The sequence below is a fragment of the Rhodococcus sp. IEGM 1330 genome (genome assembly GCF_033142445.1).
Taxonomy (GTDB): Bacteria; Actinomycetota; Actinomycetes; order Mycobacteriales; family Mycobacteriaceae; genus Rhodococcoides.
Genome location: NZ_JAWLSB010000003.1, coordinates 1 through 112,118, shown reverse-complemented (window position 1 = coordinate 112,118; position 112,118 = coordinate 1). Strand labels below are relative to the sequence as shown.

Annotated in this window: 120 protein-coding genes and 1 pseudogene (1 of these 121 running past the window's edge); 42 read left to right on the top strand and 79 right to left on the bottom strand. The window is 64.8% G+C overall.

Annotated elements, in window-relative coordinates; all coding sequences use genetic code 11:
• The 16 genes from R4P57_RS08635 to R4P57_RS08560 form a co-directional block, all read right to left on the bottom strand.
• Positions 1–709: the 5' portion of a PQQ-dependent sugar dehydrogenase gene (locus tag R4P57_RS08635; protein WP_317802441.1), read on the bottom strand. It extends 467 nt beyond the left edge of the window; 709 of the gene's 1,176 nt are visible here — the first part of the coding sequence; the start codon lies at positions 707–709; its stop codon lies beyond the left edge, outside the window.
• Between the two features lie 186 nt (positions 710–895).
• Entirely contained in the window at positions 896–2,137 is a 1,242-nt protein-coding gene (locus R4P57_RS08630; protein ID WP_411742331.1) for a PQQ-dependent sugar dehydrogenase, read from the bottom strand.
• A 52-nt stretch (positions 2,138–2,189) separates the two neighbouring features.
• Positions 2,190–2,393, bottom strand: a complete 204-nt coding sequence (locus R4P57_RS08625; protein ID WP_317802440.1) for a heavy-metal-associated domain-containing protein — start codon at positions 2,391–2,393, stop codon at positions 2,190–2,192.
• A gap of 44 nt (positions 2,394–2,437) precedes the next feature.
• Positions 2,438–2,719, bottom strand: coding sequence for a metal-sensitive transcriptional regulator (locus R4P57_RS08620; RefSeq protein WP_037188667.1), 282 nt, complete (start codon positions 2,717–2,719; stop codon positions 2,438–2,440).
• Between the two features lie 16 nt (positions 2,720–2,735).
• Positions 2,736–2,987, bottom strand: coding sequence for a hypothetical protein (locus tag R4P57_RS08615; RefSeq protein WP_317802439.1), 252 nt, complete (start codon positions 2,985–2,987; stop codon positions 2,736–2,738).
• The gene (locus R4P57_RS08610; RefSeq protein WP_317802786.1) at positions 2,984–3,409 is read right to left on the bottom strand and encodes a hypothetical protein; all 426 of its coding nucleotides are present in this window, start codon (positions 3,407–3,409) and stop codon (positions 2,984–2,986) included. Before R4P57_RS08610 ends, R4P57_RS08615 begins: the two co-directional genes overlap by 4 nt.
• A 52-nt stretch (positions 3,410–3,461) precedes the next feature.
• The gene (locus tag R4P57_RS08605; RefSeq protein WP_317802438.1) at positions 3,462–3,902 is read right to left on the bottom strand and encodes a hypothetical protein; all 441 of its coding nucleotides are present in this window, start codon (positions 3,900–3,902) and stop codon (positions 3,462–3,464) included.
• A 70-nt stretch (positions 3,903–3,972) separates the two neighbouring features.
• Positions 3,973–4,146, bottom strand: coding sequence for a hypothetical protein (locus R4P57_RS08600; protein ID WP_317802437.1), 174 nt, complete (start codon positions 4,144–4,146; stop codon positions 3,973–3,975).
• A gap of 80 nt (positions 4,147–4,226) precedes the next feature.
• Positions 4,227–4,865 carry a hypothetical protein gene (locus R4P57_RS08595; protein WP_317802436.1) on the bottom strand — a complete coding sequence of 213 codons (639 nt, stop codon included), beginning with the start codon at positions 4,863–4,865 and terminating at the stop codon, positions 4,227–4,229.
• On the bottom strand, positions 4,862–5,836 hold the full coding sequence (gene hemB / locus R4P57_RS08590; RefSeq protein ID WP_317802435.1) for a porphobilinogen synthase: 975 nt from the start codon (positions 5,834–5,836) through the stop codon (positions 4,862–4,864). The genes R4P57_RS08595 and hemB overlap by 4 nt, the downstream gene beginning before the upstream one ends.
• A 49-nt stretch (positions 5,837–5,885) precedes the next feature.
• A complete protein-coding gene (locus R4P57_RS08585; protein ID WP_037186964.1) occupies positions 5,886–7,448 on the bottom strand; it encodes a uroporphyrinogen-III synthase in 1,563 nt (520 codons plus the stop codon).
• The gene (locus R4P57_RS08580) at positions 7,445–7,615 is read right to left on the bottom strand and encodes a hypothetical protein (RefSeq protein WP_156516050.1); all 171 of its coding nucleotides are present in this window, start codon (positions 7,613–7,615) and stop codon (positions 7,445–7,447) included. Before R4P57_RS08580 ends, R4P57_RS08585 begins: the two co-directional genes overlap by 4 nt.
• A complete protein-coding gene (gene hemC / locus R4P57_RS08575) occupies positions 7,608–8,585 on the bottom strand; it encodes a hydroxymethylbilane synthase (protein ID WP_317802433.1) in 978 nt (325 codons plus the stop codon). Before hemC ends, R4P57_RS08580 begins: the two co-directional genes overlap by 8 nt.
• Complete coding sequence (locus R4P57_RS08570; protein ID WP_317802432.1) at positions 8,582–9,994, bottom strand: glutamyl-tRNA reductase; 1,413 nt, start codon at positions 9,992–9,994, stop codon at positions 8,582–8,584. Before R4P57_RS08570 ends, hemC begins: the two co-directional genes overlap by 4 nt.
• Entirely contained in the window at positions 9,991–10,803 is an 813-nt protein-coding gene (locus R4P57_RS08565) for a redox-sensing transcriptional repressor Rex (protein ID WP_317802431.1), read from the bottom strand. Before R4P57_RS08565 ends, R4P57_RS08570 begins: the two co-directional genes overlap by 4 nt.
• Positions 10,804–10,959: 156 nt before the next feature.
• Complete coding sequence (locus R4P57_RS08560; protein WP_037186951.1) at positions 10,960–11,241, bottom strand: glutaredoxin family protein; 282 nt, start codon at positions 11,239–11,241, stop codon at positions 10,960–10,962.
• 206 nt (positions 11,242–11,447) lie between these two features.
• Between R4P57_RS08560 and R4P57_RS08555 the strand changes: the two genes are divergently transcribed.
• On the top strand, positions 11,448–12,383 hold the full coding sequence (locus tag R4P57_RS08555; protein ID WP_317802785.1) for an HAD-IB family hydrolase: 936 nt from the start codon (positions 11,448–11,450) through the stop codon (positions 12,381–12,383).
• Between the two features lie 33 nt (positions 12,384–12,416).
• On the opposite strand, the gene R4P57_RS08550 is transcribed toward R4P57_RS08555, so the two are convergent.
• From R4P57_RS08550 to R4P57_RS08505, 10 genes and pseudogenes are all read right to left on the bottom strand, one after another.
• Entirely contained in the window at positions 12,417–12,905 is a 489-nt protein-coding gene (locus R4P57_RS08550) for a GNAT family N-acetyltransferase (protein ID WP_317802430.1), read from the bottom strand.
• Positions 12,906–12,927: 22 nt separating this feature from the next.
• Positions 12,928–13,977 (bottom strand): lysophospholipid acyltransferase family protein, encoded by a 1,050-nt coding sequence (locus R4P57_RS08545; protein ID WP_317802429.1) that lies wholly within the window; start codon positions 13,975–13,977, stop codon positions 12,928–12,930.
• On the bottom strand, positions 13,974–15,119 hold the full coding sequence (locus R4P57_RS08540) for an NAD-dependent epimerase/dehydratase family protein (RefSeq protein ID WP_317802428.1): 1,146 nt from the start codon (positions 15,117–15,119) through the stop codon (positions 13,974–13,976). Before R4P57_RS08540 ends, R4P57_RS08545 begins: the two co-directional genes overlap by 4 nt.
• Before the next feature lie 143 nt (positions 15,120–15,262).
• Complete coding sequence (locus tag R4P57_RS08535; protein WP_003402602.1) at positions 15,263–15,364, bottom strand: 30S ribosomal protein bS22; 102 nt, start codon at positions 15,362–15,364, stop codon at positions 15,263–15,265.
• 219 nt (positions 15,365–15,583) lie between these two features.
• Positions 15,584–15,820: a helix-turn-helix domain-containing protein gene (locus R4P57_RS08530; protein ID WP_008713658.1), complete on the bottom strand. Its 237-nt coding sequence runs from the start codon at positions 15,818–15,820 to the stop codon at positions 15,584–15,586.
• A 127-nt stretch (positions 15,821–15,947) separates the two neighbouring features.
• Positions 15,948–16,763: a pyrroline-5-carboxylate reductase gene (gene proC, locus R4P57_RS08525; RefSeq protein ID WP_317802427.1), complete on the bottom strand. Its 816-nt coding sequence runs from the start codon at positions 16,761–16,763 to the stop codon at positions 15,948–15,950.
• A gap of 18 nt (positions 16,764–16,781) precedes the next feature.
• Positions 16,782–17,639: a thioesterase family protein gene (locus R4P57_RS08520; RefSeq protein ID WP_317802426.1), complete on the bottom strand. Its 858-nt coding sequence runs from the start codon at positions 17,637–17,639 to the stop codon at positions 16,782–16,784.
• Positions 17,640–17,661: 22 nt separating this feature from the next.
• Complete coding sequence (locus R4P57_RS08515) at positions 17,662–18,504, bottom strand: sugar phosphate isomerase/epimerase (protein ID WP_317802424.1); 843 nt, start codon at positions 18,502–18,504, stop codon at positions 17,662–17,664.
• Between the two features lie 12 nt (positions 18,505–18,516).
• The gene (locus R4P57_RS08510; protein ID WP_317802423.1) at positions 18,517–19,674 is read right to left on the bottom strand and encodes a hypothetical protein; all 1,158 of its coding nucleotides are present in this window, start codon (positions 19,672–19,674) and stop codon (positions 18,517–18,519) included.
• Positions 19,671–19,910, bottom strand: a pseudogene (locus tag R4P57_RS08505) (hypothetical protein); the annotation flags it as partial. The gene R4P57_RS08510 and the pseudogene R4P57_RS08505, both read right to left, overlap by 4 nt.
• Positions 19,911–20,024: 114 nt before the next feature.
• Here R4P57_RS08505 and R4P57_RS08500 point away from each other — a divergent pair.
• Positions 20,025–20,813 carry a hypothetical protein gene (locus tag R4P57_RS08500; protein WP_317802784.1) on the top strand — a complete coding sequence of 263 codons (789 nt, stop codon included), beginning with the start codon at positions 20,025–20,027 and terminating at the stop codon, positions 20,811–20,813.
• A 34-nt stretch (positions 20,814–20,847) separates the two neighbouring features.
• Here R4P57_RS08500 and R4P57_RS08495 read toward each other — a convergent pair whose 3' ends face one another.
• The 16 genes from R4P57_RS08495 to R4P57_RS08420 all read right to left on the bottom strand — a co-directional run bounded on the left by R4P57_RS08495 (position 20,848) and on the right by R4P57_RS08420 (position 38,620).
• Positions 20,848–21,537, bottom strand: a complete 690-nt coding sequence (locus R4P57_RS08495) for a response regulator transcription factor (protein ID WP_032393874.1) — start codon at positions 21,535–21,537, stop codon at positions 20,848–20,850.
• Positions 21,534–22,706 carry a sensor histidine kinase gene (locus R4P57_RS08490; RefSeq protein WP_317802422.1) on the bottom strand — a complete coding sequence of 391 codons (1,173 nt, stop codon included), beginning with the start codon at positions 22,704–22,706 and terminating at the stop codon, positions 21,534–21,536. Before R4P57_RS08490 ends, R4P57_RS08495 begins: the two co-directional genes overlap by 4 nt.
• Before the next feature lie 137 nt (positions 22,707–22,843).
• Positions 22,844–23,599, bottom strand: a complete 756-nt coding sequence (locus tag R4P57_RS08485) for a phosphoglyceromutase (RefSeq protein WP_317802421.1) — start codon at positions 23,597–23,599, stop codon at positions 22,844–22,846.
• The gene (locus R4P57_RS08480; protein WP_317802783.1) at positions 23,596–24,738 is read right to left on the bottom strand and encodes a low temperature requirement protein A; all 1,143 of its coding nucleotides are present in this window, start codon (positions 24,736–24,738) and stop codon (positions 23,596–23,598) included. The genes R4P57_RS08485 and R4P57_RS08480 overlap by 4 nt, the downstream gene beginning before the upstream one ends.
• Before the next feature lie 226 nt (positions 24,739–24,964).
• Positions 24,965–25,366, bottom strand: coding sequence for a hypothetical protein (locus tag R4P57_RS08475; protein ID WP_317802420.1), 402 nt, complete (start codon positions 25,364–25,366; stop codon positions 24,965–24,967).
• Positions 25,367–25,385: 19 nt separating this feature from the next.
• Positions 25,386–25,949, bottom strand: a complete 564-nt coding sequence (locus R4P57_RS08470; protein WP_317802419.1) for a DUF3558 family protein — start codon at positions 25,947–25,949, stop codon at positions 25,386–25,388.
• A 226-nt stretch (positions 25,950–26,175) separates the two neighbouring features.
• The gene (locus R4P57_RS08465) at positions 26,176–27,765 is read right to left on the bottom strand and encodes an AMP-binding protein (RefSeq protein WP_317802418.1); all 1,590 of its coding nucleotides are present in this window, start codon (positions 27,763–27,765) and stop codon (positions 26,176–26,178) included.
• A 99-nt stretch (positions 27,766–27,864) separates the two neighbouring features.
• Entirely contained in the window at positions 27,865–29,142 is a 1,278-nt protein-coding gene (locus R4P57_RS08460) for an ABC transporter permease (RefSeq protein ID WP_317802417.1), read from the bottom strand.
• Positions 29,139–30,386, bottom strand: coding sequence for an ABC transporter permease (locus tag R4P57_RS08455; protein WP_317802416.1), 1,248 nt, complete (start codon positions 30,384–30,386; stop codon positions 29,139–29,141). The genes R4P57_RS08460 and R4P57_RS08455 overlap by 4 nt, the downstream gene beginning before the upstream one ends.
• Positions 30,370–31,872 (bottom strand): ABC transporter ATP-binding protein, encoded by a 1,503-nt coding sequence (locus R4P57_RS08450; protein ID WP_317802415.1) that lies wholly within the window; start codon positions 31,870–31,872, stop codon positions 30,370–30,372. Before R4P57_RS08450 ends, R4P57_RS08455 begins: the two co-directional genes overlap by 17 nt.
• Before the next feature lie 21 nt (positions 31,873–31,893).
• Positions 31,894–32,985, bottom strand: coding sequence for a BMP family ABC transporter substrate-binding protein (locus tag R4P57_RS08445; RefSeq protein ID WP_317802414.1), 1,092 nt, complete (start codon positions 32,983–32,985; stop codon positions 31,894–31,896).
• A 75-nt stretch (positions 32,986–33,060) separates the two neighbouring features.
• A complete protein-coding gene (locus tag R4P57_RS08440; protein ID WP_317802413.1) occupies positions 33,061–34,506 on the bottom strand; it encodes a nucleobase:cation symporter-2 family protein in 1,446 nt (481 codons plus the stop codon).
• Positions 34,507–34,564: 58 nt separating this feature from the next.
• Positions 34,565–35,056 carry a YbjN domain-containing protein gene (locus R4P57_RS08435; RefSeq protein ID WP_317802412.1) on the bottom strand — a complete coding sequence of 164 codons (492 nt, stop codon included), beginning with the start codon at positions 35,054–35,056 and terminating at the stop codon, positions 34,565–34,567.
• Complete coding sequence (gene mshA, locus R4P57_RS08430; protein ID WP_317802411.1) at positions 35,053–36,381, bottom strand: D-inositol-3-phosphate glycosyltransferase; 1,329 nt, start codon at positions 36,379–36,381, stop codon at positions 35,053–35,055. Before mshA ends, R4P57_RS08435 begins: the two co-directional genes overlap by 4 nt.
• 38 nt (positions 36,382–36,419) lie before the next feature.
• Positions 36,420–37,301, bottom strand: coding sequence for an alpha/beta hydrolase (locus R4P57_RS08425; RefSeq protein ID WP_317802410.1), 882 nt, complete (start codon positions 37,299–37,301; stop codon positions 36,420–36,422).
• An 11-nt stretch (positions 37,302–37,312) separates the two neighbouring features.
• Positions 37,313–38,620, bottom strand: coding sequence for an ROK family protein (locus R4P57_RS08420; RefSeq protein ID WP_317802409.1), 1,308 nt, complete (start codon positions 38,618–38,620; stop codon positions 37,313–37,315).
• A 334-nt stretch (positions 38,621–38,954) separates the two neighbouring features.
• Between R4P57_RS08420 and R4P57_RS08415 the strand changes: the two genes are divergently transcribed.
• Positions 38,955–39,710 (top strand): SDR family oxidoreductase, encoded by a 756-nt coding sequence (locus tag R4P57_RS08415; RefSeq protein ID WP_317802408.1) that lies wholly within the window; start codon positions 38,955–38,957, stop codon positions 39,708–39,710.
• A gap of 60 nt (positions 39,711–39,770) precedes the next feature.
• On the opposite strand, the gene R4P57_RS08410 is transcribed toward R4P57_RS08415, so the two are convergent.
• The 3 genes from R4P57_RS08410 to R4P57_RS08400 all read right to left on the bottom strand — a co-directional run bounded on the left by R4P57_RS08410 (position 39,771) and on the right by R4P57_RS08400 (position 43,647).
• Positions 39,771–40,967 (bottom strand): Ig-like domain-containing protein, encoded by a 1,197-nt coding sequence (locus R4P57_RS08410; RefSeq protein ID WP_317802407.1) that lies wholly within the window; start codon positions 40,965–40,967, stop codon positions 39,771–39,773.
• A 51-nt stretch (positions 40,968–41,018) separates the two neighbouring features.
• Positions 41,019–42,569 carry an MBL fold metallo-hydrolase gene (locus R4P57_RS08405; protein WP_317802406.1) on the bottom strand — a complete coding sequence of 517 codons (1,551 nt, stop codon included), beginning with the start codon at positions 42,567–42,569 and terminating at the stop codon, positions 41,019–41,021.
• Between the two features lie 61 nt (positions 42,570–42,630).
• Complete coding sequence (locus R4P57_RS08400; protein WP_317802405.1) at positions 42,631–43,647, bottom strand: UDP-N-acetylmuramate dehydrogenase; 1,017 nt, start codon at positions 43,645–43,647, stop codon at positions 42,631–42,633.
• Positions 43,648–43,704: 57 nt separating this feature from the next.
• Between R4P57_RS08400 and R4P57_RS08395 the strand changes: the two genes are divergently transcribed.
• The 4 genes from R4P57_RS08395 to R4P57_RS08380 all read left to right on the top strand — a co-directional run bounded on the left by R4P57_RS08395 (position 43,705) and on the right by R4P57_RS08380 (position 46,502).
• Positions 43,705–44,214 (top strand): DUF2505 domain-containing protein, encoded by a 510-nt coding sequence (locus R4P57_RS08395; protein ID WP_317802404.1) that lies wholly within the window; start codon positions 43,705–43,707, stop codon positions 44,212–44,214.
• An 11-nt stretch (positions 44,215–44,225) separates the two neighbouring features.
• Positions 44,226–44,729 (top strand): DUF2505 domain-containing protein, encoded by a 504-nt coding sequence (locus R4P57_RS08390; RefSeq protein WP_317802403.1) that lies wholly within the window; start codon positions 44,226–44,228, stop codon positions 44,727–44,729.
• 113 nt (positions 44,730–44,842) lie between these two features.
• Complete coding sequence (locus R4P57_RS08385) at positions 44,843–45,574, top strand: class I SAM-dependent methyltransferase (RefSeq protein WP_317802402.1); 732 nt, start codon at positions 44,843–44,845, stop codon at positions 45,572–45,574.
• The gene (locus R4P57_RS08380) at positions 45,561–46,502 is read left to right on the top strand and encodes a GNAT family N-acetyltransferase (protein ID WP_317802401.1); all 942 of its coding nucleotides are present in this window, start codon (positions 45,561–45,563) and stop codon (positions 46,500–46,502) included. The genes R4P57_RS08385 and R4P57_RS08380 overlap by 14 nt, the downstream gene beginning before the upstream one ends.
• Positions 46,503–46,505: 3 nt before the next feature.
• Here the strand turns inward: R4P57_RS08380 and R4P57_RS08375 are convergent, their stop codons facing one another.
• Entirely contained in the window at positions 46,506–47,093 is a 588-nt protein-coding gene (locus R4P57_RS08375) for a type IV toxin-antitoxin system AbiEi family antitoxin (RefSeq protein WP_317802400.1), read from the bottom strand.
• Positions 47,094–47,203: 110 nt separating this feature from the next.
• Between R4P57_RS08375 and R4P57_RS08370 the strand changes: the two genes are divergently transcribed.
• Complete coding sequence (locus R4P57_RS08370) at positions 47,204–47,950, top strand: DUF2993 domain-containing protein (RefSeq protein ID WP_317802399.1); 747 nt, start codon at positions 47,204–47,206, stop codon at positions 47,948–47,950.
• 61 nt (positions 47,951–48,011) lie between these two features.
• Here the strand turns inward: R4P57_RS08370 and deoC are convergent, their stop codons facing one another.
• Positions 48,012–48,665 carry a deoxyribose-phosphate aldolase gene (gene deoC, locus R4P57_RS08365; protein ID WP_411742330.1) on the bottom strand — a complete coding sequence of 218 codons (654 nt, stop codon included), beginning with the start codon at positions 48,663–48,665 and terminating at the stop codon, positions 48,012–48,014.
• Between the two features lie 58 nt (positions 48,666–48,723).
• On the opposite strand from deoC, the gene R4P57_RS08360 reads away from it, so the two are divergent.
• Complete coding sequence (locus R4P57_RS08360) at positions 48,724–49,566, top strand: class I SAM-dependent methyltransferase (protein ID WP_317802398.1); 843 nt, start codon at positions 48,724–48,726, stop codon at positions 49,564–49,566.
• Between the two features lie 13 nt (positions 49,567–49,579).
• On the top strand, positions 49,580–50,464 hold the full coding sequence (gene purU / locus R4P57_RS08355) for a formyltetrahydrofolate deformylase (RefSeq protein ID WP_317802397.1): 885 nt from the start codon (positions 49,580–49,582) through the stop codon (positions 50,462–50,464).
• 3 nt (positions 50,465–50,467) lie between these two features.
• Here purU and R4P57_RS08350 read toward each other — a convergent pair whose 3' ends face one another.
• The 5 genes from R4P57_RS08350 to R4P57_RS08330 all read right to left on the bottom strand — a co-directional run bounded on the left by R4P57_RS08350 (position 50,468) and on the right by R4P57_RS08330 (position 54,532).
• Entirely contained in the window at positions 50,468–51,493 is a 1,026-nt protein-coding gene (locus R4P57_RS08350; RefSeq protein ID WP_317802395.1) for an alpha/beta hydrolase, read from the bottom strand.
• 82 nt (positions 51,494–51,575) lie between these two features.
• Complete coding sequence (locus R4P57_RS08345) at positions 51,576–51,863, bottom strand: DUF2516 family protein (protein ID WP_371828356.1); 288 nt, start codon at positions 51,861–51,863, stop codon at positions 51,576–51,578.
• A 72-nt stretch (positions 51,864–51,935) separates the two neighbouring features.
• The gene (locus R4P57_RS08340; protein ID WP_317802393.1) at positions 51,936–52,724 is read right to left on the bottom strand and encodes a heparin-binding hemagglutinin; all 789 of its coding nucleotides are present in this window, start codon (positions 52,722–52,724) and stop codon (positions 51,936–51,938) included.
• On the bottom strand, positions 52,717–53,184 hold the full coding sequence (locus tag R4P57_RS08335) for a helix-turn-helix domain-containing protein (RefSeq protein WP_052047273.1): 468 nt from the start codon (positions 53,182–53,184) through the stop codon (positions 52,717–52,719). The genes R4P57_RS08340 and R4P57_RS08335 overlap by 8 nt, the downstream gene beginning before the upstream one ends.
• A 73-nt stretch (positions 53,185–53,257) precedes the next feature.
• On the bottom strand, positions 53,258–54,532 hold the full coding sequence (locus R4P57_RS08330; protein ID WP_317802392.1) for a DUF445 domain-containing protein: 1,275 nt from the start codon (positions 54,530–54,532) through the stop codon (positions 53,258–53,260).
• Positions 54,533–54,605: 73 nt separating this feature from the next.
• Here R4P57_RS08330 and R4P57_RS08325 point away from each other — a divergent pair, with 73 nt between their 5' ends.
• From R4P57_RS08325 to R4P57_RS08315, 3 genes are read left to right on the top strand one after another with little or no spacing between them, the layout of a single operon-like run.
• Positions 54,606–55,346, top strand: coding sequence for a TetR/AcrR family transcriptional regulator (locus R4P57_RS08325; protein WP_411742329.1), 741 nt, complete (start codon positions 54,606–54,608; stop codon positions 55,344–55,346).
• A 45-nt stretch (positions 55,347–55,391) separates the two neighbouring features.
• Positions 55,392–55,937, top strand: a complete 546-nt coding sequence (locus R4P57_RS08320; RefSeq protein ID WP_317802391.1) for a type 1 glutamine amidotransferase domain-containing protein — start codon at positions 55,392–55,394, stop codon at positions 55,935–55,937.
• Positions 55,938–55,953: 16 nt separating this feature from the next.
• Positions 55,954–56,934 carry an iron-siderophore ABC transporter substrate-binding protein gene (locus R4P57_RS08315; protein WP_317802390.1) on the top strand — a complete coding sequence of 327 codons (981 nt, stop codon included), beginning with the start codon at positions 55,954–55,956 and terminating at the stop codon, positions 56,932–56,934.
• Between the two features lie 24 nt (positions 56,935–56,958).
• On the opposite strand, the gene R4P57_RS08310 is transcribed toward R4P57_RS08315, so the two are convergent.
• On the bottom strand, positions 56,959–57,420 hold the full coding sequence (locus R4P57_RS08310) for a PPOX class F420-dependent oxidoreductase (RefSeq protein ID WP_032380785.1): 462 nt from the start codon (positions 57,418–57,420) through the stop codon (positions 56,959–56,961).
• A 32-nt stretch (positions 57,421–57,452) separates the two neighbouring features.
• Between R4P57_RS08310 and R4P57_RS08305 the strand changes: the two genes are divergently transcribed.
• A complete protein-coding gene (locus R4P57_RS08305) occupies positions 57,453–58,310 on the top strand; it encodes a polyphosphate kinase 2 family protein (protein ID WP_317802389.1) in 858 nt (285 codons plus the stop codon).
• Between the two features lie 54 nt (positions 58,311–58,364).
• On the opposite strand, the gene R4P57_RS08300 is transcribed toward R4P57_RS08305, so the two are convergent.
• The 4 genes from R4P57_RS08300 to aceA form a co-directional block, all read right to left on the bottom strand.
• The gene (locus R4P57_RS08300) at positions 58,365–59,405 is read right to left on the bottom strand and encodes an NAD(P)-dependent alcohol dehydrogenase (RefSeq protein ID WP_317802388.1); all 1,041 of its coding nucleotides are present in this window, start codon (positions 59,403–59,405) and stop codon (positions 58,365–58,367) included.
• Between the two features lie 96 nt (positions 59,406–59,501).
• Positions 59,502–59,777: a hypothetical protein gene (locus tag R4P57_RS08295; RefSeq protein ID WP_317802387.1), complete on the bottom strand. Its 276-nt coding sequence runs from the start codon at positions 59,775–59,777 to the stop codon at positions 59,502–59,504.
• 90 nt (positions 59,778–59,867) lie between these two features.
• Entirely contained in the window at positions 59,868–60,743 is an 876-nt protein-coding gene (locus R4P57_RS08290) for a 3-hydroxybutyryl-CoA dehydrogenase (protein ID WP_317802386.1), read from the bottom strand.
• Positions 60,744–60,906: 163 nt separating this feature from the next.
• Entirely contained in the window at positions 60,907–62,196 is a 1,290-nt protein-coding gene (aceA, locus tag R4P57_RS08285) for an isocitrate lyase (protein ID WP_037186862.1), read from the bottom strand.
• A 532-nt stretch (positions 62,197–62,728) separates the two neighbouring features.
• On the opposite strand from aceA, the gene R4P57_RS08280 reads away from it, so the two are divergent.
• Positions 62,729–63,643, top strand: a complete 915-nt coding sequence (locus R4P57_RS08280; RefSeq protein ID WP_317802385.1) for a DUF559 domain-containing protein — start codon at positions 62,729–62,731, stop codon at positions 63,641–63,643.
• Between the two features lie 85 nt (positions 63,644–63,728).
• On the opposite strand, the gene R4P57_RS08275 is transcribed toward R4P57_RS08280, so the two are convergent.
• A complete protein-coding gene (locus tag R4P57_RS08275) occupies positions 63,729–64,133 on the bottom strand; it encodes a hypothetical protein (protein WP_317802384.1) in 405 nt (134 codons plus the stop codon).
• Positions 64,134–64,280: 147 nt separating this feature from the next.
• On the opposite strand from R4P57_RS08275, the gene ramB reads away from it, so the two are divergent.
• Both ramB and R4P57_RS08265 read left to right on the top strand, forming a co-directional pair.
• Positions 64,281–65,693 (top strand): acetate metabolism transcriptional regulator RamB, encoded by a 1,413-nt coding sequence (ramB, locus tag R4P57_RS08270; RefSeq protein WP_317802383.1) that lies wholly within the window; start codon positions 64,281–64,283, stop codon positions 65,691–65,693.
• An 18-nt stretch (positions 65,694–65,711) separates the two neighbouring features.
• Complete coding sequence (locus R4P57_RS08265) at positions 65,712–66,485, top strand: LLM class flavin-dependent oxidoreductase (RefSeq protein ID WP_317802382.1); 774 nt, start codon at positions 65,712–65,714, stop codon at positions 66,483–66,485.
• Between the two features lie 23 nt (positions 66,486–66,508).
• Here the strand turns inward: R4P57_RS08265 and R4P57_RS08260 are convergent, their stop codons facing one another.
• Together R4P57_RS08260 and mqo are read right to left on the bottom strand one after the other, a co-directional pair.
• Positions 66,509–67,504: an MBL fold metallo-hydrolase gene (locus R4P57_RS08260; protein ID WP_317802381.1), complete on the bottom strand. Its 996-nt coding sequence runs from the start codon at positions 67,502–67,504 to the stop codon at positions 66,509–66,511.
• 9 nt (positions 67,505–67,513) lie between these two features.
• On the bottom strand, positions 67,514–68,836 hold the full coding sequence (mqo, locus tag R4P57_RS08255; protein WP_317802380.1) for a malate dehydrogenase (quinone): 1,323 nt from the start codon (positions 68,834–68,836) through the stop codon (positions 67,514–67,516).
• Positions 68,837–68,905: 69 nt separating this feature from the next.
• Between mqo and R4P57_RS08250 the strand changes: the two genes are divergently transcribed.
• The 5 genes from R4P57_RS08250 (at position 68,906) to R4P57_RS08230 (ending at position 75,465) form a co-directional block, all read left to right on the top strand.
• The gene (locus R4P57_RS08250; RefSeq protein ID WP_317802379.1) at positions 68,906–69,568 is read left to right on the top strand and encodes a TetR family transcriptional regulator; all 663 of its coding nucleotides are present in this window, start codon (positions 68,906–68,908) and stop codon (positions 69,566–69,568) included.
• 97 nt (positions 69,569–69,665) lie between these two features.
• On the top strand, positions 69,666–71,105 hold the full coding sequence (locus tag R4P57_RS08245; protein WP_317802378.1) for a gamma-aminobutyraldehyde dehydrogenase: 1,440 nt from the start codon (positions 69,666–69,668) through the stop codon (positions 71,103–71,105).
• A complete protein-coding gene (locus tag R4P57_RS08240; RefSeq protein WP_317802376.1) occupies positions 71,102–73,039 on the top strand; it encodes a primary-amine oxidase in 1,938 nt (645 codons plus the stop codon). Before R4P57_RS08245 ends, R4P57_RS08240 begins: the two co-directional genes overlap by 4 nt.
• Before the next feature lie 28 nt (positions 73,040–73,067).
• Complete coding sequence (locus R4P57_RS08235; protein WP_317802375.1) at positions 73,068–73,955, top strand: universal stress protein; 888 nt, start codon at positions 73,068–73,070, stop codon at positions 73,953–73,955.
• Complete coding sequence (locus R4P57_RS08230; protein ID WP_317802374.1) at positions 73,948–75,465, top strand: APC family permease; 1,518 nt, start codon at positions 73,948–73,950, stop codon at positions 75,463–75,465. Before R4P57_RS08235 ends, R4P57_RS08230 begins: the two co-directional genes overlap by 8 nt.
• Before the next feature lie 18 nt (positions 75,466–75,483).
• Here R4P57_RS08230 and R4P57_RS08225 read toward each other — a convergent pair whose 3' ends face one another.
• Together R4P57_RS08225 and R4P57_RS08220 are read right to left on the bottom strand one after the other, a co-directional pair.
• Entirely contained in the window at positions 75,484–76,251 is a 768-nt protein-coding gene (locus R4P57_RS08225; protein WP_317802373.1) for a MerR family transcriptional regulator, read from the bottom strand.
• Between the two features lie 18 nt (positions 76,252–76,269).
• Positions 76,270–77,481 carry an MFS transporter gene (locus R4P57_RS08220; protein WP_317802372.1) on the bottom strand — a complete coding sequence of 404 codons (1,212 nt, stop codon included), beginning with the start codon at positions 77,479–77,481 and terminating at the stop codon, positions 76,270–76,272.
• 129 nt (positions 77,482–77,610) lie between these two features.
• Between R4P57_RS08220 and R4P57_RS08215 the strand changes: the two genes are divergently transcribed.
• Together R4P57_RS08215 and R4P57_RS08210 are read left to right on the top strand one after the other, a co-directional pair.
• A complete protein-coding gene (locus tag R4P57_RS08215; RefSeq protein ID WP_317802371.1) occupies positions 77,611–77,856 on the top strand; it encodes an AbrB/MazE/SpoVT family DNA-binding domain-containing protein in 246 nt (81 codons plus the stop codon).
• On the top strand, positions 77,853–78,251 hold the full coding sequence (locus R4P57_RS08210) for a type II toxin-antitoxin system VapC family toxin (RefSeq protein WP_317802369.1): 399 nt from the start codon (positions 77,853–77,855) through the stop codon (positions 78,249–78,251). The genes R4P57_RS08215 and R4P57_RS08210 overlap by 4 nt, the downstream gene beginning before the upstream one ends.
• 68 nt (positions 78,252–78,319) lie before the next feature.
• Here the strand turns inward: R4P57_RS08210 and R4P57_RS08205 are convergent, their stop codons facing one another.
• On the bottom strand, positions 78,320–78,937 hold the full coding sequence (locus R4P57_RS08205; protein WP_317802368.1) for a TetR/AcrR family transcriptional regulator C-terminal domain-containing protein: 618 nt from the start codon (positions 78,935–78,937) through the stop codon (positions 78,320–78,322).
• Positions 78,938–79,018: 81 nt separating this feature from the next.
• Between R4P57_RS08205 and R4P57_RS08200 the strand changes: the two genes are divergently transcribed.
• Complete coding sequence (locus R4P57_RS08200) at positions 79,019–80,005, top strand: nitrilase-related carbon-nitrogen hydrolase (RefSeq protein ID WP_317802367.1); 987 nt, start codon at positions 79,019–79,021, stop codon at positions 80,003–80,005.
• Positions 80,002–81,048: an agmatine/peptidylarginine deiminase gene (locus R4P57_RS08195; protein WP_411742328.1), complete on the top strand. Its 1,047-nt coding sequence runs from the start codon at positions 80,002–80,004 to the stop codon at positions 81,046–81,048. Before R4P57_RS08200 ends, R4P57_RS08195 begins: the two co-directional genes overlap by 4 nt.
• A 10-nt stretch (positions 81,049–81,058) precedes the next feature.
• On the opposite strand, the gene R4P57_RS08190 is transcribed toward R4P57_RS08195, so the two are convergent.
• The 3 genes from R4P57_RS08190 to R4P57_RS08180 form a co-directional block, all read right to left on the bottom strand.
• Positions 81,059–81,493: a hypothetical protein gene (locus tag R4P57_RS08190; protein WP_317802366.1), complete on the bottom strand. Its 435-nt coding sequence runs from the start codon at positions 81,491–81,493 to the stop codon at positions 81,059–81,061.
• A gap of 224 nt (positions 81,494–81,717) precedes the next feature.
• Positions 81,718–82,236 (bottom strand): hypothetical protein, encoded by a 519-nt coding sequence (locus tag R4P57_RS08185; protein WP_317802365.1) that lies wholly within the window; start codon positions 82,234–82,236, stop codon positions 81,718–81,720.
• A 6-nt stretch (positions 82,237–82,242) separates the two neighbouring features.
• Complete coding sequence (locus tag R4P57_RS08180; RefSeq protein ID WP_317802364.1) at positions 82,243–82,446, bottom strand: helix-turn-helix transcriptional regulator; 204 nt, start codon at positions 82,444–82,446, stop codon at positions 82,243–82,245.
• A 181-nt stretch (positions 82,447–82,627) separates the two neighbouring features.
• Between R4P57_RS08180 and urtA the strand changes: the two genes are divergently transcribed.
• From urtA to R4P57_RS08150, 6 genes are all read left to right on the top strand, one after another.
• Complete coding sequence (gene urtA / locus R4P57_RS08175) at positions 82,628–83,905, top strand: urea ABC transporter substrate-binding protein (protein ID WP_317802363.1); 1,278 nt, start codon at positions 82,628–82,630, stop codon at positions 83,903–83,905.
• A 71-nt stretch (positions 83,906–83,976) separates the two neighbouring features.
• The gene (gene urtB / locus R4P57_RS08170; protein WP_317802362.1) at positions 83,977–84,861 is read left to right on the top strand and encodes an urea ABC transporter permease subunit UrtB; all 885 of its coding nucleotides are present in this window, start codon (positions 83,977–83,979) and stop codon (positions 84,859–84,861) included.
• Entirely contained in the window at positions 84,858–85,949 is a 1,092-nt protein-coding gene (urtC, locus tag R4P57_RS08165) for an urea ABC transporter permease subunit UrtC (protein ID WP_317802361.1), read from the top strand. Before urtB ends, urtC begins: the two co-directional genes overlap by 4 nt.
• Complete coding sequence (gene urtD / locus R4P57_RS08160) at positions 85,946–86,776, top strand: urea ABC transporter ATP-binding protein UrtD (RefSeq protein ID WP_317802360.1); 831 nt, start codon at positions 85,946–85,948, stop codon at positions 86,774–86,776. Before urtC ends, urtD begins: the two co-directional genes overlap by 4 nt.
• Complete coding sequence (urtE, locus tag R4P57_RS08155) at positions 86,769–87,461, top strand: urea ABC transporter ATP-binding subunit UrtE (protein ID WP_037186821.1); 693 nt, start codon at positions 86,769–86,771, stop codon at positions 87,459–87,461. The genes urtD and urtE overlap by 8 nt, the downstream gene beginning before the upstream one ends.
• Positions 87,462–87,472: 11 nt before the next feature.
• On the top strand, positions 87,473–88,141 hold the full coding sequence (locus R4P57_RS08150; RefSeq protein ID WP_317802359.1) for a GntR family transcriptional regulator: 669 nt from the start codon (positions 87,473–87,475) through the stop codon (positions 88,139–88,141).
• Positions 88,142–88,222: 81 nt separating this feature from the next.
• Here R4P57_RS08150 and R4P57_RS08145 read toward each other — a convergent pair whose 3' ends face one another.
• Complete coding sequence (locus R4P57_RS08145; RefSeq protein WP_317802358.1) at positions 88,223–89,146, bottom strand: iron-siderophore ABC transporter substrate-binding protein; 924 nt, start codon at positions 89,144–89,146, stop codon at positions 88,223–88,225.
• Between the two features lie 91 nt (positions 89,147–89,237).
• Here R4P57_RS08145 and R4P57_RS08140 point away from each other — a divergent pair, with 91 nt between their 5' ends.
• The 3 genes from R4P57_RS08140 (at position 89,238) to R4P57_RS08130 (ending at position 91,822) form a co-directional block, all read left to right on the top strand.
• Positions 89,238–89,786 (top strand): carboxymuconolactone decarboxylase family protein, encoded by a 549-nt coding sequence (locus R4P57_RS08140; protein ID WP_317802357.1) that lies wholly within the window; start codon positions 89,238–89,240, stop codon positions 89,784–89,786.
• 45 nt (positions 89,787–89,831) lie between these two features.
• Positions 89,832–90,602: a class I SAM-dependent methyltransferase gene (locus tag R4P57_RS08135; RefSeq protein WP_317802356.1), complete on the top strand. Its 771-nt coding sequence runs from the start codon at positions 89,832–89,834 to the stop codon at positions 90,600–90,602.
• 170 nt (positions 90,603–90,772) lie between these two features.
• Positions 90,773–91,822, top strand: a complete 1,050-nt coding sequence (locus R4P57_RS08130) for a M48 family metallopeptidase (RefSeq protein WP_317802355.1) — start codon at positions 90,773–90,775, stop codon at positions 91,820–91,822.
• A gap of 77 nt (positions 91,823–91,899) precedes the next feature.
• Here the strand turns inward: R4P57_RS08130 and lpdA are convergent, their stop codons facing one another.
• Positions 91,900–93,315 carry a dihydrolipoyl dehydrogenase gene (gene lpdA, locus R4P57_RS08125; RefSeq protein ID WP_317802354.1) on the bottom strand — a complete coding sequence of 472 codons (1,416 nt, stop codon included), beginning with the start codon at positions 93,313–93,315 and terminating at the stop codon, positions 91,900–91,902.
• A gap of 115 nt (positions 93,316–93,430) precedes the next feature.
• On the opposite strand from lpdA, the gene R4P57_RS08120 reads away from it, so the two are divergent.
• On the top strand, positions 93,431–95,464 hold the full coding sequence (locus tag R4P57_RS08120) for a prolyl oligopeptidase family serine peptidase (RefSeq protein WP_317802353.1): 2,034 nt from the start codon (positions 93,431–93,433) through the stop codon (positions 95,462–95,464).
• A gap of 3 nt (positions 95,465–95,467) precedes the next feature.
• Here R4P57_RS08120 and R4P57_RS08115 read toward each other — a convergent pair whose 3' ends face one another.
• The 3 genes from R4P57_RS08115 to ppk2 form a co-directional block, all read right to left on the bottom strand.
• On the bottom strand, positions 95,468–96,463 hold the full coding sequence (locus R4P57_RS08115; RefSeq protein WP_317802779.1) for an alpha/beta hydrolase family protein: 996 nt from the start codon (positions 96,461–96,463) through the stop codon (positions 95,468–95,470).
• Between the two features lie 198 nt (positions 96,464–96,661).
• Positions 96,662–97,495, bottom strand: a complete 834-nt coding sequence (locus R4P57_RS08110; protein WP_317802352.1) for an alpha/beta fold hydrolase — start codon at positions 97,493–97,495, stop codon at positions 96,662–96,664.
• A 769-nt stretch (positions 97,496–98,264) separates the two neighbouring features.
• Positions 98,265–99,209 (bottom strand): polyphosphate kinase 2, encoded by a 945-nt coding sequence (ppk2, locus tag R4P57_RS08105; protein ID WP_317802351.1) that lies wholly within the window; start codon positions 99,207–99,209, stop codon positions 98,265–98,267.
• A gap of 299 nt (positions 99,210–99,508) precedes the next feature.
• Here ppk2 and R4P57_RS08100 point away from each other — a divergent pair, with 299 nt between their 5' ends.
• Positions 99,509–99,712 carry a PspC domain-containing protein gene (locus tag R4P57_RS08100; protein WP_094613965.1) on the top strand — a complete coding sequence of 68 codons (204 nt, stop codon included), beginning with the start codon at positions 99,509–99,511 and terminating at the stop codon, positions 99,710–99,712.
• Positions 99,713–99,769: 57 nt separating this feature from the next.
• On the opposite strand, the gene R4P57_RS08095 is transcribed toward R4P57_RS08100, so the two are convergent.
• Positions 99,770–99,922, bottom strand: coding sequence for a hypothetical protein (locus R4P57_RS08095; protein WP_317802350.1), 153 nt, complete (start codon positions 99,920–99,922; stop codon positions 99,770–99,772).
• Positions 99,923–100,071: 149 nt separating this feature from the next.
• A complete protein-coding gene (locus R4P57_RS08090) occupies positions 100,072–101,478 on the bottom strand; it encodes a glucose-6-phosphate dehydrogenase (NADP(+)) (protein ID WP_317802349.1) in 1,407 nt (468 codons plus the stop codon).
• Between the two features lie 61 nt (positions 101,479–101,539).
• Between R4P57_RS08090 and R4P57_RS08085 the strand changes: the two genes are divergently transcribed.
• The gene (locus R4P57_RS08085; RefSeq protein WP_317802348.1) at positions 101,540–102,142 is read left to right on the top strand and encodes a hypothetical protein; all 603 of its coding nucleotides are present in this window, start codon (positions 101,540–101,542) and stop codon (positions 102,140–102,142) included.
• Here R4P57_RS08085 and R4P57_RS08080 read toward each other — a convergent pair.
• The gene (locus R4P57_RS08080; protein WP_317802347.1) at positions 102,139–102,711 is read right to left on the bottom strand and encodes an isochorismatase family protein; all 573 of its coding nucleotides are present in this window, start codon (positions 102,709–102,711) and stop codon (positions 102,139–102,141) included. The two genes, R4P57_RS08085 and R4P57_RS08080, sit on opposite strands and share 4 nt — an antisense overlap.
• Positions 102,712–102,732: 21 nt before the next feature.
• On the opposite strand from R4P57_RS08080, the gene R4P57_RS08075 reads away from it, so the two are divergent.
• The gene (locus R4P57_RS08075; RefSeq protein ID WP_317802346.1) at positions 102,733–103,539 is read left to right on the top strand and encodes an MOSC domain-containing protein; all 807 of its coding nucleotides are present in this window, start codon (positions 102,733–102,735) and stop codon (positions 103,537–103,539) included.
• 62 nt (positions 103,540–103,601) lie between these two features.
• Here the strand turns inward: R4P57_RS08075 and R4P57_RS08070 are convergent, their stop codons facing one another.
• The 3 genes from R4P57_RS08070 to aspA are packed head-to-tail and all read right to left on the bottom strand — an operon-like array spanning position 103,602 to position 107,385.
• On the bottom strand, positions 103,602–104,522 hold the full coding sequence (locus R4P57_RS08070) for an asparaginase (protein ID WP_317802344.1): 921 nt from the start codon (positions 104,520–104,522) through the stop codon (positions 103,602–103,604).
• Entirely contained in the window at positions 104,515–105,939 is a 1,425-nt protein-coding gene (locus tag R4P57_RS08065) for an amino acid permease (RefSeq protein ID WP_317802343.1), read from the bottom strand. Before R4P57_RS08065 ends, R4P57_RS08070 begins: the two co-directional genes overlap by 8 nt.
• A 6-nt stretch (positions 105,940–105,945) precedes the next feature.
• The gene (gene aspA, locus R4P57_RS08060) at positions 105,946–107,385 is read right to left on the bottom strand and encodes an aspartate ammonia-lyase (RefSeq protein ID WP_317802342.1); all 1,440 of its coding nucleotides are present in this window, start codon (positions 107,383–107,385) and stop codon (positions 105,946–105,948) included.
• A gap of 98 nt (positions 107,386–107,483) precedes the next feature.
• Between aspA and R4P57_RS08055 the strand changes: the two genes are divergently transcribed.
• Positions 107,484–108,185 (top strand): FadR/GntR family transcriptional regulator, encoded by a 702-nt coding sequence (locus tag R4P57_RS08055; RefSeq protein ID WP_317802341.1) that lies wholly within the window; start codon positions 107,484–107,486, stop codon positions 108,183–108,185.
• Positions 108,186–108,220: 35 nt separating this feature from the next.
• Entirely contained in the window at positions 108,221–109,636 is a 1,416-nt protein-coding gene (gene argG, locus R4P57_RS08050; RefSeq protein WP_317802340.1) for an argininosuccinate synthase, read from the top strand.
• Between the two features lie 73 nt (positions 109,637–109,709).
• Here the strand turns inward: argG and ligD are convergent, their stop codons facing one another.
• Positions 109,710–110,663 (bottom strand): non-homologous end-joining DNA ligase, encoded by a 954-nt coding sequence (ligD, locus tag R4P57_RS08045; RefSeq protein ID WP_317802339.1) that lies wholly within the window; start codon positions 110,661–110,663, stop codon positions 109,710–109,712.
• Positions 110,664–110,758: 95 nt separating this feature from the next.
• On the opposite strand from ligD, the gene R4P57_RS08040 reads away from it, so the two are divergent.
• Positions 110,759–111,082 (top strand): putative quinol monooxygenase, encoded by a 324-nt coding sequence (locus R4P57_RS08040; RefSeq protein ID WP_317802338.1) that lies wholly within the window; start codon positions 110,759–110,761, stop codon positions 111,080–111,082.
• On the opposite strand, the gene R4P57_RS08035 is transcribed toward R4P57_RS08040, so the two are convergent.
• Positions 111,079–111,981 carry an alpha/beta hydrolase gene (locus R4P57_RS08035; protein ID WP_317802337.1) on the bottom strand — a complete coding sequence of 301 codons (903 nt, stop codon included), beginning with the start codon at positions 111,979–111,981 and terminating at the stop codon, positions 111,079–111,081. The two genes, R4P57_RS08040 and R4P57_RS08035, sit on opposite strands and share 4 nt — an antisense overlap.
• Positions 111,982–112,118 lie beyond the last annotated feature (137 nt).

The window sequence follows — 112,118 nt, the reverse complement described above, 5'->3', positions numbered from 1 at the left end:
GAATCGCCAAGCCCTGCACGTTCCGATGTCCCAGAGTGAAGATTCGATCCGGTGAACCCGCGGCCGCCGAACCGTCGGCATTGATGTGCAGAACCTTGCCGCCCAACGAGTTCCGATCCTGCGGAACCGTCGGCGTCGCAGTGTCCCCGGTCCCGACGTACAGGGTGCCGTCGGGATGAGCCAGAATTCGGCAGCCGCCGTGCCGCCCGCCGTCGGCGACGGGAATGTCGTCGACGAGGGTGCCGGTGCGCGTCAGAGCCGTCCACCCCGGGTCGACGGTCCACGATACGACGGCGATGTGGTTGTCGCTGCCGCCGCCTGCACTTCCGGTTCCGGCGCTACCGGTTCCGCCTCCTGAGCCCTGCACGCCCTGGCATGTGTAGATCGTTCTGGATGCGGCGAAATCCGTCGCGAGCGCAATGCCCATGAGACCCGTCTCGCCGGACGCGTAGAGATCGTCGAGGTCCGCGTCGAGCTCGCGGGTGGCCCCGCCGACATCGCGGATCACGAACCGCCCGGAGCGCTCTCCGGTCAGCACCGTCCCGTCCGGCGCAACCACCGCATCCCATGGCTTCGCGAGTCCGTCGAGCACCGTGGTGACCGTCAGATCAGGTAACGGATCGGGCTGTGCCGTCGCGGTCGTCGTACCAGCGATCGTCAGGAAGACGCTGGCGGCGATTACTCCGGAACTGGACACCAGCTTGTTCATCCACACTCCTGACGACGATCCACGACCAGTCCGATATGACCGATATCACATGATCTTAATCACACTCGAGGGGGTGCTGGCCGACTCACGACGCAATTCGTGGCCCGGCAGCACACAGAGTCCACAGCGATCCCGGGTCACGCACCGATCGAACCACCGGTCACACGTAATGACGGCAACCTCGGTTCAGCCGACCTCGGGCGTGACGAGCAGCACCTGATCGTCGGATCCGTTGTCGGTGGTGAGCAGGAACCCGCCGTCGCTTCCGAAGGGGGTGAGCGAACGCAGCCTGCCGTAGGTGCCGACCAGTGCCTCCGCCTCGGCGACGTACTCGGTTCCGTCCTCCGACAATGCCAGGAAGACGAGCTTCTCGCCCTGCTGACTCGAGATCACCGCGGCACCGTTCCAGGAGCCCCACTGCTCACCGTCGGCGAACGTGACGTCGGGGGTGGCGATGGTCGGATCACCCGAACTCCACACTGCAGGCAGGGCACCGGGAACCCGATCGGGGTCGGTCATCGGGACCGATTCGTCGTACACCGACGACCGTCGATCGGGGCGATAGCCGTAGTTGCCGCCCGGCACCAACAGGTTCAGCTCGTCGTCTCGGCTCGTCCCCTGCTCGACCTCGAAGATCTGATCGGTTCCGGGACGGATCGCCAGTCCCTGCACATTGCGATGACCGAGAGTGAAGATGCGATCCGGTGCGTCAGCTGCGGCGGTGCCATCGGCGTTGACGTGTAACACTTTGCCGCCCAGTGAGTTCCGATCCTGGGGAAAGGTCGGGTTCGCGTTGTCGCCGGTGCCGATGTACAGCGTGCCGTCGGGGTGGGCCAAGATGCGGCAGCCACCGTGCCGCCCGCCGTCGGCGACCGGAATGTCGTCGACGACAGTGCCGGTTCTCGTCAGGGCCGTCCACCCCGGATCGACGGTCCACGACACGACGGCAATGCTGTTCTCGTCGCTACCTTGGCGCCCCTGGCAGGTGAACACGGTTCGAGAGGACTCGAAATCCATCGCCAGTGCGATACCCATGAGCCCGGTCTCACCGGCGGCGTAGAGATCGCCGAGGTCCGCGTTCAGTTCACGCTGGACTCCTGCGGCATCGCGGATGACGAAGCGACCCGACCGTTCACCGGTGAGCACCGTGCCGTCCGGTGCCACCACCACATCCCAGGGTTTGTCGAGACCGTCGAGGACGGTGGTGACCGACAGAGACGGCAGCGGCCCGGGCTCGGTGGTACCGGGTGCATCCGGGCTCGGCAAGGACGCGGATTCCGACGCACCGACCTGCGGCGCATCTACCTGCGGCTGTGTCTCACCCGACGAACAGGCCGCCAACACGCAGGCGCTCACCGCGACGATTCCGACTGTGGACACCAGCTTCACGAGCAACTCCTGACGACGGCAACGAATAGTCCGATTCATCCGGTATCACCGTTTTCCCCGGATCCGAACCCCGCCCGTCTCCGCCGCCTGGTCAGGACGCGATTCGGTACCCGGCCTCGACGATCGCGGCATCCACCGCTGCGGTATCGAGTTCCGAATCACTGCTGACCACAACGGAACCGGCGTCGATATCGACGTCGACGCCGGTGACTCCCGATATCTCCGATACTTCTTCTCTCACCGACGCTGCGCAATGCGCGCACGTCATGCCCTCGACCGAATATGTCGTCTGCATCTGGATTTTCCTTCTTCCGTCAGGAGCGCACTGGGATTCTCTCGTCAGGAACGAACCAGGCGCGCGATGGCCTCGGACGCCTCTTTCACTTTCGCATCCGCCTCGGGTCCGCCCTGCCTCGCGGCCTCGACGACGCATCCTGCGAGGTGGGCGTCGAGGAGTTTCAACGAGACCGATTGCAGAGCCTTGGTCGCCGCGGACACCTGGGTGAGGACGTCGATGCAATAGCGGTCGTCCGCGACCATTCTCGATATCCCGGCCACTTGGCCCTCGATACGACGCAATCGCTTCAGCAGATCGTCCTGCTCTGCGCTGTAGCTGCTCATAGCGCCCACCATACCCCTACCCGGTAGGGGGTGCACCTCTCGACAGGACTCGACGGACGCCGTCGACCATCAGCAGTCCGGCCACGATGACGGCCAGGGCGGCCAGCGCGATCCACGACCCCGAGTAGAACGTTCCCGAATACGCCGGGGACACATCGGGAACCGCGGGAAACTCGGTGATGCGCACGCCTGCGTTCCAGCACGCCACCGCTCCGATCACCGCGAGCAGAGCCAGCACCAGCTCCGCCCACCCGAGAGACTTCCTCACAGGTACTCCCGCTTCGCCGTTTCGAGAGCCGCACGTAACCCGTCGTCGTCCTTCGCCCACGCCTGCACCAGTCCGCCGCCCACCAGACGCAGCCCGATGCCGTGACGCTTGCGCGGCACACCCGACAGCTCCCCGAGTACCCGCGCGGTCTCCCATCTCTTCGGCTCGTAGTCACCGTCGGCGTACTCGGCCGGCGGCAATATGTCGTCGATCTCGACCAGGTCGACGGTCTCTGTTCCCTGACGCAGCCGACGGGTGGTGAGTTCGACGCTGACGTGCATCCGCGCGGCGCGGAGCTGGACGTACGTGAGACCGACGAGGATCAGCGAGAACAGCGCGAGGGCGAACCAGTGGATCACCGGTCCTGATGCGAGTTCGACCGCGAGTACCACGAGGCAGAACACCGGCCCCCAGGCCAGCATGCGCCACCGCCCCCCGGGCTCGTGGAAGAGCACGGGCTCGTCGGTGGGGGTCTCACTGTTCACGGATGAACCACTCCCGCGCCGACGGCCGGTAGACCAGAACGGCTGCGACCACCAACGCGACGGTGATCACCAGCAGCACGAACGGAAACACCAGCGCGGCGAACGTGAGCAGCAGCGCGACGGCTCCGGACAGGGCCACCAGGGCGCGTCGGAACCTGCGGTCGCCGCCGCGAACAGGGCCCGACATCAGCCCGACGGCCAGCCCGACCACTCCGAAGATCACACCGAGTCCACGAAAGACCGTCAGGAAGGAATCGATCTGTTCGTCCGTCGCACCGCCGGTGGTGAACGATGAACGGATCTGATCGGCAGGGAGCGTCAGGGCGATCATGCACACGACGATCAGCAGCACCGCCGAGGCCAACCACAGCCAGTAGGCAGCGGAAACCACTCGGGGCCGGGCGATCGGTGCGTCGATGTCTGCGCTCACGCCAGACATCCTGCCACCGTGGGCGAGCCATGCGTTCGGCCGGCAGAGATTCCGCACAGACGCGACGCGCTCAGCCCGCAGAAATTCCCAGCGCCATGATCGCGATGGCGGCCGAGACGGCGAGCAGCAGCCCGAGCAGGGCCCAGCCGGGGCGGCCGCTCTCAGCGGGACAAGGCTCGCGATCGACGGCCGGTACCGCGGTCGGCTGCGTGATGCTCGCTGCTGCAGTGGTGTTGTCTGCCATGTCGGTTCCGATCACTCGAGAAGATATCGAGAGTGATGCTAGTCACACAGCGGGTACCGGAGCCGCGAACACGCCCGAATCTATCGTTTTCCCGAAGCGACGAAGTATTCGTTGGATTCCCGACGGTGCATCAGGTAGATCGCCCCGGCGGCCAGCACTCCCTGGCCGATGCCGAGCACACTCATCACGATGTTCATCGCGCCCGCGCTCGACGCAATGGAGAACAGTTCGAGGATCGTGGTGAACACGGTGAACGATCCGATGATGGTGAGCAGCATGCGCGCCCACATCTTGCCCGCACGCATTCGCTTGACCCAGAACAGGAACAACGCCCCGAAACCGAGTACGACGAACACCGTGACGACGAGCATCACCGTCACCATCGACTGCGTGGACTCCACCGTCATGTCGGCGGCCGCGTCCTGCGCTGCGAGGTCGTCGAGCAAGGACTGCGCGAATTCCTCGCGCGCCCCGAACAGCGTCCACACCGAGAACAGCGCCGAGAGCGCCCCGATCAGCGCCACTCCCCACCACAGGTGGCGTGCGGTCTCGACGTCGACGGGGGCCGGACGCGGGGTCGGCTCGAGCTCCGGTCCTGTCTGTGGGAACCCGTGCTCCATCTCCCAGCGCTGCCAGTCCGGCTGCGGCGGTGGGTTACCCGGCGTGTTGCTGTCGGGGTTGTTGCCGTCCGGGTTGTTGTTCGGAGGAAATTCGTTCACAACCAGCCCGCCACTTCGGTAGCCCAATAGGTCAGTACGACATCGGCACCGGCGCGCCGAATGCCGACGAGCGATTCCAGTACCGCTGCGTCGCGGTCGATCCACCCGTTCTGAGCGGCGGCGGTGATCATGGCATATTCCCCGGAGATCTGATAGGCCGCAACCGGAACCGGTGACATCTCGGCGACGTCGCGAAGAATATCGAGATACGACATCGCCGGCTTGACCATCACCATGTCGGCACCCTCGGCGAGATCGAGCTCCACCTCGTGGGTGGCCTCGCGGCGGTTCGCGGCGTCCTGTTGATACGTCCGGCGATCGCCCTGCAACGAGGACCCCACTGCTTCGCGGAACGGGCCGTAGAAGGCCGAGGCGTACTTCGCCGAATAGGCCAGCTGACCGACCTCGACGTGGCCGGCAGCATCGAGTCCCGCGCGGATGGCACCGACCTGTCCGTCCATCATTCCGCTCGGTCCGAGCAGGTGCGCGCCGGCTTCCGCCTGCGCGACAGCCATGTCCACGTACCGCAGCAGGGTGGCGTCGTTGTCGATGGAACCGTTCTCCCCCAGGACTCCGCAGTGCCCGTGGGAGGTGAACTCGTCCAGGCAGGTATCGGCCATGATGACCGTCGAATCCCCGAGGTCGGCCTTCAGCCGCGCCAGACCCCGATTGAGAATTCCGTCCGGGTCGGTTGCACCCGAGCCGGTCTCGTCCTTGTCCTCGGGCTTCGGTACCCCGAACAGCATGACGCCGCCCACGCCTGCCGCGACGGCGTCGGCGGCCGCAGCGCTCAGCGAATCCAGCGTGTGTTGGTACACCCCCGGCATCGAGCTGATCGCCCGAGGCTCGGTGATGCCGTCGGCCACGAACATCGGCAGCACCAGATGCCGTGCCTCGAGCGAGGTCTCGGCCACGAGTCGACGCAGTGCCGGGGTACGGCGCAGGCGTCGGGGACGGTCGGTGGGGAACAAGCGAACTCCTTACGGACCGGGTGTGCCGATCGTGAGATCCGCGACCGGGTTACCGGCGGCGCGACTTCTTTCGCGGCGGGGGCAGTGCACCCTCGGCCCGCAGGCGAGCCGCGTGCTCGGCGAGCGCCTCGACCAACGGTCCGACCTGTGCCGACTCGGGCTGCACGTCCACGCGCAGACCGAATTCGACGGCCGTCTCGGCGGTCTTGGGGCCGATGCACGCCACCAGTGTGCGAGCGTGCGGCTTTCCAGCGATGCCGACCAGGTTCCGGACGGTGGAACTCGACGTGAAGCACACTGCGTCGAAGCCGCCGGTCTTGATCATCTCGCGGGTCTCGGCGGGGGGCGGTGCCGCCCGGACGGTGCGGTACGCGGTGACGTCGTCGATCTCCCAGCCCCGCTCGCGCAGGCCTTCGGCGAGAGTTTCGGTGGCGATGTCGGCGCGAGGCAGAAGAACTCGGTTGACCGGGTCGAAGACCTCGTCGTACGGCGGGAAGTCCTCGAGCAGTCCGAGCGAGCTCTGCTCACCCGAGGGCACGAGTTCGGGGTTGATGCCGAAGGAACGCACCTTCGCCGCGGTTGCCTCGCCGACACAGGCGATCTTGACGCCGGAGAACGCACGAGCGTCCAGACCGAACTCCTCGAACTTCTCCCACACGGCGCGAACGGCGTTGGTGGAGGTGAAGACGACCCACTGGTAGCGGCCGTCGACCAGGCCCTTGACGGAGCGTTCCATCTGGGCCGGGCTGCGTGGGGGCTCGACGGCGATGGTCGGGACCTCGATGGGGATGGCTCCGTGGGTGACGAGTCGATCGCTCATCTCCCCTGCCTGATCCTTGGTGCGGGGCACCAGCACGGTCCAGCCGTACAGTGCGCGAGATTCCCACCAGGACATCTTGTTTCGGCCCGAGACGACCTTGCCGACGGTGACGACGAGCGATCCGACGAGCTCGGATCCGGCGTCGTTGAGTGTGGCGAGGGTGGCCTCGACGGTGCGCTGCTGACGGGTGGTGCCGCGGACGGTGATGGCCGCGGGCGTCTGCGGTGCCAGGCCGTGTTCGACGAGGGCACTGGCGGTTTCGGCCAGGTGACCCGAAGTTGCGTGCAGTACCAGCGGGCCCGGAGCAGCAGCGAGTGCTGCCCAGTCGACCTCGCCCCGGACGTCGGCCTCGGTGTGACCCGAGCCGAGTGCCATTCCGGCGTAGCTGGGGACGGCCGATCCTGCGGGCAGGCCGGGGAGCACCTCGAACGGCACGTGAGTGCGAGCGACGGCGCTGACCTCGGCGATCACCGAGTCGGTCGTGAGCGGATCACCGGAGACCAGGCGAACCACGTCGTGGCCGTTCTTGGCCTCGGCGAGAAGGGTTTTGGCGACCTCGGCCGGTTCGCCGAGTGCCGGACGAACCTCGACACCGTTCTCGCCCGTCTCCGGGTCACGCGGAACGTCGGCACCGACCAGGGCGGTGACGCCCTTGTCGACGTCGGGATCGGTGAATGCGAGCTCGGCCGCTCCGAGCACTTCCCGTGCCCGGACCGTGAGCAGAGCCGGGTCACCCGGCCCGGATCCCACGAACAGGATCCGTCCGTTGGTGTTCTTGCGGACTGGGCTCATCGGTTGTTCTCCAGTGCTGTCTTGTGTGGGTACTGCAGTTCTATCGGGGTTGCGGTGCCCCGTTTCGGAATCAGTCGAGCGGTGGCGATCGACTCTCTTCGCACCACCGGACGGGTCGCCTTGCGTTTGGCGCGTCCGCGGACGGGTGCCGTTATGGCCCTAGACATGAGATCCACCCTGTACCTGAGAACCGGCCTGTGCTGGTTCGGTGACTGAAACGAGTTCGCGCGCACCGAGATCGAGCAGTTCGCGGGCCAATTCCCGGCCCAGCTCCTCGGCTCGGTCGGGGGATCCGACGATCGACGCGCGGATGGTGTCGCTGCCGTCGATGGCGGCGACGCAGCCCCGCAAGGACAGTTCGTCGAAGATTCGGCCGTCCTCGTCGATGGATTCGACGACCTCGGCGATCGCGCCGACCGGAGCGGTGCAGCCGGCTTCGAGTTCGGCGAGCAGTCCGCGTTCGGCTGCCACCGCGGCGCGAGAGTGTGCGTCGTCGAGGGTGGCGATGGCGGTCACGAGATCGGTGTCTTCGACGCGACATTCGACTGCCAGCGCACCCTGAGCGGGTGCCGGGAGCATCTGAACCGGGTCGAGTGCTTCGGTCACGACGTCGAGTCGACCGATACGGGACAGTCCGGCGCGGGCGACGATGACGGCGTCGAGCTCACCCGACGCCACCTTTCCGATCCGCGTGTCGAGGTTGCCGCGCAACGGCTGAACGTCCAATCCCTGTCCGAGAGCGCGCAATTGAGCGATACGGCGGGGCGCGGACGTGCCGACCCTCGCGTCGGCAGGCAACTCACCGAGTACCAGTCCGTCACGGGCGACCAGGGCATCGCGCGGGTCCTCGCGAGCCGGGATGGCGGCGATGGTGAACCGATCGTCGGCCGCCGTCGGCAGATCCTTGTACGAGTGCACGGCGATGTCGACGGTGCCGTCGGCCAGCGCCTCACGCAGCGCCGCGGTGAAGACACCGACGCCGATCGTCTGCACAGGAGCAGCTGACAGGTCGCCCGCAGTCTTGACGATCACCAGTTCCGCTTCGACTCCGGCTGCCGCGAGGGCCACCCGAACTGTGTCGGCCTGGGTGGTCGCGAGAAGGCTTCCGCGAGTACCGATCTTGACGATGCCGGTCATTCGGCACGCTCCTGACCGGCGGTTCCGCCGGGGTGAGTGTCCGGGCGCAGATCGGTGCGGCTGGCGGTGAAATCGTCCACCAGTTCCAGCGAGCCGATCTCCATCGGCGTGGCAACAGCGTCGACCGAGCCGGGGCTCAGCTCGAACAACTCGCGCAGCGCGGCGGCATAGGAATCCCCGCCCGGGGTGCTGGCGAGCTGCTTGACGCGCACGGTGGGCGAATGCAGCAGCTTGTCCACGACGCGGCGCACGGTGCGTGCCACCTCGTCGCGCTGCGGCGAGTCGAGCCCGGGCAGCCGCGATTCGAGACGCAGCAGCTCACCCTCGACCACCTCGGCAGCACGCTGGCGCAATGCCGTGACAGTGGGGGTGACCTCGGCAAGTCGTTGTCCGGCAAGGTAACCCGAGAGTTCACTGGAGACGATCTCGCGAGCCGCGGACGCGTCGTTCGCCGCGGCACCGGCAGCAGGATCGCGCTGCAGGGACTCCATGTCGAAGACAGTGATGCCCGGCAGACCCGACACAGCGGCGTCGACGTCGCGCGGCAGACCGAGGTCGCAGATCACCAACGGTCGATCGGAGCCGCGCCGGGCGAGCGCGAGGTGGGCGTCGGCGATGGAGACCACGGCCCCCACCGCTCCGGTACAGGTGAGGAGGATGTCGGCCTCGGCGACTGCGTCGGCCAGGTTCTCGAGGGCGACCGAGGTTGCTGCGATCCCGTTGGAGACGGCGTTCTCGGCCAGGTGGTCGGCACGCTCGCGAGTGCGGTTGACGACGGTCAGCTCGCCGATGCCTGCGCGGCCGAGGTGGGCGACGGCGAGGCCGCCCATCGCTCCGGCACCGAGGACGACGGCCTTGCGGCCGGCGAGGGAACCGTCGAACAGGTCGGCGGCGCGGTCGAGGGCGACCGAGACCACCGAGGCTCCGGCGGCGTCGATTCCGGTTTCGCTGTGCACGCGCTTGCCCACGCGCAGGGCCTGCTGAGCCAGTTCGTGCATCACTCGGCCCGATGCCTGCTGACCGTCCGAGGCGGCGTAGGCCGAACGGATCTGGCCGAGAATCTGCTGCTCGCCGATGACCATCGAGTCGAGGCCACTGGCCACGGCGAAGAGATGCTCGACGGCGGCCTCGCTGTAGCGGACGTACGCGTGCTTGGTCAGGTCCGCGACCTCGAGCCCGGAGTGTTCACCGAGAACCTCGCCGACCGCGGTCAACGCGCCGTGGAAGGCGTCGACGACGGCGTAGATCTCGACGCGATTGCACGTGGACACCACCATGACCTCGGAGATGCTTCCGCTGGCCATCAACTTGTCGGTCAGTTTCGGGCGATCGGTCTCCGTGATGGCGACACGCTCGAGGACTGCGACGGGAGCGCTACGGTGCGAAATCCCGACGAGAAGGACACTCACGGTGCAATCACCGATCCGTTTCTTGTCGAACTGTTGACTGGGCTTGGATTGCCGGCGATGCGCGGACCGTGACTGCGGCCGAGGCGTGCCGTCGACGTGAGCGGGGGCGGGGACACCGGCTGCGGGCGGGGTGCGGTGACGATGGTCGGTTCCGAGACGTTGCGAGAGCTGTTGAAGGAGAGCACCTGCATCTCCACCGCCAGGTCCACACGCCGCACCTCGACGTGTTCGGGGACGTCGAGAACCATCGGCGAAAAGCTCAGGATGGATTCGACGCCGCCCGAGACGAGCTTCTCGGCGACGCTGTGCACTGCCTCGTCGGGGGTGGCGATGACGCCGATGGTGGCTTCGAGTTCACGGCATGCGACGACGAGTTCGTCGACGTGCCGGACGGTGAGGCCGTCGATGTCGGTGCCCACCCGCGCCGGGTCGCTGTCGAACAGTCCGACCATCGTGAAGCCGCGTCGAGCGAATCCGCCGTAGCCGGCCAGCGCCTGCCCGAGGTTGCCGACTCCGGCCAGAACGACGCGGTGGCCGCGATCGAGTCCGAGTGCGCTGTCGATCTTGGCGCGGAGGCGGGCCACGTCGTAGCCGACTCCGCGAACGCCGTTGGGGCCTAGAAAGGAGAGATCCTTGCGCAGTTTGGCCGATCCGACGCCTGCTGCGGTGGCCAGTTCTTCACTGGAGACGATGAGAACGCCCTCGTCTGCGAGGATCGAGAGGACCCGCAGGTACGTCGCCAGACGGGTGACCGTAGCCTGAGGGATGACCCGCTCTACGCCGCTGGGCGACGGGCGCTCTTCGGTCACGTCTGGGGCTCCTCGTCCGAACGGCGTCGATGCCGGTCTTCACGCTGATCCTGCGTTCGTGTCTATTTCACGGACGCTGTTCACACCACGGTAACTGCTTGTGAACGAATGAACAAAGTTGCGCACACCGGCCTTCACCTGCACACGCGAGACCAATCACACGTTCTTAGGGTGCCCTGCCCGGGCGAGATCGGCCCGCAACCGCGGCACGTCTACCTCCCAGTAACTGTGTTCGATGCCGTCGAGCAGCACCACTGGCACTCGATCCCCGTACTCCGCACGCAGGTCAGGCGATTCCGCTGCCGCCTCGTCGACGTCGACGACGGTGACTGCCACGTCGAATTCGCGGCAGACCTCGCTCAACACCTCGAACGCGTGAGTGCAGGAATGGCAGCCTGCGCGGGTGAGAAGAGCCACGCCGGTGGGAGTCGTCTGCATGCATCCACTGTGACACGGCCGCAACGGAGACGAAGGTCACAGTCCTCGGTCCGATCAGGGCCCGAACGACAGGCGTCGAGTGCCGCCCTTCGCCTGTCGTCCGGGCAACCCCGACTAGGCTTGCGGCGAGCGACTCGACTGGGAGGGGGACGGAAGTGAGCGACGGGGGAACAGACCTGCCGATCGAGGACACGCCCGATATCGACATGGTCGATACGAACGATCCGAGCGGAGACAAGCAGTTCAAGCGCCGCATCCGCAGGATTCGCAATCCGTTCGGTCCGACGGACGCCGAGGTCCGCGCCAACGTTGCAGGCCGGGCCAGTGCCGATGCCGCGCTGGCGTTGCAGATCGAGTCCGAGGGTGCCGTTCCGCGAGATCTGACTGCTGCTGCCTTCTTCGACGTGGACAACACGATGGTGCAGGGCGCGTCGATCATTCACTTCGCTCGCGGGTTGGCCGCGCGCAAATACTTCACCAGCGGCGATCTGGCCCAATTCGCTTGGCAGCAAGTCAAATTCAGGGTCAGCGGCAAGGAGAACAGCGAGGACGTGGCCAGCGGACGAGAGAAGGCGCTCTCGTTCATCACCGGCCGTCCCACCTCGGAGCTGACCAGGCTCGGCGAGGAGATCTACGACGAGATGATCGCCGACAAGATCTGGGCCGGTACCCGGGCTCTCGCTCAGATGCACCTCGACGCCGGTCAGCAGGTCTGGCTGGTGACGGCCACTCCCCTCGAACTGGCCCAGATCATCGCCAAGCGCCTGGGCTTGACCGGGGCCCTCGGAACCGTCGCCGAGAGCAAGGACGGGGTGTTCACCGGCCGTCTCGTCGGCGACATCCTGCACGGCATCGGCAAGGCGCACGCGGTGCGCTCGCTGGCGGTGCGTGAAGGTCTCAATCTCAAGCGCTGCACCGCGTATTCGGACAGCCACAACGACGTGCCGATGCTCTCGCTGGTCGGCACCGCCGTGGCGATCAACCCCGATACCGATCTGCGTGAGCTGGCCAAGAACCGGGGTTGGGAGATCCGCGACTACCGCACCGGACGCAAGGCCGCCAAGATCGGTGTGCCCACGGCGTTGGCCTTGGGCGCGGTGGGCGGCGGGCTGGCCGCGGTGATCGGCCGTCGCAAGGCCTGATCCGAGGAAGCCTGATTCATCCGGTGACGACTATCAGAGCGTGAGCTGCATCAGCGTCAGGTCCAGCCACCGACCGAACTTGACGCCCACCTGTGGCATCTGTCCGACGGTGACGAACCCGAATTTCTCGTGCAGAGCGATCGACGTGGTGTTCTCGGATTCGATGAACCCCACCAGCACATGCACGTTTCCGGCCCGGGCTCGCTCGATCAGCTCGCCCAGTAGCGCGCTGGCCAGCCCGCGACGGTAGAAATCTCGGTGGATGTACACCGAGTGTTCCACCGAGTGCCGGTAGCCGCTCTTGACACGCCACTGCCCGTACGACGCGTATCCGGCCACCCGTCCGTCGACCTCTGCGGTGAGTACCGGGTATCCAGCGGCGATCCGTCCCTCGAACCAGGCTGTGCGATCGGCGAGATCGACCTGTTCTTCGTCCCAGATGGCGGTGGTGTTGGCGACCGCATCGTTGTGGATGTCGAGAATCTCGGGTAGATCGGCAGCGGCAGTGTCGCGAATATGCACTGCCACACGATAACCCGAGCGTTCAACCCAGGAAGACGTTGCGCCTCTTGGCAAGCAGTCGATACAGCGTGTGCTGAATGGTTTCGCGTACGTGGTCGGTCAACTCGAACAGCACCATCGGATCCTCGAACGCGGTGGAGTCGTACCCATCGGTGGGGATCGGCTTGCCGAACTCGATGTACCACTTGGACGGCAACGGGATCAGACCCAGCGGTCCGAGGTGCGGGAAGAACGGAGTGACCGGAAAGTAGGGCATGCCCATCAGTCGGGCCAGTGGTGCGATGTCGCCGATCTTGGGGTAGATCTCCTCCGAGCCGACGATGGAGCACGGGATGATCGGCACACCCGTCCGCAGAGCGGCCGAGACGAATCCACCGCGACCGAATCGCTGCAACTTGTAGCGCTCACTGAACGGTTTGCCGATGCCCTTGAACCCCTCGGGGAACACGGCGGCGACCTCGCCGGTGCGCAGCAGGCGCTCGGCGTCGGGGTTGCACGCCAGCGTGTGCCCCGCCTTGCGCGCGATCGTGCCGACGCCGGGCATCTCGAATGCCATGTCGGCGGCCAACATTCGCAGAGGGCGGTGCGCCGGGTGGTGATCGCGCACGGCGACCGACGCCATCAACGCATCGACGGGCACCACGCCCGCATGGTTTGCGACGACGAGCGCGCCGCCGTCGGACGGAATGTTCTCGATGCCTTTGACTTCGACGCGGAACCACTTGTCGAACAGCGGCCGCAGCAACGGGAGCCAGACCGCGTCGGCGAAGTGCGGGTCGTAGCCGAACTCGTCGACGCTGTAGTCACCGGCCAGCCGTCTGCGTACGAACTCGGCGACCGAGGAGATCTGGTCGACGATCGTGGACTTGGTGTCGTCGATCATCGACAGCAACGGAGTCGGGATCGATGGCATCACGGCCGACGCGTCGGCAGGCGCCGGGTCCAGCAGCGGCGTCGGCTCTCGAGGGTCGGCGTAGGCGGAGGGGTGCCGTTCACGCGAGCCCGCAGCCGCTCGGGCCGAGCGGCCGGACGAGCCGCCGTGCAATGGAATCACTTTGGCCACTTCACTCACCGGTCCCCTCCCGAACTACGCGCCGGTTCCGAACTACGCACCGGTTCCGAACTACGCAGTGCTGCCAGTGCACGCGCCGTGGACGCGCCTGTTTCGACGGCCGAGACCAGTCGATCTTCGATGCTGTCCACCCATTCGGTTCTGATGACCGGCCGCAGTGCTGCTCCTCGGACGAAGTCGTCGAATGCCTGAACCGTAGTCCACCGCGGCTCGAAGCCCAGGACGGACCGCATGCGGGTGGTGTCGAGTCCGCAGCCGAAGTGGAAGTAATCGAGTTGCTCGGTGGTGAACTCGCGCATCATGCCGCCCATCAGTGCGCGGCCGACACTCTTGAAGAGCGGAAACGGTACCGGCACCTGAACGCGGCCGGCTCGGCGAATTGCCTGGGACAGCATGATCGTGCCGTCGGCTCCGACGTTGAACGTGCCTGCCGACCCGCCGAGAGTGGCGCGCTCGAGCGCAGCCAGGGCGTCCTCTTCGTGCAGCAACTGCATGCGGGCGTCACGACCGACGATGCTGGGGATCAGCGGCGAGGTCATGTACCGCGAGATGGTGCCGTTCAGTCGTGGACCGATCAGCGGTGCCATACGCAGGATCGACACCGCGATGTCCGGTCGTCGACGGCCGAGCCCGCGCAGATATCCCTCGATGTCGATCGTGTCCCGCGCGTACGCACCGCTCGGGGGGCGTCGGGCACTCATTTCCTCGGTGAATTTCACCGGGTCCTTGGCGCTGCAGCCGTACACCGAGGACGAGGAACGCAGTACGACCCTCTCGACGGTCGGTGACTTCTGGCAGACCGCGAACAGCTGCATCGCGCCGATGACGTTGAGGTCTTTCATCGTCGCGCGGCCACCGGATCTAGGTGGCTTGGCGACGGTGGCTGCGTGCACGACTGTGTCGACGCCGGCATTGCGAATCACTTTGCCGATCAGCGGATTACGGATGTCGGCTCGCACGAATTCCGCGCGACCCATGCGGCGCAGCAGATCCTTGCTCGGAGACACCGCATCCACGGCGATGACGCGCTCGATGTTCGGATTCTGGGCCAGCCTGGTGACGAGGTAACCGCCGAGAAATCGGCTCGCTCCGGTCACGAGGACCACTCGGGGCGCAGCTGATCCACGTTCGCTCGGACTCACTGCGCACCCCCAACGTCGATTCCGCTGCAAGCCTACTGGATCGGTCGGCGTCCGCGTGGGCGAGAAGCAAAGCCCGTTCTTCGAACGGAAGAAGCCCGCCACCGATGGTGACGGGCTTCCTCGTGAAGCAGATGACGGCAGGCTTATTTGCCGAGTTTCCTGCGCTGCACGCGGGTACGGCGAAGCAGCTTGCGGTGCTTCTTCTTCGACATGCGCTTGCGACGCTTCTTGATCACTGAACCCATGCGGGTGTCCTCACGTTCTTCTCTAGCGTTTTCGCGCACGCCGTTTGCGTACGCCTACCTGACAACCAAGCCCTGAGGGCTTCGAGCCAAAAGCCTTGGTCACCGAGCTGGCGCTGGGGCCACGTACTCGCCCACGGTTGCACACCGGCTGGCTGGCACGACGAGCGCCAATCCTACCGGTGTGAACCAGGACTTACGAAACCGGCCCCACGTGCACTACTAGCCTGCGTCGAAGTACGAGGTCTCGAGATAGTCGTGAACCGCCTTCGCGTGCACACGAAAAGATCGACCCACTCGTACAGCGGGCAATTCTCCGCCGTGCACCAGCCGGTACACGGTCATTTTCGAAACCCTCATCAGCGTCGCCACTTCGGCGACCGTGAGGAACTGCGTTCCGGCCAGAGCCGGTTGACCGTCCGGGGACGAACCCTTGGACGGCTTGTTTATAGACGCCATCAATCCACATACCTCCGGCACGTCTCATGCGGCAGGCTTCCCCTCCTGCCGAACAGACACGCACGTGCTGCCCCCGAGCCTATAGGGACAGATGGGGTTACTGCGACGGGTGTGGGGAAAAGATTTTTTATTCCGCTGTGATGCCCATCTCAATGGATCGGGCATTTGCGGCACCGAGAGCATCGAAAAAAGCTGCTCGGAGGCCCTTTTTCTCCAATTCACGCACCGCAGCGGCGGTAGTTCCGCCCGGAGAAGTCACCGCATATCGGAGCTCGCTCGCGCTCTCGTCGGAGCGATCGAGCATCGCCCCCGACCCCACCATCGTCTGAACCACGAGCGCCGACGCCACGTCGCGGCTCAATCCCAGGCCAACACCCGCGTCGATCATGGCCTCGGCCACCAGGAAGAAATAGGCCGGACCGGAGCCGGACACGGCCGTCACGGCGTCGAGCTGATTCTCCTTGACCACGACCACCTTGCCGACGGCCGAGAGGATCGAGCGCACGAGTTCGAGGTGCTCGGCGCGCGCGTACTTGCCCGGTGCCAACACGCTGACGCCCTCCCCCACCAGCATCGGGGTGTTGGGCATGACCCGAACGACCGGGAAGCCGGCGGGGAGCTTGGGCTCGAACTTGGCGGTGGGGACGCCTGCGGCCAGCGAGACGATGAGTTGTTCGCGATCGCCGTCGAGTTCGATCTTCGTGATCTCGGTCAGTGCCGCTTCGACGTCGGCCGGCTTGACCGCCAGCACGATCACGTCGGCACCCTCGGATGCGTCGCCGACGGTGGTGGTCAGTACTCCGAATTCCTTGGCGATCTCCTTGGCGCGGGCCTCGGACTTCTCGGCGACCACCAGATCGCGCACTGCGTGGCCGGACTCGAGGAGTCCCGCAATCAACGCCTCGCCGATCCGTCCGCCGCCGATCACTGCAATTCTCGTCATGCGGCCAAGCCTGCCATGTCAGTTCGAGCGCGGCACCATCGCCAACTGTCTGCTCTGCACCACGACGGCACCGGTCGAATCCAGCACCACGTGGTCCTCCTCGAACCAGGTGCTGCCGATGACGGTGCTGGTCGCCGCCACGCGCAGCCACCCCGGCACCGGACGGCGTCGCAGGTAGGTCGTCAACTGCACGGTCGGAGCCCACCCGAACATTCCGCGGTTCATGGTCACCGGAGCCGAGATGTCTCCGGTCATCAGTGCGAACAGCACCGCGGTGTCGACGTCGGCCTCGTCGCCTGCGAAGGGACGCACCCACAATCGAATCTCCGCCTCGCCCTGCTGACCGGTCAGGAACGACGCCGACGACGCGTCGATACGCATCTCGCAGCCCTTGGCCACGTGCACGATGGACGCCATCGGATGATCGCCTGCCACCGCGAGGGTATCCGCGGGCGGCTCGGCGGCCATCGACGCCAGCGACGTCGGCGTCTCGTGGTGAGGTTCGTCGGAATCGGGACGACCGAGGGTCACCACCGCCCGCACGGCAACGCGTCCGGCCTGGGTGAGTTCGACGTCGACGTGCGAGACCTGGCGACCGCGCTTGCGCACCACAGTCGTCAGGGCAATTTCGCCGGGATCGGGAGCGGCCAGGTAGCTCACGCTCACCGCGAGCGGCTGGATCTCGGCTTGATCCGGGTCGGTCGCGACGATGTGCTGACGCGCTGCTGCCGCGCAGACGGCGAGCATCGCGCCGCCGTGCACCTTCGGACCGATGGTCCAGGTGGAGTCGATCGCGCCCGCGAACGACGCGGTGTCGGCGGCGACCTCGAGCGCGGTCAGGGTGGTGGCGGCCTTGAAGGGGCTGGCGGAACTCATTGACGACAACTTACCGGCGGCCTCAGGACAGGTGTGCGCGGGCGAACTGCAGTGCTTGTCCGAGCATCGAGGAACGCTCGGAGACCGTCCGCGCGTTCTGGGTGTTGATCTCGATCACTGCCTGACCCTCGAAGCCGCGGCGCACCAGTTCGGTGCACACCTCCACGCACGGCTGGCTACCGTGGCCGGGGATCAGATGTTCGTCGACCGATGCGCCCCGGCCGTCGGCCAGATGCAGGTGCGCGATGCCCTCGCCCATCCGGTCGAGCATCTCGAGCGCGTCCGAGCCTGCGGTGGCCGTGTGCGAGAGGTCGAGCGTGTAGTGACCGTGGCCGACGTCCGTCGGGTCGTACGACGGCGAGAACGCCGACAGTGCTGCGCCCGGCCCACCACGTCGTTCGAGTCGCTGTGCGGATTTCTCCTTGCGCCCGAAGAAGCGGTCGGCGCGCATCGGGAACATGTTCTCGACGGCGACCACAACGTGAGAGTTCGATTCGAGTTCGGCGACCTGATCGGCGAAGCCGTCGCTGTACTTGCGCTGCCACCGGAACGGTGGGTGCACCACGACCGTCGCCGAGTCCAGCTTCTCGGCCGCCTCGACCGAACGGGCGAGTTTGGCGATCGGATCAGATCCCCACACTCGCTGCGAGATCAGCAGACACGGCGCGTGGATGGCCTGCACCGGCATCGAGTACTCCCGCGAGAGCGCGGCCACCGCGTCGACGTCCTGGCTGACCGACTCGGCCCACACCATCAGTTCGATGCCGTCGTACCCGAGCTCCGCCGCGTAGCGGAACGCCGCCTCGGTGTTCTGCGGGTAGACCGAGGCCGTGGACAGTCCCACCTGAATTCGCTTCGCACCCATCGGTCTGCCGGCTCAGCCGGTACTGAGCTGGAAGGCGAGCGGACCGAGCGTGACGAAGACACCGACGGCGATCGCGATGACGATCGATATCAGATCGTCGGTGCGCCGCAGAATTCTCACCACCGCGACGAGCCCGACGATGACCAGTACCGACAGCACCAGCGCGACCCACGGAAGCACGTCCCACAGTTGCTCGAAGCCCTTGAACAACAGCGCGCCGACGGCGACCGACACCACGGCCTGACCGATCAGCACCAGCCATTGCCGGACGGCACCGCCCTTGCCCTTGACGGCCGCTGCCCGGCGGTCGGTGCGCGAGGCCGCAGTCGAACTGTCGGCCTCCGCTTCCGGTGCGTCGTCGGTTGCCGTGTCGGCCTCGACGTCGGTCGCGGTCTTCGGCTCGTCGTCGATCTCCGGCTTCACGAGATCGACGACCTCGGTGGCGGCGGACGTCTCGACCTCTGCCTGCGCATCTGCCGACTCGGCTGTCGTGTCGTCGGCGCGCGCAATGCGCGGGGACACCGCGGTCTTGGCCAGGTCGTCGACGTCGATGAGTGCTGCTCGCGGAGCGACGTCGGTGTTCGGCTCGGACACCTCGACCTGCCGCGATGCTCGGAATCCCACAGGCTTGCGGGTCCGACCCTGCTCGGCCGCGGTGGATCCGTACGGAAGCCGATCCGACGTCGGCGTCGTGGCCGCAGCCGGGCGCTTGGCGCGTTCGGTGTCGTCGTGCGAGCGGTTCAGCAGGTCACCGGCCACCGTGGTGGAGCCGGACAGCAGTTCCGGCTCGGGCTGTTGCTTCTCGCGCTTGCCTGCCGACTGGAACGGGGTGGGGCGAGCGGTCTGCGGCCGGGCCGGTTGCGGCCGGGAGGAGACGGCGACGGGCGCGTCGTCCTCGACCACATCGCTGCTCTGCGGCGCTGCCGGGGCCACGTCTGGTGTCTCGGGCTCGGACGCGTCGGGAGCCGGGGTTTCGACAACAAGCGCGCTGCGGTTGCCGGGCTCGTCGCGAACGACGGGGATCTCACCGGTCAGCTCGGCGACGGAGATGCCGCCCTTGACGCCACGGCGACGGCGACCGCCTGCGCTCAGGTTCGTTTTCTGACCGTTTCGGGCCAGGAGCTCGGCAACCGAGATCTGTCCGGTGTCCTCCGGGTTGGTGTCGCTCATCTCGAACTCCCCACCAGATCGCCGTCGGTTTCGGGGTCCAGCTTCCTCAACATCAAACCTTCCTTCAGCGCCCACGGGCATGTCTCGAATGACTCCGCTGTCGATGCCCGCATGCTCGCCTCCGCTACCAGAGCCCCGGCCACCCGTAGTGGTGACCTGTCGGCGCTGACACCTTCCAATTCTGCACGGTCGGCTGCCATGATCCGCGACACGAACGCTACGAGTCGCCTCGAGCCCGCGTCTGCACCGACGTCGAGCACCCCTATTCGCACATGCCCACGGTACTGGGTCTACCGTCGTCGTTTGTGACATCAGGTCGTGAGCAGCCGTCGTTCGCTGCAGAGGTCGAGATGGATTTCCCTCGAGAATGGGTCGAGTTCCCCGACCCCGACAATTCGGAACATCTCATCGCTGCGGATCTGACGTGGTTGTTGTCCAACTGGACCTGCGTGTTCGGAACTCCTGCGTGTCAGGGAACCGTCGCGGGCCGCCCCGACGACGGTTGCTGCTCCCACGGCGCGTTCCTGTCCGACGAGGACGACAAACGCAAGCTGGACGAGTCGGTGAAGTTGCTCACTCCGCAGGACTGGCAGCTCATGGACAAGGGTCTGGGCAAGAAGGGGTACGTCGAATACGACGATCTCGACGACGAACAGTCACTGCGTACGCGGCGTTACAAGGGTGCCTGCATCTTCCAGAACCGTCCCGGGTTCGAGGGCGGAATCGGGTGCGCGCTGCATTCGATGGCGCTGCGCAAGGGCATCGAACCGCTCGAGGTCAAGCCCGACGTGTGCTGGCAGCTGCCGATCCGACGCACCCAGGACTGGGTGACACGGCCGGACGGCTCCGAGATTCTCAAGACCACGATCGGCGAGTACGACCGACGCGGCTGGGGCGAGGGCGGTCTGGATCTGGACTGGTACTGCTCCGGCTCGCCCGATGCACACGTCGGCTCGAAGCAGGTGTTCGAGTCCTACAAGCCCGAGTTGACCGAGCTACTCGGCAAAGCCGCCTACGAGGAATTGGCATCCCTGTGCAAGCGTCGCCGCGGTCTGGGTCTGATCGCGATCCATCCCGCCACTCGTGAGGCGCAGCGCACCAACAGAGCGGCTCCGCCGCATGTGCATGGAACTTCGTAGTGGGCTACGAAGTTCCATGCACATGCCGCAGGCTCTATCCCTCGAGCTTGTAGCCCAGTCCGCGCACTGTCACGAGGTGTTCCGGCTTGGCCGGATCGGACTCGATCTTCGAGCGCAGTCGCTTGACATGCACGTCGAGTGTCTTCGTGTCGCCCACGTAGTCGGCTCCCCACACGCGGTCGATCAACTGTCCGCGCGTCAGTACACGACCGGAGTTGCGGAGCAAATACTCGAGCAGGTCGAATTCCTTGAGCGGCAACGTGATCTGCTCGGATCCGACCATCACCACGTGGCGTTCGACGTCCATTCGTACGGGTCCGGCTTCGAGCACTCCGGTGTCGACTCCGCCGTCGACCTCTGCGTCGGAGCCGCGCCGCAGGACTGCGCGGATTCGGGCGATGAGTTCGCGCGCCGAGTACGGCTTGGTGACGTAGTCGTCGGCACCGAGTTCGAGCCCTACGACCTTGTCGATCTCACTGTCGCGTGCGGTCACCATGATCACGGGAACGCCTGAGCGCGAACGCAATTGCTTGCACACGTCGGTTCCGCTCATGCCGGGGAGCATGAGGTCGAGCAACACGATGTCGGCTCCTGCGCGATCGAATTCCGCGAGTGCCGACGGTCCGTCTCCGACGACGGTGGCCTCGAAACCTTCCTTGCGGAGCAGGAAGGCCAGTGGATCGGCCAACGACTCTTCGTCTTCCACGATCAGAACGTTGGTCACTGATTCTCTCTTTCTGTAACCGAAGCGTCGTCTTCTTCTTCGAAGTACGCAGGGATCTGGAGGGTGAAGGTGGATCCGGTGCCCAGCTTGCTCCACAGCGAGATGTTGCCGTTGTGGTTGGCTGCGACGTGTTTGGCGATGGCCAGGCCCAGGCCTGTGCCACCGGTTGCCCGCGACCGAGCTTTGTCGACGCGGAAGAATCTCTCGAAGACGCGTTCCTGGTCTCCCTTGGCGATGCCGATGCCGCGGTCGGTGACGGCGAACGCCACGTTGTCTCCGCGCAGGGCTCGGCTCACCGACACCGGCGCACCGTCCGAGGAGTAGGCGATAGCGTTCTGGATGAGGTTGGCCAGGGCCGTCACCAGCAGCGCTTGATCGCCGAGAACTTCGAGGCCGCTCGGGTGGTCGGTGGTGACGGAGATTCCGGCGTTCTCGGCAGCGAGCTTGGATCGATCCATCGCCTCGTTGACGACGGTGTCGACGTCGACCACCTCGAGGTCGGGTAGCTTCTCGGCACCTTGCAGTCGCGAGAGTGCGATCAGTTCGGTCACCATGTTGCCGAGCCGTTTGGATTCGGCGACGACCTTGCCGCCGAAGTGCCGGACGGAGTCCGGGTCGTCGGCCGATTCGAGCAGCGCTTCGGCCAGCAGGCTCATCGCGCCGACGGGCGTCTTGAGTTCGTGGCTGACGTTGGCCACGAAGTCCCGACGCGTCGCCTCCATCCGGACCTGCTCGGAATCGTCGTCGGCGAACAGCACCACGAACCGCTTGTCTTCCTTGCTCAGCAGGCGCGCAACGCAGCGGACGGCGATCTTGTCCCGGCCGGTTCTCGGGTTCTTCGAGCTGAGGTCGACTTCGACGGGGTTGCCGTCGGCGAGGACCTTGATCGCGGCATCCCAGGCCCGGTCGTCGATCAGACGGTTACGCACCAGTCCGAGCTCCTCGGCTCGCGGATTCGACAGGACGACGTCGTGAAATTGATCGACGACGGCGATGCCGCTCTCGGATGCGAGGACGATCAGATCCAGTACCTGCGACATCGTCAGGCCGGACGTGGCTCGGCGGCGCTCCGAGTGTCGGGTGTTGAGGTACGGAATCAGAACACCGCCGACGAGGTATCCCACGAAGGCCGTGGCGATAGCCAGTAGTACGGCCGATGCAACACTCACACCGGAATCGTACGTTCGATGGACAGCTCACATACGCAGGGTGCAGGCATTTCCCTGGTCGTCATAGTCCCCGTCGGCAGTGTTCTTCGATCGTTCACCTGCAGTTACGACAAAACGTCGGATTGTGCGAGGAGGAGCTACTTGCCGCCCTGGTTTGCCACGGCAGCTGCACCTGCAGCCGCTGCTTCGGGGTCGAGGTAGGTGCCGCCCGGGTTGGTGGGCTTCAGCTTCCCGTCGACCTCGGTGAGCTCGTACTTCAGCGGAATGCCGGTGGGGATGTTGAGTTCGGCGATGTCCGCGTCGGAGATCTCGTCGAGGTACTTCACGAGAGCGCGCAGCGAGTTGCCGTGCGCGGCGACGAGGACGTTCTTGCCTGCCTTCAGATCGGCGACGATCGTCTCCTCGAAGTACGGAATCAGGCGCTCGACGACGTCGGCGAGGCATTCGGTCAGCGGGACGCTGTCCAGATCTGCGTAGCGCGGATCGGTGTCCTGGCTGTGCTCACTGCCGATCTCGATGGGAGGCGGCGGGGTGTCGTAGCTACGACGCCACAGCATGAACTGCTCGTTGCCGTACTTGTCCTTGGTCTCGGCCTTGTTCAATCCCTGCAGCGCGCCGTAGTGCCGTTCGTTCAGACGCCAGTCGCGGACGACGGGGATCCAGTGCCGGTCGGCCGCGTCGAGTGCGAGGTTGGCGGTGCTGATCGCGCGACGCAGCAGCGAGGTGTACAGCAGGTCGGGCAGGATGCCCGCCTCGGCGAGGAGCTGGCCGGCGCGCTTGCCCTCGGCCTCACCCTTCTCGGTCAGTCGCACGTCCACCCAACCGGTGAACTGGTTGGACGCATTCCATTCGCTCTCGCCGTGACGAAGCAGAATCAAGGTTCCGATACTCATGTGGTCAGTTTCTCATGCTCTGTGTGTGTTGGCCCGCGTGCGACCAGGACCGCGACGACGACGACCATGACGACTGCGGTGAGCGTGATCGGAATGGGGATAACGGGATCGAACAGCACGACAACCGCACCGACCGGAACCACGACGTTCACGACGCGGTCGGCGTTGCCGCGAATCGCGATCAGCCAGACACCGAGTACGAATACCGCGATCGGGATCGTGACGGTGAACGACGCGGCGACGTCGCCGAGCTTGCTGTGCTCGGTGAGCACATCGATCTCGACCTCGATGCCGGCCGAGAACGCGCCTGCGGCCGCGAAGATGAAGTAGTGGGCGTAGCCGTAGAACAACGAGTTGCCGAGTCTGCCGATCGCGCGGTGATGCGGGGGCCAGAAGTAGATCCACCACAGGCTTGCGGTGACGATGACGGTGAGAATCGAGATGGAGATCAGCGGTGCCAGAGCCGTCTCGTCCTGCAGCGCTTCGATGATGGCGTTGGCGGAGGCGAGCAGAGATTCGCCGAGCAGGATCAGCGTGAACAGGCCGTAGCGCTCGGTGATGTGATGCGGATGCCAGGGTGTTGCGCCCCTGCGCTCGGCGATCAGCGGTACCGACATCTCGACGCCCGCGAGCACGACGAACCCGATGATCGCGGCGGTACCGTCGAGCAGCAGCACCCAGAGAATCCACAGAACCTGCACTCCCGCAATGCCTATCGCGTAGGTCAGCGCTGTCTGTCGATGTTCGGGATTTCTCGATGCCCGCAGCCATTGAGTCACCATCGCCACGCGCATCACCACGTACCCGATCACCACGATGGTGAAATTCTCGTCGACGACGGACTGCTCGATCCCGGCGGCCAGTGTCAGGACTCCGGCCATCTGCACGACGGTGAGCACGCGATACAGCCAGTCGTCGGTGTCGAAGGACGTGGCGAACCACGTGAAGTTCATCCACGCCCACCAGATCGCGAAGAACACGAGTGCATAGCCGAGCAAGCCGTCGGCGACGTGGTTCTCGGTGAGGTCGTGGTGGAGTTGAACCGCCGCGATGCTGACGGCCACCACGAACACCAGGTCGAAGAACAACTCGAGCGGGCTCGCGGAACGATGCGGCTCTTTCGGATCGCGCGGTCGCATCGGCATCAGACGGGCAGCGGAGAGATTCACGATCGCAGACTAAGTCATCCGATTCGTGAGTGTTGTCTCGATCGTATTGCAAGGGTTGACATTACGGACATTTCGGACAGTGTTCGACGCTTCGGCGCCGGGACTGCGAACCTCACACCTTTGTTGCCGGCCGAGCGCGCGGGTTCACGTCATAGCGGGGATGTGGGGTCGAGCAATGGGGTGTGAGGTTGCGGACTCACTCCCCCAGACCTGCTCCGATACCGCCGATCCGAGCGCCGACACTCTGATCGACGTCCTCGGTCTCGACGAAATAGCGACGAAACACCGACCGCATCAATTGAACGACTTCGATGTGCTGCCTGATCACGGCGGCCGCCGACCCCTCTTCCCCATCGGCAAGTCGCTTGAACTTGCGACCCAGCTGTTGAGCTGAAGGAAGGGTGCCGAATGCGTCGAGATCGACGAGAAACTTGGTCTTCCCCAGCATTTCGGCAAGATGGTCGATGTATTCGGCGCAGACTTGATCGCACTGGGCAGCAACGCTCTGCGGGATCTCCATCAACCCTGCCTCGGCACGTTCCGAGAGGTTCTTCCAATACTGCATCGACTCGAATAGATCGCCGTTTCCAGATGCCATCGAACCTCTACCTTTCGATCTACCGTGCCCGCGCCGGTAGGTTGGTCTGCAAAGATTCCGTAACTCGACCGATTTCCGAACACGGTTCGCCTCGGGGCTCGCGACCCGCCCTACCGTCGAGAATGAAGTACACAACCCCTCCGACCACTTCGTACGCAACACCGCAGCTGACCTCTTCATAGTTCGCAGTTCGCCGAAACTGAACGGGCTCAGCACTATCGGGTGCCGTGAAGTCACCGAACTGCTCGTTCGACTGCAGATAAGCGAGGTCGTGGTGAGAGGAGAACACTCCCAGGAAGTACCACGACCCGGGATCAGGATCCGTCCAGATGCAGGTCATCCAATCGGTGGACAGTGGCGCGTCTCCGAACAGGTTCGTGCTCTTGCTGTCCACATCCAATCCCGCAGCCTCGACGGCACTGTCCGGAATGGTGCAGGGATCCCATGGCTCGTCCGTCACCGGCGTCGCAACCACCGAGGTCGTCGGCTCTGCAACCGGCGCGCTCTCCGTCGCCCCGCCGCATCCGGCGACCGACACCATCACGCCGACCAGACCCGCCACCCACCACCGCGTCACGCTCACACCTCTCCCCTTCGTCGAACCCACCCACCCCTTGGACGCAGCGAACGCCAACCCGGTTCCACAGCAACCTCACACCCCCACTTACGACCGCGCGCCCGTACTCGCCTCGGATCAGTGCCCCGCGGTCGGGAAAAAGGGTGTGAGGTTCCGGAAAAGCGTTGGCCCACAAAAGAACAACACCCCGCCTCACCGAGTGTGGGACGGGGTGTTGTCGTGGAACAGAGTCTTACTTTCCGGCCTCCGCGGCGCGCAGGTCCTTGCGCAGAATCTTGCCGGCTGCGGACTTCGGGACGATGTCGATGAACTCGACGCGTCGTACCTTCTTGTGCGGCGACACGCGCTCGGCGACGAAGGCGATAATGCCCTCCTCGTCGATGGTGGCACCCTGCTGGCGGACGACGAATGCCTTCGGGATTTCCTCGCCCTCGTCGTCGAGCACACCGATGACGGCGGCGTCGGCGATCTCCTCGTGCGTGAGCAGCAATGCCTCGAGCTCGGCCGGGGGCACCTGGTAGCCCTTGTACTTGATCAGTTCCTTGAGGCGGTCGACGATGTAGACGACACCCTCGGGATCGACGACGGCGATGTCGCCGGTGTGCAGGTAACCGTCGGAGTCGAGGGTTTCAGCGGTTGCGGTGGGGTTGTTGAGGTACCCGACCATCACGTTCGGTCCCTTGACCCACAGTTCACCGGGCTTGCTCAATCCCTCTGTGGGCAGCTCGATCTCCTCGAGTGTGCCCGGGTCGACGAGCTTGTTCTCGGTGTTCGCCAGCGGCTGACCCACCGAGCTGAGCGGCATGTCGTCGCGATCGAACGGGATGGCGTGGCTGACCGGGCTGAGCTCGCTCATGCCGTAGCCCTGACGCACCCGCGTGTTCAGGCGCTTCGCGACGGCCTTGCCGAGCTCCTCGTCGAGCGGTGCCGCGCCCGAGAAGACGGTGTGCACGCTGGAGAGGTCGTACTGGTCGATCAGCGGGTGCTTGGCCAGCGCGACGGCCACCGGCGGTGCGATGAACAGGTAAGTCAGCTTTTGATCCTGAATGATCCGCAGGAATTCGACGAGGTCGAACTTCGGCATCGTCACCAGATGCGCGCGCAGCTTCAGCGCGATGTTCAGCAGCACCGTCAGTCCGTAGATGTGGAAGAACGGCAGCAGCGCCAGGATCGCGTCGTTGCTGTCGATTCCGACGCGCGGTTCCATCTGCGCCACGTTCGCGACGAGGTTGCGGTGGGTGAGGATGACGCCCTTCGGCACACCCGTCGTACCGGAGGAGTACGGCAGCACTGCGACGTGCGTGGCCGGATCGAACGAGACCTCGGGGACAGGTGCGCCCTGGGTGAGCAGGTCGCGCAGGTTCGGGTGGCCCTCTGCGCCGTCGAGCACGATGACGTGTTCGGCGTCGAGGCCGACCTTCTCCGCGGCAGCCTTGGCCTGCGGGTACAGCGGGGAGACGGTGAACAGGAATTTCGCGCCCGAGCCGGTGAGCTGCTTGGCGATGTCTTCGGCCGTGTACAGCGCATTGATCGTGGTTGCGGTTCCGCCTGCGCGCAGGATGCCGTGCAGCACCGAGGCGAACGCGGGCACGTTCGGCGAGTGGAGTCCGACGACGTCGCCGACCTCGAGTCCACGTGCGGCCAGAGCGCCTGCGATGGCGTCGATCTGACCGATCAGCGACTTGTAGGTGGTGACCGCACCCGACGTTCCGTCGATCAGTGCAGGCTTGTCGAGGTCGGACTCGGCGATCGATCCGAAAAGGAAGTCGTAGACGGTGAGTTCGGGAATCTCGACATCGGGAAAGGGACTGCGGAAGCTCATGGCTCTCCTTCGAAAAACTGCGGCAACAATGACCGAACCATACAGTGAAAGCGGTCACAACGGACAGCGACCCTACCGCCGAGTCAGGTAGTGCTGGCGCTAACTTCGCGACGCATACGGTTTGCCCGCTGCGGCCGGTCCCCGGACGTGGCCCACCAGGCCCGCGACGGCAAAAATGGTCACCACGTAGGGCAGCATCAGCATGAACTCACTGGGTACCGGCGAGCCGATGATGCCCAGTACGTTCTGCAGGTTCGACGCGAATCCGAAGAGCAGTGCGGCCAGCGTCGCGCGTACCGGATCCCAGCGGCCGAAGATCACGGCGGCGAGAGCGATGTAGCCGGCACCGGCTGTCATCTCCTTGCCGAACGCGCCGACGGAGCCGAGCGTGAAGTACGCACCACCGAGTCCGGCGATGGCACCGGCGAGGCAGACGTTCCAGAATCGGGTGCGGGCTACGTTGATTCCGACGGTGTCGGCAGCTTGCGGGTGTTCACCCACGGCACGCAGTCGCAGACCCCATTTGGTGTGGAACAGCCCGAAGAACACGAGCGCGACGGCGATGTACATCAGGTACACGATGAGTGTCTGACGGAACAGCACCGGGCCGAGAATCGGAATCTGCGAGAGCACCGGAATGTCGATGCGCGCGAAGCGCGGTGGTGAGTTGAGTGTCTCGGTGTTCTTGGTGAGCACCACCGAGTACAGGAAGCTGGTCAGTCCGACGACCAGCACGTTGAGCACCACACCTACGATGACCTGATTGACGAAATAGCGAATCGAGAACACGGCCAACAGGGACGCGGTCAATGCGCCTGCGATCAGTGCGGCGAGTAGCGCGACGTACGTGGAGCCGGTGATCGACGCGACGACGGCGCTGACGAAAGCGCCTGCGAGCAGCTGACCTTCGATGGCGATGTTGATGACGCCGACGCGTTCGGAGATCACGCCGCCCATCGCGCCGAAGATCAGCGGGGTGCTCAGAGCGACTGCGCCGATGAGCAATCCGGGAACGGGAATGGTTTCACCGTCCGCGGCCCAGGCCAGGAATCCGAAGACGAACAGTACTGCGAACACTGCGAGCAGCCACAGCGGTGCCGAGCGGTACTGCGAGGCCAAGAACGTCGCGTACGCGGTGATGACGGCCAGTGCCACGACCACGACGAGACCGGTACCGGACGACGGCACACCCACCGCAGGCAGGGCGAAAAAGTCGTTCTCCGACGCCAACGCGAATGTGCTTGTCCCCGAGCCTTTTTTGACGACGAACAGCACCAGGGCGAGCAGTGTCACGATCCCGAGGATCGTCGGCACCTTCCAGCTGCGCCCGAGTACCGCCTCGGCGGGGGCGTCGACGGCGTCGGTAGAGGTTGTCACAGTGCACCCACCTTCGCAGTCTCGGCTTTCGCGAGTTTCTCTTCACCTGGTTTGGGCAATCGGAACACGGCTCGAACCAGTGGCGGCGCAGCGATGAACAGCACGATCACCGACTGCACGACGAGGACGATGTCGATGGGTACGCCCTCGGCTGCCTGCATGGCGAACCCGCCGGCCTTGAACGCGCCGAACAGGATTCCCGCGAAGAACACCCCCCAGGGTTTCGATCGCCCGAGCAGTGCGACGGTGATGGCGTCGAACCCGATTCCGGCGTCGATGTCGGCGCTGAAGCCGGTGGTGACGGTGCCCAGTACCTGCGCCACTCCGGCCAAGCCGACCAGGGCACCCGACAGGATCATCGCGTACAGGTAGATCCGGTTGACGTTCATGCCTGCGACGCGCGAGGCGTGCGGATTCTCGCCGACGGCACGGAAGCGGAATCCGAGACTCGATCGCTCGAGCAGCCACCACACTGCGACGGTCACGAAAATCACCAGCACGAATCCGAGATGCAGGCTGTAGCGGTCGCCGAAGAGCTTGGGAAACACTGCAGTCGACGCGATGGGCGCGGTCTTGGGATTGTTCGATCCCGGCGCCTGCAGAGCACCGGGAGTGCGCAGCAGGTATGCGACTAGATAGAACGCGATGTAGTTGAGCATGATGGTGACGATCACTTCGTGAGCGCCGGTGCGCGCCTTGAGGAATCCGGCGATACCGCCCCACACTGCGCCGCCGAGGACTCCGGCGAGAACGGCAACCAGCAGGTGGAGGCCGGCGGGCAGGTTCACTCCGAATCCCACCCAGCCTGCGCACGCCGCGGCGATGAGCATCTGGCCTCGGCCACCGATGTTGAACATCCCGACGCGGAAGGCCAGTGCCACACCGAGTCCGGCGACGATCAGCGGAGTGGCGAAGGTCAGCGTCTCGGTCAGCGGACGGATGCCGTTCTCGAATCCGGGACGCCGGAAGTTGTACACCGAGCCCTGGAACAACGAGGAATACGCTCCGGCAACGGAATCCCAGATCGCCTTCACCATGTCCGAGGGACGGGAGAAGAAGTACCCGGCCGATTCCTGCACGCCCGAGTTGGTGGCGGCGATGAGCACCGCACCGACGATCAGCGCGAGCAGTACCGCGAGAACCGAGATGATGGCGCTGCCGGTGAATATCTGCCGCAACACGACATGAGACTTCGACGGCTGCTGAGATGCCGGGGCCTTCTCGGCCTCACTCACTGCGCTCACCGCCCATCATCAATCCGAGTGTTTCGCGGGACGTATCCCCGGGGACGATTCCCACGATTGCTCCTCGATACATGACGGCGATGCGGTCGGCCAGTGCGGCAACCTCATCCAGTTCGCTCGACACCACGATGACCGGGATCCCCGAGTCCCGCGTGGCGACGATGCGTTTGTGCACGAATTCGATGGATCCGACGTCGATTCCGCGAGTAGGCTGCGCAGCGACGAACAGTCGCAGATCGCGGCTCAGTTCTCGCGCGAGAACCACCTTCTGCTGGTTGCCACCGGACAGGCGTCCGACGGCGGTGCCGATTCCCGGTGCGCGAACGTCGAATTCGCTGAGCTTCTCCGACGCGAACGTGTCCAGATACTCGCGTTGTACCGCGCCGCGCCGCACGAACGGCATGCTGTTGGAGCGATCGAGCATCAGGTTCTCGGCGATGGAGAATTCACCCACCAGGCCGTCGACGGTGCGGTCCTCGGGCACGAAGCCGACGCCTGCGTCGAGCACGTCCTGCACCGTCGACCCGACGAGCGAGTTGCCGTCGAGGCTGATCTTGCCGGATACGTTGTCCTGCAACCCGAGTAGGGCTTCGACGAATTCGGTCTGACCGTTGCCCTGCACGCCGGCTATGGCGAGGATCTCTCCCGCCGCGACTTCGAGGCTGACGTCGTCGACGGTCTTGTTGCCCTGGGCGTCGAACACCGACAGGTTCTCGATCACCAGTGCCGCGTCCCCGGGCGTGGCCGGGTCCTTCGAGACGGTGAGCTGTACATCGCGTCCCACCATCAGTGCAGCGAGCTCGGTGTTGCTGGCGGTCGGCTTCGCTTCGCCGACGACCTTTCCGAGCCGGATGACGGTGATCTTGTCGGCCACTTCGCGTACTTCGCGCAGCTTGTGGGTGATGAAGACGATCGTGGTGCCCGACGCCGCGAGTTCCCGCATGATCCGCATCAGATCGTCGGTTTCCTGCGGCGTCAGGACGGCCGTCGGCTCGTCGAACACGAGCACCTTCGCCTCACGAGAGAGTGCTTTGACGATCTCGACCCGCTGCTGCACGCCGACGGGGAGGTCGTCGACGAGAGCATCGGGATCGAGGTCGAAGCCGAACCTCGCGGATATCTCCCGCACCAGCTTCCGCGCTGCCACGAGGTCGAGTCGTCCACCGAGCGAGGTGGTTTCGTTACCGAGCACGATGTTCTCGGCAACGGTGAACACCGGAATCAGCATGAAGTGCTGATGCACCATGCCGATTCCGGCGGCCATCGCCTCGCCCGGTCCGGCGAAGTTCTGCTCGACGTCGTCGAGCAGAATCTGGCCTTCCTCGGCGCGATACAGGCCACTGAGCACGTTCATCAACGTGGACTTGCCTGCACCGTTCTCGCCGAGGAGACAGTGGATCTCGCCGGATTCGACGTTCAGATCGATGTGGTCGTTGGCGATCAACGAGCCGAATCGTTTGGTGATACCGCGAAGTTCGAGCTTCATATCCCTTACGACCGCTTGGTGCTACTTGGGTGCAGACGGCGACTCGACGGTGATGGACCCGTCGACGATGCCGGCCTTGATCGTGTCCAGCTCGCCCTGCAGTGCGGGGTCGACCTCGGACTCGAAGTCGTGGAACGGTGCGATACCGACTCCGTCGTTCTCGAGCGTGCCCACGTACGGGGTGTTGTCGAACGCATCGGCACCGGAGTTGGCGACGACCTCGTCGACGCTGGTCTTGAGGCCCTTGGTCACCGAGGTGAGCAGCAGGTCGCCGACCGACGGATCGGACTCGAAGACGTCGGCGTCGGCACCGATGAGGGCAACGGGACGCGAGGAGTCGCGAATGGCCTGAGCGGCACTCTGATAGATGGGACCGCCGACCGGGAAGATGACGTCCGCGTTCTGGTCGATCAGACCCTGAGCGGTGTTCTTCGCGACCTCGTTGGCGGTGAATCCGCCGGTGAACGAGCCGTTCTGCGAGGGCACGTCCCAGCCGATGACGCGGACTGCCTCGCCCTTCTGCTCGTTGAAGTAGTTCACGCCGTCGGCGAACCCGTCCATGAAGATGGTGACGGTCGGCAACTGGGAGCCACCGAACGTACCGACCACTCCGGTGGTGCTGTAGCTCGCGGCCGCGTAGCCGGCGAGGAATGCGGACTGCGACGCGTCGTAGGTCAGCGGCTTGACGTTCGGCAGATCGATCGTGGAATCGTCGATGATCGCGAAGTCGATGTCGGAGTTGGCCTCGGCTGCCACCTTGGTGGCGTCGGCCAGATCGAATCCGACGGTGACGATGAGGTTGCAGCCCTGATCGACGAGGTTGTTGATGTTGGGGCCGTAGTCGGTGGGCGATGCGGACTCGACGGTGCGTGGCTCGACGCCGAGCTCTTCGGATGCTTCGGTCAAGCCCTCGAACCCGAGCTGGTTGAACGACTTGTCGTCGAATCCGCCACTGTCGGAGACCATGCAGGGCAGGAAGTCACTCGATCCGCCTCCGCCCGATCCTTCGTCTTCGGGGGCAGATCCACAGCCTGCGATCAGGGCGATGGCACCGAGCGACGCGACGCCGCCGAGTGCTGCCTTCCGCGTACTCGTGCGGGTGACGAATGACAAGATGTCCTCCAATTTAGATGTGTTTCTTCTGGTCCGGGACGGTACTCGTGCGGACGAGGGCGCGCAGGATTTCACTCAGGCATCCTTGTCGGGCACAGCCTTGTCGGGCACAGACCTGTCGGGCAAGCTTCCGCCTTTGCCGAGCACCTTCGCTTCGTCCTCACGCACCATCACTGCGGGGCCCGCTGCCACCACCGATGGGTTCGGTGGCGTACCGGGCTTGAATACGTTGAAGAATACGTTGAGCACCACCGCGACGATGCTGGCGGCACTGATTCCGGAGTGGAAGATCGTGACGAACCAGTCCGGGAACTCGTCCCAGAAGTCGCTCGCGACAACAGGTATGAGACCGAACGCCAAGGTCACGGCCACGATGACGACGTTGGAGTTGTTGTCGTAGTTCACCTTGCCGAGGGTGCGGATACCGCTGGCGGCTACGGTTCCGAACAGCGCGATTCCGGCACCGCCGAGAACCGGAAGCGGGACGACCCCGACGACGGCCGCGAGTACCGGCGAAAGGCCCAGCAGCGCAAGCACGCCGCCGCCCATCGCGACGACGAAGCGGCTCTTGATGCCGGTCATCGCGACCAGGCCGACGTTCTGCGCGAAGGCCGTGGCCGGGAAGGTGTTGAAGATCGGGGCGACGGCAGAGGACACCATGTCGGCGCGCAGGCCGTCGCCGACGCGCTTGGAGTCGACGTCGGTTCCGACCACTTCGCCGACGGCGAGGATGTCGGCGGTGGTCTCGACCATGATCACCAGGATCACGATGGTCATCGACACGATCGCGCCGATTGCGAAGATCGGTGAGCCGAAGGCGAAAGGTGTCGGGACGGCCACCACGGACGCGTCGGCGACGCCGTCGAAGTCGGTCTTGCCGACGATCAGTGCCGCGATGGTGCCGACGACGAGGCCGAGCAGGATCGACAGCCGCGACAGTCCGGGAATCTTGGTCATCACCAGCACGGCAAGAAGGGTGAACATCGCCAACCCGATGTTGCCGGGGTCAAGATAGTTCGGGTTCGGCGCACCGCCCACCATCTCTTGGCCGGTGATCCAGCGTGCCGCCACCGGCATCAGTGACAGTCCGATGACGGTGATGATGCATCCGGTCACCAGCGGCGGGAAGAACCGAACGACCTTGGAGAAGAACGGGGCTATCGCCAAACCGATCAGCGCGGCCACCAGAACAGCTCCGAGCACCGTGCGCAGTCCGGTTCGCCCGTCCTCTGCGCTACCGATGATCGTGAGAACCGTCGAGACCGACGCGAACGAAATGCCCTGTACCAGCGGCAGTTGCGAGCCGAAGAACGGGATGCCGATCGTTTGCAGCACAGTTGCCACACCACTGACGAACAGCGCGCACGATATCAACAGTGCTTGATCGGCCCCCGAGAGTCCGGCCGCTCCACCGACGATGATCGGAACGGCGATGACGCCGCCGAACATCGAGAGAATGTGTTGCAGACCGTAACCGAACATCTGCAGTACCGGTGGGCGAGCGTCCTCTGGCCTGGTCATGTGTGTCAGGCTAGGAACCGGACGTTACGGGCAGCGACTCCGACCTATTTCGAGCGAGTTACGGCTGCTCCTGCTTGTCCACCATGTGCTCGAATGCCTTGAGGTTCGCCAACGATTCGCCGCGCGAGACGCGCCACGCCCATTCGCGTTTGATGGACTCCGCGAATCCCAGCTCGAGCAGCACGTTGAAGTCGCCGTCGGCGGCCTCGAGAGTCTGGCCGAGAATGCGATCGAGTTCGTCACCGTTGACGGCGTGCAACGACATTCGGCCGACGAGGTAGATGTCGCCGACCTTGTCGATCGTGTAGTGAACCCCGTACAGGCGGCGATTGCGTCGCAGCAGGTACTTGTAGACGCCCTCGAAGTTCTCGTCGGGTTTGCGGCAGACGAACGCCTCGATGCGTACCCCGTGATGCCCGACGGTCAGCATCGTCGTCGTCTGGAGCCTGCGTTCTCCAGGCAGAGCGACGGTGAACACGTCGCCGTGCCGGGTGTAGTCCAGCTCGCGGTCCTTCAGTGCCCGGTCGATCAGTTCGGCGGTCTCGCTCATGCAGTCACAGCTCCTGATCTGCGTAGTGTCGACAATCCTCGGACGCGTCGCGGCGAGAACTCGCTCGGCCCCTCGCCTCGGTCGAAGTGGAACTTGGCCTGCCGGTAGCTCTCGATGAGTCCGTCGGCGGTGTGCTCCCACGAGAAGTTGCGGGCGTGCCGCGGTGCTGCGGTCGCCATGTCGGCCAATGCAACCGGGTCCGCCAGCATGGACGAGAGCGCATCCGCCCAATCCCCGGTGCGGTGGCCCTGCACCAGGCGTCCGGTCTCGCCCGATCGCACCGCCACGCCGAGTCCGCCGACGTCGGCGGCCAGGACCGGAGTTCCGCAGGCCTGGGCTTCGATCGCGACCAGGCCGAACGATTCGTTGTAGCTCGGCACGGCGACGATGTCCGCGGCGCGGTAGACCTGGGCCAGGCGCGCCGACGGTTGCGGCGGCATGAACGTCACTCGGGGAGTGATCCCGAGGTTCTCGGCCAGATCGATGAGACTGTCGGGTCGATCCAATCCGCTGCCGGACGGGCCGCCGACGATGAGGACGCGCAGTGGTGTTGCCGGATTGCGATGCAGCACTTCGGCAGCCGCGGCGATCAGCACGTCGGGGGCTTTGAGTGGTTGGATGCGTCCGACGAAAGCGACGATCGACTCGTCCGGATTCAATCCGAGTTCGGCGCGCGCCGCGAGCTTGTCCCCCGGATTGTATTGCGCCAGATCGGCTCCCGGTGCAACCACATCGATCGAACCCTGCTGCGCACCGTAGATCTCGACGAGAGACTTCGCTTCCTCGGTGGTGTTGGCGATCAGCCGGTCCGCCTCGGCCACCACTTGCTGCTCACCGATCTGACGCGCGGCGGGCTCGGGCGAGTCGCCCTGCGCCAGAGACGCGTTCTTGACGGCGGCGAGAGTGTGCGCGGTGTGCACAAGCGGCACTCCCCAGCGATCGCGCGCCAGCCAGCCGACCTGACCCGAGAGCCAGTAGTGCGAGTGCACCAGGTCGTAGTAACCGGGTTCGTGCCGAGCTTCCTCACGCAGCACCCCGGCGGCGAATGCGCACAGCTGAGTGGGCAGGTCGTGCTTGTCCAACCCCTCGAACGGGCCCGCGACGATGTTGCGTACCAGCACACCGGGAGCTGCCTCGACGACGGGAGCATCGGTCGACGCCGTCGCGCGGGTGAAGATCTCGACCTCCACGCCCCGCTTGGCCAGCTCTTTCGCGCTTTGCAGCACGTAGACGTTCATCCCGCCCGCATCACCCGTTCCTGGCTGCGCCAGCGGGGAGGTATGCAAGGACAACACAGCGACCCTGTTCAGCTGGCGTCCAGTCACTTCTTCAGTGTGCACGCCTCCACATTACGTCTCGATAACTACCCCTTCTGACGACCGGGCAGACTCAGACCATCGACGAACTCGGTCACCTCGGTGAGGAATCGCTGCGGATCGGCTACGAACGGGCCGTGGTCGACGCCATCCCAGTACGACGCGAACGCCGCAGGAATCAGCTCCGCGGCGTGCCGTCCGGCAGAGACGTCGACGACGGTGTCCTCGGTTCCGTGCAGCACGAAGGCGGGGATGTCGAGGCTGCGCAGCAGTTCGTCGTGGCCGACCGCTCGATCGAACAGGGCAGCGCGAACTCGTGGCCTCGTGGACAGCGTCAATCCGAACAGCGCCTGCGCTTCCATGCCCTTACCTTCCGTCGGCCCGGTGAGCGCATGCCCGAAACTCCCGAGCGCCTTGATCGCGACCCGAGGCTCCTCGGCCATCGCGCCGGGGATGGCCGCGCGCATGGCCGTCCCGACGCGGCCGCCTGCCTCTCCCCTGCCGATGCTGGTGATCGCGCCGACGAGCACGATGCCCGCCACCGCGCCCGTGCCGTGTTCGGCGAGGTAGTCGCAGATCACCAGTCCGCCGTACGACCAACCCAGCAGCACCGCGTCGGCAGTGATGTTCTCGGCAGCGAGCACCGCCTCGACATCGCCTGCCCAAATCTTGGGATCGTCGTAACCGGCCGGCGGGGCGTCGGAGTAGCCGTGTCCGCGTAGATCGACGGCGAGAACGCGGTAGCGCTCCGCCAGGTCGGCCAGCAGTCCCTCCCCCCAGCAGGCCGAGCTCTGCGCCCACCCGTGCAGCAGGATCAATGGCCGCGCCGCAGGGTCACCGCTGACGCGGTAGACGATGTTGGCTCCGTCGACGCCGGTGGCCTGACGAACTGGTCCTGCTGCACGGGTGCTCATATCGGGCTTGCTCATAGTTGGTGAACCTACGCGGCAGCCCTGCGCATCGAGGCGAGCGGATCGGAATACAGGGCGCTCAGCGAGACCACGGTTGCGGCGTATTCCTGCACCTTGTCACCGAAGCCGGTCACCCGAATATCCCTGCGCGCCAACGTCGAATATGCGGCGAAGGCCTCGCCCACGTGCGGAATTCCGGCCGGGTACGCGGTGAACGCCTGGCCTCCGAGTACGACGCGGTCCGGATTGAACATGTCGCGCAGCAGCGCCACCGTCCGACCCAGAATTCGCGCCCGCTCGACGAGCAGCTCCCGCGCGGCCTCCGAGCCTCCCTGCGCCGCCTGATATACCGCGGCGATGCTCGGGTGAGGCTGCGGCGCAGTGATATCGGTCGCTCCGCGGGCTACGCTCGCAACGATCTTGCGATCCACGGCAGCGGCGACCACCGCGCGATCGCTGACGGAGGCCTCGAGGCATCCCCGATTGCCGCAGCCGCACAGCGCCGACGATCCGGTGGGTAGGTGCGCGATGGAGCCCGGACCGCTCGCGGGAGTGTGTACGCGGCCGTCGATGGTCAGCGCCATGCCTGCGGTCTCACGCGCGTAGAAGTACAGCGACGTTCCGCTGATGCTCTGCGCCGCAACACTGTCCGACAGACGCGGCGCGAGGAGCAGCTCCGAGGCCGCCATGGCCTCGACGTGCCCGGCGACCGAGATCGGCAGGCCGAGTCCGCCGCCGATGATCCCGGCGACGCGGCCGTTTTCCCATCCCAGCCGCGGATGGTCGACGGTTCCGCTCGCGGTGTCGACGCGTCCACCGATCGCCACCCCGACCCACAGCGGGGTGCGACGGTGCCAGCGTCCGGCAAAGGCACCGGCACTGCGGGTGACGGAGGCCAGCGCTGTCTCCGAAGATCCAGCGGGCGTGGGTATTTCGACGGCACCGAGGATGCGTCCCCGCAGATCGCTTACGGTGATGCCGGTGACGACGGCTCCGATGTGGATGCCGATGGTCGAGAACGGTTCGTGGTTGACCTCGAACGGCACCCGCGGGCGTCCGATCGCCCCCGGTGCCGTCAGGTCTGCGCGCTCACGGAGCAGCCCGACGGCGAGCAGGGCCGACACCTGACGGTTGACTGTTGCGATGCTCGAACCGGTTGCGCGAGCAGCACGCTCGCGCGAGATAGGACCTTCGACGCAGGCCACCCGAAGCACCGACGCAGCGGGACTGTCGGCGATCCGCAGATCGGGTGCGACGAGTTGGATGCGCGATCGAGGCCTCTCGAGAGACCGCAGAGAGGTGGGGCCGGCGTGGTGGTGCAGCGTTGATACAGACATCCGTTGTGGTCCTCAGCAGTGGCAGACCTCCGTCGTGGATGGACAACGACGAAAGAGCGAAGTGATGCAGGTCAAGGAAGGGGTGCGGTGGTCGCACAGAACCACGACACGCGAATCGACTGCCCGTAGCGCGAAAAGGCTAGAGACAGGTTCCTTGGCCGAGACAACACAGTTCCCGAGGAAGTGGCAAGCGAGAACCGAGGGACGCGGTCACATAGGTGACCCGCATCGCGGTGGTCTCACTGGCGGACATGAGTCCAAAATTAGCACCCTTGCGTCCGATGTCCAATCGGGCACCGGAAAGCACGGGGTACGCCGGGCATAGAATTTCGCTATGACCTCGTCCGAACACATGTCCCCCGATGCCCGAATCGCCGTTGTCACCGGAGCGAGCTCCGGCATCGGCGCGGCCACTGCCCGCCAACTCGCCGCCGACGGATTCCACGTCGTGATCGGAGCCCGCCGTCTCGACCGGCTCGAGGAGTTGGCGTCGGAGATCGGTGGCACTGCCCTGGAACTCGATGTGACGGACGAGGATTCGGTCGCTGCCTTCACCGCGGTCATTCCCCGCGTCGATGTGTTGATCAACAATGCCGGTGGCGCGAAGGGCTTGGCCCCGGTGATCGACGCCGACCTCGACGACTGGCGCTGGATGTGGGAAACCAACGTGCTCGGTACATTGCGGGTGACGAAGTCGTTGCTGCCCAAGCTGATCGACTCCGGTGACGGCCTGATCGTCACCATCACCTCCGTCGCGGCGTTCGAGGCCTACGACAACGGTTCGGGCTACACCTCCGCCAAACACGCTCAGGCAGTGCTGCATCGGACGTTGCGCGGCGAGCTGCTCGGCAAGCCGGTGCGGTTGACCGAGGTAGCGCCGGGTGCTGTGGAAACCGAGTTCTCGCTCGTCCGGTTCGACGGCAACGCAGACAAGGCCGACGCGGTCTACCAGGGCATCACACCACTGGTCGCGAGCGATATCGCCGAGGTCATCGGCTTCGTGGCCTCACGCCCGTCGCACGTCAACCTCGACCAGATCATCATCAAGCCACGGGATCAGGCCGGTCCGGGGCGCTTCTCCCGGAAGTAGCGGCTTCGCCGCATGTGAGCGGAACTTCGACCCCTGCTACGAAGTTCCGCTCACCTGCGGCTACGCCGCTCCCATCGACTCCCACGTCGGCCAGTCGATGGCCCAGTCGTACAGGTCGCCGTCAGCCGCCGAGAGGTCGATGCGAGTTCCGGTGACCTCGACGGGATCGCCGTACATCGCCGTCTGGAAGTACTGCTGAGCGTCGGCGTCGGAGAGGTTGATACACCCGTTGGTGACGTTCGATGCGCCCTGCACACCGGTGGTCAGCGGATTGGCGTGGATGAATTCGCCGTTGTTGGAGATGCGCACCGCCCAGCGCTCGCGGACGTTCTCGTAGAACGGCGGGTTGGACATCAGGAAGTCCTCGTGCTTTTCGGTGACGACGTGGACGCCGCTGCGGGTGACGTTGCGGTCCTCGTTGCCCTCGCCGTAGCTGACGGGAATGTCCATGATCGTCGCGCCGTCGCGGACCACCTGCATGCGGTGGCTGGTCGCGTCGGCGACGACGACCTGGCTGCGTCCGATGCTGAAGTTCAGGGTGACGTCGTCGGCACCGTACGCGCCGTCGCCGTAGTTCACGCCGTAGAGCTTGGCGTTCACCGAGACCGTCGTACCGGGGGCCCAGTAGTTGGTGGGACGCCAGTGAACGCGTGAGCCGTTGTCGTCGGGGAACCATGCCCACGCGCCGGGCGTCGGCGGGTTGGTGGTCACCGTCAATGCCTTCTCGACGGCGGCCTTGTCCGCAATGGCCGAGTCGAACTGCAGGATGATCGGCGCGGCGATGCCCACTTCCTGGCCGTCGCCGATGTTGGTGCTCACCGACGTGCGGCTGTCGGGTTCGACGGTGGTGAAGGCCCCGGTGATGTCGACGGTCTTGTTGTCACTGCCCATGGCCGAGCCGGCCCAGGTGTACTGCACGCCGTAGCCGAGTGGCTCGGTGACGGCGTACGAGGTCTTGTCGGGCGAGAGCGCGCCCTGGACGACCTTGCCCTCGGGGTTCGTCAGCGCAACCTCGGTGAGCGTTCCGTCGGTCACCGAGACCGAGATGGGCGCGACGGGGCTGATGTCGACGGCACCTGCGACCGGGTTCTCGGTGACCTGCGCAACGGGCGCGGCCGTGGTGGTGGGGGCTGCGGTGCCCGAACCGCCCCCGCCCGATCCGACGGTGCACCCTGCCACCAACGCCACCAAGGCGACGAGCACGGCGATCAACCACACCGTACGCGTCCGTTTTGTCCGTTCTACCTGCTCATGCACGGTGTCCAACGTACCTGCGTCTGCGAACTACCCCGATTTTTGGGGGCAGTCTCACAGCTTGCGTGTTCGAAGTTCGTGGCCTTTGGAGGTGAGGCAGCGGCCGGAATCGAGGCTCCAATCCCACCCGTGCAGATTGCAGGTGAGCTTGTTTCCCTCGACGATGCCGAACTTCGTCAGGTCCGCTTTCAGGTGTGGGCAGCGGCGTTGGATCTCGTAGCCGCCCATCGTGATCGTGGCGGTGTCGTCGTGCGCCTCGGAGAACCAGCCGTCGGCGTAGGCGATGCGTTCGTCGGTGAGGCACTTGAAGAACGTGTAGAGGAACTCGTTGTAGCCGCCGACACGTCGGGCCCGGAAGCGGGTGGACAGGAAAATCGAGTTGACCCAGTCCGGCTCCTGGTCACGTATCGCGGTGCGTACGAGCTCCGGCGGGATGGTGAAGCCGTAGCGGAACTTTTCGTTCGAAATCGGTTCGCGCACAATCCGTTTCGGGAAGTCGAGCACAACGGTTTCGTCGCCCATGGTGATTCCGACGGGGTAGCCGATGCCGTCGCAGATCAGATCCGTCTGCGCCATGATCGGCTCGAACAGGCCTCGCATCGGCTCGAGCAGAGGCTCGCCCTCGGCCGGAGCCCAGGCTGCCTTCTCGGCCGCGATGACCGATGCCTGACGCTGGGCGTAGGCCTCGATGTAGTCGGCTTTGCCGGTGGTGAAGATGGCCTCGGCCTCGGCCGTCGGAATCGGGTGCTCGTGGGATATCAACTCGGAACCGTCGAATGTTGCGGCGGTGCCCGGCATCATCAGCAGGCCCTTGTCGTGCCCGTGCAGTCGCATCTGCTCGAGAAACACCATCTGGTCGGGGAACACGTTGGCCGGGTCGCCGTAGACGTCGTTGAGCGAGCGCAGCTCGTCGTCCAGGAAACACGGCGGGCCGGCCGACGGGACGACCCACGTCGAGCCGACCTGCTCGATGTACTGCCGTGCGCGATCCATCTGACGCTGACGCTTCTGGATCCCGAAGTTCTTCTTCGCGCGCGAGACCATGTCGTAGACCATCGGGTACCAGATCGCGCCCGAGTACTGCAGCATGTGCACGTCCACGGGACCGAAATTCTCGGTCATCACATCCAGGTCGACCGGCCTCGCGTCGTTCATGTTGAACGCGACGGTCTTGCCGTCGGAGACGACGAGACCCGAGTCGCCGATGGGACCGTCGGCGGGCGCGCGCAGCGCGATGATCATGATGTCGAGATCGCCCTTGGGCCCGGAGATCGTGTGCTTGACCGAGTCCGTCGTCTCGTAGAACTTGTGGAAGCCCAGCTTCTCGAGCTCGTGGCGGAGATCGAGCACCGGGTAGTCCGGCAACAGAACCGTGGCGTCCTTGTTGACGTGCTCGGCCAGATTCTTCGGGTCGAAGTGGTCCTTGTGCAGGTGCGAGACGTAGAGGTAGTCGCAATCACCGAGGGCGTCCCAGTCCAGGCCCGAGTTGTCGGGAAAAGGGAACCACGACGCGTAGAACGACGGGTTGACCCACGGGTCGCACAGGATGCTTCCGGCGTCGGTCCGAATATGGAATCCCGCATGTCCCACGCTGGTGACCTGCACTGATTTACCTCCTACGAGCCCGACGAACAAAGCTCCATCGTATGCGCCGTTTCGACCGGGCCTAACCCAGCGCGCAGTTGACGAGGTCACACTCGGGCGTGAGCGTGACGCCGAACTTCTCCTGCACCCCGTCTCGCACGTGCACGGCCAGCGCCAGGATGTCCGACGCGGTTGCCCCACCCCTGTTGGTGACGGCAAGCACGTGCTTGGAGGACAACGCTGCGGTGCCGCGCCCGAATTCGGTGCCGTAGCCGCGCGGGAAGCCCGCATTCTGGATCAGCCAGGCGGCCGGGATCTTGGTTCCCGCGGGGTCGGGAAAGCTGGGCGCGTGCGCAGCGGCCTCAGGCACCTCGGGCAGTACCGGGTTGAGAAAGAACGATCCGACGCTCCACGTGTCGTGGTCTCCTGCGTCGAGCACCATGCCGCGCTCGCCGCGCAGAGCCAGCACGGCCGCGCGCACGTCCGGCACCGGTACGACGTCGCCGATCTGCACGTCGAGACGCTCCGACAACGCCGCGTAGCGCACCGGAAGTGACTCGGTCGTCTTCTTCAGCGCGAAGGTCACGTCCAGAATCACGTACCGCGAGGATCGCTTGAACACCGACGACCGATGCGTGCCGAAACCGCACTGCTCCGGCGTCCACACCGCAGTCTGCTCGGTCTCGCGGTCGTAGACGGTGAGGCTGTGCAACAACTCCGACGTGGACGCGCCGTACGCGCCGACATTCTGGATGGGCGTCGCGCCGGTGGTTCCGGGAATGCCCGACAGCGCTTCCATGCCGGACAGTCCCGCATCGATCGTCGCCTGGACGACGGCATCCCACTCGACGCCGGCGTCGACCGTCACGATCTCACCGTCGATCTCGAGCCGCGAACCGGTCACCCGAATCACCCGGCCGTCGAACCCGTCGTCGCCGACCACCAGGTTGGATCCGCCGCCGATGACCAGCACATCGGTTCCCGAGCGATCCGCGTCGCGCACCAGGGAGACCAACTCGTCGCCGGTCGTCGCGACAGTGAATTCACGGGCCGGGCCGCCCACCCGGATGGTGGTGAGCTCCGAAATTGCAGTAGGCACGGACTCTCACGCTACCGGTCGCGCACCTGCGTCGGAGTCACCCGGTAACCTGCGCCTATGCCTCGCCCCATTGAGCACAGCTCGACTGTGCCCGCCTCCGCCGACAAGGTCCACGCCGCACTGACTTCCGAGCAGTACTGGAAGGACCGCATCGAGCAGATCGGCGGCCCCGGTGCCAGCGTGAAGAGCATCACCGTCGGCGACGGCACCATCGACGTCGTCCTGACCCAGGCCGTGCCCGAAGAGGAATTGCCTGCCGCGGTCACGGCCTTCAAGAAGGGCGACCTCATCATCGAACGCACCGAGAGCTGGGGCCGGTTCGACGGCACCCACGCCGCCGGCACCTTCGGAGCGACCGTCGAAGGCGCACCGGCCCGCATCACCGGCACCACCACACTCGACGCCACGGGCGATGCGACGACCATCGCGCTGGCCGGCACCACCGAGGTCAAGGTCCCGATCTTCGGCGGCAAGATCGAAGCGATGATCAGCGAACAGGTGCTCTCCCTCATCGACAACGAGCAGGACTTCACCGGTAACTGGATCGCGGCACAAGCGAACAGCTAACCTGGCGCACTATGGCTCGCCGAATGAACTACTCCGCCCGGTTCACCCACTCGACGCAGCAGGTCTATGCAGCGCTCTCCAGTCGCGATCACTGGGATGCGCGCATCGAGGAGATGCGTAAGTACTCGGAGAACGAGCTGAAGACTTTCGAGGTGACCGACGCCGGAATCGACATCGTGATGCACCACGTCATCCCGCGCACCGAACTGCCCGACATCGCGCAGACGGTGATGAAGAAAGACATGGTCATCACCCGCAACGTGCACTTCGACGCCTACGAAGAAGTCACCGCGGGCCACTACGACGCGTCGATTCCGGCCGGACCCGGCTCGCTCAAGGGCACCACCTCGCTGTTCCCCACCAACGGCGGTTCGACGCTGCGCACCTCCTCCGAGGCCAAGGTCTTCCTGCCGTTCATCGGCGGCAAGCTCGAGCAGCTCATGCTCGTCAACCTCATCGACCTGTGGCGCGGTGAGGGCGAAGTGACCGCCGACTGGCTCGAGAAGAACGCCTAGCCCTGAGCCGGCCGAACAGGGGTCGTTCCGCAGGCTCCACTCCCGCCCCCGAAGGCGTCATCACCCGCGGCACCACCGGCATCAATCGGTTGCGTCGCAGCGACCGGTGGCTGATGCACAACCCCGATGTTCGACGCGTTCTGCTCGGGTCGCCGAATCCCCTCGTCGTCGACCTCGGGTACGGGGCGATGCCGAACACGACACTCGAGCTGGCCGGTCGACTGCGCACCGTCAGGCCCGATCTCCGAGTCACCGGTCTCGAGATCGACCCCGCACGCGTCGTCCCGGGGAGTGACGGCGTGGAGTTCGCCCGCGGCGGTTTCGAGCTGGCGGGCTTGCGCCCCAACCTGGTGCGGGCGTTCAACGTACTGCGGCAGTATCCCGAGGATGCGGTACCTGCTGCCTGGCAACGCATTCTGTCGGGCCTGGCACCCGGCGGCCTGCTGGTGGACGGCACCTGCGACGAGCTCGGTCGACGCTGCGCCTGGGTGTTGCTCGACGCCGATGGACCGCGTTCACTGACGCTGGCATGGGATCCGTTCGACCTCGAGATGCCGTCGGACATCGCGGAGCGGCTACCGAAGGTGTTGATACATCGCAACATCGAGGGTGAGCTCGTGCACGATCTGCTTCGACGGGCCGACAGAGCGTGGTCGGTGTCGGCACCGCTGGCACCGTTCGGGCCTCGAATTCGGTGGCACGCAGCCATGAAAGTGCTTGTCGAACAAGGCCTTCCGATCACACTCCCCCGCCGACGGATGCGAGACAACGTGCTGACAGTCCCCTGGTCGACGGTCGCACCGCTGATCGATGATCACGAAAAGGGCCGGAATGGACGGACCTGACTCGCTCACGGTCCGACCCAGCACGCCCGCCGACCTCCCTGCACTCGAGCAGTGGTCCTGCGAGGAACCGGTCGCGTGGGTCGATCGAGCTCGCCTCCGCGAGGAGATGGCGTCGGGCAATTACCGGCACGAATGGACCTGGATTGCCGAACGCGCCGATCGCCCGGTCGGGCGCGCTCTGTGGTGGGGACGCCCAGACGCAACGAGTCCGCTCACCTTGGATTGCCTACTTGTCGAACGGGCCGAGAAACATCCCGAAGACATCGGCACCGCGTTGATTCTCGCCGGCCGCGATGCCTTCGAGGACGCCGGCGAACTCGAATTCAATGTCGATGTGGCAGTGACCGACTCGAACGACAGATCGGTATCGGCGGCATTGGAGTGGCGTGAAGCTGCCGCCCACCGGGGAGGATTCACTCGCACCACCGAACGCATCGCCTTCGCCCGAACCGCGGACGATCCGAGCCCCGAGATCTCGACTCGGCTGCATTTCGCTGCAGGCACGGACGCCCAGTTCCGTACCCTGTTCGGAGCCGTGGCAGCGGGGAGCCTGGACTCCCATACTCGATCCATGGTTGCCGATCACGGCGTCGCCGCACTTGCGGCAGACGACCTTGCCTTCTACAGCTCCCTACCGGGGCATCGCGAAGCCTGGCAGATCGCGAGCCGGACGGACGGCACCACGGTCGGCTTCATCGTGCCGACCCGAAACGCATACGACGCCGCCATCAGCTATCTCGGCGTGCTTCCCGAACACCGCGGCAACGGCTACGTTCATGATTTGCTTTCGCAGATGGTCCGCATCCATCACGACGCCGGGGAACAGAGGATAGTGGGCACTACCGACGCGCCGAATCTACCCATGAGAGCAGCCTTCGAGCGGGCGGGCTTCGGTATCACCCGCACCCGAATCGTGCACGCGGGGTAGCGCCTACGTGCAGGCGGACAGTGCCAGTTCGACGCGTTCGGCCACTCGGTCGGTGCTGCTTCCCGCCTCTGAATACAGCGTTTGCGGGTCGACGCGACCGATTGCGACGGCGTCGCACACCACCTCGTCGAGGGTGATCTGGGAGATGCCGCCTGCGGCGAGGTCGAGCACCGTACGCACCGGGGTGGTGAGGTTGAACGTGCCTGCCGATTCGACGTCCCGGGGCTCGAGTCGCAGGCGATGAACCGCCAGCCTGGTATCGGTCAGCCGTAGGTCGCCGAATGCGCAGACGTGCACGAATTGCGGGTGCAGGTGCCCGAATCCGTGTAGCTCCGCCGCGCTCTGGTGCGAGATCACGGCGTCGCCGCCGAACCAGGCGCACCACATGGCGAACACTTCGAGTTCGCTGCGTGGCCACTGGGAGAGTCGGAACAGGTTGCGCTCGACGCGAGTCCACGTGTTCGTGGCCAGATTGACGCGCACCATCGCAGAATCGAAGCCGAGCTCGCCGGCCTGCTCGGCCGTGAAATAGCCGTCCTGACGAGTGGCCAGCGAGTGCAGTTCGTGCACGCTCGGTCCTGTCGTACTCATGACGCAAGCTTACGTCACAATGTGTTACAGGTCACAAAGTTTCGTACCGAGAACACAGGTTCGGCGAGTTTCACAGAGCTTGCTCAGAATCATCGGGAAGACTGCCAGGAATGTCATCCACAGCCAGGCGCAGCACAGCACCGCTGATCGCAGTCTCCGTCGTTGTCGTCCTCCTCGTCGCCGTCATCGGCGGAGAGTTGTTCGTCCGTCAGCAGATCAAATCCTGCCTGGCCGGTCAGCTCGAGTCCGAGCTCGGCAGCCAGGTCGAGGTCGGTCTCGGTTTCAAACCGGTCTTGCTCTCACTGGTGGACAAGAAGGTCTCCTCGGTGACCGTCGACAGCGACGACGCGCGCTTCGGCCCCGCCGAGGGCATGGTCGTGCAGGCCGAGGCACGTGACCTGAACCTGACGCAGACCGCCGACTCGGGCGGCACCATCGGCAGCTCGAGTGCCGACATCTCGTGGTCCACCGACGGCATCACCCGCACGCTGCAGAGCCAGGGCATCGGTGCGATCGTCTCGGGCGTCACGTCGGACGCGTCGGCGGGCACCCTCGACTTCGCCGTCGGGGCTCTGGCGAATCTGACCGTCAAGCCGCAGGTCGTCGACGGCAGGGTCGACTTCCAGACCGTCGACGCCTCGATCCTGGGTCTCGGTATCCCCACCGATCTGGTCGACTCCGTCGTCGGCGTGCTGACCGACAGCCTGCAGGCTTACCCGCTGGACATGGCTCCGACGTCGTTGACCGTCACCGACAGCGGCATCGAGCTCGCCCTCGAAGGCGGGCAGTACACGATTCCGGTGACTCAGCAGGATCAGAATCAGCCGACTCCCGAGGGTTGCTCGCTCGTCGCATAACCCATGTGCGCGGAACTTCGTAGCCCACTACGAAGTTCCGTACACATGCGACGCAGTCGCTCTAGTTCAATCCGTCCAACACCGCGCGCGTTCCCGAGAGTCCCAATCGCGTTGCGCCCGCGTCGATCATGGCCAGGGCGGCCTCCGTGGTGCGGATGCCGCCACTGGCCTTGACGCCCAGTCGACCGCCGACGGTCTCTGCCATCAATCGCACTGCTTCGACGCTCGCGCCGCCGGCCGGGTGGAATCCGGTGGAGGTCTTGACGAAGTCGGCACCGGCCTTCTCGGCGGCGCGGCAGACCTCGACGATCGCGTCGTCCGACAATGCTGCCGATTCGATGATGACCTTCAGGACAGCGCTTCCGGCGATCCCCTCGCGGACGGTGACGATGTCGGCCAGTACCGCGTTGTAGTCCCCCGCGATGGCCGAGCCGACGTCGATCACCATGTCGACCTCGTCGGCACCTTGCTGCACCGCGAGCCTTGCCTCGGATCCCTTGATCAACGAATGATGCTTGCCCGACGGGAATCCGGCGACGACGGCGGTGAGCATTCCCTCGGCGCGAATCGGCAGCATCGACGGCGAGACGCACACCGCGAGCACTCCCAGCTCGCGGCCTTCCTCGATGAGGGCGATCACGTCTGCCTCGGTGGCCTCGGGCTTGAGCAGCGTGTGGTCGACCATTCCGGCGAGGGCGGCGCGGGTGAGTGTCATAGAGTCCAGCTTTTCACAGCTCTGCCATTCGTAACCCTGTCGGTCTACGATTTCGGTCATGACCGCAGCGTCGCTCGCAGCCACCTTCAACGCCACCAGCAGGGAGTTCGACGGCCTGACTCCGCAGGTGTGGGGCCCGGCCGGGCAGTCGCTCGTCTTCGCGCTGGAGTTGACGTCGGGTGACGCGGTTCTCGACGTGTGTGCCGGAACCGGTGCCTCGGCGATTCCCGCGGCGGCGGCCGTCGGCCCGGACGGCCTCGTGCATGCCATCGACCTCGCCGACGACCTGTTGGAGGTGGGCCGCGTGAAAGCCACCGATCGTGCGCTGCGCAACATCGACTTCGTTCTCGCCGACGCCACCGAGTGGGAGCCGCCGTCGACGGTTCCCGATGCCGGATACGACGCGTTGGCCTGTTCGTACGGCATCTTCTTTCTGCCCGATCCCGAGGGGGACTTCGCTCGTCTGTTGTCTCTGGTTCGTCCGGGCGGTCGCGTCGGGGTGACGGTGTGGCGCAAGGGCGCGATCGAGGCGTTCGCGAGCACGTACTTCGAGGTGATCGGTGCGCACTCGCCGCCGAGCGAGCACGACGGGCCACTCGCGCAGGACGGCTACGACAGGCACCCGATCCGGCGGATGGAGACGGCGGATCTGCTGTCCGGATGGCTCACCGCGGCAGGCACCACCGATGTCGAGGTCGTGGAGCTGTCCAACCACGCTCCCGCGACGGAGTCGTTCCTGTGGGATCTCGTGCTGGGCAGCGCGATGCGGGGCGCGTTGACACCGTTCGACGATGCGACCCGGACGCAGATCCGCGCCGAGTTCTCTGCGCTGCTGACCGAGCGCGGAATAGATTCGATCGATCTCGGGACACTGGTGGCAACCGGGGTGCGGACGCCCTGAGACAATCGGCGGTATGAGTTCTTCCGTATCCGAGGATCGCCGTTACGTTCTGTCGCTCGGTTGCCCCGACAAGACGGGCATCGTCGCCCGCATCTCGACCTTCCTCGCCGAGGTCGGTGGATGGATCGTCGAGGCCGCGTATCACGCCGATCCCGACACCGGTTGGTTCTTCACCCGGCAGGCCGTACGCGCGTCGTCCGTGGACATGAGCATCGAGGAACTACGCACGCGTTTCGCCGCGGTGGCCGCCGAGCTCGGCCCGGAAACCGAATGGACACTTCATGATTCGGGTGACCCCAAGCGCGTGGTCCTGCTCGTCAGCAAGGAAGCGCACTGCTTGCACGACCTCCTCGGGCGGGCTGCGGGCGGCGAGCTGCCCGCTCAGATCTCCGCGGTGATCGGCAACCACAAGTCGCTCGAGCCGATCGCCGCCGCGCACGGCACCCCGTTCCATCACGTCGAGTTCGCGAAGGATCCGGCCGAGCGCGGTCCTGCCTTCGAGGAGGTGCGGTCGCTGGTCGATTCCTACGACCCGCACGCGGTGGTGCTGGCCCGGTTCATGCAGGTTCTCCCCGAATCGCTGTGCGCACACTGGGCCGGCCGGGCGATCAACATCCACCACAGCTTTCTGCCGTCGTTCGTCGGCGCACGTCCGTACCACCAGGCGTTCGCGCGGGGCGTGAAACTGATCGGCGCGACGTGCCACTACGTGACGGCCGAACTCGACGCGGGTCCGATCCTCGAGCAGGACGTCATCCGCGTCGACCATTCCGACGAGGTGGCCGACATGGTGCGTCAGGGCCGCGACATCGAGAAGCTGGTGCTCTCCCGCGGTCTGCGGTGGCACCTGGAGGATCGCGTCCTCGTGCACGGCCGCAAGACCGTGGTCTTCAGCTGAAACCTAGAGATTCCGGAGCCTTACCACTTCGGCGTTGAATTCGTCGATTGCTTCCACCGAGCTCATGTGTCCGACGCCGGGAATGACGATCAGTCGGCTCAGGTGGTCGTGGTCGTCGAGTGCGCGGGCGAGTTTGCGGGCGTGCACGGGCGGGGTCAAGCGGTCGGCTGATCCGACGAGCACGCTGGTGGGGACGGACATGTTCTCGAGCGCTTCGCGGATGTCGAGGTCGGTGAGCGCGGCACCCCAGATGCCGCGGGTGCGCGGGGCACATTCGAGCACGATCTTCTCGCAGAACGCCACCTCGGCGGCAGTGGCTCCGGGTGCCATGGAGATGTATTTGATGGCTTGGCGCGTCACCGGCGACGGCCGCAACGGCAGCGCCGAGCTCAGCACGGCTCGACCGACCGGTGCCGGAACGCGCGGGAAGCGCTGCGGCAGCGGGATGACGGTGGTTTCGCGGACGAGGGAGTCGGTCGCGGTGCTGGCGAGGAGCACGGCACTGACGAGTCGATCGACCTGTTCGGGGTAGTTTCCGGCCCACGCCATGATCGACATGCCGCCCATGCTGTGCCCCACCAGGACGGCCTTGTTGTCCTCGACGACGGTGGCGGCGAGCACCGCGGCGAGGTCGTCGGCCAGCACGTCGGGGCTCAGGGGCCGCGTTCCGACGTCGCTGCGGCCGTGACCGCGCTGGTCGTACGCGACCACGCGGTATCGGCCGGCGAGGGCGTTGATCTGCGGAAACCAGTAGTCGGCCGAGCAGGTCCACCCGTGGCTGAAGACGATCGGTTCTGCATCTGCATCGCCGTAGCTACGGACGTGCAGATGTGCACCGTCGTCGGTGACCACCTCGGTGATGTGCGGCTCGATCGTGGGGTGCTTCAGAAGCTCGTCGGGCCGAACATCGGTCGTCTTGGTGAACGAATGCAGGCGACGCCGCCGGACGACGAATGCACCGACAGAGGCCGCCGCAGCCGCGCTGCCGATTCCGAACAGCACACGTTCGACTACCTTGCGTGAAACCACTGACAATCCCCTCTACCTGTATCCCCCCGAGCGGGTGCGGTAGAGGGTACGCCCAGAACCGAACGGGCGTCGACGCGGCTGCCTACCAGCGGGGTCCGCGCTGGATGCTGTCGATCTTCGGTCGCACGTCGACGAGGTACACGCACACGGCGACGACGCCGATGATGCCCAGGAATCCGATCACTCCGGAGACGAGGATGAGGAGCAGACCGACGAACAGAATGGCCAGCCAGGCGTTCTTGGTGAGCTTGTCCACGGCAGGAAAGGCGTCGGCGCGCTGACGCAATGCGTGGAAGATCGCGAATCCTGCACCTACCACTCCGAGGATCTGAAGAAAGGTCAGGATGTAGTAGCTGAAGCTGCCGGCGATGCTCACGCGGCCAGTGTACGAGAAACGACCCCTGCACCGCGCGGCGCAGGGGTCGTTTTCTTTACGAGTGCTTTAGCGAGTGGTCTTCTTCGCCGGAGCCTTCTTGGCCGGAGCCGGTGCGGTCTTCTTGGCAGCCGGTGCCGGTGCCGTCTTCTTGGCCGGGGCAGGCGTCTTCTTGATCGGCGAGTTCGCGTTGCTGCGGGTCTTGGCCTCGACCGTGCCTGCCACGCCGCTCACCTTGTCGGAAGCCTCGATGGCCTTGTCCTTGGCCTCGTCGCCTGCTTCGTCGATGTTCTCGGCGAGCTCGTCGGCTGCCTCGGAGATTTCCTCGGCACCTTCACGAACCTTGTCCGACGCGAGGCCGGCCAGAGCTGCGGCGCGCTCGCCGACTGCACGGGTCTGCGAGGCGACGGTTCCGAGAGCCTGCTCGGTGAGGTCGACGACGTCGTTGGCGGCGGAGTTGGCGCGCTCGAGGCCTTCTTCGACGGCCGGGGTGCGGCGGATGCGCTCGACGGTCTCTTCGCCGCGCTCGGCGAGCGAGGTGTAGAGGTCGGAGGCGACCTTGAGGTATGCCTCGGCAACCTTGCGGAGCTCTTCGGGGGTGAAGCGCTCGCGGAGTTCGGCGATCTCGTCGGGAAGCTCTGCGGGCAGGTTCGCCAGCCGTTCACGCAGGCTCTCGACGCCTTCGGTGACGTCCTCGGAGATGTCGGCGATGCGCGCGTTGACCTCGCTGGTGCGGCTTTCGGCGCGCGAACGCACCTGAGCGACGACGTCCGCTACTGCCTGGACGACGGCGTCGCCTGCACCGACGGCTGCGAAGATGGGGGTCTTGACGTTCTCGAAGTTCTTGGAATCAGACATCGGGTGTCTCCTGTTCGTCGGGTTCGGGCTCCTGCGTCGACTCGTTCTCACGACAGAACGAGTCGTAGATCTCGATCAGCACTTGCTTCTGCCGTTCGGTGATGTGCTCATCGCCGAGCAGAGCTTCGCGCACCGGACCGTGGGGACGCGCTTCCAAGATCCCGGCCCGGACGTACAGCACCTCCGAGGAGACGCGCAGACCCTTGGCTATCTGCGCTAGTACTTCTGCGGACGGGTTGCGCAGTCCGCGTTCGATCTGGCTGAGGTAGGGGTTGCTCACTCCGGCCCGGCTGGCGAGTTGCCGCATCGATACCTGTGCGGCTTCCCGTTGCGACCGGATGTAGCTGCCGATGTCCTGCGCTGCAGTCGTGACGACTGCGGCAACAAGATCCCCCGCCTCGGCGACGACCTGCGTCGCCTCGGTCGCCTTGGCGACCAGATCCCCCTCGTCATCGGCCATCTCGGCCTCCTGTTTTCGGTGTCCTACTGGACGGTACCGAAGGGTGCTAACTATTGCAAGCACTTTGCTAGCACTAGTGTCCGAAGATCAGATCCGAGATCGTGTAGATCGCCAGACCGGCGATGGAACCGACGACGGTTCCGTTGATGCGGATGAACTGCAGATCGCGTCCCACCTGCAGTTCGATCTTCTTGCTCGCTTCCTCGGCATCCCAGCGGGCGACTGTGTCGCCGATGATCGTGGTGATCTCGTCTGCGTAGTTCGCGGCGATGTAGCTCGCCCCACCGAGGAGCCACCCGTCGACCTTGCCGCGCAGATCCTCGTCGTCGCGCAGACGGACGCCGAGGTTGGCGGTGTTCTCCTTGATCTTGGTGCGCAGCGTGCTCGTCGGATCGTCCACCGACTCGGTGATCAGGCGCTTGGCCACCTTCCACGTCGCCGCAGCGAGGCCGGTGATCTCCTCGCGTCCCATGATCTGCGCCTTGAGCTTCTCGGCCTTCTCGATGGTCACCGGGTCGTGCTGCAGGTCGTTGGCGTAGTCGACGAGGAACTTGTTCGCGGCCTGACGCACGTCGTGCTCGGGGTTGGAGCGAATCTTCCAGGTGAACTCGACGAGTTCCTTGTAGACCTTCTCCCCCAACAGAGTGTCGACGAACTTCGGCGACCAGTTCGGGGAATCCCGCGCGACTACGCGATCGATCATCTCCTGGCTGCCGAGCGCCCACTGGTGAGCGCGCTCGGCGAGCATGTCGATCAACGGCAGCTGACGGTTCTCGCGGAGTAGTTCGTCGAGGATGCGGCCGATCGGCGGACCCCACTGCGGATCGGCGAGGCGACGCACGATGGTGCTGTCGATGACGGCGGTGATGTCCTCGTCGTTGAGGACGTCGACGACGCCGTGCAGCACGGTCGCCGCCTCGGCCGCGACGCGTTCGGCGTTGTCGGGCTGGGCGAGCCAGGTACCCAACCGCAACGGAACCTGCGCCGACGCGACCTTCTCGGACACCACCTCGGGCGCGAGGAAGTTGCTGCCGACGAACGAACTCAGGCTCGCGCCCAGCTGATCTTTCTTCTTCTTGATCAGGGCCGTGTGCGGAATCGGGATACCCAGCGGGTGCTTGAACAGTGCCGTCACCGCGAACCAGTCGGCGAGCGCGCCGACCATGCCTGCCTCCGACGCCGCTCGGACGTAACCCACCCAGGCACCTGCGCCCGTCGACTCCTGCCACCGGCAGAACAGGTAGACGATCGATGCGAATACGAGAAACCCGGTCGCGACCGTTTTCATCTTGCGGAGGTCTCGGCGTTTGGTGTCGTCGTCGAAGTTCATGAGCTGCACAACCGACATTGTGCCCAGAAATACGGCGGATCAACCGGACGCAGCCTGCAATGGTGTCGGACAAGGCGCATAGGGTGGGGTTGTGGCGAGAAATACGACGGGGGCAAAGCTGGACGAGTCCGAGCCGACCGAAGACCAACCCAAGACCGAGAAGCCGGACGGTCGCAAACGTCGGTGGCGTGAGCACAAGATCGCCCGCCGCGAAGAGCTCGTCGACGGCACGTTGGCCGCGATCCGGTTACGAGGCCGCGAGATCGGGATGGACGAGATCGCGTCGGAGATCGGTATCTCCAAGACGGTGCTCTACCGCTACTTCACCGACAAGAACGATCTGACGAGCGCAACCATGTCTCGGTACGTCGAGACCACTCTCGCACCTCGCATCTACTCGGCGATCGCGCACGAACTCGACGAGTACGAGCTCACTCGCATCGTCGTGACCGCCTACGTCGAGACGGTGGCCACCGATCCCGAGGTGTACCTGTACGTCATGGCGAACAACGCCGGCAACAACCGCGACGTCGTCGCCGAGTCCGAGCGAATGATCGCCGAGTTGCTCTCCACGGTGCTGGGCGAACGCCTACGGCAACGCGAGATGGATTCCGGCGGTTCGGTGCCGTGGGCCTTCGCCATCGTCGGTGCGGTTCAGTTGGCCACGCACTGGTGGATCTCCAACAAGTCGATGTCCGCCGAAGATCTGATCGACTACCTCTGCATGATGATGTGGGGCGGAATCCACGGGGTCGCCATGGCCGACGGCTCCCCCGCGAAGTTCAAATCGCAGCCGCATCCTCTGGTCGACGACGAGCCGAACAAGCCGTAGCGCTCGTCAGTTTGGGATCGGTCCCGGTCGGACATTCGAACAGGTATGACTACCGAAACCTTGACCGGACGCCGCATCGCCATTCTCGCTACGGACGGCGTCGAGCAAGTCGAACTGGTTCAGCCCCGCGAGGCCGTCGAAAATGCCGGAGCCACAGTCACATTGGTAGCACTCGACCATGGCGACATCCAAGCGATGGAGAGCGACGTCAATGCCGCCGACACCTTCACGGTGGACCGCGTCGTCGCCGAGGTCTCCGCGGACGACTTCGACGCACTGATCCTGCCCGGCGGAACCACCAACCCCGATCAACTGCGCGTAGACGCGGACGCAGTGGAGTTCGTCCGCGCATTCGTGCAGGCCCGCAAGCCCGTCGGCGTGATCTGCCACGGTGCCTGGACCCTCGTCGAGGCCGACGTTCTGAAGGGCCGGACGTTGACGTCCTACCCCAGCATCCGAACCGACATTCGAAACGCGGGAGGAACCGTCGTCGACGAGGAAGTGGTCGTCGACGGCAACCTGGTGTCGAGCCGCAATCCGGACGACCTGCCGGCCTTCTGCGCGAAGATCGTGGAGCATTTCAGCGCTTGATAGGTTAGCGTGCCCTATGCGCATTTCTCGTTCGTTGGCTCTGCCTGCGGCAGCCCTCGCCCTCGCCCTCGCCTTGACCGCATGCAGCTCCGATGGCGACAGTTCCGATCCGGCCGAGTCCGGCGGCGTCGTCGTGACCGACATGTTCGGCGACGTCGAGGTACCTGCGAATCCGCAGCGAGTGGTTGCGCTGGGTTGGTCGGACGCCGAAACCGCACTGGCACTCGGTGTGCAGCCCGTCGGAGCGAGTGACTGGCTCGCCGTCGGCGGAAACGGGCTCGGCCCGTGGGTCGACGAGACCTACGACACCGACCCCACCATCCTCGGCACCTTCGACGTCGACATGGAATCGATCGCGGCGCTGGCACCGGATCTGATCCTCTGGACTCGCAGCACCAACGACAAGGCCGTCTACGACGACTTGTCCGAGATCGCGCCCACGGTCGCGGCACCGCCGGGAACCGACATCGCCTACGGCACCACCTGGGACGGCCAGACCGAGATCGTCGCGCAGGCACTCGGCAAGGTCGACGAGGGCAACAAGCTCGTCGACGACACCGAAGCGCTGCTCGCCGATGCCGTCACCGACAACCCCGAATTCGCCGACAAAACGGTCGCCGTCGGCACGCTCTACAGCGGACAGGTCGGTGCCTACGTCCGCGGCGACACCCGCGTCGACTTTCTCGAATCACTCGGCCTGACCAACACCCCGGCCATCCAGACCCTGGCCGAGCCGGGAGCGTTCAACATCGAACTCTCCGAGGAGAACATCTCCGCGCTCGACGCCGACCTCACGGTCATGTTCCCCATCGGCACCGGACCCGAGGTGATCACCGAGAACCCGTCGATTCAGGGCCTGCCGTCGGCACGCGACGGACGCCTCGTGGTGCTGGGTGATACCAACCTGTCCAACGCATTCTCGGCCGCCTCGGTCGCAGGCACCCGATACGCGCTGGAGAACGCCGTGCCACTGTTCGCGGCACCGCTGAAGGGCTAGATCACACCCTCCCCGGGGGGCTGGTCACACTCTTCCCGGGGGAAAGCCACCCGCGGCGATCGGCCCCCAGGTGTCGATCACGATGCGTATCAACGACTTTCCCTGCTTCACCATCGCCGCGCGGTACTCGTCCCAATCCGAGTGCTCGCCGGCGATGCTGCGGAAGTACTCCACCAGAGGCTCGACGGCATCGGGAAGATCGATGATCTCGGCCGTACCGTCGACCTGGACGTAGTCGCCGTTCCAGTCGTCACTGTGTACCAACACCGTGACGGCCGAATTGCGGCGAATGTTCAGCACTTTCGCACGCTCGGGGTAGGTGGCGATGACGATGCGGCCTTCCGAGTCCACCCCGGCGGACACCGGGGAGACCTGCAGACCGTCGTCGCGCTTGCGGGTGATCAACGTGTGGTGGTGCCGCGGAGAGACGAACTCGAGTAGCTGCTCACGCGTTGCGGATTCAGCTTTTGCGATCGTAGGGGCCATGCGTTCCATCGTAGAGAAGTAGTCTTCCGCCTATGGCCGACAAGTCGAAACTGTGGACGCTCTCTCCCGTCGATGTGCTGCGCGCCAGCGCCTCTCCCCGTGTGGAGGACATCGATTTCACGGCAACTCCGGGTTTCGACGGCGCGAAAGCACACGGCAACGACGTCCTGGAGCAGCGCGGTGCAGTACTCGCGGCGCTCCAGGAAAAGCTCTATGCCCACGGGCGCGCAGGCGGCACCAAGTCGGTTCTGCTGGTGCTGCAGGGCATGGACACCGCAGGCAAGGGCGGCATGGTCAAGCACGTCATCGGGATGGTCGATCCGCAGGGCGTCGACCTCGCCTCGTTCGGGGTGCCGACTCAGGAAGAGAAGCAACACCACTACCTGTGGCGCATCCGCACAGCCCTTCCGCGGGCAGGCCGAATCGGGGTGTTCGATCGGTCCCACTACGAGGACGTTCTCGTCGTCGCGGTCCACGACCTCGTGCCGCGGCAGGTGTGGGAGAAGCGATTCGACGAGATCAACGCCTTCGAGAAGGAATTGGTCGACGAGGACACGGTTATCGTCAAGGTGGCCTTGTTCGTTTCGGCCGACGAACAGAAGAAGCGATTGCAGGAGCGGCTCGATCGACCCGAGAAGCACTGGAAGTACAACCCGGGCGACGTCACCGAACGTGGCTTCCTACCGCAGTACCGGGCGGCGTATCAGCGGGTGCTCGATCGTACGGATACCGATCACGCACCGTGGTACGTCGTTCCGGCCGACCGCAAGTGGTACAGCAGACTTGCGGTCACCGAGATCCTGATCGACGCCCTGGAGAAGCTCGATCTCGATTGGCCCACAGCAGATTTCGACGTCGAGCACGAGAAGAAGCGACTGGCTGAGAGCTGAGAAAGGGCCCGCGACGAACGTTCGTCGCGGGCCCTGAAACAGCTGGGTGGAGATTTACAGCGTGGCTGCGTCGATCACGAAGCGGTAGCGCACGTCGGACTTGACGACGCGGTCGTAGGCCTCGTTGATCTTCTCGGCCGGGATGACCTCGATCTCGGCACCGATGTGGTGCTCGGCGCAGAAGTCCAGCATTTCCTGGGTCTCGGCGATGCCGCCGACCATGGATCCTGCGAACGAGCGACGGTTGGCCAGCAGGTTGAATGCCGGTACCTCGAGGGGCTTTTCGGGAACGCCCAGCTCCACGAGGGTGCCGTTGCGGGCGAGCAGTCCGAGGTACTTGCCCATCGGCAGGTTCGCGGAGACCGTGTTGAGGATCAGGTCGAACTTGCCCTGCAGATCCTTGAGGGCGGTGGTGTCCTTGGTGGCGTAGTACTCGTCGGCACCGTAGGCCTTGCCGTCGGCTTCCTTGGCGTCCGTCTGGCTCAGCACGGTGACGTGCGCGCCCATTGCATGGGCGATCTTGACGCCGACGTGGCCCAGGCCGCCCATGCCGATGATGGCAACCTTCTTGCCCGGTCCTGCTCCCCAGTGCTTGAGCGGCGAGTAGAGGGTGATGCCCGCGCACAGCAGCGGTGCGGCGACGTCGAGCTCGACGCCTTCCGGGATGCCGAGAACGAACTTCTCCGTCACGACGATCTGGGTGGAGTAACCACCGTTGGTGAACTCGCCCTCGTAGGTCTTCGAGTTGTACGTCTGGACGACGCCCTTGGTGCAGTACTGCTCGTCGCCGTCCTTGCACGCCTCGCACTCGCCACAGGAGTCCACGAAGCAGCCGACGCCGACGCGGTCGCCCACCTTGCGGCTGGTCACCTCGGAGCCGACCTCGGCCACGATGCCTGCGATCTCGTGCCCGGGGACGACGGGGTACGTGGTGCCGCCCCACTCGTTACGGGCAGTGTGAATGTCGGAGTGGCAGATGCCGGCGAACTTGACGTCGATGAGGATGTCGTTCGGTCCGACGGCGCGTCGCTCGATCGTCGCCTTCTCGAGCGGGGCGTCCGGAGCGGTGGCCTGGTATGCGGTAGCTGAAGTCATAACTACATTGCTACCTACGCATCAGTGCAAACGCAAGGCACCTACCGCCTCGACCAGGCTATTCCTGTTCCAAACGAGTCGTTCGCAACAGTAACGTCAGCTGTTCTTGGCGATGTTCCCGCCGAGCCACAGCACGTACGCGCCCAAACCGATCAGTCCGATCTTGCGGGTCTTGGGGTAGGCGATCGCCGCACCGACGGCAAGTTCGGTGGCTCCGTTACGACTGATCCAGGTTCGAGTGTCCTTGGGGAACGGGAGCTTGGTGATTCCCTCGAACGCCTCCGGCACCACGAAGTGGGCGGCGCCGGTGGCGGCCAACCCGATCCCGAATGCCTTGGGAACCACACCGTTCGACTTCGTGGACTTGCTCACTGACACGCTCCTGTGATCGAAGTGACTGCGTTCGCAAACCGACAATAGCGCTCCGGTCACCGTCGCGGGGCAACCCGCCCGCGGCGGTGTCTACTTTGCGATCCGGCCGTTCTCGTAGCGGTAGAACCCGGCTCCGGCTTTCTTGCCCACGCGCCCTGATTCGACCATACGCAGCAGCAGCGGCGGTGCCAGGAAGAGAGGTTCCTCGAACTCCGAATACATGGAATCGGCAATGGCTTTGATTGTGTCGAGGCCGACGAGGTCGGCGAGCGCGAGCGGTCCCATGGGGTGCGCCAGACCCAGCACCGTCGCCTTGTCGACGTCTTCCTTGGTGGCGAATCCGGACTCGACCATGCGAATCGCAGAGAGCAGATACGGCACGAGCAACGCGTTGACGACGAAGCCCGAGCGATCTGCTGAGCGCACGACCTGCTTGCCGAGAACATCGCCTGCGAATCGCTCGGCACGGTCTGCCACTGCCGGTGAGGTCAGGTCGGTGGTGACCAGCTCGACGAGTGGCAGTACCGGGACCGGGTTGAAGAAGTGCAGACCCACGACGCGGCCGGGTGCCGTCGTTGCGGCTCCCAGGCTCACGATGGGAATGGAGGAAGTGTTCGAGGCGATGACGGCGTCGGGGTCGGTCACCACCGAGTCGAGTTCGGCGAAGATGTCGGCCTTGGTCTTCTCGTCTTCGAGTACTGCTTCGACGACGAGTTGGCGATCGCCGAAGTCGGCGAGGTCGGAGGTGAATCGCAGCCTGGCCGCAGCGTGCTCTCGCTCGCGTTCGGTGATCTTGCCGCTGCTCACTCCGCGGTCGAGGGACCTGAGGATGCGGGTGCGACCGGCGCTCGTCAGCTCACGAGTCTGTTCGTAGACCAACACGTCCACGTGCGCGCGGGCGCAGACCTCCGCGATACCCGCGCCCATCTGCCCGGCTCCGACGATCCCCACCCTCTCGACCGTCACAGTGACACTCCTTCAACAAACGTTGCGCTACAACATCTCCGGTGAGATGGGGGTAACTCTTGCCGGGTACGCCCAAGACCTTCGTTGTACAGAACAGGCGGCCCGCAACGAAAGTTGCGGACCGCCTGACTAGTGCGCTGAAGATGAGGAGAGGCGGGCCAGCTTAGTGGAACTGGCCTTCTTCGGTGGAGCCCTTCAGTGCAGCCGTCGAGGTGTTGGGGTCGACGGTGGTGGCGATGCGGTCGAAGTAGCCGGCGCCAACCTCACGCTGGTGCTTGATGGCGGTGAAGCCGCGCTCTTCGGCAGCCTTGAACTCGCGCTCCTGCAGGTCGACGAACGCGGTCATGCCTTCGCGGGCGTAGCCGTGCGCCAGGTCGAACATGCCGTAGTTGAGCGAGTGGAAGCCTGCGAGGGTGATGAACTGGAACTTGAAGCCCATGGCTCCGAGTTCCTTCTGGAACTTGGCGATGGTCGCGTCGTCCAGGTGCGCCTTCCAGTTGAACGAAGGCGAGCAGTTGTAGGCGAGCAGCTGGTCCGGGAACTCGCTGCGAACCGACTCGGAGAACTTCTTGGCGACCTCGAGATCCGGCACGCCGGTCTCCATCCAGATGAGGTCGGCGTACGGGGCGTAGGCCTTCGCACGGGCGATGCAGGGCTCGATGCCGTTCTTGACGCCGAAGAATCCTTCTGCGGTGCGGGTTCCGTCGAGGAACTCGCGGTCACGCTCGTCGACGTCGGAGGTGATCAGCGTGGCTGCCTCGGCGTCGGTGCGGGCGATGATGACCGACGGGACGTCGGCGACGTCGGACGCGAGGCGTGCCGAGGTGAGGGTGCGGATGTGCTGCTGGGTGGGGATCAGAACCTTGCCGCCGAGGTGGCCGCACTTCTTCTCCGATGCGAGCTGGTCCTCCCAGTGCACGCCTGCGGCGCCGGCCACGATCATGGCCTTCTGCAGCTCGTAGGCGTTCAGTGCGCCACCGAAGCCGGCTTCGGCGTCGGCAACGATCGGTGCGACCCAGTTCTTGACGGACGTGTCGCCCTCGATCTTGGCGATCTCGTCGGCGCGCAGGAGTGCATTGTTGATGCGACGGACGACCGACGGCACCGAGTTGGCCGGGTAGAGGCTCTGGTCCGGGTAGGTGTGGCCCGAGAGGTTGGCATCGCCTGCGACCTGCCAGCCGGAGAGGTAGATCGCCTGCAGGCCGGCGCGAATCTGCTGCACGGCCTGGTTGCCGGTGAGGGCACCGAGCGAGTTGATGTAGTCCTCGTTGTTGACGAGGTCCCACAGGATCTCGCTGCCGCGGCGAGCGAGTGTCGCCTCTTCGACGACGGTGCCCTGGAGGTCGGAGACCTGCTGCGCGGTGAAGTTACGGGTGACGCCCTTCCAGCGGGGGTTGGTGTCCCAATCCTGCTGGATCTCGGCGATGGTCTTCGGGGTGCCGGTGGTCGACATCTTCAGCTCCAGTCTCTTCTGCTTCTCGGCCTGCCTCGAGACGAATCTTCACATCGTTGCCAGGCCCTTCTGGTGTACTCCAAAACAATGGCACACCCGAAAACATGCGTCTACCAGTTGTTAGTGCCAATCTTGGCTAGCTTTACGGGCACCGTTGCTAATGTTGCAAATTTTCGGCCGACGCAAACCTCTCCGATCGGACGGCGTGGTTACTCGCCAGTAGCGATGAATCCCCAGTTGATGAACGGAATGAACAAAATTCTTTACCGGACGCTTGTACGGTTTGACGGGGTCGTCTGAATCGAGTCAGAATCCGACTCCTATGTGACTGACATCACACTACATCGATCCCACGATGTGAACATGCACGGGGTGCTCCACTCGCCGTCACGTTCGCCGAGATCACGCGTCCAACGCCCCGCGAGTGGAGCGCAACGTGCACTCATCCACAGGCACGCAGCTATCCACAGGGCATTCCATTCCCCCAGCTCGGCCATCCTGGGGCGCACGCACCATCGCTCACGCTGCACCCATGACACCCGACACAGGCTCCACTCCCGAACAACAGGGTCATTCCGCGGGCTCCACTCCCGAACACCGGGGTCATTCCGCAGGCTCCACTCCCGGCCCCGTCACCCTTCAGCAGCTTGTCGCTTCCGGACTCCTCCCCAGCACCGTCTCGCGGCGATTCACCCGCGTTCTGCCGACGGTCCACATGCGCGGGGAACCGTCGACGATGGACCGGTGTCGGGCCGTTTTGCTGTGGCGACCGGACGCCGTGCTCAGTCACCGGTCGGCCGCCTACCTGCGTGGCTGGACGACCGAGCCATCGACACTCGACGCCACCGTCCCTCACTCGGCGAGGTTGCGGCCACCGCCATGGCTTCGGCTACACCGTCGCGCACTCGATTCCAGGCTTGTCGACGAGGTCGAGACCCTGCCATGCACCACGCCCGCACAGACGATTCTCGATTGCCTGGCGGTACTCCCCCGCGCCGAGGCCGAGTTGCTGATCGACGAACGCCTGAAATTCGGACTCGACCCCACATCGCTCCTCCGCCTGCTCGAGCGATTCCCGGGCCGACGCGGCAACGCAGACTTAGCTCGCCACGTCCGGCTGGCAGTGACCAGATTCGCCTCGGAACCGGAGCGGGCATTGGGACGCGCGCTGCACCGGATCGGGCTGTACCTGGAGATGAATGCGGCGGTCGGTCCGTACGTCTGCGACCTCGTCGACCGCCGCAGCCGAACGATCATAGAAGTGGACGGACGCGAATTCCACAGTGCAGCCGGGGTATTCAGCAAGGATCGGCGCAGACAGAACGCTCTGGTGCTCGATCGCTGGTTGGTGCTTCGCTACTCGGCATTCGACGTGCTGGCCGCACCGGACGTCATCGCCGGCGAGATTGCGTCGGTGATCCGGCGACGTCGGGAATCGAGGCGATGACTGCATACAATGCTCCACTCCCGTAGCCGTGCACGATATTCGTCGTGCACGTCACCGGGAGTGGAGCACCCGTTGCAGAGAAGACTCAGACGCGGACGCCGGTGTGCTCGTTGCTGGACGCCACCACTCGAGAGGTGATCGGTGTCCGACGCGACGCAACCACTCCGAGCGCGCCCATGGCAGCGATCACGAGTCCGCCGACGATGGCGAACAGGTCCGCGGCCAGCAATCCGGACGGGAACACCATCAGTGCGGGCGAGGCCGCGAGCAGCAGTCCGAGTCCGACGTGGGTCCAGTGGCTTTGCCTCGACGACGATCCGATGGCCCACAGCGCGGTCGATGCAGCGAGGATGCCGAGCACGAGGATGGCACCGGTGACTTCCTGGTCTCCCTGGACGGGAAGCCAGACGGTGGATGCGACGAGTACGGCTCCGGTGACGAATACGACGACGTCCCTGACGATTTCGGTTGTGCGTTGACGGTTGGACATGACCGCTCCTCGTGGTGCGTGGTGAATAGCTCGTATACCGGTATACGCCTTTACCTCGGCTAATGTTCCCGATCAACACCGAATTGTGATCCAGCAGCTAGTTGCCAATGCTGTTAAGCCAATTCTTCGCAGGCGTAGCCTGGCGATATGTCCAAAACCTTCGTCGGCGTGCGGCTTCGGCAGCTCCGCAGCGAACGCAGCATGAGTCAGGTGTCGCTGGCGCAGAAGTTGGGAATCTCGGCCAGTTATCTGAACCAGATCGAGCACGACGTGCGTCCACTGACGGTGCCGGTACTGCTGCGGATCTCCGAGGTGTTCGGCGTCGACACGTCGTTCTTCTCTTCCGAGGACGACACCAGGCTGGTTGCCGAACTTCGCGAGGTGGCGCTCGATCAGGACATGGGGATCGACGCCGATGCGCACGAGATCGCGCAGATGGTCAGCTCGCACCCGCAGTTGGCACGGGCGATGGTCAACATGCACCGCCGATACCGCAATACGACGGCTCAGCTCTTGGCCGCTACCGAGGAGCGTTTCTCCGACGGCAGTGGCAGTGGCTCCATCAGCAAGCCGCACGAAGAAGTGCGCGACTACTTCTATCAGCGGCAGAATTATCTGCACGAATTGGACACTGCGGCAGAGGCTCTGACGTCGAGAATCCGGTTCCATCGCGCTGACGTCGGCGGCGAGATCGCCAAGCGGCTGCGGACGGTCCACGACGTGCAGATCGTCAATCGCATCGACCTCGGCGAGAACGTGCTGCACCGGTTCGATCCGCACACGCGAGTACTGGAGATTTCACCGCATCTCTCCGGCGGGCAGAAGGTGTTCAAGTATGCCGCCGAACTCGCCTATCTCGAATGCGGGGATCTGCTGAAGAAGATGGCCGACGAGGGCAATTTCACCAGTGAGTCCTCGAAGAAGTTGGCGGTGCTCGGTTTCGCGAACTACTTCGCAGCCGCGACGGTGCTGCCTTACCACCAGTTCCACGACGTGGCCGAGGATTTCCGGTACGACATCGAGCGGCTCTCGGCCTTCTTCTCGGTCAGCTACGAGACCATCTGCCATCGGCTCTCTACATTGCAGAGACCCGAGTTGCGGGGTGTGCCGTTCTCGTTCGTGCGCGTCGATCGCGCGGGGAACATGTCGAAGCGTCAGTCCGCCACAGGTTTTCACTTCTCGTCCAGCGGTGGCACGTGCCCGCTGTGGAATGTGTACGAGACGTTCGCCTATCCGGGCAAGATCATGACGCAGATCGCCGAGATGCCCGACGGCCGCAGCTACCTGTGGATCGCGCGCACGGTGGAGCGACGCGCCGCGCGGTACGGTCAGCCCGGCAAGACCTTTGCCATCGGCCTCGGTTGCGAACTGCGCCACGCCGGAAGGCTGGTGTACGCCGACGGTCTGGACGTGCAAGGTTCGGCGGCGGCGACGCCGATCGGAGCGGGCTGCCGGGTGTGCGAGCGCTCGAACTGCCCGCAACGCGCATTCCCGCCACTGGGCAAGGACCTCGACATCGACGAGCACCGAAGCTCGGTGTCCCCGTATCTCGTTCGCTGAGAAGAAAGGAAGACTGCCATGACGCGAATCGGCGTTGTACTCCGACCCGAACTTGCGCCGGAGGATCTTGTCGAGGCGGCACGTGCGGCCGACCGCGCAGGCGTCGACGAGGTGTGGTTGTGGGAAGACTGCTTCTACTCCGGTGGACTGTCCACTGCTGCATTGGTTCTCGCGAGTACCGAACGTGTGAACGTCGGCATCGGGGTGCTACCCACTCCGATGCGGAACGTGGCAGCCACAGCCCTGGAGATCGCCACCGTGGCCCGAGTCCACCCGGGGCGGCTCCGCGTCGGGCTCGGACACGGTGTGCAGTCGTGGATGGGTCAGATCGGGGCGCGAGCGCAGTCGCCTCTGACGTTGCTGAGCGAGCAGATGACAGCGCTCACCGCACTGTTGGCGGGCGAGAGCGTCACCGTGCAGGGCCGGTACGTCTCGCTCGACAACGTGCAGCTGAATTGGCCTCCGCTGCAACCGCCGCCGCTGCTCGTCGGTGCGACAGGGCCGAAGACTCTCGCCCTGAGCGGCCGTCACAGCATGGGAACCATCCTTACTAGCGAGACGTCCCCGGATCAGGTGCGAACGGCCATCGAGCACATCGACGGTGGACCCGCCCACGACGTGGTCGTCTATGTGTCGTGCAGGTTCGATACCGATGCGGCCCCGAACGATGTCCAACGATGGATCGACGCGGGAGCGACCACCGTCGTACTCGAGCCCTCCCCGGATCGATTCGACTTATCCGACATCTTCACTCAGGCGGCATCGTTGACGGCGCACTTCAGCTCGCAGTGAATCTGCACTCGCGGTGAGCACTCCTACTGCTCTCGCAGAAACCGCCCCGCGTCTGCGAACGCCCGTGCTCGACGCGTCAGCGTGGGTGGCGCGGGCTTCTCGCCTCGCCACAGGCGGAAGAGCGTGCTCATGCTCAGGATGAGTCGTTCCGGTGAGTCCCAGTGTGCGTATTGCCGGAATTCGCTCGATTTGAGCAGGTTTCGGGCGGCCACGGTGGAGTCGAGTCCGGCGTCGAAGCAGCTGCGTCCGGCCTCGGACACCCAGGTCCAGTAGTTACGGACGGCACGGATCTCGTCGGTGCCGCACAGGGGTCCGTGGCCGGGAACGTAGACGGCGGCGTCGAGTTCGAGGAGGTGGTCGAGGGCGTCGATCCAGTTCTGCAGCGGACCGTGCCAGAGCACCGGGGTGGCGTCGATGAACAGCAGGTCGCCGGCGAATACCACTCCGACGTCGGGGAGGTGGGCGATGAGGTCGCCTTCGGTGTGTGCCGGGCCCAGGTAGCGCAGATGGACCGACCGTCCTGCCACGTCGATGGTGTCGGTGGTCTCGAAGGTGTGATCGGGCAGCCGCGGCAGGGTCGTGGGGAAGGTGGCGTCACCGCGGACTCGGTTCATGTAGGAGCCCATTGCACCGACCGGTCCCGGCACCCAGCCGATCTTCGCACCGAGAGATGCGAACGCGTCCACCCCTTTCGGTGGTGTCTCCTCTTTCATCGCGTGCAGTGACGCGGCGCTGGTGGTGATGCGAGCGGAGGCGGGGACTGTGTTGTTTCCCCACCAGTGATCACCGTCGGAGTGGGTGTTGAGTACTTCGGTGATCGGCGCGTCGGCCACCAGTTCGGCGGTGTCGGCGACTACCCGCTGCGCCCAGTTCACATCCCACACGGTGTCGATCAGCATCGACGCGGAACCCGGTGCCACGATCAGTCCGGTGTTGGTCTGTCCCCAACTGCCGGGTGGCCGCATGAACGCCCAGGTGTCGTCGGCGATCTGTCGGTACCCCACCTCTGCGTCTCCCACCGCCACAGGCTAGCCGGTGAGCAGCTCGTTCAGGCGGGAGTCCCACTGTCGTTCCGGGAAGCACCGATTCATCAGCTCGATCATGATGGGCACGGCAGTGGACGCACCGGGCGACGCGCCGAGCACGGCGGCGATCGTACCGTCCTGCGAGGCAACCACTTCGGTGCCGAACTGCAGTGCACCGTTCTTCACGATTTGGGCGCGCTGACCGGCGCCGGCGATGGACCAGTCCGCGGAATCGGCGCGCGGCAGAAACTCACGCAGCGCAGCGATCTTCTTGCTCCGCGTCGCGGTCAACTCGGAGAGCAGCAACCCGATCAACGGAGTGTTGCTGCGGGCCATCGACAGCAGCGAGCCGATGTTGTCCGGGTTGATCGATCGCGGAAGGTCCATCAGGGATCCGTGTTTCAGAAACTTCGGGTTCGCCCCGGCATACGGTCCGAACAGGACCGATCGCCGCCCGTCGACGATTCGAGTGTCCAGGTGCGGCACCGACATCGGCGGAGCTCCGATCGGCGGTGTCCCGTACACCTTGGCGTCGTGCCGATCGGTCAGCTCGGGTCGATCACAGCGCAGGAACTGTCCGCTGATCGGCAACAGTCCGTAGCCTCGTGCTTCGGCAATTCCGGCTCGGCGCAGCAACTTCAGAGCCCAGCCACCGGCTCCGACGAACACGAAGCGAGCACGCTCCACCGGCCGACCGCCGCGCACGTCGAGTCGCCAGGACCCATCTCGATCCTGACTCAACCCTCGCACTTCACGGCCGGTCTCGACGCTCGCGCCTGCGACCGACATGGCGTCGAACAGCTGCCGCGTCGCTGCGCCGAAGTCGACGTCGGTGCCCGTCGCATCTCGGGTCGCCGCCCACTGCCCCGTCCTGCCCTCTGCCACGAGCGGTGCCCATTGCCGAAGCACCGCAGCGTCTTCGGTGTATTCCATGGCCTCGAACAGCGGGTGCGCACGCAACGCACTGTGCCGTGCGCGCAGAAACTCGACGTTCTCGGCACCTCGTACGAGCGTCATGTGTGGCACCGGGTGCACGAAGTCCACCTGAGGCAGCGTCGACCAGAAGCGCCGGGTGGTCGCGAACTGCTCGGCGATCCCCACGGCTCGATCGATGTCGACGGAACCGTCGGATCTCACTGTCGTGTAGTTGGTCTCGCACAGACCGGCATGACCTGTTCCGGCGTTGTTCCATCCGTCAGATGCTTCCGCTGCCACGCGAGGCAATCGCTCGAGTACTCGGATCGACCAAGTCGGTTCCAGTCGTTGCAACAGCGTCCCCAATGTCGCGCTCATGATTCCGCCGCCGACGAGGATGACGTCGTCCATCTTCCGCCCTTTCTCGTACTAAGTACAAGTCACGCTAGCACCGACTCGTACACCTGTATAGTTCAGCCGATGCCTCGCCTGACCAGGACTGCCGTCGTCGATGCCGCGCTGGACGTCGCATACCGTCGCGGACTGGACTCGCTCACCATCCGCAAGATCGCCACCGAACTGGGCGTCTCCCCCATGGCGATCTACTGGCACGTGAAGAACAAGGACGAGCTACTGGACGCCATGGGCGATCGCGTCTGCCAGGACCTCGATATCACCGTGGATCCCACCGGTGCGTGGTGGGATCAACTGCGCACCGTGCACGAGGACTTCATGCGTGCCCTGCGCGCACACCCGGGAGCCGCGACCATCGTGGTACCGCGAATGCTGTTCTCTCCCAACAGCAGAGCCGCGATGGAATTGAGCCTGAAACTCCTGCGTGACGCCGGTTTCTCCCTTCCCGACGCCACCCAGCTCGCCCGCCAAGGTGTTCGGGTCGCCATTTCGCTGATCACGGAGCCGTTGTTCACCGGTACAGAGGTCGAGCCGGAACGCCGGGCCCACGTCGAGCACGAGGTGGCGTCGACGATGCAATCCCTCGATCCCGCGGAGTTCCCGAACATCCTTGCTGCCGCCCCGCATCTGGGCGATGCCACGGCTCGGGCGGCGTTCGAGAAGCTCGGTCTCGACACCTTCATCGCGGGCGTCAGGGCCCTGGCCCGAGAGACCGACATTCCGTCCTGATTCGACGCAACGCATTGGACATCTTGTCGGGTGGCGAAGTCTCGTCCGTAGGTGCAGGCTTTGCAGAACCGAAACAGTCGACGCTAGGGGTTCAGTGATGACGGTGCCTGTCCTGCAGAACTACATCGACGGGGCGTTCGTGACGCCGTCGGGTACCGAGATGCTCGATGTGATCAGTCCGGTGGACGAGTCGGTTGTCGCCCACTCCCCCATCTCCGACGCCGCCGATGTCGAGGCCGCGATGTCGGCTGCTGCCAGCGCATTCGAGACCTGGGGCAAGACGACGCCGGGCGAACGGCAGAAGGTGCTGCTGAAGCTCGCCGACGCCATCGAGGCGCACAGCGACGAGATCGTCGAAGCGCAGAGCCGCAACACCGGTCAGCCCAAGGCCACCATCGCCGCCGAGGAAGTCACCGTCGGTGCAGATCAGATTCGGTTCTTCGCAGGCGCGGCGCGGATGCTCGAGGGCAAGTCGGCGGGCGAGTACATGGACGGCTTCACCTCCTACGTTCGACGCGAACCGATCGGCGTCGTCGGCCAGGTGACCCCGTGGAACTACCCGTTCATGATGGCGATCTGGAAGATCGGTCCCGCTCTGGCCGCCGGAAACACCATCGTGCTCAAGCCGAGTGACACCACCCCCGAGAGCACGCTGGTGCTGGCGAAGCTGTCCAAGGGCATCGTTCCCGACGGGGTGTTCAACGTAGTTCTCGGTAACGGCGGCACCGGTGCCGCGATCGTCGAGCACAAGACCCCCGGCTTGGTATCGATCACCGGTTCGGTGCGCGCCGGCATCGCTGTTGCCGTGGCCGCCGCCAAACAGCTCAAGCGGGCGCACCTCGAACTCGGTGGCAAGGCACCCGCGATCGTGTTCGACGACGTCGATATCAGCAAGGCTGCCGACGGTATCGCCGAGGCCGCATTCTTCAACGCCGGCCAGGACTGCACTGCCGTCACCCGCGTGCTGGTGCACGAGTCGGTACACGACACCCTCGTCGATGCCCTTGTCGCCAAGGCGAAGACGCTGAAAGTCGGTCTGCCCGACGACCCGGATACGTTCCTCGGGCCACTGAACAACATCAATCACTTCGGCCAGGTGAGCGCCAAGGTCGACGGCATCGGCGCGCATGCCACCATCGTCACCGGCGGCACGCGCATCGGCGACAAGGGCTTCTTCTACGAGCCCACCATCATCACGGGCGTGCAGCAGTCCGACCCCATCGTGCAGGAGGAGACGTTCGGCCCGGTGCTCACGGTGCAGAAGTTCACCGACGAGGCCGAGGCGATCGCACTGGCCAACGACGTCGACTTCGGTCTCGCGTCGAGCGTCTGGACCTCCGATCATGCACGGACACTGCGTGTCTCGGCAGCGCTGGACTTCGGTGCCGTGTGGGTCAACTGCCACATCCCGTTGGTCGCGGAAATGCCGCACGGTGGATTCAAGTACTCCGGCTACGGCAAGGACCTCTCGGCATACGGCGTCGAGGACTACACCCGCATCAAGCACGTCATGAGCTCGACGGAGACCATCGCATGACCTTTCATCCCCTCGATCCGCTGTCCGGCAACGAATTCGCAACCGTGGCGGAGATTCTCGGCCGCGATCACGGCGTCGGCGACGGTTGGCGTTACGCCTCCATCGAGATGATCGAACCGACCAAGTCCGAGATCGCCGCGTTCGACGCGTCCGGTACGGTGCCTGCGCGTCGGGCAGTGTCGGTGGTGTTGAACCGCAACGAGAACACGACCTTCAAGGCCGTGGTGTCGCTGGACGATCGCACCACCGAATCGTGGACGCACATACCCGATGTGCAGCCCAACTTCACCGTCGACGAGTGGGAGGAGGCCGACGCGGCCCTGCGTGCCCACCCCGATGTGATTGCCGCCCTTGCAGACCGAGGCATCACCGATCTCGATCTGGTGTTCATGGACACCTGGACCTACGGCGAGGCGGTGACTCCCGAGAAGTACAAGGGTCGACGCCTCGGCTGGTCCGACACGTGGGTCAAAGCTGCGGAGGGTGCCAATCCGTATGCCGGACCGGTGGGCGGTTTCCACTGCGTGATCGACGTCAACACTATGGAATTGCTCGAGATCGAGGACACGTATCGCGTCGAGCGGCCGGAGATCATGGGCGAGTATGTCCCTCGCCATATCCCGGAGCGAATCAGGAACGCGAGCACGCGTCCACCCTTGAAGCCCCTCGAGATCACTCAAACCGACGGGCCCTCGTTCGAGCTCGACGGCAACGAGTTGACGTGGCAGAACTGGTCGCTGCGCGTGGGATTCAACTATCGCGAGGGCATGACGCTGCATGCCGTCAGCTACAACGACAACGGAAACGTGCGGTCCGTCGCGAATCGAATGTCGTTCGCGGAGATGGTCGTTCCCTATCGCGATCACACCGAGGATCACTATCGACGCACCGCGTTCGACATCGGCGAGTGGGGCCTCGGCTTCATGACCACCTCGCTCGAGCTCGGCTGCGACTGTCTCGGCGAGATCAGGTACCTCGACGCGGTGCTGCACAACAGCAAGGGTGAGCCGTACACGATCACCAACGCGATCTGCATCCACGAGGAAGACAACGCTGTGCTGTGGAAGCACGTCGATCACGACGCAGGAGCCGAAGTGCGACGGATGCGTCGGCTCACCGTCAGCTTCCACGCCACCGTCGCGAACTACGAGTACCTCGTCTACTGGCGGTTCTATCAGGACGGCAACATCGAGTGCGAGGTTCGCGCGACGGGCATCATGGTCGTCACGCACTTCGACGAGGGCGGCACGCACCCGTCGGGCACGCTGGTCGACAATCGGACCTACGCGCCCTATCACCAGCACTTCCTGGTCGCCCGGCTCGATCTCGACATCGATGGCACCGAGAACACCGTGTATTCCAGTGAGACGCAACGCGTTCCGATGGGCCCCGACAATCCCTACGGTCTTGCGCTGACTCAGGTCAACACGCCTCTCACCACCGAGTCCGAGGGCAAGCAGGATTACGACTGGAACACCCAGAAGGCATGGAAGGTCGTCAACGACAACGTCACCAACGGCCTCGGCACCCGGCCCGCCTACAAGTTGGTGCCGGGAGCGGCGATCCCGTCGATGTTCGATCCCGCGTCGCCGATCTTCCAGCGCGCCCAGGTGATCGGTCACACCGTCTGGGTCACTCCCAATTCGCCCGACGAGCGTTGGCCCAGTGGCGAGTTCGTCAACCAGAGCGGCATCGACCACGGGCTACCGGAGTGGACCGAGGCAGATCGCAGCATCGAGAACACCGATGTCGTCGTCTGGTACACCTTCGGCATCCACCACATCACTCGGCCGGAGGACTGGCCGGTGATGCCCGCGGACACCGTCTCGTTCTGGCTCAAGCCGTTCGGATTCTTCGATCGCAATCCCTCACTCGACGTCGCGCCGTCGGAACCGAAGTCGTGCCACACCGATCCCGGTAGCACCTGTCATTAGCTCGCCCAACCTCAGGGAAGGTCCGCCCATGCGTCTGATCGTGGGGTACCAGGCAACACCGAGTGGAGCGGACGGAATCGCGCTGGGCGCAACTCTGGCGCGTTCGCTGCAGGCGTCGCTGGACATCTGCCTGGTTCTGCCGCAGGAGCGTCCGGTGCCGTCCAAAGCGCCGGTCGAGGCCGCGTACGACGACATCTTGATCGACCGGGCCACCGCCTGGCTCGACGAGGCACTCACCCTCGTACCCGCGGATGTGCAGGCACGCGCGCACCTGTTGTTCGACGAGTCCTTCGCACAGGGCCTGCTCGACGCAGCCAGGAGCGGAGGCTGTGGAACGACCGAGGGCGACGAGGAGTTCGATGCGTACATGATCGTCGTCGGTGCGGCCGGTGACGGTCTGCTCGGTCGCCATTCGATCGGTACCGTCACCAGCGATCTGCTGCACGTGGCGCATGTGCCGCTCGCGCTGGCTCCGCGGGGGTATCGACATTCTCCGCCGCAGCGCATTCGGGAGATCACCTGCGCCATCGGAAATCGGCCGGGGGCAGCAGAACTCGTCGAGGCAGCCACCGACCTGTCCGTCACCGCCGAGTTGCCGCTGCGCCTGCTCTCCCTCGTTCCCGCAGACGAGCAATCGGCACGGGGACAGGGCGGTCTCGCCAAGGCCGAGGAGGTGCTGCGCACCGTGCAAGCGGAATTGCCCGCGGGATCGGACGTGCAGTTGATGGTGGCGGAGGGCTCCGGCATCGAGAAGGCCGTTTCTTCGCTCGACTGGCACGACGGCGACGTGTTGATGGTGGGGTCGTCTCGACTTGCCCAGCCTCACCGTCTCTTCCTGGGATCGGTTGCCGCCAAGATGCTTCGGGTCGTTCCCGTTCCGATGATCGTTGTTCCGAGAGAGGCCGGCGATGAATGAGCACACGGTAGTGGACGTCGAGCCCAAGGGCCTGTCTGCCGGCCAGCTCGGGTTGCTCGCGAGTGTGGTCTTGGGCATCTCGACCATCGCACCCGCGTACGCACTCACCGCGTCGCTCGGGCCGACGGTCACCGAGGTCGGGGTGCACCTGCCCGCGATCTTCATCGTAGGATTCATCCCGATGTTGTTGGTGGCGTTGGGCTATCGAGAGCTCAACGCGGCCGAGCCCGACAGCGGCACGTCGTTCACGTGGGCGTCCAAGGCCTTCGGCCCGTACGTCGGCTGGATGGGCGGGTGGGGCCTGATCGCGGCCACCATCATCGTGCTCTCGAATCTGGCCGGAGTGGCCGTCGACTTCTTCTATCTCTTTCTCGCCCAGGTCACCAGCAACGACTCCTTGGCCGACCTGACCGGCAACAAGCTCGTCAACATCGTCACGTGCCTGGTGTTCATGGCGTTGGCGGCGTGGCTCTGCTATCGCGGCATGCAGGAGACCAAGCGTGTGCAGTACACGATGCTCGGCTTCCAGCTGCTGGTGATGGCCTGGTTCATCGTGGCGGCATTCGTCAAGGTCGGTGCGGGCGACGGGGCCCAGGACATCTCGTTCAGCCTGGACTGGTTCGACCCGTTCGGCATCCCGAGCTTCTCCGCCTTCACCGCCGGCCTGTCGCTGTCGATATTCATGTACTGGGGTTGGGACGTCTGTCTGACGGTCAACGAGGAAACCTCCGGCAGCGCAAAGATTCCCGGCCGCGCAGCGCTGGTCACGGTGTTCTTCATCATCGTTCTGTACTTGCTCACCGCAGTGGCAACCCTGCTCTTCGCAGGCACCGGCGACACCGGAAACGGACTGCAGAATCCCGACACCACCGACAACGTGTTCGCCGCCCTCGCCGGTCCGGTGATGGGTCCGTTCGCGATCCTGCTGTCCCTGGCCGTGTTGAGCAGCTCCGCCAGTTCGCTGCAGGCAACGTTCATCTCTCCGGCCCGCACGTTGCTCGCGATGGGTCACTACCAGGCCCTACCGAAGCGGTTCGCCTCCATCACACCGAGATTCAGCACTCCGGGCTTCGCGACACTCGTGGCAGGCGGGGCGTCCGCCGGCTTCTACGCCGTGATGCGGGTGGTGAGCGACAACGTGCTCACCGACACCATTGCCGCTCTGGGACTGATGATCTGCTTCTACTACGGCATCACTGCATTCGCCTGTGTCTGGTACTTCCGTGAAGAGTTGTTCACCAGCACCCGGAACATCTTCTTCAAGTTCTTGGCACCGCTACTCGGCGGGGTCGGCATGGCCGTGGTGTTCGTGCAGACCTCGGTCGACGCCTGGGATCCCGAATTCGGCAGCGGCTCATCGCTGTTCGGTATCGGCATGGTGTTCCTCATCGGCGTCGGCATCATCGTTCTCGGCATGGTCATCATGGCGGTCGTGGCACTGCGCAAGCCGGAGTTCTTCAAGGGCAACATTCTCCGCCGCAATACTCCGTCGCTGATCGTCGAGGATTGACGATCTCCCTGGCCTTCCTCAGGGTCGGGAGTGCTCGATGCCGTGCTCCTGCAGACCTTGCATGATCAGCTCGGTGACGCGCACCCAAGCGGGCCGGTCGGCCCACTGCGCCTCGAGCAGCGAGTTGGCCGCCGGGTCGTCGAGACCGCGCTCGAACGACCACTCGAGGGCATCACTGCCCCAGGAGTTCACCATCCACTCGACCACGTCGTCCGCGAGTTCCTGGATCTGTGGGTCCTCGGGTTCGAGCTCGGCAGCTCGAAAAGAGCGCACCATGAGTGCCAGATAGCCCGGGTCCCCGAGCATGACGCCGGCGAATTCCTCCAGCCAGGGATCGAGCCTGGGCCGGTAGACGGCATACGTCAGCACCCAGGCATCGCGATAGTGATCGACGACGTCGGAGTCGATGCCCGCGTCGCGTAGGTGCGCGATCAGACCGACGATCACGTCGGGAAGGACCAGCGCGTCGCCGGCACGCAAGCGCCTGAGCCTCTCGCGGTCGTTCTCCAGACGTTCGATCCTGTTGCTCAGGTCGGCGTCGATCTCGACCAAGGCGAGGTCGAGTGTTTCCTGCGAGGCGTCGAGTAGCTCGTGGACGCGCGCCAGTGGCACACCGGCCGAGGCAAGAGCAACGACACGTGAGAGCCGCAGGACGGCCTCCCCGTCGTAGAGGCGGTAACCGGAAGTGTCGCGTTGCGGCTCCTCCACCAGCCCTTCCTGATGGTAGAACCGCACGGTTCGGGTCGTCACTCCCACGTAGGAAGCCAGTTCACCGATGCGCAGCATGGCGACCATTCTTGCCGATCAACCGTCCACCCCGGCAGAGTGCGGCACCGGTTCGGTGAGCTCACGCGCACCCGGGCTCAGCACTGCGAAGGCAGCGACAGCGGTCCATCCGACTCCCATCACGACGGCCCCGAGAGCGAGATCACCGCCGACGAGCACCACCGACATCAGCCCCAACCCCATCGGCCCGGCCACGAGCCCGGCCATGTTCAGCCAGCCGAGGACGCGCCCCCGGACGTCAGCCGGGACGCGTTCGGCCACGTAGACATTCCAGATCGGACCGAACAGCCCGGAGCCGAGACCCATGACCAGCATCCCGGCCGCGACGATCCAGAAACCGTGCAGCTGCGCGAACAGCCAGATGCCTGCCGTCATCGCTGCCATTCCCGTCACGAAGGTGGCCCGTCGCGATCGAGCGGCCAACAGAACGAACAGTGCCGACCCCGCCAGGGCACCGACTGCGAACGCCGACATGGCCAGGCCCAGCTGCCCTGGTTCGCCGATCTCGTTGAAGTGGCCGGGCAGCAGCAGGCTGATCATCGGCGGAGTGACCAGACTCGCGAGGAACGCGAACATCAGCATCGCCCGCAGCGCAGGCGTGGCACGGATCAGGTCCAGGGCACTGCCGGACCCCGAGGCAGCAGTCGCGAACGCCTGGCCCGTGACCGGAACCAACGCAGTCAGCACCGCAGCGGCCGCCGACGAGGCGGCAGTGACGGCAACGACGTCGATCGGATCCAGCACACTCAACAGCAGGCCCGCCAGAGCCGGTCCCGCCAGGAACGCCAGTGAGAACCCGGTCTGAAAGAACCCGGCCACCGTCGTGACCGACGTTCCCGAAATAGACGCGACGTCGGCGAGCATCGCCTGACGAGCCGTCATCCCGGGAACATCGAAGACGGCGCCCGCGACTCCCAGCACCACGAACCATGGCACCGACAACCCCACCGTCGCGCTCACCACGATCAGGCCGAGTACCGCAGTCGCGCTGCCGAGATCGGAGACGACGGCCACGTTGCGTGCCCCGAATCGGTCGATCAGCCGACCACCGGCGAATGTTGCCGGTACCGCTGCGATGCCGGCTGCCGCTGCGATCAGACCTGCCGACGACAGGCTTCCGGTCGTGGCCAGCACCAACCAGGGCAAGACGATCGTGATGGCCGAGTTGCCGAAAAGCGACAACGACGCGCCACCGATGTACAGCGGGACAGCAAGACGGATTCGATTCATGACTCGATGATCGGCATTGACGTTGCGTCAAGGTCAAGATGAACCTGCCCGACGGAGCCCTCCGAATGCATTGCGACAGCGTCTCGAACTGCCGGAGTACACTCGCCTTACCTTTAGTAAGGAGTTCCTGTGTCAACTGCCACCGTCACCAGTAAGGGTCAGATCACCATCCCTGTCGAAGTGCGTAACAAGCTCGGCCTGCGCCCAGGGTCTCGGCTTGCATTCGTACCCACCGCCTCGGGGTCATACGAGATACATGCACAGGCGGCGTCGATCCGAGATCTCAAGGGCGTTGTGGCACCACCCCCGGAACCGGTCACTCTCGATGACATGGACGAGGCGGTTGCCTCCGGAGCTGCGGAACACTGGACGTGATCGGACTCGATACCAACGTCGTCGTTCGCTATCTGGTCCAGGACGAGCCGGAGCAGTCAGGCCAGGCCGGGGCGGTGATCGACGCGCTCACAGAGGAGGACCGGGGGTTCCTCAGCCTCGTTACCGTTGTCGAGCTGTACTGGGTACTACGCGGGGCGTACAAGCTCAGCACCGACGCATGCGCAAATCTGGTCGACGGACTCCTCGACGCGCGGGAGCTCGAGATAGACCGAGAGTCGATAGTCAGGACAGCCCTCGCCGCGAGCCGCGACGGACTCGACTTCGCCGACGCCGTCATCGCAGAACTCGGACGAGCCGCCGGCTGCCACCACACGGTGACGTTCGACCGGCGGGCGTCGCAGTCTGCGCATATGCAACTGCTCGGCACCGCCTGATTCGGAACGCGGACAGCCCCTCGAGTACGCCAGCTGAATCCAACTGAGCTGCAGTTACTTCCAGTGAATCAACCGTCGAACACGCCCTGAGGCCCGGGATCGAACCCGGCAAGGAGCGCTCGGAGCCCGTACTCGAAGGCCTCGTCGGAGCGAGAGGACTTCGAGGACGCTGTGTCGAGGGCTGCGCGCAGTGCGGGACCGACTTCGACACTCGGCCGCCACGGGGCCTCGGGTGCGGCCAGGTCGAGCGCCGAGCCCAGGACGAAGCTGTCGAGAACAGTGATGATGTTGAGTACGTCGGCGGGTCCGAATTCCGCCGCTGTCAAAGCATCTGCCAGCGCGTTGTACATACCGAAGGCGTGCGCGCTGTTGACGGCGTGCTCGGTGAGCAACGGAATCAGACGTGGGTAGCGGGCGTAGCTGCCCCGGTAGGCGCGAGCGATCTGCGCGACGGTCTCACGCCAGTCGAGTCCGTGACCCGGGAGCGCGACCTCCGACATCGCGCGCTCTCGCAACAACTCGACTATCTCTTCGCGTCCCGACACGTGGTTGTACAGCGACGACGGGCTGACGCCGAGTTTCTTGGCGAGGAGCGGAATGGTGAAGCCACCGGTATCGGCCACCAGCGCGAGGGCAGCAGTGGTGATGCGTTCGGTGTCCAACAGTGACACGGACGGTCTCCCCACTGCGCGTACCCCTCTTCCTCTTGCGGTTCCGATCGCAGTCGACAATACTTAACGAATCACATTCGTTTAATCGGAGGTCCCATGCTGACGATCACCGCACTCACCGCCCCCGAGGCCCTGACCCGCACCACCCCGACCGACCGAGCGCCGCTCCGCGTCGGACTGGTGCAGCATCGCTGGAACCCCGATGCCGCGGCGTTGAAAGCCGAACTGCTCGAGGCCATCTCCGCAGCCGCGGACCTCGGAGCGAAGGTCGTCTTCCTGCCCGAGATCACCCTGTTGCGCTACCCAGCCGACACCCGCGCCGGAGCCAACCCCGGCGGCGAAGCCGAGGATCTGCTGACCGGGCCCACGTTCACTCTCGCTGCCGAGGCCGCAGCCGCGAACGGCATCGTGGTCCATGCCTCGCTGTACGAGAAGTCCGAAGCCGCAGACGGATTGGGGTTCAACTCCGCCATCATGGTCTCTCCGACGGGCGAACTGCTGGCGAGAACCCGCAAGCTGCACATCCCCATCTCGGCCGGCTACTACGAGGACACCTACTTCCGGGCCGGTCCGTCCGAGGACCCGTATCCCGTGTACTCCCCGGCGGAACTCGGCGGTGCCAGAGTGGGCCTGCCCACCTGCTGGGACGAGTGGTTCCCCGAGGTCGCGCGCAGTTACGCACTCGGCGGCGCCGAGATTCTTGCGTATCCGACGGCCATCGGGTCCGAGCCGTCGTTCCCTGCCTTCGACACCCAACCGCTGTGGCAACACGTCATCGTCGGCCACGGCATCTCGAGCGGCCTGTTCATGGTGGTGCCCAACCGCTGTGGCAACGAAGGCGAGATCACCTTCTACGGCTCGTCGTTCATCTCCGATCCGTTCGGCCGCATCCTGGTTCAGGCACCCCGAGACGAACCGGCCGTCCTCGTCGCGGATCTGGACCTCGATCAGCGTCGAGAATGGTTGGAGCTCTTCCCGTTCCTGTTGACACGCAGACCCGACACGTACGGCCGCCTCACCGAGCCGGTGAACGCCGACGCACCGTACGGTGACGGACACGCTGCGACGCCGGTGATCAAATGAACACCGCCGCAACGACGTTGACGATGCCGTCCGAAACCGCTCCGCAGGACAAGGTGTGGATGGCGTTCCCGTGTGAGGGCTACTCACTCGGAGACGACCCGGAGGCCAAGCACGAGGCCCGCTCCACCTGGGCCGCTGTCGCGCACGCTGTTGCCGCGTTCGAGCCGGTGACGGTCGTTGTCGATCCCGCCGAACGCGCCGTCGCATCGACATACCTCTCGCGCGACATCGACATCGTCGAGGCACCGTTGAACGACGCCTGGATGCGCGATATCGGTCCGACATTCGTTCATGCACAGGACGGTTCGGTCGCCGCCGTCGACTGGATCTTCAACGGCTGGGGTGCACAGGACTGGGCACAGTGGGACAAGGACAGCCGTATCGGCGAGTTCGTCGCGAATCAGGCTGCAGTACCGCGCATCACGTCACCGATAGTCAACGAGGGCGGCGGCATCGCGGTCGACGGCGCAGGCACGGTGCTGGTGACCGAGACCGTGCAACTCGATCCGGGCCGCAACCCCGAGCTGTCGAAAGCCGATATCGAAGCGGAACTGGCACTAACCATCGGTGCGCAGCACGTCATCTGGCTGCCGCGCGGACTGACGCGCGATTCCATGCGTTTCGGTACCCGCGGGCACGTCGACATCGTCGCGGCCGTCCCGTCGCCGGGAACAGTGCTGGTGCATCGGCAACACGACCGGGCTCACCCCGACTACGAGGTCAGTTCACTGATCGTCGACGCCGTGCGTGCCACCCACGACGGCTCGGGTGAGGATTGGAACATCGTCGAGGTGCCGGCTCCGCGGACACTGCGTGATGCCGACGGCTTCGTCGACTACAGCTACATCAATCATCTGGTCGTCAACGGCGGCGTGATCGCCTGCAGTTACGACGACCCCTCCGACGCCGAAGCGGCCGCGATCCTGCGCGACGTGTACCCGGGCCGGGCCGTGGTGACCGTGGACGCGAGGCCACTGTTCGAGCGAGGCGGCGGAATCCACTGCATCACTCAGCACCAGCCTTCGGCGAAGAACCTCGGCTGACAGTCGGGTCTTACGAGCTGCGACGAACCTCGAGCTGCTCGCCGACGGCGACGGTGTGCGCTTCGGTCACGCAGTCCAGGCGTCCGTCGAGACGCAGTGAGACGTTGTATTCACCCTGCTTGAGGTTGAACGTGGTGATGGTGATGCTGGTGGCGTTCTCGTCCACGATCACGCGCTGACTCAACGACAGCATCCCGTTGTGCAGAACTTCGCACATCTGCCCCGGTAGGACGTTGTCGACATGAACCGTGATGGTCTTTGGTCCGCCGAGAGCCTCGATGGTGGGCTGCGGCGTGCTCGATCCGACGAGTCTGAGGTAACTCTTGTCTCTGCGCACGGCCTCGACTTCCCTGTTAGCGTGCTCCACCCGAAGGTGAACGTCCGACGTGGTCTCGTTGGTGGTTCGTGGCGCGATGGAAGACGGATTGGTTTCGCACGTCGTCATCGGCCTCGACCCGAGCCTCTCTTTACATCGGGCGCGCAACCGTCCGCGTTACGAACCCGCCTCCGACCAGCCCACCCACAGCCGCAAACATCCAGGGAATCTCGATGTCATCGGTCAGAACATACCTCCAGCGTCTCGGATCTGCGAGCGGACGGTTCGAACCGATATCTTTACGTATCCTTGCACCCTGTAAAAGTCCGCGCTGCTGATTCGCGGCGCGAGAATCAGTCCGTCTCCTCGAACCCCTGTAGTTCGGCCTTCTCGGCGGCGAGCTCGGCGTTGCGCCGCCGACGCTGGTGCCATTTGACACCGACCACCCCGGCAGTTGCTCCGACAGCTGCCCCGAACGCCAGGCCGATCCAGGTCCAGGCACTGGCGTCACTGCCCTGCGCGAGCAGGCGCACCAGTGCGCCACCGGCACCCAACAGATACAGAGCGAGGGCGATCGCCAGGCGCGGCCGTCGAAGCTCCTGCACTGTGTACATGTCGATCCCCCGAGCTCGGGCGTACCCGATGACTACGTAGGCTACGACGATCAGCGCGACGATGATCCCGATCGCAATCCACGCCCCGGTGACACCCGCCGCGTAGGGCAGGATTGCCGCCGAAGCGAGTCCGATCCACAGCAACGACTGGAATCCGACGGCCGAGGCCTCGTTCCAGGTGTCACGTTGCAGTTCGTCGGCGTAGAAGTCGTCGTCGAGGTCGCCGACGAATCGGGCTGCTCTGACGAATGCGCTCATGATTCTTCACTCTCCTTCGTCTCCGAACAGTGTCTCCACCGTCGTATCGAGCGCGCGGGCCAATCGCAGCGCCAGGTAGACGCTCGGCGCATAGTCGCCGCCTTCGACGGAGACGATGCTCTGACGGCTCACTCCGCAGATGCTGCCGAGTTCAGCCTGGGTGATCCGTGCCAATTTGCGATGCGCGCGAACGTTGTTCGTTCCGGGCATACCCGAAAGTCAACTCTGCTTGTCATAAAATGTCAAGGAGAGTTGTCATCTCGCTGCATTTACGTTGGCGTAACGCGGGAAACAGACTCGTGACCGCAGAACATACCGACGCAATAACTTCCCTTTACTGTTCGCAATCGCGAATACATCTCCGTATACAAAACTTCCGAAAGGGCCGTAGATGCCTGCTGTCTCGAAGCGCATGTCCGTCAAGCGCGTCATGGTCGTTCCCGCAGCGCTGGCTGCATTGAGCCTGGTCGCCACCGCATGCGGAAGCAAGGCGAGCGACACCACCTCTGCCGACGGCGGCGGCGGTTCTGCTACCTCGTGTGTCGACACCTCCGGTGACACCATCAAGGTCGGCTCGCTCAACTCCCTGTCCGGCACCATGGCGATCAGCGAAGTGACGGTGCGTGATTCGATCGCATTGGCCGTCGAGCAGATCAACGCAGCGGGCGGAGTCAACGGCAAGCAGATCGAGGTCGTCGCCGAGGACGGCGCGTCGGAGCCGACGGTGTTCGCCGAGAAGGCCGAGAAGCTGATCAGCAGCGACTGTGTCGCAGCAGTATTCGGCGGCTGGACCTCGTCGAGCCGCAAGGCCATGCTGCCCGTGTTCGAGGACAACGACGCTCTTCTCTACTACCCGGTGCAGTACGAGGGACTCGAGGCGTCGGAGAACATCTTCTACACCGGCGCCACCACCAACCAGCAAATTATCCCGGCCCTGGACTACCTCAAGGAACAGGGAGTGAAGTCGCTGTACCTCGTCGGTAGCGACTACGTCTTCCCGCAGACCGCCAACCGCGAGATCAAGGCCTACGCCGCCGCGAACGACATCGAGATCAAGGGCGAGGATTACACCCCGCTCGGCTCGACGGACTTCTCCACCATCGTCAACAAGGTGCGCTCGGCCGACGCGGACGCGGTGTTCAACACCCTCAACGGCGATTCCAACGTCGCATTCTTCCGCGAGTACACCAACGCCGGCCTCAAAGCTGCTGACATGCCGGTCATCTCGGTCTCCATCGCCGAGGAGGAAGTGGCCGGCATCGGTGCGGCAAACATCGAGGGCCAGCTGACCGCCTGGAACTACTACCAGACTGTCGACAGCCCCGAGAACACCAAGTTCGTCACCGACTACAAGGCGAAGTACGGTGCCGACAAGCCCACCTCGGACCCGATGGAAGCCGCGTACACCTCGGTCTACCTGTGGAAGAACACCGTCGAGAAGGCCGATTCCTTTGCCGTGGCGGACGTTCAGGCCGCGGCCGACGGAGTCAGCTTCGCCGCTCCCGAGGGCGAGGTCGTCATCGACGGCGACAATCACCACATCTCCAAGACCGCCCGCATCGGTGAGATCCGTGCCGACGGCCTGATCTACACGGTGTGGGAGTCCCCCGAGCCCATTGCACCCGACCCGTTCCTCGAGACCTACGACTGGGCCGCCGACCTCAACTGACCACCACCCATGTGAGTGGAACTTCGTAGCCTGCTACGAAGTTCCACTCACATGCTCCGAAGGAGCTCTCCATGGACGTCGTGATCGGACAGTTGTTCACCGGCCTGTCGATCGGATCCATTCTCTTGCTCGCCGCCCTCGGGCTCTCACTGACGTTCGGTCAGATGGGCGTCATCAACATGGCGCACGGCGAGTTCATCATGGCCGGTTCGTATACGGCCTACGTGGTGCAGCAGATCGTCTCCACCGGCGGCGCATCACTGTTCATCTCTCTGATCGTCGGCTTCCTCGTCGGCGGCGCCATGGGAGTGTTGTTGGAGATCACGCTGATTCAGCGCATGTACCACCGACCACTCGACACCCTGCTCGTCACCTTCGGCGTCGGGCTCATCCTGCAGCAGCTCGCTCGCGACATCTTCGGAGCACCCGCGGTCAACGTCGTGTCCCCGGGATGGCTGACCGGCGGCGTAGACATCCTCGGTGCCGTGGTTCCCAAGACCAGAATCTTCATCCTCGTCCTCGCGGTCGTCGCCGTTCTCGCGCTGTCGATCGCGTTGAAGAAGACAGCAATGGGTCGACGCATCCGCGCGGTGGTCCAGAACCGCGATCTCGCCGAGACCTCGGGCATCTCGAGCCGCAGGACCGACATCTCGACGTTCTTCCTCGGTTCCGGTCTCGCCGGTGTCGCAGGCGTCGCACTCACACTGATCGGTTCCACCAGCTCCACTGTGGGACAGAGCTATCTGATCGACGCTTTCCTGGTGGTCGTCGTCGGTGGCCTCGGCCAGATCAAGGGTGCGGTCATCGCGGCCTTCGCTCTCGGAATCCTCAACTCGTTCATCGAGTACAGCACCACCGCGTCGATCGCCAAGGTCATCGTGTTCGTGCTCATCGTGATCTTCCTGCAGGCCCGCCCGCAGGGCTTGTTCGCCGTCAAGACAAGGAGCCTGGTATGAGCGAGTTCATCGCCAAACGCGGCGCTCTCCTGGGATTCGCGCTCGCCGCGATTCTGTTGTTCGCCGTCGCTCCGGCCGTCCTCAGCGAGTTCCGGCTGAACCTGCTGGGTAAGTTCATCTGCTACGCCATCGTGGCCGTCGGAATCGGATTGGCATGGGGGCGTGGCGGAATGCTCACGCTCGGTCAGGGAGTCTTCTTCGGTATCGGTGCCTACATCATGGCCATGCACCTGAAGATCTCCGACGCCGATCTGCGCGGCGACGACGTACCGGACTTCATGTCGATCGCCGGCATTCGCGAACTGCCCTCGTACTGGGTGCCGTTCACCTCGCCGATCACCACGATCCTGGGCATTCTGTTCTTGCCAGCCCTGGTGGCACTGGTGCTCGGTCTCGGCGTGTTCAAGCGTCGGGTCAAGGGCGCGTACTTCGCGATCCTCAGCCAGGCACTCGCCGCCGCGTTCGCCATTCTGCTGATCGGTCAACAGACCACCGGTGGATCCAACGGGCTCAACAGGTTCCGCACGTTCTTCGGGTTCAACCTCAACGACCCTGCGAACAAGCAGATGCTGTTCTTCATCGCCGCAGGAGTACTGCTCGTCGTCGTCGCCATCACCCGACAGCTGATGTACTCGCGCTACGGCGAACTGTTGGTGGCCGTGCGCGATCAGGAGGAGCGGGTGCGGTTCCTCGGATACGACCCCGCCAACGTCAAGATCGTGGCCTACGTGGCCGCGGCGTTCTTCGCGGGTCTCGCAGGCGCACTGTTCGTTCCGATCGTCGGCATCATCTCCCCCAACGACGTCGGCATCGTCCCGTCCATCGCGTTCCTCATCGGTGTCGCCATCGGCGGTCGCACCACCCTGCTCGGCCCGGTCCTCGGCGCGCTCGGCGTTGCCTGGGCTCAGACCACACTGTCCGAGCAGTTCCCGTCGGGCTGGACGTATGCGCAGGGTCTGCTGTTCGTAGTGGTCGTCGGGTTCTTCCCCGCCGGTATCGCCGGACTGTTCGCGCTGCGCAAACGAAAGAAGGAACTCGAACCGGTACCAGAACCGAGCGAAGAGCCAGAGAAGGAACTGACGCGATGATCCATGTCGAAGGTCCGCAGCCCACGTTCGGCGGCAACGCCGGCATGTCGAGTCAGTACCTCGAAGTACGCGACCTGACAGTCAGTTTCGACGGTTTCAAGGCCAACACCAACGTCGATCTGACGCTGATGCAGGGCGATCTACGCTTCCTCATCGGGCCCAACGGCGCAGGCAAGACCACGCTGATCGACGCCATCACCGGTCTAGTCCCGGCGACCGGCTCGGTCACCAAATCCGGCGTGGAACTGCTCGGCAAGAAGGTGCATCAGATCGCGCGCCTGGGCATCGGCCGAACCTTCCAGACCGCCAGCATCTTCGAGAATTTGACGGTGTTGCAGAACCTGGACATCGCCGCCGGGTCCGGTCGGTCCGTGCTGACGATGTTGCGTCGTCGAGGATCGGTGCTACCTCAGATCGAAGAGGCCCTCGAGACCATCGGCCTGACGGCCGAGCGTGACAAACCCGCGGGAATCCTCGCGCACGGTCAGAAACAGTGGTTGGAAATCGGAATGCTGTTGGTGCAGAACGCCGACGTGCTTCTGCTCGACGAGCCGGTCGCAGGCATGAGTCACGAGGAACGCGAGGAAACAGGCCAGCTGCTGCAGCGCATCGGCGGCGAGCGGACCGTGGTGGTGGTCGAGCACGACATGGACTTCATGCGCATGTTCGCCACCTCGGTGACGGTGTTGGCCGCCGGTCGGGTCCTGGCCGAGGGCACAGTGGCCGAGGTACAGGCCGATCCGAAGGTCCAGGAGGTCTATCTCGGTACCGCGGCTGCGGGCGAGGAACTCGATCTGATTGCAGAAGAAGGAGCCGGTCATGCTTGAACTGGTGGATGTGCGTACCGGTTACGGGCGCAGCGAAGTGATTCACGGTGCATCGCTGACGGTTCCGGCCGACGGTGTGGCAGCGGTGATGGGACACAACGGCGCGGGCAAGACCACTCTGCTGCGGGCAGCGGTCGGATTGCTCAAGGTCAACTCCGGCAAGGTCATGTTCGACGGCGAGGACGTGAGCGCGTTACGCCCCAGCGCCCGCGTCGCCCGCGGACTCGCCTACGTGCCCCAGGGTCAGCAGTCGTTCGGCCAGTTGACCACGGCCGAGAATCTGCAGGTTGTCGCCGACGGTCGCAAGCGCGGCAAAGCTCTCGTCGACGAGGCACTCGATCTGTTTCCGGCGTTGAAGGAATTGCTCGGTCGCAGAGCGGGATTGCTCTCGGGTGGTCAGCGCCAGCAGCTCGCGATCGCGCGGGCACTGATCACCGAACCGCGGATGTTGATCCTGGACGAGCCGACCGAGGGCATCCAGCCGTCGGTCGTCGCCGAGATCGAACGCACCGTCATCGAACTCACTCGACGCGGAGGTCTCGGAGTGTTGTTGGTGGAGCAGCACATCGGCTTCGCCCTCGAGTCGGCGCAGAACTACTACATCCTCGAGGCCGGCCGCATCACGTCCACCGGCGTGGGCGGAGCCGAGTCCGAGGCGGACGTCCGCGCAGCCATGGCAATCTGACCGGAGACATCGTGCCGCGCAAAGACCTTCGCGAGAAGGTCTATTCGTCACTGCGCCGGGATCTGATCTCCGGTGCCATCAGCTCCACGGAACGGCTCGGCGAGGAGCGTCTCGCCGAGCTGTACGGTGTCTCGCGCACTCCTGTGCGCGAGGCACTGGCGCGATTGCAGGCCGACGGCCTCGTCACCCGCGACGAAGCCGGCCTGCACGCCTATCGCCCTCGGCTGAACGACCTGCCCGATCTCTACGAGCTGCGGGCCACACTCGAAGCCCGCGGCATCACTCGCTCGATGTCGCACCCGGTCGACCGGTCGTCGTTGTCGAACCTGTTGGACACCTGGATCGGTTTGCGTGCCGACCCTCCCGGGACCACCGACGATCTGGTGTCGCTGGACGAGAACTTCCACGTCACCTTGTTGGCTGCGTCGGGCAATCCGGCTCTGACCGAGGCACTGTGCACCGTCAATGCCAAGGTGCGTCCGGTTCGAATCCTCGGCGGACTCGACGCCGCAGCCGTCGTCTCGGCGATCGATGAACACATCGACATCGTCGAGCGCGTGCTCGCCGGGACCTTGGACTCGGCACTGGAACTGCTACTGGCTCATATCGATTCCTCACGCGATCGAGTGGTCGAGCGGGCCGAGCAAGCTGCGGCACTGGCGGGCGCGGTCCGGATGTGAGTCGCAGGCCATCCAGGAGTGGAGCCTGCGGAACGACCCAACTATCCCGCCAGGAGTGGAGCCTGCGGAACGACCCGACAATTACTCCGAGAGAATCCGATCGATGTCGTCGAGCACGGTCTGTCCGCCCATGGGCCCGACACCGGTGATCCAGTACGACAGGTCCACCGCGTGCGGATTCGGTAGTACCGCCGCGTTGGTGGTGATCGACGCCGGAATCGCTGCGGGGTCCGACGGGTCCGTGGCGGTGACGACAATCAGATCCGCGGCCGCCTGAGCCGCCAGCTCGGGCGAGAGGTCGACGGAGATCTCGTCGGCCCATTCCGGCCGCGGCGGGGTGGTGAAGCCCGCGCACTCTAGGGTGCTCCCGGCAAACGACGTCGGCCCGTACAGGGTCAGTTCGCCGGCGCGGGGGCGAATCAATTGTGCTGTCTTCCCCGCGGTGTCGTGTTTCTCCGCGATCTCGACACACCGGTCGTCGTACGCGGTGAGCAGTTCCTCCGCCTTCGCCTCCCTGCCGAGAATGCGCCCGACGAACCGGACACTGTCGCGCCACGGATCGGACTGGGACGCGATGAAGACCGTCGGCGCAAGGGCGGCGAGTTGGTCGTAGTACTCGGCGTGCCGAGTCTCCGTGCCCAGGATGAGATCTGGTTGCAGGGCCGCGATGTCCTCGATGGTCGGTTCGGCAACCGTACCGACGGTCGCGATGTTCGCTGCGTCGGTACCGAGGTACGACGGCACGCCGCTCGCTTCGCTGAGCACTGCGGTGCCGACGGGCACTACGCCGAGGGCGACGGTGGTGTCGAGCTCGACCGGCTCGAGGGTGACGACGCGCAGCGGGGTCTCGGGAACGTCGACCGTTCCCCGGACGGTCTCGATCGATCGTGTCGCGCTGCCTGCACTGTCGGAGGTGGCGTCGGTGGACGAACACGCCGTCGCAGCCACACCGAGGGCGGCGACGGTGAGGGCGAGGGCCGTGATGCGGACATGGGACTTCGTCAAGGGTCCTCCGAAGGGAAGTTGTGCTGAACGACAAGGAGGTTAGCCTAACCTTCTAGGTCCCGGTGACGTCCGGCCGGGCAGTCGGTACGGTGTGGCTGTGACCACACCACGCATTCCGTCCGGTACCGCCAAAACCCTCGGGCCCATCAACTGGGTCATCTGCAAGGTGATCGCCAAAGGTGCGGGGGTGCCCAATCCGCACTTGTTCACCACCCTCGGGCGCACCGGTGGTCTCTACCGGGCGTGGCTGTTCTACAGCGGGCACCTGATGCCCGGCGGCAAGATCTCGCGCAAGGAATCCGAACTGGTGATTCTGCGCGTGGCTCACCTCCGAGAATCTGCGTACGAGATGGATCACCACGTTCGGCTGGGCAAGCGCGCAGGCATCGACCGAGATCTGCTCGAGCTGATCAAGACCGGACCCGACGCACCGGGACTGTCGACGCGGTACCGGACCATTCTGACCGCCGTCGACGAACTCATCGCCACCAAAATTCTCTCCGACGCGACCTGGAAAGAACTCACCACCCAGTTCGACGAGCGGCGTCTCATCGAATTCGTCCTGCTGGTCACCCAATACGACGGCCTGGCAACCACTCTCGCGACCCTGCGCGTCGAGCGCGACTACTCCGAACGCTAGAAGCGCCAACCGACCGCCCGAACTTCCACGATCAGGAGACTTGTCGTGACCGACCCCTCACCCGCCGCTGCGGCACTACACCGTGCCCTCGAGATGATCGAGCCGACGACGCTGCGCGAGCAGGCCACCACGGACGGCGGGTACGTCGAGCTTCTCGGCGACGTTCCTGCGCCGAATCCGACGGTGGCCAGCCGCGCGATGAACAACCGCGGCGTCGCGGCGATCTACGAGAAGATCTGGCGTCCGTTCGGGGTGTCGATGATGGGGATCGGCGGCCTGTCCATGTCGGCAGAGCGGGCAAAGGCACTGACCGATCTGCGGTTGCACGGTGAGCAGCGCGTGCTCGACGTGGCGTCCGGCCCGGGCAATTTCACCAAGTTTCTCTCCGAGAAGCTCACCGGCGACGGCATTGCCGTCGGGTTCGACATCTCCGAGGCCATGCTCGCCCGCGCGGTCCGGGACAATCGCGGTCCGCGGGCGGCGTACGTGCGAGGCGACGCCGCCAACCTGCCGTACGCCGACGGCACGTTCGACGCCGTATGTTGCTACGCGGCCCTGTATCTCGTGCCGGAGCCGTTGCGCGTGGTGAGCGAGCTGATTCGCGTTCTGCGCCCCGGCGGACGCATCGCCATCATGACCAGCTGCGAATTGCGTTCCACCCCGCTACGTGTGGCCATCGGTTTCGGGTCGGGCCGGATGGGCGTGCGGATGTTCCCCAAGAACCAGTTCACCGACATCTTCGCCCGTTCAGGCATGACCGACATCGAGCAGGAGATCCGCGGACTCGCCCAATTCGTCAGCGCCACCAAGCAGTAGACCTCAGTTCTTGTGACTGCGCGCGGCTCCCATGACGTCGGATCGGATCGCCACATCGGCAGAGTCATGAGTAGTCACAGAATTCGTTGGCAACGCATCATGATTCGAGTTCGGACCGCGTGCCCCGCTTTACTGATACTTTGGGTTTTCGTCGACGCTGGGAGAAAAGATTGACAAGCGCTCCGGATCGCACCCGCATCGAATTCCCCGACATCTCCTCTCGCGCCTGGGAACACCCGTCGGATCGAGCTGCCCTGGTCACCCTGCGCACCCTCAAGGGTTTCGACACCGTTCTGCGCACGCTGTCCGGGCTACTGCGCGAACGGCAGCATCGCCTGATGTACCTCGCCACAGCAGTACGCGTCGACGAACGGCAGTTCAAGGATCTCGACGACCTACGTAGCGACTGCGTGCAGATTCTCGGCGCAGAGGAAACACCCGAACTCTTCGTGGTTCAGTCGCCGGTGGTCAATGCGTTCACGATCGGCATGGACCGACCGTTCATCGTCCTGACCACCGGCATGCTCGACATCATGACCTACGAGGAGCAGCGGTTCGTCGTGGGACACGAACTCGGCCACGCACTGTCCGGTCACGCGGTGTACCGCACCGTGTTGATGCATCTGATGCGCCTCGCCGGCACCGTCGGCTGGGTGCCGGTGGGTGGTTGGGCGCTGCGCGCGGTCATCGCCGGGCTGATGGAATGGCAGCGCAAGTCCGAATTATCCGGCGACAGAGCAGGTTTGCTGTGCGGGCAGGACGTGCACACCGCGATCAGCGTGCAGCTCAAGTTGGCGGGCGGCGCACGCATCAGCGAAATCGATGTCGACGCCTTCCTCGCTCAGGCCGCCGAGTACGAGGCCAGTGGGGATCTGCGCGACGGCGTGCTCAAACTGCTCAACCTCGAACTCCTCTCGCACCCGTTCTCGGTGCTGCGCGCCGCCGAGTTGAAGAAGTGGGTCGACAACGGCGAGTACGCGGCCGTACTTCGCGGCGACTACCCGCGCAGGTCCACCGACCACGAGGCCAAGGTCTCGGAGGAGTTCCGTAACGCAGCGCGCACGTACAAGAACAACTTCGACACCTCGGAGGACCCGCTGATCAAGACGGTGCGAGACATCGGAAGCGGCTTCACCGGAGCCGTCGACGCCGTCGGCAACGGAATCGGCGACGTGGCGTCGGACATCAAGGGTCGCTTCGATCACTGGCGAAAGTCGTAGCACCAGACCAGGACCAACGAACGACAAGGGCGGCGACCACCGAAGTGGTCGCCGCCCTTGTCGTCGTACGGGAGGGATCAGAAGTTGATCATGTGGCCCGCGAGGCCGTGGATCGCTTCCTGCAGTGCCTCCGACAGCGTCGGGTGCGTGTGGACGTTGCGTGCCAGCTCGTTGACCGTGAGGTCCCACTTCTGGGCGAGGGTCAGCTCGGGCAGCAGCTCGGACACGTCCGGTCCGATGAGGTGTCCGCCGAGCAGTTCGCCGTGCTCGGTGTCGGCGATGAGCTTGACGAAGCCGGTGGCGTCGCCCAGTCCGTGTGCCTTGCCGTTGGCGGCGAACGGGAAGTTCGCGACCTTGATGTCGGAACCGCGGGCCTGAGCCTCTTCGCGGGCCTGGTCCTCGGTGAGGCCGAAGCTCGCGACCTGCGGCTGGCAGAACGTCGCGCGCGGCATCATGCGGTAGTCGTCGATCGGCAATGTCTCTGCGCCGCCGATGGTTTCCGCGGCCACGACGGCCTGAGCCTCCGCCACGTGGGCGAGCTGCAGCTTGGCCGTGACGTCGCCGATGGCGTAGATGTGCGGCACGTTGGTCTGCATCGTGTTGGTGATGCCGATGGCACCGCGATCGGTGAGCTCGACGCCGGTCTTGTCGAGGCCGAATCCTTCGACGCGGGGCGCGAAGCCGACGGACTGCATCACCTTGTCGACGGTGAAGGTCTCGCTCTCACCGGACTTGTTGTGCTTGATCGCGACGGTGACCTTGGAGCCGTCGTCGTCGATGCTCTGCACGCCTGCGCCGGTGATGACCTTGACGCCGAGCTTCTTGTACTGCTTCTCGATTTCCTTCGAGACGTCTTTGTCCTCGTTGGGGAGCGCGCGATCGAGGTATTCGACGATGGTGACGTCGACTCCGTAGTTCTTGAGGACGTAGCCGAACTCCATGCCGATCGCACCGGCACCGACGATGAGGATCGAACCCGGCAGGTCCTTCGTCATGATCTGCTCTTCGTACGTGACGACGTTCTCGCTCAGTTCGGTGCCGGGAAGCAGCTTGGTGGTGCTGCCCGTCGCGATGATCGCGTTGTCGAACGTGATCGTCTCGGTGCCACCCTTGGTCAGCTCGACCTCGATGGTGTTGGCATCGGTGAACGTGCCCTTGCCGTCGTACTCGGGGATCTTGTTCTTCTTCATCAAGAAGTGGATGCCCTTGACGCGGCCGTCGGCAACCTTGCGGCTCCGATCGAACGCTGCGCCGAAGTCGAAGGACGCTTCACCCGAGATGCCGAACAGCTTCGCCTCTTTGGTGAAGAGGTGCGCCAGCTCGGCGTTGCGGAGAAGGGCCTTCGAGGGGATGCAGCCGACGTTGAGGCACACACCGCCCCAGTACTTCTTCTCGATGATGGCAGTGCTGAGTCCGAGTTGTGCCGCGCGGATAGCAGCGACGTACCCACCGGGACCGGCTCCGAGGACAACGACGTCATAGTGTGAGGTCACGAGTACCCAGCGTAGTCGTGCCGTCCGACGCTCGCTCGACCTGGTCTTCGTTACCAGCCGGTAGCCATGCGAGCGCCGACCACCCCGACGGCCCGAGTGCTGCTAGAACTGTGGAATGGCAATCTCGGACGACCCCTACCTCTGGCTCGAAGACGTCACCGGCGACGCTGCGCTCGCGTGGGTGCGCGAGAAGAACGAGGTGACGGTCGAGGCGCTGAGCGGCCCGGCCTTCGATGCCACCGAGGCGAGCATCCGCGAGATTCTCGACACCGACGCCCGCATTCCGTACGCCCGTCGTCGCGGGCAGTTTCTGTACAACTTCTGGCGCGACGCCGAACACGTCCGCGGCCTGTGGCGTCGAACGACGATGGACGAGTACCGAACCGAGAATCCGGTGTGGGACGTACTGCTCGATCTCGATGTGCTGGCCGGCAGCGAGGACGAGAACTGGGTGTGGGGTGGCGCGCAGGTGCTGCGCCCCGATCAACGACTGGCGCTGGTGACGCTCTCCCGCGGCGGGGCCGACGCGACGGTGGTCCGTGAGTTCGATCTCGACTCCCGCACCTTTCGCGCCCCGGAGGACGGCGGATTCGCCCTCCCCGAGGCCAAGACCGACATCGGGTGGATCGACGCGGACACCGTCTTCGTCGGAACGGATTTCGGACCCGGTTCACTGACCGAATCGGGCTACCCCCGAATCGCCAAGCGGTGGCATCGCGGCACCTCGCTCGATGACGCCGAGACCGTGTACGAGGGTGAAGCACAGGACATCTCGATCTCCGCCTGGCGCGATCGCACCCCGGGATTCGAGCGCGATTTCGTCCAGCGTGCCACCGACTTCTACAACTCCGAGACCTACGTACTCGATGGATCTGCGCTGACCCGGATCCTGACACCGACCGATGCGTCGACCTCGGTGCACGAGAACTGGTTGCTGGTTCGCACGATGACGCCGTGGACTGTCGGCGACCGAACCTATCCGGCCGGCGCACTGCTCGCTGCAGATTTCGACGAGTTCACCTCCGGCACAATCGCTCTCACCGTTCTGTTCACCCCGGACCCGCACACGTCACTGCACCAGTACGCCTGGACCGAGAATCACCTGCTGCTGGTGACGCTGCAGGACGTACGGACGCAGTTGCACGTCCTCACCCCACGTGCGACGGAGTGGGACGCCGGCACGATCGACGGGTTGTCGGACCTGACGTCCACCGAGATCATCGGCACCGACGCCGAGGAGAACGGTGACGAGTTCTTCCTCTCCTCGTCCGGCTATCTGACGCCGGCGACACTGCTGGTGGGCACGGTGGGCGGCGAGCTCGAAGTACTCAAGCAGGCTCCCGCATTCTTCGACGCCGACGGCCTGACGGTGGAACAGTTCTTCGCACGGTCCGACGACGGTACCGACATCCCCTACTTCGTCGTCCGACGCGCCGATTCCGGTCCCGGACCGACACTGCTCTACGGTTACGGCGGCTTCGAGATCTCGATGACGCCCGGTTACAGCGGCGCAACCGGACGGGCGTGGCTCGAACGTGGTGGCACCTACGTCGTCGCGAACATCCGCGGCGGCGGTGAGTACGGGCCGTCCTGGCACACCCAGGTTCTGCGCGCCGGACGCCATCTGGTGCACGAGGACTTCGCCGCAGTCGCGCGCGACCTCGTCACCCGAGGCATCGCCGCCACCGAGCAGTTGGCCGCGCAGGGCGGAAGCAACGGCGGCCTGTTGATGGGCATCATGGTGACGAAGTACCCGGAACTGTTCGGCGCGTTGGTATGTCAGGTCCCACTACTGGACATGAAGCGGTACCACCTGCTGCTCGCGGGCGCGTCCTGGGTGGCCGAGTACGGCAACCCCGACGACCCGGACGAGTGGGAGTTCATCTCGCAGTACTCCCCGTACCAGAACGTCGTCGCCGCATCCGAGCGCCGGTATCCGCCGATTCTGATTGCCACGTCCACCCGCGACGATCGCGTCCATCCCGGACACGCACGCAAGATGGCGGCTCGATTGGCCGAACTCGGTCACGACGTCAGCTACTACGAGAACATCGAAGGCGGGCACGGCGGGGCGTCGGACAACGCGCAGTTGGCGTTCAAAACGGCGTTGACCTACGAATTTCTGTGGCGGCACCTCGCTCGCAGCTGACGGTCAGCCGGCGAGGGCGTCCTCGAACATCGGCCAGGAATCGTGCAGGTCGTCCTGCCAGTAGCCCCACGAGTGGGTGCCGCGCTCACGCATCTCGAAGTGGGCCGGGATGTCGAGCTGCTCGAGTGCCGTCTTCAGCCTACGAGTGCAGTCTCCGGTCGCCACCTCGATGGCACCGCCCACGACCATCTGGTTGAGCAACACGAAGCCGGGTCCGTTGGGATTGGTGCCGTCGAGGGTGTCCGATGCCCCGGCCAGTCCGCTCCCGTTGGAGATGTACAACGCTGTGCCACGCAACTTTTCGGCATTGACCACCGCATCGTTGCGCGCCCAGTCCTGATGATCGTCCGGCCCCCACATGTTCGTCGCGTTCGCGCCGAGCGCCATGGACACGACCGTCTTGACGTAGGCCCGTCCCAACGCGTCGGTGGTCGACGCGCATCCGCTGTAGGAACCGACGGCTCGGTAGAGCCCCTGATGATGAGCGGCCAGGTTCAGGACCGAGGTCGCGGCCATCGAGATACCTGCAATCGCGTTGCGGCCGTTGGTATCCAAGAGATCGTCGACGAGCGGTGGCAGTTCGGCGGTCAGGAACGTCTCCCACTTGTTACGCCCGAGCCTTAAATCGTCGTGCTGCCAGTCGGTGTAGTAGGAGTAGGCCCCGCCCACGGGGGTCACCACATTGACGTTCTTGTCGGCGAAGAACGACACGACGTCGGTCTGGGTGTACCAGTCCATTCCGTCGAGTCCGCCGCCCGCGCCGTTGAGCAGGTACAGCGTGGGGCTCGGAGTCGTCCGATCAGGAGATCGCAGAATCTTCAGTGGAATCGTTCGGTCCATCGCAGCAGAGTGAACGAATGCCGTCATGGCGGTGTCGTCGGCCACCTCGGTGCGCACCACGTACGACTCCGTGGGACTGGACAGCGAGTCGGCCGGGGCCGCGGAGGCGAGCGGGTGCGCCACTGCGGCGACGCAGGCCACCACGCATACGACGACCACTCTGCTCAACGCAGTCGATCGGAAAAACCGCTCCCCACCACCGAATCGACGAACCGAATCCCCCAGGCCGTTCATAGTCGTGCTCGCTATCGTCGTTCACACAATTACTGGTTCAAAGACTTTTTACATCAAAACGGACCAGAAGCATGTGCGAACGGACGAAAACAAGTGGAATACCCAGGACCGGATCCAAACCTGTCAGCGATGCATCCACTCCGCCACCAGGTCGGCGACCGCCGTGGGGTTACGAATCCACCCGTTGTGTCCGAGCGGCTCGTCGACGTGCACCGAGGTGACATCGGCATGGGCAAGCTTGCGCACGAGGTTGTCCATCGAGCCACGGGGCGCGAGGTCGTCGCCCTCGATGGTCACCGCCAGCACCGGAAGTGTCAGACGGCCCATCCGTTCCTCGTAGTCCATGTCGGCCCCGGCAGGCGCGATCGAGCCGGTCCGCGCGAACCGGGACCAGTCGTCGATCAGAACCCGCGACTGCCGACCGAAGCCGCCGATGCCGATGCGGTCCCCCGGCCAGAACCCCGCGATGCTGCTGGTGATCGCCATCGCTGCCGCGCCTACGTACAGCGGCACACCACGGGTCGTGCCGAAGCCGCGGTGATAGGGCGACCCCGACGCCACCAGAATCAATCCGCCGAGCCTGCCCCTGACGCGGGCGGCGTACATCGAGCCGAGCTGCCCACCCATGCTGTGTCCGAGCAAATACGGCGTCGCCGCCGGGAACTGCTCACGAACCACCTCGAAGATCGCCGGAAAGTCGACCGACACCAGCTCCTGATACCCGTACCGACTCGCCGAATTCGGCTTGGGCACACTGTCCCCCTGGCCGCGCAGGTCACCGATCGCGGCATGGAAACCGCGCGCTACCAGCGCCTCGGCGAACAGTCGGTAATAACCACCGGGAATGCCGAGGCCGGGGAGAACGACGATCACGGGTGCATCGTCGCGGCATTCACCGGGGAACAGTGAGACCGGCACCGTCGAACCGTCGGGCATCTGAATCGGAACCGTCTGCATGGGGCAACCCTATGATGCGCCTGGGCATGGCCTCTGCCGACGCCGCACCGCAGCATTCGACTCGACTGACGACCGGGACGCACGCTCCGCCGGGATGCAACCGAATCTTTCACGGCTCGAATACGTTTCGAACGAACGAATGACCGGCACCCACGACAGGGTGGGCACCGGTCATTCGGATCTCAGAACTGGGATCAGAGCGCGGTGGGGGTGGTCTCGGAGCTACCGGCGTTGAACAGTGCGAGGAGGATCTGGAGGATGGATCCGAGTTCAGCGGACATACGTAAAACTCCTTCATCGAGGGGGCGTGCAGATCTGCTGTGACTTATGTCACGCGATGATCTCTGCAAGGAGATTTCTACCTCAGAAGGTCACGCTCTGTACATGGAAAAGTCGGTAAAAGTCGAAAATCTTGGTGCGACATCACAAAACAGTGACGGTGCCGAGTCGTCGCGGCCGCCCCCGACGGCGACCGCGACAATGACGGACGACTACGCGGCGCTACCCGATGTCAGCACGCCGACGATCTGATCGACGATCGCATCGACGATTCCGTCGTAGACGCCCGATGCGATGTCGGAAATGAACTGTGCTGCTGAACCCATGAGAACTCCTGATGCTCGTGTGCAAGGACAGCCGTAAGCGATACGACCTTCGTCGTTCCTACCGCACACTCGATGCCGGTGCAGCACCCGGTACCAAGTCGAGATCTCGGAAAATGCGTCGCCGCAACGGATCAGTGGATCGTTCACCGGATCCGGGGCGAAAACTATTCGCCGATCACGTCTTTGGCGCGTCCCACGAGCAACGGGTCGGTTTCACCGACGATTTCGGGATCTTTGTTCGCGTAGTCGAACTTGTTGAGTACGAAGCGCATCGCGTTGATGCGGGCTCGCTTCTTGTCGTTGCTCTTGACGACAGTCCACGGCGCGACATCGGTGTCGGTGGCGCGGAAACTCTCTTCCTTCGCCGCGGTGTATGCATCCCACTTGTCCAGCGAGGCAAGGTCCATGGGCGAGAGCTTCCATTGCCGCACCGGGTCGACCTGCCGGATGGCGAAGCGGGTGCGCTGCTCGTGTTGCGACACCGAGAACCAGAACTTGGTCAAGCTGATGCCCTCGTCCACCAGCATCTGCTCGAACAGAGGTGCCTGCCGAACGAACTGGGCGTGCTGCTCGTCGGTGCAGAAGCCCATGACCCGCTCGACGCCGGCGCGGTTGTACCAGGACCTGTCGAACATGACGATCTCCCCGGCCGCGGGCAGATGTGCGATGTAGCGCTGGAAGTACCACTCGGTCGACTCACGAGCAGACGGCTTCTCCAACGCGACGACACTGGCACCGCGCGGGTTGAGGTGTTCCATGAAGCGCTTGATCGTGCCGCCCTTACCGGCGGCGTCTCGGCCCTCGAAGATGATGACGTGCCGCCGTCCGGTCTCCTTGGTCCACATCTGCAACTTGAGGAGTTCGATCTGCAGGAGACGCTTCTCGAGCTCGTACTCGGTACGCGTCATGCGCTCGTCGTACGGGTAGTTCTCGCGCCAGGTGTCGACGACGTGGCCGTCGGGGACGGTCAGCAGTACCGGATCGTCGTCATCGGAGTCGTCGACGGCGAAGCCCGAGGTGTCGGCAAGATCGACCGCCTTGGTGATGTCGAGCAAGGCGCTCAGGTTCGTACGTGGAGCCTCACCGTTGCGGAGATCGTTGTCGGTCATGTGCCGAAAGTTAATGCTCATCGGTGACCGATCCATGGCGATTCGGTGAACACCCGATGCCGCCACCGGTTTCACGACGGGAGCACCCGGTCCGCAAGGGGGACGGACCGGGTAGCGCCGGTCGTGCACTCGCCGATCACGTGCGACGGTAGCGGCCCTCGCAACGGTAGGTCCAGGGGTCGGTCCGGAAAAGTCGACGATCTTGTTCGAGCGCCGTTTTCGGACCGTTCGTTTATCGGGGTCGATATGGGTGAAATCCCCGATGCGCCGAAAGGCATTGCTGATGCAGACTTTTCACCATGACATTCGAGAGCGGTTCCCCCAGAGAGTTCACCCGGTCGAGTTCGCAGAAGATGATGGGAGGTGTATGCGGCGGAGTTGCCGAATATTTCGGCTGGGACGTCAACATCGTCCGACTCGCGACGGTTGCCGGCACGGTCCTGACCGGCGGCACCGTCGTGCTGATCTACCTCGCGGCGTTGATGTTGATGCCGCTCCGGTGAAGCCCGAACACGACGAAGCCCCGGACCTCGACAACAGGTCCGGGGCCCCGCGACCGACTACTCGGCGACGCTGGAAAGCCCTTCGGCGCTTCCGGTGAAGAGTTCGGTGATCGCGTCGGAGATGCCTGCGGCGATGCCGTCGGTGATGATTCCGCCGATTCCGCCTTCAGCGCCGCCGCCGAGGAGAGTGCCGAGAAGTTCGAGGAACATGAGGGGTTACCTTTCGGAGGAACGTCGAGGCCCGGGTTGATCAGGCGGCAGGAATATAGCGCGCGCGTTCTGTCCGATCCGTCGTTTCGCCGAAAAAGTCCTGCGCCCCGTTTGCCCGCCGTCGACAATTCCGAGTGAACGTCGGTCGACTACGCCTCGCCGGTGATCAACCATCCGCACGGTGCCGCGAGCTCGTCGGACTCGGCGGGTCCCATCGAACCGGGCGCGTAGCTCTTCACCTCGGGCGGATCGCTCAGCAAGGGAGCGGCGACGTCCCAGACATGCGCCAGACCGTCCGGCCTGGTGAACAACGACCGGTCTCCGCTGAGCACATCGAGGATCAGGCGCGCGTACGGACTCAGCGGCTCGGCGTCGGGCACCGACTTCAACGGCAACGCCAGATGCCCCACCGACAGATCGAAATCCGGGCCCGGCTCCTTGACCGTCATGGCGATGTCGATGCTGCCGTCGCCGGAGAGGTCGAACGAGAGCACCGCGCCGTCGTCCGGCAGCTCGCCCAGCGGACTGTCGGCCGGTTTGCGGAACACCAACGAGACGCGCTGCTCGCTGACACCCAACTTCTTTCCGGTGCGGAGCAGGAACGGGACGCCGCGCCAACGGTCGGTGTCGACCCACAACGTGGCCGCGACGAACGTGTCGACCTTCGAATCATCGGCGACGCCCTCGACGTCGCGATACCCGTCGTACTGCCCCAGAACTACTTCGGCGGTGTCCAGCGGCCGGAACTGCCCGATCACCGTCTCGCGCGCCGATTGCAGATCCTCGGCCTTCAGCGATGCGGGCGGCTCCATCGCGACCTCCGCGGCAACCTGGAACAGGTGCGTGACGAGCATGTCCAACACGGCACCGGTCTCGTCGTAGAACTCGGCACGGTCGTCGATGTCGAGCGTTTCGGGAACGTCGATCTGTACCTGCGCCACGTGCTCGGAGTTCCAGATGCCACTGATCATGCCGTTCGCGAACCGCAGCACGTGTAGGTTCTGCGTCGCTTCCTTACCGAGGAAGTGGTCGATGCGATAGACCTGCTCTTCTTCGATGACCTCGTGCACGGCTTTGTCGAGTTCCTCGAAGTTGCTCTGCGAGGTGCCGAAGGGCTTCTCGTAGACCACCCGGGAACCGTCGGCCAGATCGTGTGCACCCAGGGCCTTCGTGTAATCGACGAAGGTGCTCGGCGGCAGAGCGATGTAGTGCACCAGCTGGGCGTCGTCGCCGATGTCCTTCTTGGCGTCGGCGACGACCTCGGGCAGCTTACCGGGATCGTCGACGGTGAAGCCGTTGCCCGCGAAGCGGATTCGTTCGGAGAATGTCGACCAATCGCTGTCGGCCACGTTCTCGGCGAATTCGTCGAGGACGCTGCGGACGTGATCGCGGAACTCGTCGTCGGACGAGTCCTTGCGGCCGTTGCCGATCAGGACCCATTTCTCGGGGAGCAGACCTTCGAGGTGGAGTTGGTAGAACGACGGCAGGACCATTCGCTTCGCGAGGTCTCCGGTTGCGCCGAACAGGACGAATACAGTGGGTTGCGAGGACGCCATGACCTCCACTATGCACCGCACAGTTTGGGAGCGCACAGTGCCGACGAGGTGAGGTTGCACGATGACCAGATCACGGTTTCACGGTGAGATATACGGGGTAGGTACGACGTCCGGTGTGCGGATCGTCCTCGGCCACTGGACGCGATCACCGCTCGGGGAATTCACCGACGTCATGATCCAATTCGCCGACGGGAGACGTCTGCTCGTCGCCCCCAACGAGGACGTACGGGACTTCGTCACCGCCACATACACCTTCGACTCCACCGAGCTCGTCCCGGTCACCTTCGCCGCGGAACCCGACAACTGGCGGTCGGTGCAGGCCGGTGACCTGTCGGTCAGAATCCGAGTTGCCGGACCCACCGTCCTCGGCCGCGCGTTGAGCCTCGTTCCCGACGCGGTGTCGACGGCACCGTGGTTCTGCGCGATCAGCGACCCCATCGCCCGAGTCGTACTGCGCGGAGTGCGCACCCGCGGGAGCGCAGGCGGGGGCCGACGCGAGTACTACGGTGCCAGGCACCAACATCGCGTCACCGATGTCTCGGCATCGTGGCAGGGCGAGGATCTCGGGACACTCACCCCGGTGACTCCCCCGGTGACGTTCGGCTTCGGCAGCACCCCGGCGGCACCGTCGGTCACGTCCATCACGACGACGATCGACAGTTAGACCACCACTGCGCCGGACGCCCGCAGATCGTCGAGGGCCGCGGCGGAGGTCTCGGGCGCAACTCCGGCAACGAGGTCGGTGAGAACACGGACGTCGAGGCGCTGGGCCACAGCGTCTTTCGCCGACGCCAGAACGCAGTAGTCGGTCGCAAGTCCGACGACGTCGATGTCGGTGACCTCGTTGGCGGTGAGTATCTCGGCGAGAGGTGTTCCGTCCTCGGTGACCCCCTCGAACGCCGAGTACGACGGCTTGCCCTGCCCCTTGTAGACGTGCACGTCCACGGAACCGGTCGCGTAATCGGGGTGATAGTCGGCCCCGACCGTGCCCGCGACGCAATGCACCGGCCACGTGGTGACGAAATCCGGTGCGGCCTCGGTGGCGAAGTGCCCGCCGTTGTCGCCCTCCGCGTCGTGCCAATCACGCGAGGACACCACGAGGTCGTACTCGTCGCCGTGGCGCGCCAGGTACGCGCTGATCCTGCGCGCGACCTCCGCGCCGCCGGCCACCGCAAGCGCGCCGCCCTCGGTGAAATCGTTCTGCACATCCACTACCAACAGAGCACGAGTCATGGATCCCAGTATCCTCGACGAGTGCGCGTGTCGTCTCTGGTGACCTACCCCGTCAAGGGATGTGCCGGCTCGACGCTGCATTCGGCTCACGTGAGCGCTACCGGCCTCGAGCACGATCGGGCATTCATGATCGTCGACTCCGACTGGGCATTCCGCAGTCAACGTAGCGACCCTGTGCTCGCGGTCGTTCGATGCTCGGTGACGGACGGGTCGCTGACCCTCACCCACGCGTCGACAGGTTCGGTGACCGTGCCGGTGGACCGGGACTCCGAGGCGCGCGACATCACGATGTTCCGCGCGCCGATGCGCGGAATCGATCAGGGCGACGAGGTGGCCGGCTGGCTCACCGAGGTGATCGAGGAACCGTCACGTCTCGTCGCCGCACCACACGACCTCGGCCGCATCACCGACGGAATCGCGCCCGGGTCAGCGCAATTCGCCGACAGCTCGGCGGTGCACATCCTCTCGACCGCCTCGCTGGCCGGTCTCAACTCCAGACTCGACGTATCGTTGCCGATGGATCGCTTTCGCCCGAACATCGTCGTCGACGGCTGGGACGATCCACATCGGGAAGACGAGGTTCGCGAGGTCGGGATCGGGTCCGCTCGCCTCACGTACACCAAACTCGCCATCCGCTGCGCCGTCACCACCGTGGAGCAGACAACCGGCGTCCGCACCGGCCCGGAGCCGCTGCGCACACTCGGCGACTACCGCCGCGGTCGGCAGAAGGGCGTCGCTTTCGGGTCGAAATTCTCCGTACTGCAGGACGGCACGGTGACCGTCGGCGACGAACTACGCGTCGAGAGTTGGGGCGCGTCGGAGCTGTAGCTCGAACGGCACAGGCTGCTGACGTGATCGCCCACTATTCGCGTCTGGACACGGTTTTCCGTCTACGCGAACGAATTGTGGACTGTGACGTCAGTGGCTTTCGCTGCAATCAGCGCCGCCAACTGAATGCGTGCCTGACCCGCCCGCAGTTCACGGGAGAACATCGCACCCGCATCGACCAGATCGTGTCCACCCCCGCCGCCGCCGTACGTCGGCGAGGTCTCACCGAACGGCACCCGCGTCGTGACGACCACGTGCACCCCAGCGGCCACTGCTTCTTTCACCGCATGCACGACGCGGGCGTTGGTGTTGCCCGAGCCGAGCGCCTGGAGCACGATGCCCGACGCCCCCGCCTGAATGCACGCATCGATTTGAGCACTGTCGGCACCGGGATACAGCGCGACGATGTCCACGCGGGTCCCAGCAATAGGCATCCACGGCAACGGTTTCGGCCGCGGCAACGCGGCAGACCGGAACGCGTCGAGTTCGGAGGTGTGCTTCTTGATCGCACCGCGCGCCGGCAGCAACCGTCCACCGAAGGCGATCAGCACACCGCGCTCGGACTGCGCCGCAGCCACCGCCGCGGCAATGTTGCCGGGACCGTCCGGATCGGGGTGATCGGCAGTGCGCTGCGCACCGGTGAACACCACAGGCCGATCGTCGTCGTGGAACAGATCGACGTACAGGGCCGACTCCTCCATCGTGTCCGTCCCGTGCAGAACCACCACTCCGACGCATCCGTCCTCGGCGAGCGCGTCGACCACCGCCGTACGGATGGTGTCGAGATCCGCGAAGTCCAACGCCGAGCTGTCCTTCGACATCACCTCGCGCACCCGAACACCGTCGACCTCGATCCCGCGACCGGGCACCGGACGAGACACCCCGTGCTCGTCGCGACTGCTGGCAATCGTGCCACCGGTGGTCAACAACGAAACGAAGCTGACCTTTTCGGGTCGTTCCTGCAGGCTCCACTCCTTACTCACTGCGCGCCGCCACCTCTCGGATTCGCTTGCGGCACAGGAACCAACCACCGATGAGCATCGGCGCGATGAGCAGGATCGACGCCACCGTCCAGGTACCGACCGGTTTGTCGAAGGCCATCAGCACGAGTACACACGCCAGGAAGCCTAGCGTCGCGTAGCCGGTGTACGGGGCACCGAAGAGCTTGAACGCAGGTCGGGTGACCGCACCGGTCGTGGACAGCGACCAGAACTTGAGCTGACACGCGACGATGACGGCCCAGGCGCTGATGATGCCGAGTGCCGCCATGTTGAGCACGATCTCGAACGCCTGCGCCGGGACGACCGCGTTGAGCACGACGCCGAGCAGCGTCACCACCGAGGTCAGGGCGATGCCGCCGTACGGCACCCCCGACTTGTTCATCCGCGCAGCGAATTTCGGCGCCGAACCGGCGACAGCCATCGAATGCAGGATGCGTCCGGTGGAGTACAGGCCCGCGTTGAGGGAAGACAGCGCTGCGGTGAGGACGACGAGGTTCATGATCGCGTCGGCACCTTCGACGTCGATGGCCCCGAAGAAGGTGACGAAGGGACTCTCTCCCGCCTGATAGCTGGTGTACGGCAAGAGCAACGACAGCAGCAGCACCGATCCGACGTAGAACACCACGATGCGCACGATGACCGTGTTGATCGCTTTCGGAATGACCTTTTCCGGATTCGCCGTCTCACCCGCAGCGGTGCCGACCAATTCGATGGAGGCATAGGCGAACACGACGCCCTGAATCACCACGATCGCAGGAAGCAGGCCATTGGGGATGAGACCACCGTTGTCGGTGAGGACACTGAGTCCTGGATCCTGCCCGTCGATGGGCGTGCCGAAGAGGACGTAGTACACACCGACCGCCAGGAACGTCACCAGTGCAACGACTTTGATCAGCGCGAACCAGAACTCCAGTTCACCGAACACTTTGACCGACACCAGGTTCAACCCGAGCACCAGAATCAGGCCGGCGAGCGCGAACACCCACTGGTCCACGTTTCCGATCGGAGCCCAGTATTTCTTGAAGAAGTTCATGTACAGCGCCACGGCCGTGACATCGACGACGGCCGTCATCGCCCAGTTCATCCAGTAGAGCCAGCCTGCCGCGAAAGCGACCTTCTCACCGAAGAATTCACGGGAGTACGACACGAACGATCCCGATGTGGGTCGATGCATCACCAGCTCGCCGAGCGCACGCAGAATGAGGAAGGCGAAGAAGCCGCAGAGCGCGTACACCAGCACCAGCGCCGGACCCGCGTCGCGCAGCCGCCCACCTGCGCCGAGGAAGAGTCCGGTGCCGATCGCGCCACCGATGGCGATCATCTGAATCTGACGCGGTGCCAGTTCTTTTCGATACCCGAGGTCTTCTTCGCTGAAGGCCTGACGATTTTCGATACTCATGTGCCGCTACCTCGTGGACGTCTCGGGAGCATCTGCATGCTCGACGGGGGCCACTCGCAGGTTCGCGAGGTGCTCGGGGCTCAGTAGTCGATCCAATTCCTCGCGAGCCAGCAGGCCCTTCTCGAGCACGAGGTCGACGACGTTGCGACCGCTGACGAGAGCTTCCTGTGCAATGGCAGTGGATTCCACGTATCCGAGATACGGGCTCAGCGCGGTGACCAGACCGATGGAGTTCTCCACGCGCTCACGCAGCAGGTCGACGTTGGCGGTGATGCCGTCCACGCACCGATGCGCGACGGTGCGGCACGCGGCACTCAGGTGCGCCATGCCGTCGGACAGGGATTTGACGATGATCGGCTCGAATGCGTTGAGCTGCAACTGCCCTGCTTCGGCCGCCATCGTGATCGTGACGTCGTGGCCGATCACCTCGTAGGCGACCTGGTTGAGTACCTCGGGGATGACGGGGTTGACCTTGCCGGGCATGATCGACGAACCTGCCTGCATCGGAGGCAGGTTGATCTCGTTGAAGCCCGCCCGCGGACCGGACGACAACAGACGCAGATCGTTGCAGATCTTCGACAGTTTCACTGCCACTCGCTTGAGTACACCGGACAGGTGCACGAACTGACCGACATCCTGTGTTGCCTCGATCAGGTCCGTCGCGGTCACCAGCGGTAGACCGGTGATGGTCCGCAGATGTGCGACGGCCGATTCGGTGTATCCGGCGGGGGCGTTGAGCCCGGTGCCGATGGCGGTGGCTCCGAGGTTGATCTCGTGCACCAGCAGCGCTGCTTCTTCGAGCCGCGAGCAGTCCTCGTCGATCATGATCGCGTAGGTGCCGAACTCCTGACCGAGGGTCATCGGCACCGCGTCCTGTAGCTGCGTGCGGCCCATCTTGACGACGGTGGCGAACTCGCTTGCTTTGCGGCCGAACGAATCTCGCAACACCTTCATCGAAGCGATGAGCTCGTGGACCGCGAAGATGGTCGCGATGTTCACCGACGTCGGATACACGTCGTTGGTGGACTGCGACGCGTTCACGTGCTCGTTGGGGTGCAGAAAGCTGTACTCGCCGTGTGCGTGCCCGAGTATCTCCAGAGCACGGTTCGCGATGACCTCGTTGGCATTCATGTTGGTCGAGGTGCCCGCGCCGCCCTGGATGACGTCGACGACGAACTCCTCGTGCCACTGGCCGTCGAGAATTTCCTGGCACGCAGTGCGGATCGCTTCCCCGCGGGTGGCGTCGAGGATTCCGAGATCCTGATTGGCCGACGCAGCTGCCCACTTCACCGCTGCGAGTCCGCGAACGAGGTGCGCATTGGTGGAGATTGGACGCCCGGTGATGGGGAAGTTCTCGAGAGCGCGCAGGGTGTGGATCCCCCAGTACACAGTCGTCGGGATGTCGCGTTCGCCGAGAAGATCCTTCTCGATGCGGGTATCGGCCACGGTTGTGCTCCTTCAGGGGTGTCCAGCTGTCCGGCTGTCTGACAGGTAGAGTGTGGCGCAGAACACCCCATCGGTCAACCCCACGCTAGGATTGCGTCATGAACCTGTCGGACAGCTGGGCAGTCAGTGCGCCCACGAATGCCCGCATGAGCGCAGCCGAGGCGGTGTTCGCTGACCTCCGCTCGGCGATCGCGTCGGGCGATCTACCCGTCGGGCAGAAATTGCCGTCCGAGGCCGCGCTCGCCACCCGGCACAGCGTCAGCCGCTCGGTCATCCGCGAGGCGCTGCGTTCATGCCATGCCCTCGGCCTGACCGAAACCAAAACGGGCCTCGGCACTTTCGTCATTCGCGACCGCGTCGGAAACGACCTCGACATCGGCAACTACGCAGCCCGCGAACTCATGGAGGCCCGCCCTCACGTGGAGATTCCCGCAGCCGGCTGGGCCGCAGAGCGTCGCACCGAAGAGGAGTTGACGGTGCTCGCCGGCCTGGCCGACGAGATGCGTTCGGAGGACGACCACGAGGCCTGGGTACTGCTGGACGCGCAATTCCACACCGCGATCGCGCGAGCGAGCAAGAACCGCGTGTTCGAGTCGATCATCGTCGACATACGCGACGCATTGACCCGGCAGTCGGAAACCCTCAACCTCGTTGCGCACCGGCAGCAGCAATCGAACGTCGAACACGACGCCATCGTCGACGGCATCCGCTCCGGCGAGTACGACGCAGCAGCACGCGCCATGACCGCGCATCTCGATGCGGTCCGGGGTGCAGTGGAGTCGCTCGCCGATCACCCATAACAGCCCGAGTAGCCCGTCCGACTAGGCTGCTTGCCGTGACGAAGGTATTGAACTCTCTCCCGGTCGGCGAACGAATCGGCATTGCATTCTCCGGTGGTCTCGACACCTCGGTGGCTGTCGCCTGGATGCGCGAACACGGCGCAGTGCCGTACGCCTACACCGCCGACATCGGCCAGTACGACGAGCCGGATCTGTCCGATGTGCCCGCGCGCGGCCTGGCCTACGGCGCCGAGCAGGCGCGGCTCGTCGACTGCCGCGAGCCGCTCGTCGAAGAGGGTCTGGCGGCACTGACCTGCGGCGCGTTCCACATTCGCTCGTCGCTGCAGACGTACTTCAACACCACTCCGCTCGGCCGCGCGGTGACCGGCACGATGTTGGTCAAAGCGATGCAGGAAGACGGCGTCTCCATCTGGGGCGACGGCTCGACGTACAAGGGCAACGACATCGAGCGGTTCTACCGTTACGGCCTGCTCGCCAATCCGCAGCTTCGGATCTACAAGCCCTGGCTCGACGAGGCATTCGTTGCCGAGCTCGGCGGTCGGCACGAGATGTCGCAGTGGCTCACCCAGCGCACCCTCCCCTACCGTGACTCGGCCGAGAAGGCCTACTCCACCGACGCCAACATCTGGGGCGCCACCCACGAGGCGAAGAAGCTCGAATACCTAGACACGTCCCTCGAGATCGTCAGCCCCATCATGGGCGTCCGGTTCTGGGACCCCGAGGTGGAGATCGCCGCCGAGGAAGTCACCGTCGAGTTCGAGCGCGGCCGCCCGGTGCGGATCAACGGCAAGAGCTTCGACAGCGACGTCGACCTCGTCATGGAAGCCAACGCCATCGGCGGTCGCCACGGTCTCGGCATGAGCGACCAGATCGAGAACCGCATCATCGAAGCCAAGAGCCGCGGCATCTACGAGGCCCCCGGCATGGCGCTGCTGCACATCACCTACGAACGCCTCGTCAACGCCATCCACAACGAGGACACCGTCGCCTCGTACCACAACGAGGGCCGTCGACTCGGCCGCCTGCTGTACGAGGGACGCTGGTTCGATCCGCAGGCGCTGATGCTCCGCGAGGGCCTGCAGCGCTGGGTCGGCAACGTCGTCAGCGGCAGCGTGACACTGCGACTGCGCCGCGGCCAGGACTTCACCATCGTCGACACCCAGGGCAGCAACTTCAGCTACCACCCCGAGAAGCTCTCCATGGAACGCAGCCAAGGCCAGGCGTTCTTCCCCGGCGACCGCATCGGTCAGCTCACGATGCGCAACCTCGACATCGCCGATTCACGCAGCAAACTCGAGCAGTACGCCGCACAGAATCAACTCACCGCCTGGGGCGACCTGATCGGCGAACTCCCCGCGGGCGGAGCCGACGCCATCGCCGCCAGCAGCCCCGACAGTTCCGTGGACTCCTCGGCCCTCGACTACGCCGCTATCGAGTCCGGTACCGACTAGCTGCTGGTGCCGCCCAACTCGCAGTTATGTACAGATTTCGGCCAATTTCCATACATAACTGCGAGTTCGGCGGTCAGTCTTCGGGCTCGGTGAGCCCCTGGTGCTCGTCCCGCTCCGCCCACTCGAGTAGCTCGTCGATCGCGAATACCGCGTCGTCGATGCCCGCGTGTAGGTCCCCCAAGTCGGCAAATCTGGCAGGCACCGTGAACATCGTGAACTCGCGAGGATCGACGCTCGCTACTTCGTCCCAGGAGATCGGGGTCGACACCGTCGCCTGCTGATTTCCCCGCACCGAGTAGGCGCTGGCGATGGTGTGATCGCGGGCGTTCTGGTTGTAGTCGACGAACAGCTTCGACGGGTCTCGGTCCTTGCGCCACCACGTCGTCGTCACGTCCTCGGGGGCTCGGCGCTCCACTTCCCGCGCGAAAGCCAGTGCAGCCCTTCGTAAATCCTTGAACCCGTAGACCGGGTCTATACGCACGTAGATGTGTAGGCCGTGCCCGCCGGAGGTCTTGGGCCAGCCGACGGCACCGAGATCACTCAGTACCTCCTGAACGACCCCGGCGACGCGCCGGACCCGGGCGAAGGAACAATCGGGCATCGGGTCGAGGTCGATGCGCCACTCGTCGGGCATCTCGACGTCGGCGCGGCGGCTGTTCCACGGATGGAATTCGACGGTGGACATCTGCACCGCCCAGGCCACGTGCGCCAACTCCGTCACGCACAGCTCGTCCGCGGTGCGGTTGTAGCGCGGGAATGTCACCTGCACCGTCTCGAGCCACGGCGGCGCACCGTTGGGCACCCGCTTCTGGTGCACCTTGTCGCCGGCGAGGCCCTTGGGGAAGCGATGCATCATGCACGGCCGCTCCCGCAGCGCCCGCACGATGCCGTCGCCGACGCTCAGGTAGTAGTTCACCAGATCCAGCTTGGTGGCACCGCTCTCGGGAAAATAGACCCGATCGGGATTGGAGATGCGGACGCTGCGCTCGCCCACCGGAATCTCGATCGACGGTGAGCTACTGGCCATGAGCCGAGCGTAGGCGATTCCCCCGACGGCAGGCATGCACTCCACGCAATCCGGGTACAGCCACAAGGCCATCAGTGTCGACAGAAGGAGCAACGTTGATCTTCATCACCGCCAAGTTCAAGGTGAAGCCCGAGCACGCGGACAACTGGCCCGAGATCTCGCGCGATTTCACCGAAGCCTGCCAGGCCGAGGACGGATGCCTCTGGTACTTCTGGTCCCGGACCCTCGATGACCCCACCGAGTACGTCCTGGTGGAAGCGTTCAAGGACCCCGATGCCGGTGCTACGCACGTGAATTCGGATCACTTCAAGCAGGCCCAGAAGGATCTCCCGCCGTACCTGCAGGAGACGCCGAAGATCATCAGCCAAGAGGTCGACGGCACCGACTGGAACGAACTGGGCGAACTCGCCGTCGACTAGTTCGAGTCGCGATCCCGGACCACGTCGCCCAGCGTCAAGATGGCGTCGGCGAACTGCCCCGGCAACTCCTGGGGCGGGTTGTGGCCGCACTCGATTTGCCTGACGTCGATCAGATCGGTGAAGTGCGCCGCGTGGTCCGGGCGACCGTACAACGAGGCGACGGTGTCCTCGGTCGGATCGATCACGACCGTGGGCACCGTGATCCTCGGTTGCTCGGTCAGCGACTCCTGCGTCGCTGCATAGGCAACATCCCCTGCCTCCATGCCGTATCGGTGCCGGTAGGAATGCACGGACACGTCCACGAAGTCGGGGTTGTCGAACGAGGGCGCGGTTGCCGCGAACTCGGAGTCACCGAACCGCCAGGTCGGCGACCAATCCGTCCACAGTGTCTGTGCGATCTCCACGCGGTAGGCCGCGAGCCCGGCCCTGCCCCGCTCGGAGTGCAAGTAGTACTGATACCAGTACCGCTTCTCGAGGTGCGGCAACACCGGCATGGACACTGCCGCGGCGATGTCCTGGACCAGGTATCCGGACGCGCTCACCAGACCGGACACCAACTCCGGCCACATCGCGGCGACGACGCAGGCAGCTCGCCCACCCCAGTCGTAGCCGGCGACGATGGGCTGGTTCAGCTCGAGCGCGATGATCAGCTCGCGAAGATCGTGGCCGATCGCGGCCTGCTCACCGGAGCGCATCGTGTCCGCGTCGACGAACCGGGTCGGCCCGAAGCCGCGTAGATACGGCACCACCACGTCGTAACCGGATGCGGCGAGCAGCCTGGCGACGTCGTCGTAGCAGCGCGGGTCGTACGGAAAACCGTGCATCAGCACCACCGAACGACCGGCCGGATCACCGAAGCGGTCGTAGGCCACATCCAGCACCCCTGCGCGAATCATCATGGGTCCATGCTCGCATCGCGCCGACTCATCACACGGAATCGGGTGCAGCCGACCGCGCTCACGCTCGATGTCAAGCTGTCTGGAGTCGGTTGTCGTTGATTCCCACGCTCGATGCGGGCCGGGGTGTGTGTGGACGA

What these genes read in the sequence shown, in the direction of transcription:
- R4P57_RS08515 (WP_317802424.1), bottom strand. Translation starts at nt 18,504, where the DNA reads ATGGGTGCGAAGCGAATTCAGGTGGGACTGTCCACGGCCTCGGTCTAC.
- R4P57_RS08335 (WP_052047273.1), bottom strand. Translation starts at nt 53,184, where the DNA reads ATGGCCGATGACGAGGGGGATCTGGTCGCCAAGGCGACCGAGGCGACG.
- R4P57_RS08305 (WP_317802389.1), top strand. Translation starts at nt 57,453, where the DNA reads ATGGCCGACAAGTCGAAACTGTGGACGCTCTCTCCCGTCGATGTGCTG.
- R4P57_RS08090 (WP_317802349.1), bottom strand. Translation starts at nt 101,478, where the DNA reads ATGGCGTCCTCGCAACCCACTGTATTCGTCCTGTTCGGCGCAACCGGA.
- urtA (WP_317802363.1), top strand. Translation starts at nt 82,628, where the DNA reads ATGCCTGCTGTCTCGAAGCGCATGTCCGTCAAGCGCGTCATGGTCGTT.
- R4P57_RS08360 (WP_317802398.1), top strand. Translation starts at nt 48,724, where the DNA reads ATGACCGCAGCGTCGCTCGCAGCCACCTTCAACGCCACCAGCAGGGAG.
- R4P57_RS08435 (WP_317802412.1), bottom strand. Translation starts at nt 35,056, where the DNA reads ATGAGCGAGACCGCCGAACTGATCGACCGGGCACTGAAGGACCGCGAG.
- R4P57_RS08440 (WP_317802413.1), bottom strand. Translation starts at nt 34,506, where the DNA reads ATGACCAGGCCAGAGGACGCTCGCCCACCGGTACTGCAGATGTTCGGT.
- R4P57_RS08220 (WP_317802372.1), bottom strand. Translation starts at nt 77,481, where the DNA reads ATGAATCGAATCCGTCTTGCTGTCCCGCTGTACATCGGTGGCGCGTCG.
- R4P57_RS08310 (WP_032380785.1), bottom strand. Translation starts at nt 57,420, where the DNA reads ATGGCCCCTACGATCGCAAAAGCTGAATCCGCAACGCGTGAGCAGCTA.
- R4P57_RS08390 (WP_317802403.1), top strand. Translation starts at nt 44,226, where the DNA reads ATGGCTCGCCGAATGAACTACTCCGCCCGGTTCACCCACTCGACGCAG.
- R4P57_RS08200 (WP_317802367.1), top strand. Translation starts at nt 79,019, where the DNA reads ATGCTGACGATCACCGCACTCACCGCCCCCGAGGCCCTGACCCGCACC.
- R4P57_RS08275 (WP_317802384.1), bottom strand. Translation starts at nt 64,133, where the DNA reads ATGTCCAACCGTCAACGCACAACCGAAATCGTCAGGGACGTCGTCGTA.
- R4P57_RS08555 (WP_317802785.1), top strand. Translation starts at nt 11,448, where the DNA reads ATGGTCGATACGAACGATCCGAGCGGAGACAAGCAGTTCAAGCGCCGC.
- purU (WP_317802397.1), top strand. Translation starts at nt 49,580, where the DNA reads ATGAGTTCTTCCGTATCCGAGGATCGCCGTTACGTTCTGTCGCTCGGT.
- urtB (WP_317802362.1), top strand. Translation starts at nt 83,977, where the DNA reads ATGGACGTCGTGATCGGACAGTTGTTCACCGGCCTGTCGATCGGATCC.
- R4P57_RS08095 (WP_317802350.1), bottom strand. Translation starts at nt 99,922, where the DNA reads ATGTTCCTCGAACTTCTCGGCACTCTCCTCGGCGGCGGCGCTGAAGGC.
- proC (WP_317802427.1), bottom strand. Translation starts at nt 16,763, where the DNA reads ATGACGAGAATTGCAGTGATCGGCGGCGGACGGATCGGCGAGGCGTTG.
- aceA (WP_037186862.1), bottom strand. Translation starts at nt 62,196, where the DNA reads ATGTCGACCACCGGCACCCCGAAGACCATCGCCGAGATCCAGCAGGAT.
- R4P57_RS08610 (WP_317802786.1), bottom strand. Translation starts at nt 3,409, where the DNA reads ATGCTGGCCTGGGGGCCGGTGTTCTGCCTCGTGGTACTCGCGGTCGAA.
- R4P57_RS08420 (WP_317802409.1), bottom strand. Translation starts at nt 38,620, where the DNA reads ATGTCTGTATCAACGCTGCACCACCACGCCGGCCCCACCTCTCTGCGG.
- R4P57_RS08180 (WP_317802364.1), bottom strand. Translation starts at nt 82,446, where the DNA reads ATGCCCGGAACGAACAACGTTCGCGCGCATCGCAAATTGGCACGGATC.
- R4P57_RS08580 (WP_156516050.1), bottom strand. Translation starts at nt 7,615, where the DNA reads ATGTCTAGGGCCATAACGGCACCCGTCCGCGGACGCGCCAAACGCAAG.
- R4P57_RS08625 (WP_317802440.1), bottom strand. Translation starts at nt 2,393, where the DNA reads ATGCAGACGACATATTCGGTCGAGGGCATGACGTGCGCGCATTGCGCA.
- R4P57_RS08370 (WP_317802399.1), top strand. Translation starts at nt 47,204, where the DNA reads ATGTCATCCACAGCCAGGCGCAGCACAGCACCGCTGATCGCAGTCTCC.
- R4P57_RS08450 (WP_317802415.1), bottom strand. Translation starts at nt 31,872, where the DNA reads ATGAAGCTCGAACTTCGCGGTATCACCAAACGATTCGGCTCGTTGATC.
- urtC (WP_317802361.1), top strand. Translation starts at nt 84,858, where the DNA reads ATGAGCGAGTTCATCGCCAAACGCGGCGCTCTCCTGGGATTCGCGCTC.
- R4P57_RS08280 (WP_317802385.1), top strand. Translation starts at nt 62,729, where the DNA reads ATGACACCCGACACAGGCTCCACTCCCGAACAACAGGGTCATTCCGCG.
- R4P57_RS08225 (WP_317802373.1), bottom strand. Translation starts at nt 76,251, where the DNA reads ATGCTGCGCATCGGTGAACTGGCTTCCTACGTGGGAGTGACGACCCGA.
- R4P57_RS08300 (WP_317802388.1), bottom strand. Translation starts at nt 59,405, where the DNA reads ATGACTTCAGCTACCGCATACCAGGCCACCGCTCCGGACGCCCCGCTC.
- urtD (WP_317802360.1), top strand. Translation starts at nt 85,946, where the DNA reads ATGATCCATGTCGAAGGTCCGCAGCCCACGTTCGGCGGCAACGCCGGC.
- R4P57_RS08535 (WP_003402602.1), bottom strand. Translation starts at nt 15,364, where the DNA reads ATGGGTTCAGTGATCAAGAAGCGTCGCAAGCGCATGTCGAAGAAGAAG.
- hemC (WP_317802433.1), bottom strand. Translation starts at nt 8,585, where the DNA reads ATGACCGGCATCGTCAAGATCGGTACTCGCGGAAGCCTTCTCGCGACC.
- R4P57_RS08415 (WP_317802408.1), top strand. Translation starts at nt 38,955, where the DNA reads ATGACCTCGTCCGAACACATGTCCCCCGATGCCCGAATCGCCGTTGTC.
- R4P57_RS08065 (WP_317802343.1), bottom strand. Translation starts at nt 105,939, where the DNA reads ATGAGTATCGAAAATCGTCAGGCCTTCAGCGAAGAAGACCTCGGGTAT.
- R4P57_RS08630 (WP_411742331.1), bottom strand. Translation starts at nt 2,137, where the DNA reads ATGAATCGGACTATTCGTTGCCGTCGTCAGGAGTTGCTCGTGAAGCTG.
- R4P57_RS08240 (WP_317802376.1), top strand. Translation starts at nt 71,102, where the DNA reads ATGACCTTTCATCCCCTCGATCCGCTGTCCGGCAACGAATTCGCAACC.
- R4P57_RS08510 (WP_317802423.1), bottom strand. Translation starts at nt 19,674, where the DNA reads ATGAGCGACACCAACCCGGAGGACACCGGACAGATCTCGGTTGCCGAG.
- R4P57_RS08250 (WP_317802379.1), top strand. Translation starts at nt 68,906, where the DNA reads ATGCCTCGCCTGACCAGGACTGCCGTCGTCGATGCCGCGCTGGACGTC.
- R4P57_RS08465 (WP_317802418.1), bottom strand. Translation starts at nt 27,765, where the DNA reads ATGAGCTTCCGCAGTCCCTTTCCCGATGTCGAGATTCCCGAACTCACC.
- R4P57_RS08480 (WP_317802783.1), bottom strand. Translation starts at nt 24,738, where the DNA reads ATGCGACCGCGCGATCCGAAAGAGCCGCATCGTTCCGCGAGCCCGCTC.
- R4P57_RS08500 (WP_317802784.1), top strand. Translation starts at nt 20,025, where the DNA reads ATGGATTTCCCTCGAGAATGGGTCGAGTTCCCCGACCCCGACAATTCG.
- R4P57_RS08315 (WP_317802390.1), top strand. Translation starts at nt 55,954, where the DNA reads ATGCGCATTTCTCGTTCGTTGGCTCTGCCTGCGGCAGCCCTCGCCCTC.
- R4P57_RS08080 (WP_317802347.1), bottom strand. Translation starts at nt 102,711, where the DNA reads ATGACTCGTGCTCTGTTGGTAGTGGATGTGCAGAACGATTTCACCGAG.
- R4P57_RS08265 (WP_317802382.1), top strand. Translation starts at nt 65,712, where the DNA reads ATGACGCGAATCGGCGTTGTACTCCGACCCGAACTTGCGCCGGAGGAT.
- mqo (WP_317802380.1), bottom strand. Translation starts at nt 68,836, where the DNA reads ATGGACGACGTCATCCTCGTCGGCGGCGGAATCATGAGCGCGACATTG.
- R4P57_RS08100 (WP_094613965.1), top strand. Translation starts at nt 99,509, where the DNA reads ATGACATTCGAGAGCGGTTCCCCCAGAGAGTTCACCCGGTCGAGTTCG.
- R4P57_RS08385 (WP_317802402.1), top strand. Translation starts at nt 44,843, where the DNA reads ATGCACAACCCCGATGTTCGACGCGTTCTGCTCGGGTCGCCGAATCCC.
- R4P57_RS08530 (WP_008713658.1), bottom strand. Translation starts at nt 15,820, where the DNA reads ATGGCGTCTATAAACAAGCCGTCCAAGGGTTCGTCCCCGGACGGTCAA.
- R4P57_RS08475 (WP_317802420.1), bottom strand. Translation starts at nt 25,366, where the DNA reads ATGGCATCTGGAAACGGCGATCTATTCGAGTCGATGCAGTATTGGAAG.
- ramB (WP_317802383.1), top strand. Translation starts at nt 64,281, where the DNA reads ATGTCCAAAACCTTCGTCGGCGTGCGGCTTCGGCAGCTCCGCAGCGAA.
- urtE (WP_037186821.1), top strand. Translation starts at nt 86,769, where the DNA reads ATGCTTGAACTGGTGGATGTGCGTACCGGTTACGGGCGCAGCGAAGTG.
- R4P57_RS08230 (WP_317802374.1), top strand. Translation starts at nt 73,948, where the DNA reads ATGAATGAGCACACGGTAGTGGACGTCGAGCCCAAGGGCCTGTCTGCC.
- R4P57_RS08425 (WP_317802410.1), bottom strand. Translation starts at nt 37,301, where the DNA reads ATGAGCAAGCCCGATATGAGCACCCGTGCAGCAGGACCAGTTCGTCAG.
- R4P57_RS08320 (WP_317802391.1), top strand. Translation starts at nt 55,392, where the DNA reads ATGACTACCGAAACCTTGACCGGACGCCGCATCGCCATTCTCGCTACG.
- R4P57_RS08190 (WP_317802366.1), bottom strand. Translation starts at nt 81,493, where the DNA reads ATGACGACGTGCGAAACCAATCCGTCTTCCATCGCGCCACGAACCACC.
- R4P57_RS08055 (WP_317802341.1), top strand. Translation starts at nt 107,484, where the DNA reads ATGAACCTGTCGGACAGCTGGGCAGTCAGTGCGCCCACGAATGCCCGC.
- R4P57_RS08120 (WP_317802353.1), top strand. Translation starts at nt 93,431, where the DNA reads ATGGCAATCTCGGACGACCCCTACCTCTGGCTCGAAGACGTCACCGGC.
- R4P57_RS08330 (WP_317802392.1), bottom strand. Translation starts at nt 54,532, where the DNA reads ATGTCGGTTGTGCAGCTCATGAACTTCGACGACGACACCAAACGCCGA.
- R4P57_RS08380 (WP_317802401.1), top strand. Translation starts at nt 45,561, where the DNA reads ATGGACGGACCTGACTCGCTCACGGTCCGACCCAGCACGCCCGCCGAC.
- R4P57_RS08395 (WP_317802404.1), top strand. Translation starts at nt 43,705, where the DNA reads ATGCCTCGCCCCATTGAGCACAGCTCGACTGTGCCCGCCTCCGCCGAC.
- R4P57_RS08585 (WP_037186964.1), bottom strand. Translation starts at nt 7,448, where the DNA reads ATGAGCCCAGTCCGCAAGAACACCAACGGACGGATCCTGTTCGTGGGA.
- R4P57_RS08560 (WP_037186951.1), bottom strand. Translation starts at nt 11,241, where the DNA reads ATGCAGACGACTCCCACCGGCGTGGCTCTTCTCACCCGCGCAGGCTGC.
- R4P57_RS08185 (WP_317802365.1), bottom strand. Translation starts at nt 82,236, where the DNA reads ATGAGCGCATTCGTCAGAGCAGCCCGATTCGTCGGCGACCTCGACGAC.
- R4P57_RS08620 (WP_037188667.1), bottom strand. Translation starts at nt 2,719, where the DNA reads ATGAGCAGCTACAGCGCAGAGCAGGACGATCTGCTGAAGCGATTGCGT.
- R4P57_RS08110 (WP_317802352.1), bottom strand. Translation starts at nt 97,495, where the DNA reads ATGCAGACGGTTCCGATTCAGATGCCCGACGGTTCGACGGTGCCGGTC.
- R4P57_RS08485 (WP_317802421.1), bottom strand. Translation starts at nt 23,599, where the DNA reads ATGAGTATCGGAACCTTGATTCTGCTTCGTCACGGCGAGAGCGAATGG.
- deoC (WP_411742330.1), bottom strand. Translation starts at nt 48,665, where the DNA reads ATGACACTCACCCGCGCCGCCCTCGCCGGAATGGTCGACCACACGCTG.
- R4P57_RS08035 (WP_317802337.1), bottom strand. Translation starts at nt 111,981, where the DNA reads ATGATGATTCGCGCAGGGGTGCTGGATGTGGCCTACGACCGCTTCGGT.
- R4P57_RS08520 (WP_317802426.1), bottom strand. Translation starts at nt 17,639, where the DNA reads ATGAGTTCCGCCAGCCCCTTCAAGGCCGCCACCACCCTGACCGCGCTC.
- ligD (WP_317802339.1), bottom strand. Translation starts at nt 110,663, where the DNA reads ATGGCCAGTAGCTCACCGTCGATCGAGATTCCGGTGGGCGAGCGCAGC.
- R4P57_RS08375 (WP_317802400.1), bottom strand. Translation starts at nt 47,093, where the DNA reads ATGAGTACGACAGGACCGAGCGTGCACGAACTGCACTCGCTGGCCACT.
- R4P57_RS08195 (WP_411742328.1), top strand. Translation starts at nt 80,002, where the DNA reads ATGAACACCGCCGCAACGACGTTGACGATGCCGTCCGAAACCGCTCCG.
- R4P57_RS08600 (WP_317802437.1), bottom strand. Translation starts at nt 4,146, where the DNA reads ATGGCAGACAACACCACTGCAGCAGCGAGCATCACGCAGCCGACCGCG.
- R4P57_RS08245 (WP_317802378.1), top strand. Translation starts at nt 69,666, where the DNA reads ATGACGGTGCCTGTCCTGCAGAACTACATCGACGGGGCGTTCGTGACG.
- R4P57_RS08235 (WP_317802375.1), top strand. Translation starts at nt 73,068, where the DNA reads ATGCGTCTGATCGTGGGGTACCAGGCAACACCGAGTGGAGCGGACGGA.
- R4P57_RS08340 (WP_317802393.1), bottom strand. Translation starts at nt 52,724, where the DNA reads ATGTCTGATTCCAAGAACTTCGAGAACGTCAAGACCCCCATCTTCGCA.
- ppk2 (WP_317802351.1), bottom strand. Translation starts at nt 99,209, where the DNA reads ATGACCGACAACGATCTCCGCAACGGTGAGGCTCCACGTACGAACCTG.
- R4P57_RS08085 (WP_317802348.1), top strand. Translation starts at nt 101,540, where the DNA reads ATGACCAGATCACGGTTTCACGGTGAGATATACGGGGTAGGTACGACG.